The organism is Bradyrhizobium arachidis, from assembly GCF_015291705.1.
Classification (GTDB): Bacteria; Pseudomonadota; Alphaproteobacteria; order Rhizobiales; family Xanthobacteraceae; genus Bradyrhizobium; species Bradyrhizobium arachidis.
In genome coordinates this window covers 8,105,793-8,218,507 of record NZ_CP030050.1, presented here as the reverse complement: position 1 = coordinate 8,218,507, position 112,715 = coordinate 8,105,793, and the positions used below count along the sequence as shown (strand labels likewise).

At 64.8% G+C, this 112,715-nt stretch carries 110 protein-coding genes (2 of these 110 cut by a window edge); 82 read left to right on the top strand and 28 right to left on the bottom strand.

What is annotated here, in order from left to right; all coding sequences use genetic code 11:
* The 5 genes from WN72_RS38730 to WN72_RS38710 all read right to left on the bottom strand — a co-directional run.
* Positions 1–917, bottom strand: partial view of a tyrosine-type recombinase/integrase gene (locus tag WN72_RS38730; RefSeq protein ID WP_244553979.1) — the 5' portion only. The gene continues 538 nt to the left of window position 1, outside the view; the window shows 917 of its 1,455 coding nt (coding positions 1–917); it begins with the start codon at positions 915–917; the stop codon falls past the left edge of the window.
* 953 nt (positions 918–1,870) lie between these two features.
* Positions 1,871–2,515 (bottom strand): MarR family winged helix-turn-helix transcriptional regulator, encoded by a 645-nt coding sequence (locus WN72_RS38725; RefSeq protein ID WP_092219882.1) that lies wholly within the window; start codon positions 2,513–2,515, stop codon positions 1,871–1,873.
* An 891-nt stretch (positions 2,516–3,406) separates the two neighbouring features.
* Positions 3,407–4,732, bottom strand: coding sequence for a flagellar protein export ATPase FliI (gene fliI / locus WN72_RS38720; RefSeq protein ID WP_027565138.1), 1,326 nt, complete (start codon positions 4,730–4,732; stop codon positions 3,407–3,409).
* A 48-nt stretch (positions 4,733–4,780) separates the two neighbouring features.
* The gene (gene flgF / locus WN72_RS38715; RefSeq protein WP_027565137.1) at positions 4,781–5,509 is read right to left on the bottom strand and encodes a flagellar basal-body rod protein FlgF; all 729 of its coding nucleotides are present in this window, start codon (positions 5,507–5,509) and stop codon (positions 4,781–4,783) included.
* A 3-nt stretch (positions 5,510–5,512) separates the two neighbouring features.
* Positions 5,513–6,301: a DUF1217 domain-containing protein gene (locus WN72_RS38710; protein WP_027565136.1), complete on the bottom strand. Its 789-nt coding sequence runs from the start codon at positions 6,299–6,301 to the stop codon at positions 5,513–5,515.
* Between the two features lie 142 nt (positions 6,302–6,443).
* On the opposite strand from WN72_RS38710, the gene motA reads away from it, so the two are divergent.
* From motA to WN72_RS38520, 38 genes are all read left to right on the top strand, one after another.
* Positions 6,444–7,340, top strand: coding sequence for a flagellar motor stator protein MotA (motA, locus tag WN72_RS38705; RefSeq protein ID WP_027565135.1), 897 nt, complete (start codon positions 6,444–6,446; stop codon positions 7,338–7,340).
* Entirely contained in the window at positions 7,337–8,278 is a 942-nt protein-coding gene (locus WN72_RS38700) for a flagellar motor switch protein FliM (RefSeq protein WP_027565134.1), read from the top strand. Before motA ends, WN72_RS38700 begins: the two co-directional genes overlap by 4 nt.
* Entirely contained in the window at positions 8,259–8,567 is a 309-nt protein-coding gene (locus tag WN72_RS38695; protein ID WP_027565133.1) for a hypothetical protein, read from the top strand. The genes WN72_RS38700 and WN72_RS38695 overlap by 20 nt, the downstream gene beginning before the upstream one ends.
* 76 nt (positions 8,568–8,643) lie before the next feature.
* On the top strand, positions 8,644–9,018 hold the full coding sequence (gene fliN, locus WN72_RS38690) for a flagellar motor switch protein FliN (RefSeq protein WP_027565132.1): 375 nt from the start codon (positions 8,644–8,646) through the stop codon (positions 9,016–9,018).
* 2 nt (positions 9,019–9,020) lie between these two features.
* On the top strand, positions 9,021–10,055 hold the full coding sequence (locus tag WN72_RS38685) for a flagellar motor switch protein FliG (RefSeq protein ID WP_027565131.1): 1,035 nt from the start codon (positions 9,021–9,023) through the stop codon (positions 10,053–10,055).
* Between the two features lie 13 nt (positions 10,056–10,068).
* Positions 10,069–11,154 (top strand): flagellar biosynthesis protein FlhB, encoded by a 1,086-nt coding sequence (gene flhB / locus WN72_RS38680; protein WP_027565130.1) that lies wholly within the window; start codon positions 10,069–10,071, stop codon positions 11,152–11,154.
* A 64-nt stretch (positions 11,155–11,218) separates the two neighbouring features.
* A complete protein-coding gene (gene flgB / locus WN72_RS38675; RefSeq protein WP_035729250.1) occupies positions 11,219–11,620 on the top strand; it encodes a flagellar basal body rod protein FlgB in 402 nt (133 codons plus the stop codon).
* Between the two features lie 11 nt (positions 11,621–11,631).
* On the top strand, positions 11,632–12,048 hold the full coding sequence (flgC, locus tag WN72_RS38670; RefSeq protein WP_027565128.1) for a flagellar basal body rod protein FlgC: 417 nt from the start codon (positions 11,632–11,634) through the stop codon (positions 12,046–12,048).
* A 2-nt stretch (positions 12,049–12,050) separates the two neighbouring features.
* On the top strand, positions 12,051–12,380 hold the full coding sequence (gene fliE, locus WN72_RS38665; RefSeq protein WP_027565127.1) for a flagellar hook-basal body complex protein FliE: 330 nt from the start codon (positions 12,051–12,053) through the stop codon (positions 12,378–12,380).
* 18 nt (positions 12,381–12,398) lie between these two features.
* Positions 12,399–13,187 (top strand): flagellar basal-body rod protein FlgG, encoded by a 789-nt coding sequence (flgG, locus tag WN72_RS38660; RefSeq protein WP_027565126.1) that lies wholly within the window; start codon positions 12,399–12,401, stop codon positions 13,185–13,187.
* A gap of 13 nt (positions 13,188–13,200) precedes the next feature.
* Positions 13,201–13,677: a flagellar basal body P-ring formation chaperone FlgA gene (gene flgA, locus WN72_RS38655; RefSeq protein WP_167381146.1), complete on the top strand. Its 477-nt coding sequence runs from the start codon at positions 13,201–13,203 to the stop codon at positions 13,675–13,677.
* A complete protein-coding gene (flgI, locus tag WN72_RS38650; protein ID WP_092219886.1) occupies positions 13,674–14,804 on the top strand; it encodes a flagellar basal body P-ring protein FlgI in 1,131 nt (376 codons plus the stop codon). The genes flgA and flgI overlap by 4 nt, the downstream gene beginning before the upstream one ends.
* Positions 14,805–14,871: 67 nt before the next feature.
* Positions 14,872–15,657, top strand: a complete 786-nt coding sequence (locus WN72_RS38645; protein WP_027565123.1) for a MotE family protein — start codon at positions 14,872–14,874, stop codon at positions 15,655–15,657.
* The gene (gene flgH, locus WN72_RS38640; protein ID WP_027565122.1) at positions 15,658–16,365 is read left to right on the top strand and encodes a flagellar basal body L-ring protein FlgH; all 708 of its coding nucleotides are present in this window, start codon (positions 15,658–15,660) and stop codon (positions 16,363–16,365) included.
* Positions 16,366–16,407: 42 nt separating this feature from the next.
* Positions 16,408–16,851 carry a flagellar basal body-associated FliL family protein gene (locus tag WN72_RS38635; protein WP_027565121.1) on the top strand — a complete coding sequence of 148 codons (444 nt, stop codon included), beginning with the start codon at positions 16,408–16,410 and terminating at the stop codon, positions 16,849–16,851.
* Positions 16,848–17,588: a flagellar type III secretion system pore protein FliP gene (gene fliP / locus WN72_RS38630; RefSeq protein ID WP_027565120.1), complete on the top strand. Its 741-nt coding sequence runs from the start codon at positions 16,848–16,850 to the stop codon at positions 17,586–17,588. Before WN72_RS38635 ends, fliP begins: the two co-directional genes overlap by 4 nt.
* A gap of 263 nt (positions 17,589–17,851) precedes the next feature.
* The gene (locus tag WN72_RS38625) at positions 17,852–18,760 is read left to right on the top strand and encodes a flagellin N-terminal helical domain-containing protein (protein ID WP_027565119.1); all 909 of its coding nucleotides are present in this window, start codon (positions 17,852–17,854) and stop codon (positions 18,758–18,760) included.
* 267 nt (positions 18,761–19,027) lie between these two features.
* Positions 19,028–19,939 carry a flagellin N-terminal helical domain-containing protein gene (locus tag WN72_RS38620; RefSeq protein ID WP_028146173.1) on the top strand — a complete coding sequence of 304 codons (912 nt, stop codon included), beginning with the start codon at positions 19,028–19,030 and terminating at the stop codon, positions 19,937–19,939.
* Positions 19,940–20,208: 269 nt separating this feature from the next.
* Positions 20,209–21,120, top strand: a complete 912-nt coding sequence (locus tag WN72_RS38615) for a flagellin N-terminal helical domain-containing protein (RefSeq protein WP_028146174.1) — start codon at positions 20,209–20,211, stop codon at positions 21,118–21,120.
* 303 nt (positions 21,121–21,423) lie between these two features.
* On the top strand, positions 21,424–23,052 hold the full coding sequence (gene fliF, locus WN72_RS38610) for a flagellar basal-body MS-ring/collar protein FliF (protein ID WP_027560921.1): 1,629 nt from the start codon (positions 21,424–21,426) through the stop codon (positions 23,050–23,052).
* Positions 23,049–23,753 (top strand): hypothetical protein, encoded by a 705-nt coding sequence (locus tag WN72_RS38605; protein ID WP_092213038.1) that lies wholly within the window; start codon positions 23,049–23,051, stop codon positions 23,751–23,753. Before fliF ends, WN72_RS38605 begins: the two co-directional genes overlap by 4 nt.
* A 5-nt stretch (positions 23,754–23,758) precedes the next feature.
* Positions 23,759–25,096, top strand: coding sequence for a MotB family protein (locus tag WN72_RS38600; RefSeq protein ID WP_027560919.1), 1,338 nt, complete (start codon positions 23,759–23,761; stop codon positions 25,094–25,096).
* Positions 25,093–26,316 carry a chemotaxis protein gene (locus WN72_RS38595; protein ID WP_092213036.1) on the top strand — a complete coding sequence of 408 codons (1,224 nt, stop codon included), beginning with the start codon at positions 25,093–25,095 and terminating at the stop codon, positions 26,314–26,316. The genes WN72_RS38600 and WN72_RS38595 overlap by 4 nt, the downstream gene beginning before the upstream one ends.
* Positions 26,313–27,644: a flagellar hook-length control protein FliK gene (fliK, locus tag WN72_RS38590; protein WP_092213034.1), complete on the top strand. Its 1,332-nt coding sequence runs from the start codon at positions 26,313–26,315 to the stop codon at positions 27,642–27,644. The genes WN72_RS38595 and fliK overlap by 4 nt, the downstream gene beginning before the upstream one ends.
* Positions 27,595–28,176, top strand: coding sequence for a transglycosylase SLT domain-containing protein (locus tag WN72_RS38585; protein ID WP_027560916.1), 582 nt, complete (start codon positions 27,595–27,597; stop codon positions 28,174–28,176). Before fliK ends, WN72_RS38585 begins: the two co-directional genes overlap by 50 nt.
* A 97-nt stretch (positions 28,177–28,273) precedes the next feature.
* Positions 28,274–29,506: a flagellar hook protein FlgE gene (locus WN72_RS38580; protein ID WP_027560915.1), complete on the top strand. Its 1,233-nt coding sequence runs from the start codon at positions 28,274–28,276 to the stop codon at positions 29,504–29,506.
* A 34-nt stretch (positions 29,507–29,540) separates the two neighbouring features.
* Complete coding sequence (flgK, locus tag WN72_RS38575; RefSeq protein WP_092213032.1) at positions 29,541–31,016, top strand: flagellar hook-associated protein FlgK; 1,476 nt, start codon at positions 29,541–29,543, stop codon at positions 31,014–31,016.
* A gap of 3 nt (positions 31,017–31,019) precedes the next feature.
* Complete coding sequence (locus WN72_RS38570) at positions 31,020–32,066, top strand: flagellar hook-associated family protein (RefSeq protein ID WP_027560913.1); 1,047 nt, start codon at positions 31,020–31,022, stop codon at positions 32,064–32,066.
* A 54-nt stretch (positions 32,067–32,120) separates the two neighbouring features.
* Entirely contained in the window at positions 32,121–32,465 is a 345-nt protein-coding gene (flaF, locus tag WN72_RS38565; RefSeq protein WP_027560912.1) for a flagellar biosynthesis regulator FlaF, read from the top strand.
* On the top strand, positions 32,465–32,869 hold the full coding sequence (gene flbT / locus WN72_RS38560) for a flagellar biosynthesis repressor FlbT (protein ID WP_027560911.1): 405 nt from the start codon (positions 32,465–32,467) through the stop codon (positions 32,867–32,869). Before flaF ends, flbT begins: the two co-directional genes overlap by 1 nt.
* 14 nt (positions 32,870–32,883) lie before the next feature.
* Entirely contained in the window at positions 32,884–33,303 is a 420-nt protein-coding gene (flgD, locus tag WN72_RS38555; protein ID WP_027560910.1) for a flagellar hook assembly protein FlgD, read from the top strand.
* Positions 33,300–33,566, top strand: coding sequence for a flagellar biosynthesis protein FliQ (gene fliQ / locus WN72_RS38550; protein ID WP_027560909.1), 267 nt, complete (start codon positions 33,300–33,302; stop codon positions 33,564–33,566). The genes flgD and fliQ overlap by 4 nt, the downstream gene beginning before the upstream one ends.
* Positions 33,567–33,643: 77 nt before the next feature.
* Positions 33,644–35,725 carry a flagellar biosynthesis protein FlhA gene (flhA, locus tag WN72_RS38545; protein WP_027560908.1) on the top strand — a complete coding sequence of 694 codons (2,082 nt, stop codon included), beginning with the start codon at positions 33,644–33,646 and terminating at the stop codon, positions 35,723–35,725.
* Complete coding sequence (gene fliR / locus WN72_RS38540) at positions 35,722–36,474, top strand: flagellar biosynthesis protein FliR (RefSeq protein ID WP_092213028.1); 753 nt, start codon at positions 35,722–35,724, stop codon at positions 36,472–36,474. The genes flhA and fliR overlap by 4 nt, the downstream gene beginning before the upstream one ends.
* Before the next feature lie 6 nt (positions 36,475–36,480).
* Positions 36,481–36,900, top strand: a complete 420-nt coding sequence (locus WN72_RS38535; RefSeq protein ID WP_092213026.1) for a hypothetical protein — start codon at positions 36,481–36,483, stop codon at positions 36,898–36,900.
* Entirely contained in the window at positions 36,897–37,379 is a 483-nt protein-coding gene (locus WN72_RS38530) for a rod-binding protein (RefSeq protein WP_027560905.1), read from the top strand. The genes WN72_RS38535 and WN72_RS38530 overlap by 4 nt, the downstream gene beginning before the upstream one ends.
* Before the next feature lie 39 nt (positions 37,380–37,418).
* A complete protein-coding gene (locus tag WN72_RS38525) occupies positions 37,419–37,931 on the top strand; it encodes a flagellar biosynthesis protein FlgN (protein ID WP_092213022.1) in 513 nt (170 codons plus the stop codon).
* Positions 37,928–38,383: a hypothetical protein gene (locus WN72_RS38520; protein ID WP_027560903.1), complete on the top strand. Its 456-nt coding sequence runs from the start codon at positions 37,928–37,930 to the stop codon at positions 38,381–38,383. Before WN72_RS38525 ends, WN72_RS38520 begins: the two co-directional genes overlap by 4 nt.
* Positions 38,384–38,531: 148 nt before the next feature.
* Here the strand turns inward: WN72_RS38520 and WN72_RS38515 are convergent, their stop codons facing one another.
* A complete protein-coding gene (locus WN72_RS38515; protein ID WP_027560902.1) occupies positions 38,532–39,308 on the bottom strand; it encodes a response regulator transcription factor in 777 nt (258 codons plus the stop codon).
* Positions 39,309–40,131: 823 nt separating this feature from the next.
* Between WN72_RS38515 and WN72_RS38510 the strand changes: the two genes are divergently transcribed.
* Complete coding sequence (locus WN72_RS38510) at positions 40,132–41,088, top strand: hypothetical protein (RefSeq protein ID WP_027560901.1); 957 nt, start codon at positions 40,132–40,134, stop codon at positions 41,086–41,088.
* A 14-nt stretch (positions 41,089–41,102) separates the two neighbouring features.
* On the opposite strand, the gene WN72_RS38505 is transcribed toward WN72_RS38510, so the two are convergent.
* A complete protein-coding gene (locus tag WN72_RS38505; protein ID WP_027560900.1) occupies positions 41,103–41,678 on the bottom strand; it encodes a MarR family winged helix-turn-helix transcriptional regulator in 576 nt (191 codons plus the stop codon).
* Positions 41,679–42,333: 655 nt separating this feature from the next.
* On the opposite strand from WN72_RS38505, the gene WN72_RS38500 reads away from it, so the two are divergent.
* Positions 42,334–43,221: a dienelactone hydrolase family protein gene (locus WN72_RS38500; RefSeq protein WP_092213018.1), complete on the top strand. Its 888-nt coding sequence runs from the start codon at positions 42,334–42,336 to the stop codon at positions 43,219–43,221.
* Positions 43,222–43,275: 54 nt separating this feature from the next.
* Here the strand turns inward: WN72_RS38500 and WN72_RS38495 are convergent, their stop codons facing one another.
* Both WN72_RS38495 and WN72_RS38490 read right to left on the bottom strand, forming a co-directional pair.
* Entirely contained in the window at positions 43,276–44,544 is a 1,269-nt protein-coding gene (locus tag WN72_RS38495; protein WP_092213016.1) for a serine hydrolase domain-containing protein, read from the bottom strand.
* Positions 44,545–44,665: 121 nt separating this feature from the next.
* Entirely contained in the window at positions 44,666–45,514 is an 849-nt protein-coding gene (locus WN72_RS38490) for an SDR family oxidoreductase (RefSeq protein ID WP_092213014.1), read from the bottom strand.
* Between the two features lie 143 nt (positions 45,515–45,657).
* On the opposite strand from WN72_RS38490, the gene WN72_RS38485 reads away from it, so the two are divergent.
* Positions 45,658–46,383, top strand: coding sequence for an HAD family hydrolase (locus tag WN72_RS38485; RefSeq protein WP_092213012.1), 726 nt, complete (start codon positions 45,658–45,660; stop codon positions 46,381–46,383).
* A 52-nt stretch (positions 46,384–46,435) separates the two neighbouring features.
* Here the strand turns inward: WN72_RS38485 and WN72_RS38480 are convergent, their stop codons facing one another.
* Both WN72_RS38480 and WN72_RS38475 read right to left on the bottom strand, forming a co-directional pair.
* The gene (locus WN72_RS38480) at positions 46,436–46,843 is read right to left on the bottom strand and encodes a nuclear transport factor 2 family protein (protein WP_027560895.1); all 408 of its coding nucleotides are present in this window, start codon (positions 46,841–46,843) and stop codon (positions 46,436–46,438) included.
* Between the two features lie 98 nt (positions 46,844–46,941).
* Positions 46,942–48,426, bottom strand: coding sequence for a mannitol dehydrogenase family protein (locus WN72_RS38475; RefSeq protein WP_194482951.1), 1,485 nt, complete (start codon positions 48,424–48,426; stop codon positions 46,942–46,944).
* A gap of 142 nt (positions 48,427–48,568) precedes the next feature.
* Between WN72_RS38475 and WN72_RS38470 the strand changes: the two genes are divergently transcribed.
* The 7 genes from WN72_RS38470 to WN72_RS38440 all read left to right on the top strand — a co-directional run bounded on the left by WN72_RS38470 (position 48,569) and on the right by WN72_RS38440 (position 55,952).
* On the top strand, positions 48,569–49,396 hold the full coding sequence (locus WN72_RS38470) for a FadR/GntR family transcriptional regulator (RefSeq protein ID WP_092213010.1): 828 nt from the start codon (positions 48,569–48,571) through the stop codon (positions 49,394–49,396).
* A 90-nt stretch (positions 49,397–49,486) separates the two neighbouring features.
* The gene (locus tag WN72_RS38465) at positions 49,487–50,446 is read left to right on the top strand and encodes a sialic acid TRAP transporter substrate-binding protein SiaP (protein WP_430640358.1); all 960 of its coding nucleotides are present in this window, start codon (positions 49,487–49,489) and stop codon (positions 50,444–50,446) included.
* Between the two features lie 108 nt (positions 50,447–50,554).
* Positions 50,555–51,133, top strand: a complete 579-nt coding sequence (locus tag WN72_RS38460; RefSeq protein WP_027560891.1) for a TRAP transporter small permease — start codon at positions 50,555–50,557, stop codon at positions 51,131–51,133.
* 4 nt (positions 51,134–51,137) lie between these two features.
* Positions 51,138–52,544, top strand: coding sequence for a TRAP transporter large permease (locus WN72_RS38455; RefSeq protein ID WP_092213006.1), 1,407 nt, complete (start codon positions 51,138–51,140; stop codon positions 52,542–52,544).
* Positions 52,541–53,590: an L-idonate 5-dehydrogenase gene (locus tag WN72_RS38450; protein ID WP_092213004.1), complete on the top strand. Its 1,050-nt coding sequence runs from the start codon at positions 52,541–52,543 to the stop codon at positions 53,588–53,590. Before WN72_RS38455 ends, WN72_RS38450 begins: the two co-directional genes overlap by 4 nt.
* A gap of 116 nt (positions 53,591–53,706) precedes the next feature.
* Positions 53,707–54,894, top strand: coding sequence for a mannonate dehydratase (gene uxuA / locus WN72_RS38445; protein ID WP_027560888.1), 1,188 nt, complete (start codon positions 53,707–53,709; stop codon positions 54,892–54,894).
* Positions 54,895–55,034: 140 nt separating this feature from the next.
* Positions 55,035–55,952, top strand: a complete 918-nt coding sequence (locus WN72_RS38440; RefSeq protein ID WP_092213002.1) for a lipase family protein — start codon at positions 55,035–55,037, stop codon at positions 55,950–55,952.
* Positions 55,953–55,972: 20 nt separating this feature from the next.
* Here the strand turns inward: WN72_RS38440 and WN72_RS38435 are convergent, their stop codons facing one another.
* The gene (locus WN72_RS38435) at positions 55,973–56,911 is read right to left on the bottom strand and encodes a LysR family transcriptional regulator (RefSeq protein WP_092213000.1); all 939 of its coding nucleotides are present in this window, start codon (positions 56,909–56,911) and stop codon (positions 55,973–55,975) included.
* A 209-nt stretch (positions 56,912–57,120) separates the two neighbouring features.
* On the opposite strand from WN72_RS38435, the gene WN72_RS38430 reads away from it, so the two are divergent.
* From WN72_RS38430 to WN72_RS38405, 6 genes are all read left to right on the top strand, one after another.
* A complete protein-coding gene (locus WN72_RS38430) occupies positions 57,121–58,203 on the top strand; it encodes an ABC transporter ATP-binding protein (protein WP_167380629.1) in 1,083 nt (360 codons plus the stop codon).
* Between the two features lie 36 nt (positions 58,204–58,239).
* Positions 58,240–58,956: an HAD family hydrolase gene (locus tag WN72_RS38425; RefSeq protein ID WP_092212995.1), complete on the top strand. Its 717-nt coding sequence runs from the start codon at positions 58,240–58,242 to the stop codon at positions 58,954–58,956.
* A gap of 16 nt (positions 58,957–58,972) precedes the next feature.
* Positions 58,973–60,280: an NAD(P)/FAD-dependent oxidoreductase gene (locus tag WN72_RS38420; protein WP_167380628.1), complete on the top strand. Its 1,308-nt coding sequence runs from the start codon at positions 58,973–58,975 to the stop codon at positions 60,278–60,280.
* 27 nt (positions 60,281–60,307) lie between these two features.
* On the top strand, positions 60,308–61,354 hold the full coding sequence (locus WN72_RS38415) for an ABC transporter substrate-binding protein (RefSeq protein WP_143130533.1): 1,047 nt from the start codon (positions 60,308–60,310) through the stop codon (positions 61,352–61,354).
* Between the two features lie 110 nt (positions 61,355–61,464).
* On the top strand, positions 61,465–62,277 hold the full coding sequence (locus tag WN72_RS38410) for an ABC transporter permease (RefSeq protein WP_035729261.1): 813 nt from the start codon (positions 61,465–61,467) through the stop codon (positions 62,275–62,277).
* Positions 62,274–63,059, top strand: a complete 786-nt coding sequence (locus WN72_RS38405) for an ABC transporter permease (protein WP_027560880.1) — start codon at positions 62,274–62,276, stop codon at positions 63,057–63,059. The genes WN72_RS38410 and WN72_RS38405 overlap by 4 nt, the downstream gene beginning before the upstream one ends.
* Positions 63,060–63,280: 221 nt before the next feature.
* On the opposite strand, the gene WN72_RS38400 is transcribed toward WN72_RS38405, so the two are convergent.
* Positions 63,281–63,937 carry a TetR/AcrR family transcriptional regulator gene (locus WN72_RS38400; RefSeq protein ID WP_027560879.1) on the bottom strand — a complete coding sequence of 219 codons (657 nt, stop codon included), beginning with the start codon at positions 63,935–63,937 and terminating at the stop codon, positions 63,281–63,283.
* A gap of 205 nt (positions 63,938–64,142) precedes the next feature.
* Here WN72_RS38400 and WN72_RS38395 point away from each other — a divergent pair, with 205 nt between their 5' ends.
* Both WN72_RS38395 and WN72_RS38390 read left to right on the top strand, forming a co-directional pair.
* A complete protein-coding gene (locus WN72_RS38395; RefSeq protein WP_092212984.1) occupies positions 64,143–65,483 on the top strand; it encodes an MFS transporter in 1,341 nt (446 codons plus the stop codon).
* Positions 65,484–65,506: 23 nt separating this feature from the next.
* Positions 65,507–67,006: a carboxylesterase/lipase family protein gene (locus WN72_RS38390; protein ID WP_092212982.1), complete on the top strand. Its 1,500-nt coding sequence runs from the start codon at positions 65,507–65,509 to the stop codon at positions 67,004–67,006.
* Positions 67,007–67,095: 89 nt separating this feature from the next.
* Here the strand turns inward: WN72_RS38390 and WN72_RS38385 are convergent, their stop codons facing one another.
* The 3 genes from WN72_RS38385 to WN72_RS38375 all read right to left on the bottom strand — a co-directional run bounded on the left by WN72_RS38385 (position 67,096) and on the right by WN72_RS38375 (position 69,211).
* On the bottom strand, positions 67,096–67,548 hold the full coding sequence (locus WN72_RS38385; RefSeq protein ID WP_092212980.1) for a universal stress protein: 453 nt from the start codon (positions 67,546–67,548) through the stop codon (positions 67,096–67,098).
* 75 nt (positions 67,549–67,623) lie between these two features.
* Positions 67,624–68,052: a universal stress protein gene (locus WN72_RS38380; RefSeq protein WP_092212978.1), complete on the bottom strand. Its 429-nt coding sequence runs from the start codon at positions 68,050–68,052 to the stop codon at positions 67,624–67,626.
* 322 nt (positions 68,053–68,374) lie between these two features.
* Complete coding sequence (locus WN72_RS38375; RefSeq protein WP_092212976.1) at positions 68,375–69,211, bottom strand: transporter substrate-binding domain-containing protein; 837 nt, start codon at positions 69,209–69,211, stop codon at positions 68,375–68,377.
* Positions 69,212–69,326: 115 nt separating this feature from the next.
* On the opposite strand from WN72_RS38375, the gene WN72_RS38370 reads away from it, so the two are divergent.
* The 8 genes from WN72_RS38370 (at position 69,327) to WN72_RS38335 (ending at position 77,127) form a co-directional block, all read left to right on the top strand.
* On the top strand, positions 69,327–70,244 hold the full coding sequence (locus WN72_RS38370) for an NAD(P)-dependent oxidoreductase (protein ID WP_092212974.1): 918 nt from the start codon (positions 69,327–69,329) through the stop codon (positions 70,242–70,244).
* Positions 70,245–70,389: 145 nt separating this feature from the next.
* Positions 70,390–72,051 carry a thiamine pyrophosphate-binding protein gene (locus WN72_RS38365; protein ID WP_092212972.1) on the top strand — a complete coding sequence of 554 codons (1,662 nt, stop codon included), beginning with the start codon at positions 70,390–70,392 and terminating at the stop codon, positions 72,049–72,051.
* 3 nt (positions 72,052–72,054) lie between these two features.
* Complete coding sequence (locus WN72_RS38360) at positions 72,055–73,320, top strand: NAD(P)/FAD-dependent oxidoreductase (protein ID WP_092212970.1); 1,266 nt, start codon at positions 72,055–72,057, stop codon at positions 73,318–73,320.
* A 9-nt stretch (positions 73,321–73,329) separates the two neighbouring features.
* Positions 73,330–74,073: an aspartate/glutamate racemase family protein gene (locus tag WN72_RS38355; RefSeq protein WP_092212968.1), complete on the top strand. Its 744-nt coding sequence runs from the start codon at positions 73,330–73,332 to the stop codon at positions 74,071–74,073.
* 111 nt (positions 74,074–74,184) lie between these two features.
* On the top strand, positions 74,185–74,886 hold the full coding sequence (locus WN72_RS38350) for a GntR family transcriptional regulator (RefSeq protein WP_244553662.1): 702 nt from the start codon (positions 74,185–74,187) through the stop codon (positions 74,884–74,886).
* Positions 74,887–75,164: 278 nt separating this feature from the next.
* Positions 75,165–75,695 carry a thiamine pyrophosphate-binding protein gene (locus WN72_RS38345; RefSeq protein WP_092212959.1) on the top strand — a complete coding sequence of 177 codons (531 nt, stop codon included), beginning with the start codon at positions 75,165–75,167 and terminating at the stop codon, positions 75,693–75,695.
* Positions 75,696–75,700: 5 nt separating this feature from the next.
* Positions 75,701–76,291, top strand: coding sequence for a thiamine pyrophosphate-dependent enzyme (locus WN72_RS38340; RefSeq protein WP_092213105.1), 591 nt, complete (start codon positions 75,701–75,703; stop codon positions 76,289–76,291).
* Between the two features lie 56 nt (positions 76,292–76,347).
* Positions 76,348–77,127 carry an SDR family NAD(P)-dependent oxidoreductase gene (locus WN72_RS38335; protein WP_092212957.1) on the top strand — a complete coding sequence of 260 codons (780 nt, stop codon included), beginning with the start codon at positions 76,348–76,350 and terminating at the stop codon, positions 77,125–77,127.
* Positions 77,128–77,284: 157 nt separating this feature from the next.
* Here the strand turns inward: WN72_RS38335 and WN72_RS38330 are convergent, their stop codons facing one another.
* The 3 genes from WN72_RS38330 to WN72_RS38320 form a co-directional block, all read right to left on the bottom strand.
* Positions 77,285–78,079: an IclR family transcriptional regulator gene (locus WN72_RS38330; protein WP_092212955.1), complete on the bottom strand. Its 795-nt coding sequence runs from the start codon at positions 78,077–78,079 to the stop codon at positions 77,285–77,287.
* Positions 78,080–78,156: 77 nt separating this feature from the next.
* Entirely contained in the window at positions 78,157–79,890 is a 1,734-nt protein-coding gene (locus WN72_RS38325; protein ID WP_092212953.1) for an FAD-dependent oxidoreductase, read from the bottom strand.
* An 8-nt stretch (positions 79,891–79,898) separates the two neighbouring features.
* Positions 79,899–81,113: an ABC transporter substrate-binding protein gene (locus WN72_RS38320; protein WP_092212951.1), complete on the bottom strand. Its 1,215-nt coding sequence runs from the start codon at positions 81,111–81,113 to the stop codon at positions 79,899–79,901.
* A gap of 373 nt (positions 81,114–81,486) precedes the next feature.
* On the opposite strand from WN72_RS38320, the gene WN72_RS38315 reads away from it, so the two are divergent.
* Positions 81,487–82,788 (top strand): MFS transporter, encoded by a 1,302-nt coding sequence (locus WN72_RS38315; RefSeq protein ID WP_027560862.1) that lies wholly within the window; start codon positions 81,487–81,489, stop codon positions 82,786–82,788.
* 6 nt (positions 82,789–82,794) lie between these two features.
* Here WN72_RS38315 and WN72_RS38310 read toward each other — a convergent pair whose 3' ends face one another.
* A complete protein-coding gene (locus tag WN72_RS38310) occupies positions 82,795–84,264 on the bottom strand; it encodes a glycosyl hydrolase family 79 N-terminal domain-containing protein (RefSeq protein ID WP_092212949.1) in 1,470 nt (489 codons plus the stop codon).
* A gap of 44 nt (positions 84,265–84,308) precedes the next feature.
* Positions 84,309–85,292 carry a LysR family transcriptional regulator gene (locus tag WN72_RS38305; protein ID WP_092212947.1) on the bottom strand — a complete coding sequence of 328 codons (984 nt, stop codon included), beginning with the start codon at positions 85,290–85,292 and terminating at the stop codon, positions 84,309–84,311.
* 137 nt (positions 85,293–85,429) lie between these two features.
* Between WN72_RS38305 and WN72_RS38300 the strand changes: the two genes are divergently transcribed.
* The 11 genes from WN72_RS38300 (at position 85,430) to WN72_RS38250 (ending at position 97,743) form a co-directional block, all read left to right on the top strand.
* Positions 85,430–86,743, top strand: coding sequence for a cation:dicarboxylate symporter family transporter (locus WN72_RS38300; protein WP_027560859.1), 1,314 nt, complete (start codon positions 85,430–85,432; stop codon positions 86,741–86,743).
* Positions 86,744–86,761: 18 nt separating this feature from the next.
* Positions 86,762–87,796 (top strand): PdxA family dehydrogenase, encoded by a 1,035-nt coding sequence (locus WN72_RS38295; RefSeq protein WP_092212945.1) that lies wholly within the window; start codon positions 86,762–86,764, stop codon positions 87,794–87,796.
* Positions 87,786–89,240: an MmgE/PrpD family protein gene (locus WN72_RS38290; RefSeq protein WP_092212943.1), complete on the top strand. Its 1,455-nt coding sequence runs from the start codon at positions 87,786–87,788 to the stop codon at positions 89,238–89,240. Before WN72_RS38295 ends, WN72_RS38290 begins: the two co-directional genes overlap by 11 nt.
* Before the next feature lie 14 nt (positions 89,241–89,254).
* Positions 89,255–90,691, top strand: a complete 1,437-nt coding sequence (locus tag WN72_RS38285; protein WP_092212941.1) for an MmgE/PrpD family protein — start codon at positions 89,255–89,257, stop codon at positions 90,689–90,691.
* Positions 90,692–90,731: 40 nt separating this feature from the next.
* The gene (locus tag WN72_RS38280; RefSeq protein WP_092213103.1) at positions 90,732–91,703 is read left to right on the top strand and encodes a Bug family tripartite tricarboxylate transporter substrate binding protein; all 972 of its coding nucleotides are present in this window, start codon (positions 90,732–90,734) and stop codon (positions 91,701–91,703) included.
* Positions 91,704–91,712: 9 nt separating this feature from the next.
* Positions 91,713–92,501, top strand: a complete 789-nt coding sequence (locus WN72_RS38275) for an SDR family oxidoreductase (RefSeq protein ID WP_027560854.1) — start codon at positions 91,713–91,715, stop codon at positions 92,499–92,501.
* A complete protein-coding gene (locus WN72_RS38270; protein ID WP_092212939.1) occupies positions 92,501–93,319 on the top strand; it encodes an alpha/beta fold hydrolase in 819 nt (272 codons plus the stop codon). The genes WN72_RS38275 and WN72_RS38270 overlap by 1 nt, the downstream gene beginning before the upstream one ends.
* A gap of 61 nt (positions 93,320–93,380) precedes the next feature.
* The gene (locus tag WN72_RS38265; protein WP_092212937.1) at positions 93,381–95,540 is read left to right on the top strand and encodes a carboxypeptidase-like regulatory domain-containing protein; all 2,160 of its coding nucleotides are present in this window, start codon (positions 93,381–93,383) and stop codon (positions 95,538–95,540) included.
* A 59-nt stretch (positions 95,541–95,599) separates the two neighbouring features.
* Positions 95,600–96,391 (top strand): fumarylacetoacetate hydrolase family protein, encoded by a 792-nt coding sequence (locus WN72_RS38260; protein ID WP_027560851.1) that lies wholly within the window; start codon positions 95,600–95,602, stop codon positions 96,389–96,391.
* Positions 96,392–96,426: 35 nt separating this feature from the next.
* Positions 96,427–97,209, top strand: coding sequence for a transporter substrate-binding domain-containing protein (locus tag WN72_RS38255; RefSeq protein WP_092212935.1), 783 nt, complete (start codon positions 96,427–96,429; stop codon positions 97,207–97,209).
* Between the two features lie 117 nt (positions 97,210–97,326).
* Positions 97,327–97,743 carry a hypothetical protein gene (locus WN72_RS38250; RefSeq protein WP_035729270.1) on the top strand — a complete coding sequence of 139 codons (417 nt, stop codon included), beginning with the start codon at positions 97,327–97,329 and terminating at the stop codon, positions 97,741–97,743.
* A gap of 223 nt (positions 97,744–97,966) precedes the next feature.
* On the opposite strand, the gene WN72_RS38245 is transcribed toward WN72_RS38250, so the two are convergent.
* Genes WN72_RS38245 through WN72_RS38230 form a run of 4 tightly spaced genes read right to left on the bottom strand, consistent with a single transcriptional unit; the run spans position 97,967 to position 101,277 of the window.
* A complete protein-coding gene (locus WN72_RS38245) occupies positions 97,967–98,710 on the bottom strand; it encodes an IclR family transcriptional regulator (RefSeq protein WP_027560848.1) in 744 nt (247 codons plus the stop codon).
* Between the two features lie 17 nt (positions 98,711–98,727).
* Complete coding sequence (locus WN72_RS38240) at positions 98,728–99,579, bottom strand: HpcH/HpaI aldolase/citrate lyase family protein (RefSeq protein ID WP_027560847.1); 852 nt, start codon at positions 99,577–99,579, stop codon at positions 98,728–98,730.
* Positions 99,579–100,031 carry a MaoC family dehydratase gene (locus WN72_RS38235; protein WP_027560846.1) on the bottom strand — a complete coding sequence of 151 codons (453 nt, stop codon included), beginning with the start codon at positions 100,029–100,031 and terminating at the stop codon, positions 99,579–99,581. Before WN72_RS38235 ends, WN72_RS38240 begins: the two co-directional genes overlap by 1 nt.
* 43 nt (positions 100,032–100,074) lie before the next feature.
* Positions 100,075–101,277 carry a CaiB/BaiF CoA transferase family protein gene (locus tag WN72_RS38230; protein WP_092212931.1) on the bottom strand — a complete coding sequence of 401 codons (1,203 nt, stop codon included), beginning with the start codon at positions 101,275–101,277 and terminating at the stop codon, positions 100,075–100,077.
* A 228-nt stretch (positions 101,278–101,505) separates the two neighbouring features.
* Between WN72_RS38230 and WN72_RS38225 the strand changes: the two genes are divergently transcribed.
* Genes WN72_RS38225 through WN72_RS38200 form a run of 6 tightly spaced genes read left to right on the top strand, consistent with a single transcriptional unit; the run spans position 101,506 to position 108,437 of the window.
* On the top strand, positions 101,506–102,531 hold the full coding sequence (locus WN72_RS38225; RefSeq protein WP_092212929.1) for a TRAP transporter substrate-binding protein: 1,026 nt from the start codon (positions 101,506–101,508) through the stop codon (positions 102,529–102,531).
* Between the two features lie 25 nt (positions 102,532–102,556).
* On the top strand, positions 102,557–103,111 hold the full coding sequence (locus WN72_RS38220; RefSeq protein ID WP_027560843.1) for a TRAP transporter small permease: 555 nt from the start codon (positions 102,557–102,559) through the stop codon (positions 103,109–103,111).
* Positions 103,112–103,123: 12 nt separating this feature from the next.
* Entirely contained in the window at positions 103,124–104,413 is a 1,290-nt protein-coding gene (locus WN72_RS38215; RefSeq protein ID WP_027560842.1) for a TRAP transporter large permease, read from the top strand.
* 29 nt (positions 104,414–104,442) lie between these two features.
* A complete protein-coding gene (locus tag WN72_RS38210; RefSeq protein ID WP_027560841.1) occupies positions 104,443–105,609 on the top strand; it encodes an acyl-CoA dehydrogenase family protein in 1,167 nt (388 codons plus the stop codon).
* Positions 105,610–105,631: 22 nt separating this feature from the next.
* Positions 105,632–107,185 (top strand): AMP-binding protein, encoded by a 1,554-nt coding sequence (locus WN72_RS38205; protein WP_092212927.1) that lies wholly within the window; start codon positions 105,632–105,634, stop codon positions 107,183–107,185.
* A gap of 7 nt (positions 107,186–107,192) precedes the next feature.
* Positions 107,193–108,437, top strand: coding sequence for an acetyl-CoA hydrolase/transferase family protein (locus WN72_RS38200; RefSeq protein WP_092212925.1), 1,245 nt, complete (start codon positions 107,193–107,195; stop codon positions 108,435–108,437).
* A gap of 1 nt (position 108,438) precedes the next feature.
* Here WN72_RS38200 and WN72_RS38195 read toward each other — a convergent pair whose 3' ends face one another.
* The 3 genes from WN72_RS38195 to WN72_RS38185 form a co-directional block, all read right to left on the bottom strand.
* Positions 108,439–108,975: a hypothetical protein gene (locus tag WN72_RS38195; RefSeq protein WP_092212923.1), complete on the bottom strand. Its 537-nt coding sequence runs from the start codon at positions 108,973–108,975 to the stop codon at positions 108,439–108,441.
* A gap of 13 nt (positions 108,976–108,988) precedes the next feature.
* The gene (locus tag WN72_RS38190) at positions 108,989–110,308 is read right to left on the bottom strand and encodes a hypothetical protein (RefSeq protein WP_092213101.1); all 1,320 of its coding nucleotides are present in this window, start codon (positions 110,306–110,308) and stop codon (positions 108,989–108,991) included.
* 62 nt (positions 110,309–110,370) lie between these two features.
* On the bottom strand, positions 110,371–112,715 hold the 3' portion of the coding sequence (locus WN72_RS38185) for a hypothetical protein (RefSeq protein WP_092212921.1). The gene runs 70 nt beyond the window's last position; only the last 2,345 of its 2,415 coding nucleotides appear in the window; its start codon lies off the right edge, out of view; the stop codon is at positions 110,371–110,373.

Genomic DNA, 112,715 nt, shown 5'->3' with positions numbered 1-112,715 from the left:
TTCTTGACCCGCTTGATGGGCACGTCGAAGCGCGGGTGCTCACCGACGAGGTCGAAGAGTTCATCGCGGCGGGCGCCAAGCAGTTCGCGTGACCGCAGCATGGTGACCAACTCGAACTTGAGCGCAAGCCGGGACCGGCGGTCATAGGGGAGATCATCGCGGTCCAGGCCGTGCCAGAACGTCCTGATCTCGTCCTCGGACAGGACCCGGGTGCGAGGGTGTTCGGGGTCGAGTTTCGGCAAGTTGACGCAGGGGCTGGCGGTCACGTAGTCGCGGCCTGCCTCTGCCGCCCAGTTGAACAAGCCGGAGGCCGCCTTGCGCATGTGGCGCGCATTGCTGACGGAGCGCTTGCCGAACTTGCCTGCAACGATGTCGTTCGACAGAGTGGCGATGTCGTGCTTGGTAACCTCGATCGCCAGCTTCTTGCCGAGGCGGGGGCGGAGGAAGCGGTTGAGATGGCTTGCCGTGTTCTCCCAGCTTTCCAGCCGGGGCCGCATCTCGCCATCCGGCTTCTTGACCGGCGTCTTCATCCAGGTGATTCGTTCGTCGATGATCTCGCCGACGGTCTTGCCCCGCTTGGCTTTCGTGGTTTTCTGGTCGCGGAAGGTCTCGGCGAGCGCCTCGCAGCCCATGGCCTTGAAGCCGTAGACTTTGCTGCGGGCATCCTCGACCGTGAAGGTCTCGGGATTGTAGGCGCCCAGCCAGCCGGTGCGCTGCTTGCCGGTCTGCCGGTCGGTGAACTTGAAGGAGAAGGTCGCGACGCCCGCCGTGGTGATGCTGACATAGAGGCCAGGACACTTGCGGTCATAGAACTTGGTGCGCTGGGCCACCCTTCTCTCGCACAGCCGGTCGGTCAGGATGACGCTGCTGTTGCGGCCCCGCTTGCCAATGGGGGCGGCGACGATGGTAGTATCCATGTGGTTTCGGCTCCTAAGGCTTGGGACCAAAGGGCTCGGCTTTCGGGGCTTTCAGTTTGTCGTGCGGACGCTGAAAGGCTTAGGGCCGGGCCCTTATTTTGGTGAAGCCCGCTGAAACAGCCCGCATCAGGGTAGTCGAAAGGCGCTTGTTTTAAAGGGTTTTCTTAGTTTCGGCGTGTTTCACCGAATGCCAAAATATAGACGTGTGGTCCTGGCCGTCGTTGCTACGGTCAAGCTCTTGCGGATGCGGCAGTCGCGTCAACCGGCGCGGTGCCGGCGACTTTCGTGAGAGTGAGGGAGGCCAGAACGAACTCGGCTCCCGGGAGAGCACGGCATAAGCCGTCCAACCATCGCGCAGGGAAGGCCGTGTGTTGGGCTTCACCTGTATGCTGCTGTGCGGTCTCCTTGCGCTACCTATTCGCGCAGCGGACCGCGGGTGCTAGCCGGCACCCGGCCTTCCCTGCGCCCTCTTGGCTTTGAGGGTGGAGAGATCAAGCAAAGCTCGGGTGAATGACGCCGCGAGGGCGAATACGCATGTCTGCAACCACACACTCGCTGTCATCGCCTGGCTTGACCGGGCGATCCAGTACTCCGAGGGCTCGTGATTGAATCGATGGGCCGCGGCGTACTGGATTCCCCGCCTTCGCGGGGAATGACAGTTGGAAGAGCGAAGCCGCGCCCTCACGAAAGTTGCAGTGATAGGCAGAGAGCGTGCCAGACATTCAGGCATCGTAGGGTGGGCAAAGCGAAATGTGCCCACGACTTCTGTCATCATGGAGAGATGGTGGCACCGCGCTTTGCGCCTTTGCCCACCCTACGGCACCGTTGCAACCAGCGCCAATCTATCCCCGTCACCCTGAGGTGCACGCTCTGCGGCGCATCGCGCCGCGGAGCGAGCCTCGAAGGGCGACAGCCCGACTGCACGCTCTGTTGTCCGGAAGACGATGCGCGTCTCATCCCTGGCTCGCCACGCGCGCGCGGTCGAGATGTTCCTCGATCTTCGGACGATCGCGGGTGCGCTCGAAACTGGTGCAGAGCAGCTCTGTCTCCTCGAGCGAGATCGGGGCCCGATACAACCGGCACATGAACTCGGCCGTTGCGCGTCCCTTGCCGGTGCCGGCGTGGCCGGGGCTGCGTTCGGCGAGGAACATGCAGTCGCGGCAGATGCTGGCGTCGAGCCGCTGATGGGCCGCGTCGAGATGATTGAGGATCTCGCGGAGCGAGTCGCGCAAGCGGAGGCACTCCTCGGTGCCGAGTGCAGTGACCGCATTCACCACATGATTGATCGGGTCATGCTGGTTCAGGACTTTCTCGCCTTGCGCAGTGACGTGGAGCACGACGGAGCGTTTGTCCTCGTGCGAGGGCTTTCGCACCAGGAAGGACTTGCCCTCCAGCGTCTTCACGATCTGCGATGCAGTCGCCCTGGTGGCGCCGATGAAGCCGGCGAGCGCGGAGGGGGTGCGCGAAAACCTGTTGGCACGGCCGAGAAAGCGCAGCGCCATCCATTCCCGATCGCGCAACCCGTGCTGATTGCCCTCGAAATACCAAGCTCTCGCCGCCTGGACCAGCAGCTCGACAGCCTCACGTGCCAACGGCATGGATTTACCTCGCCCCGGGAATCTCTTTTGCGGCGCCCCGGAGCCGCATTCCGCCGTAGCACGCGAATCGTTTGCGGGAGGCCGTATGACCCGCAATGTCCGACTCGCACGCCTTGCCCGATGTCCGCACGAAAGCACGGACTGCTCGGTACCCGACTTGGACTGACGGGCACTGCAAGCCGCGACGCGAGACGCGGCGTCGCTGATGGTATGCCAATCGTGGCGTCGTCGAACGAAAGCCCGAGTTGCCGTCGCTGGCGGACGATGGATCGGAGTTGTTCAACCGAAGCCCCTGAAGTTCAAGTCACACGCAGACGTTTCTTTATGTTCACCGAAACGATGAATGAGCTTCTCAACAAAATCAAGTCAAGTCACTCTAGGAGACTGGATGTCGCTCGAAGCAATTGTCACGTTCAAGACAATCTTGTTCTTCGGGACACATGATGGTGATCGTAATATGCAGCATAACAAGTGCCTTTCGAGCAAATATACGATGGTTTGATTGCACGCATATTGCTGTCTGTCGTCGATGCAGCGTGGTCGAAGCTTGTGCATGGCGACGATGCGCATCGGCGCGCCGTCCACAACTTGTGCGATCCGTCAGGGAATCGCCAATGGAACTCGCAGGGATTGCACGCAGCGGTTGTTACCGTAATGCCCGCAAAATGGACCGGTTGGATCCCTTTCATCCCGGTCGCGCGAATCTCGACCGAACGGATGACATGCTTGTGGCGGAAATGTTGGCGATGCGCATGCATATGCGTCGGCAGCGTACATGATCGACTGTCGCGATAATGAGCAGGGCCGGTGTGACGAGCAGCGCGTCGAGAAAGCGCGTCAAAAACAAGAAACTAGAGCTTCGGTTCTGACTCAATCAGAACCGAAAATGCTTCAGTCGCCCCGGAGCATGTCCCGGAGCTCGCGGAACGGGTCGGCGCTCGGCGGAGCCGAGGCGTCTTGCCGCATGGCGCTGTAGATCCTCGGTACCATGTCGATGGCCTGGTCAAGGCCCGAATCACGTCCCGACTGATAGCCGCCCATCAGGCGGAGGTCGCGCGTGTCCTCGTATTTGGCGATCATGGTACGCAGCTTGCTCACCAATTCGCGCTCTTCGGGGTCCCAGACGTTGTGGGCGAGGCGCGAGACCGAGGCTAGCACGTCCACGGCCGGATAGCGCGCCTGGTCGGCGATGTGCCTGGAGAGCACGATGTGGCCGTCGAGCGTGCCGCGGATGGTGTCGGCGATTGGCTCGTTGTGATCGTCGCCGTCGACCAGCACGGAGAAAATGCCGGTGATCGAACCGGATCCCTCCTCGCCGGGCCCGGCGCGCTCCAGCAGGCGCGGCAGGTCGGTGAAAACAGTCGGTGCATAGCCGCGCGCGACCGCGGGCTCGCCGGCGGCCAGCGCGACCTCGCGGGCGGCGTGGGCGAAACGGGTGATCGAATCGACCACGAGCAGCACCGATTCGCCCCGGTCGCGGAAATATTCGGCGACCGCCATGGCCGTCTTCGGCGCCAGCCGCCGCATCATCGGGCTTTCATCTCCCGTCGATACGATGGTGACGGCGCGGTTGCGGTTGGTGCCGAGCACGTCCTCGATGAATTCGCGCACCTCACGGCCGCGCTCGCCGACGAGCGCCAGCACGACGGTGTCGAAGCCCTGGCTGCGGGCGAGCATCGCAAGCAGCGTCGACTTGCCGACGCCGGAGCCGGCGAAGATGCCGACGCGCTGGCCGGCGCAGATCGGGGCGAACAGGTCGATGACGCGCACGCCGGTGCGCAGCGGCTTGTGCACGCGCGCGCGCTTCATGGCCGACGGCGCCTCGGCCTCGGCCGAGACGGCCCGCGACCCCGGCGTGAGCGGGCCCTGCCCATCCAGCGGGGCGCCAAGCGCGTTGATGACGCGGCCCTTCCAGCTCGGATCGGGCGCGAAGGACAAGGGCGGCATCCGATAGGCGACGGAGCCGAGGCCGCCGGCAAATTGCCGGTCGAACGGCTTGGCGATGATGCCATCGCTGTCGATCCGCACCACCTCGCCGATCTGCGGCTTGCCGCCGGAATTGACGCCGATGAGTTCACCGAGCCTGACGAAGCGCGACAGGCCGGAGACACGGAAATGCGTCGGCGCGATCTCGGAGATCGCGCCGCTGACGCTGGCCAGGGGAGTGCTCTGCTGAAGCTCCAGCAGCGCCCACTCGAGTTGCCGAAGAGCGTTCAAGGAAATCGTCCACCATCAATGCGCACGCGGCGCAAACTACTTGCAGGTCTATTTGCCCGGCTCGCCCAGCGTCCGGATTGCATTCTGGAGCGAGCTCTCGGTGCCCTCGATCATCGAATTGGTGCCGTCGAAGGCGCGCGAAGCCGCGATCAGCTTCGTCAATTCCATCATCGGATTGGCGCCGGAGCCTTCGACATAGCCCTGCTTGAAGCCGTCGCGGGAGAAATCGGCGATGGCGGTCGCGGGCCGGTCGGGCGTGACGCCGGAATTGCCGTAGCGCTCGAGGTTGGCATCGGCGGGGATGTTGAACAGGCCGATGGTGCCGATCTCGTTGTTGTCCTGGGTGATCGCGCCGCTGCGCGCGATCGAGATCGGTCCGCCGTTCGGGTCGAGCGTGATCTGCGCGCCGCCGGCATCGATCACCGGGAAGCCGGCCACGGTCTGAAGATCGCCGTTGGGAGCGATCTGGAGGCGGCCGTCGCGGGTATAGACCGTGCCGTTCGGGCCGGCGAAGGCGATCCAGCCCTGGCCGACCACGGCGACGTCGAGCGGGTTGCCGCTTTCGGTGATGCTGCCTTGCTCGCGCGAGATGATGTTGTCGCCGGGCGAGGAGAAGGCGACTGGGTTCGCGCCGGCCTTGGACAGCACCGTCTCGAATTTCACCACGTCGGTGCGGAACGCCGCCGTGTTCACGTTGGCGACGTTGTTGGCGATGGTCTGGAGGCGCTTTTCGAGCGCGACCTGCGCCGACAATCCCACATAGAGAGCCGATTGCATGACTTACCTGTTGAAGCGAATGTTCTGAAGCGTCGTGAGCATGTCGGTATCCAGGCTCACCGATGTCGAGGCGCCGGCGATCAGCACCAGCGCGGGATTGGTCGAATTGTCGCTCTGGGCCTGGGTCGCATCCCACATCGCGGCAAAGCGCTGCACGAACTTGGTGACCTTGGTCGGGTCCTGGAAATCGGTGAGATCGATCTTGTCCGTGATCATCTTTGCCTGGGCGTCGATGTCGGACGAGCTGATCGTCGACGACCAGCCCATGGCGGTCTGGACCACCTGGGTCAGCGCCTTGTCGGCGAGGATCTGGTAGGCGTTCGTGATCGTGGAAGCCTTGCGGGTGAAATAGAGCGCGAGCCGCAGGCCCTCGTTCTGGTTGCCGGCGTTCTCCTCCAGCGTCTGCGTGACGTATTGGGTCGCCGTGCCGGTCGTGGCCGCGGTGGTCGAGGTCGCCTGGTCGCCGAGGGCGGCGAAATTGAAGGCGGTGGCGAACTGCCGGTAGCGGGTGTCGGAGAGCTTGTTGGCGAAAGCGTCCTGGTCCGAGACACCCTCGGTCAGCACCTTGCGCATGAACGCCTTGGCGTAGGTCATGTCGCTGAGGCCATAGGCCTTCATCGCATAGGAATAGAGGCGGTAGTCGTTCAGGAAGTCGTCGATCGTCTTCACGTTGCCGATATGGCTGAGGAAGTAATCGGTATCGCGGCTGACATCGGGCTGCGTCGCGACTTGCGTCATCGACTTGCTCATGTCCGTGGTCAGTCTGGTGTAGTCCGCGATGGTGGATAGCATGGCCCGCGCCCCTCTGGCCGCTGTTGCGGCGTGTCCCAAGCTGCCGTCAATTGCTTGCGCGGGGCTGGCGATGCGGCAAGCCAGCTTCGCGCAAGCGTCGCCGACTAGATATTCCCAGTGGGATCGGCGATGGAGCGGCGTGTTGGGCAGTTTCGTGGGGATTTTCATCACGGTAGCGGCGCTGCTCGGCGGCTTTGCCGCCATGGGCGGGCATCTGGCCGTGCTCATGCAGCCGTGGGAATTCGTGATCATCATAGGCACCGCGGTCGGCACCTTCATCCTAGCCAATCCGTGGAAGACGGTCATCGACACTGGGGTCGCCTGCATGCAGGCCGTCACCAACGCCGTGCCGGGACAGCGCTATTACCTCGACCTGCTCGGGGCGCTGCACGCCCTGATGCGCGAGCTGCGGGGCAAGGGCCGCAACGAGGTGGAAGCCCATATCGACGACCCCTCGTCCTCCGAGATCTTCAAGGCGTTCCCGAGCGTGCTCGGCGACCCCTCGCTGCTCCAGTTCATCTGCGACTATGTCCGTCTCATCATCATGGGCAACGCGCGCACCCACGAGATCGAAGCGCTGATGGACGAGGAGATCCACACCATCGTGAAGAGCAAGCTGGCACCCTACCATGCGCTGGTGACGGTGTCCGAGGCGATGCCGGCGCTCGGCATCGTCGCCGCGGTGCTCGGCGTCATCAAGGCGATGGGCGCGCTCGACCAGTCGCCGAAGCTGCTCGGCGGCTTCATCGGCGCGGCCCTGGTCGGTACCTTCGCAGGCATCTTCATTTCCTACGGTGTGCTTTCGCCCTTCGCGATCAAGATCAAGATGACGCGCGAGAAGAAGTGCCGGCCCTACATCATCGTCAAGCAGACGCTGCTGGCCTTCATGAACGGCGCCATGCCGCAGATCGCCGTCGAGCACGGCCGCAAGATGATCTCGAGCAACGAGCGTCCGTCGATCGACGTCGTCGAGAACGAGACGATCGCCGGCCCCAAGGCGGTCCCGACCGAGGCTGAACCGAAGGCGGCCCGCGCATGACGATGGAAGACGTCGAGGTCGATCAGCGGAAGCAGCTGCCGAACTACCTGCTCGATGCGGCGGGTATCTCGATCGAACGCATGCCGATGCTCAATGTGATCTTCGATCGCATGGCGGCATCGTGCACTGACAGCCTGCAGCCGATGGCGGGAACGCCGTGCTATTTCTCGGTCAATGGCATCACCAACGACCCCCTCGGCGACATCATCAAGGACTACGAGGGCAATGCGGTCGCCGCCGTGCTCTATGCCGAGCAGTGGGATTCTCGCGTCATCATCATGCTGGACCGCGATTTCGTGTTCACGATGGTCGAGGCGATGTTCGGCTCCGACGGGGCCGAGCCGCCGCTCGATGTCGAGCGCACCTTCTCGAACATCGAGATCCGCCTGGTCCAGGCGCTGTTCGAGCGGTTCGCCAAGGCGCTGCAGGGCGCCTTTGCCGGCACGTCCAACGTCACCTTCCGTGTCGAGCGGGTCGAGACGGCGATGGCGTCGCTGGCGATCGGCCGCAGCAGCAACATGTCGATCTGCGCGAACATGATGGTGCAGGCGCTCTATCGCGGCGGCCAGATGTTCCTGATCATTCCGCACTCTGCGCTCAACCCGCTGCGCCAGAAGCTCGCCCATGTCGTCGTCAGCGACGGCCGTGCGTCGGATCCGCGTTGGCGCGAGCAGATGGAGAGCGAGGTCAACAAGACCGAAGTGACGTTGACTGCCGTGCTCGACGAGAAGATGATAACCCTCGACGATGTCGTGAAGTTCCACGTCGGCCAGGTGCTCGAGCTCGAAGCCACGCCGCGCACGCTGGCCCGTCTCGAAAGCAACAACCAGGTGCTGTTCTGGTGTCAGATCGGCCAGCTCGATGGCTATTATGCCATGCAGGTGTCCGATCCCGTCGATCAGAAACGGGAGTTCGTCGATGATATCCTATCTCGTTGATGCCGTGCTCTTGATTGCGCTCGCCTTCACCAGCATGCGGGTGACCCGGATGCACCGCGAGCTGGCGCGCTTGCGCAGTTACCAGGGCGAGTTCTCGACCATCGTCCACGAGACGGCGGGCGCCTTCGACACCGTCATCACCGCTGCGCACGATTCCACGGCGAATCTCGGCCGGCTCGCCAACGTGCTGAGCACGAAGATCGATCAGGCTCACGAGGCGATTGCGGCGCTCGATGCAAGGAGCGGGCTCGCGTCCGCCACAGGCGGCGCCGACGTGAACAAACATTGAAGCCGGAGCAGGCTGAACACATACGACCGGAACGTCGCGGCGCTCCGGGGGCGGAACTACCAAGAGGCGATACCACATGGCGCAATCCTTCGACTATGAGTCTGCATCTGCATCTGACGAGACCGAGGCGTCTCCGCTGGAGCGGCTGGCCGAGATTGCCGCGCGCACGGCGGAGGAGACCGGCAAGTTCGCCAACGTCGATGCCATCATGCGGATTCCCGTCACCATGCAGGTGGTGCTCGGCTCGGCGACCATTCCGGTCGCGAACCTGATGAAGCTCGGCCGCGGCGCGGTGGTCCCGCTCGACCACCGGGTCGGCGAGCCCGTCGATGTCGTCGTCAACGGCCGCATCGTCGCCCGCGGCGAGGTGGTTGTCGTCGAAGAGGACAACTCCCGCTTCGGCGTCTCGCTCACGGAGATCGTCGGACCGCTGGGGCAGGGTGATACCTGACCATGGCGGCACAGGTCGCTCCCATCAAGCAGCGAGGCGTTGCCACGCTGGGTGGAACGGAAAAGGTCGCAGCGCTGCTGCTGGCCATGGGCCGGCAGGCGGCCGCGAGCGTGCTCGCGCAGTTCGAGCCGCAGGATATCCGCATCGTCACCAAGGCCGCGGCGGAGCTGCGGCCGATCACCGCGCAGGAGCTCGAGGGAATCGTCGAGGAGTTCGCCCAGCAGTTCTCGATGGGCGCCAACATCCTCGGCACGCTCGGCGGGCTCGAGGCCGTGCTCGGCGACGTGCTTCCGGCCGACCAGGTCACGGCGATCATGTCGGACCTGCTCGGCAATTCGAGCCGCTCGGTGTGGGACCGCGTCTCGTCGGTGTCGGAAAATTCGCTGGCAACCTACCTCTCCAAGGAGCATCCGCAGACCGCGGCGCTGATCCTGTCCAAGGTCAAGCCGTCCTGCGCTGCCAAGGTGATGAGCCAGCTGCCGTCGAGCCTGCGCAACGAGCTGATGCGGCGCGTGCTCAGTCTCAAGCCGATCGTCGACGACGCGATGAAGGTTCTCGAGAAGACGCTCCACGAGGATCTGACGCTGAACTTCGCCCGCAACCTCGGCGCGGATACCTATGCCCGCGTCGCCGACATCATCAACAAGATGGAGCGCGGCCACATCGAGGACATGCTGAAGAGCCTGTCGGAGAAGCGGCCGAAGTCGGCCGAAGTGCTGAAGGAGCTGCTGTTCACCTTCGACGACGTCATCAATCTGGCCCCGAAGGCGCGCACGATGATCTTCGATCAGGTGCCGACCGATCGCATCGTCGTCGCACTGAAGGGCACCGACAAGCATTTCCGCGAAACCATCCTGTCCGCGGTTGCCTCGCGCGTTCGCCGTGTCGTCGAGAGCGAACTTGCCATCGGCGAGCCGTCGAACCAGCGCGACGTGCTGGAGGCGCGCCGCGTCATCACCGATCTCGCACTCGACCTCGCGGAGAAGGGCGAAATCGAGCTCAACCCCGACCAGGAGGATGAGCTGGTCTTCCGCTGACCGCTGAACGGGCATGGCAGAAACATCCGATCAGGACAGCAAGACAGAAGAGCCGACCGAGAAGAAAGTCCGCGATGCGCTCGAACAGGGCAACATTCCGGTCTCTCGGGAGGCGCCCATCTTCGCCTCGATGGCCGCGTTGATGGTGATCCTGACGTTCCTGATCGGTCGGGGCGTGCAGCAAATAACGCTGACCTTGAAGGGTCTTCTCGACGACCCTGACGGATTCCCGCTCGGTGCGCCGGCTGATGCGCTGAACCTGCTTACCGTCGTGGGGCTCGAGGCGCTGCGCTTCCTGACGCCGTTGCTCGTCATCTTCGCCGTGTTCGGGCTGGCAGCCCAGCTGCTGCAGAATGCGCCCAACCTGGTGCTCCAGCGCATCATGCCGGACCTTTCGCGGATTTCTCCACTGAACGGCTGGAAGCGGCTGTTCGGAACGCAAGGCCTCGTCGAATTCGCCAAGTCGATGTTCAAGCTCGCCTCGGTGAGCGCCGTCGTCGCCTTCGTGCTGCGCTCGTCCGAAGCGAAGGCCTTCGAGGCGATGTACACCGATCCGGTCGCACTGCCGGAGATGATCCTCAGCATCGCGATGCGGATCGTCTCGGCGATCTGCATCGCCACCATCGTCCTGGTCGCGATCGATCTCGCCTGGGCGCGCTTCCATTGGCGGCGCGAGCTGCGCATGACCAAGCAGGAGATCAAGGACGAGCACAAGCAGGCGGAGGGCGATCCGCTGATCAAGGCCCGCCTGCGCTCGCTGGCGCGTGATCGCTCGCGGCAGCGCATGATCGCTTCGGCGGCGCGCGCGACGCTCGTGATCGCGAACCCGACGCATTTTGCGATCGCGCTGCGCTACAAGCGCGAGGAGAACGCGGCGCCCCTGGTCGTGGCCAAGGGCATGGACGTGATCGCGCTGAAGATCCGCGAAGTCGCCGAGCAGAACCGGATTCCGGTGATCGAGAACAAGGCGCTGGCGCGCGCGCTCTACGAGGCGGTACAGGTCGATCAGGTGATCCCGGCGGAGTTCTTCCGGCCCGTCGCCGAGATCATCTACTTCCTGCAGTCGAAGCAGGCGCCGCGGCCCGAGAAGGTCCAGTAGATTTCCGAGGATGGCGCTTCGCGCAACAGCTTGACGAAAGCTTAACGCCCTAGGGTTCTCCCGAATGGACCAGAATGGGGCTGTCGTGGGACCGCTTTATCTCTTCGAACTCGCATCGTCGCAGGCGCGTTACCTCGAGCTCCGCCAGCAGACCATCGCGACCAACGTCGCCAACGCCAACACGCCGGGCTTCAAGGCGCGCGACGTCGAGCCCTTCAACAAGGTGCTCGACACGATGCCGGTCAGGCTTGCGACGACATCGCCGTCGCACATGCAGCTGTCTGCGGCCGAGACCGACACGCGCGCGACCGCCAAGAAGGACAGCTGGGAAGTGGTCCACTCCGGCAACTCGGTCAGCCTCGAGCAGGAAATGATCAAGGGCAACGACGTCAATCGCGACTACTCGATGAACGCGGCCGTCGTGCGCTCGTTCCACCGCATGCTGCTGTCGAGCGCGAAGACCTGAGGTGAATTGATATGCTGGACGCACTGAGTGCCTCTCTGACGGTCGCGAGCTCCGGGCTCGAAGCGCAGTCGACGCGCATGCGCATCGTCTCGGAAAACCTCGCCAACGCCACGGCTACCGGCCGCACCGCCGGCGCCGATCCGTATCAGCGCAAGACCATCACCTTCGATGCCGCGATGGACCGCGCCTCCGGTGCCCAGCTTGCGAAGATCAAGGAGATCGGGGTCGACACCACGCCTTATCGCGTCGAGTACGATCCGGGCCATCCCGCCGCCGACAAGGCCGGCTACGTCAAGCTGCCGAACGTCAACATGATGATCGAGATGGCCGACATGCGGGAAGTCAACCGGTCGTATGAAGCCAATCTCCAGGTCGTGAAGCAGGTGCGCTCGATGCTCGGCATGACCATCGACCTTCTGAGGAGCTGACAATGCTTGAGGCGATTTCATCCACCGCGATCTCCGCTGGGCAGGCCGCGTCCCGCGCGACGGAGACACAGGCCGTCGCGCCGTCGGCGCCGAGCGCGATCCAGTCCACCGACGATCTCGGCTTCGAGTCGGTGATGAAGCAGGTGACGACGGACGCCATCGGCACGCTGAAGGCGGGCGAGGCGGCGTCGATCTCGGCGATGCAGGGCAAGGAGTCGACGCGGAAGGTCGTCGAGGCGCTGATGTCGGCCGAGCAGGCCATGCAGACGGCGGTCGCGGTCCGCGACAAGGTCGTGCAGGCCTACCAAGAAGTCGTTCGGATGTCGATTTGATCTGAGGGAGTGACGATCGTGAAATCGCTCGCCATTGCGGCCACGGGCATGAACGCCCAGCAGACCAACATCGAAGTCATCGCGAACAACATCGCCAACATCAACTCGACCTCGTACAAGCGGGCGCGCGCGGAATTCACCGATCTGTTCTACCAGATGGACCGCATGCAGGGCGTCGCGAACGTCAACGGCTCCTCGCCGATCCCGGAAGGCGCCAATCTCGGCCTCGGCGTCAAGTCGGCGGCGATCCGCAAGCTGCACATCCAGGGCGCGCTGACGCAGACCGGCAACCCCTACGATCTCGCCATCAACGGCCGTGGCTGGTTTCAGGTGCTGGGTCCCAACAACGAGGTGCAATACACCCGCGCGGGCTCGTTCAACACCAATGCCAACGGCCAGCTCGTCACCATCGACGGCTACCTGCTGGATCCCGCGATCACGGTGCCGCAGGGAACGGTCCAGGTCACGGTCAACCAGACCGGACAGGTGTTTGCCAAGCTCGACACCGAAATCAACCCACGGCAGATCGGCCAGCTCAATCTTGCCAATTTCGCCAACGAAGCCGGCCTCGAGCCGCTCGGCAGCAATCTCTATCGTGAGACGACGGCGTCGGGTACGCCCGTCGTCGGCCTGCCGGGCGATTCCGGCTACGGCAAGATCAACCAGCAATATCTCGAAGCCTCGAACGTCGATCCGGTCAAGGAGATTACCGAATTGATCTCGGCGCAGCGCGCCTACGAGATGAATGCCAAGGTCATCCAGGCCTCGGATGAAATGGCCTCGACCGTATCGAAGGGCCTTCGCTAGTTCCGGTGTCTCCATGTTGAACAGGGTGGGCCTGATGGTGCGCGGGTTGGCCGCCGTGCTGCTGGTTCTGGTCTCGGCGCGCGGCGCCTTGGCCGAGGAGAAGCGGCTTCCCGTGCCGGCCGTGTCGATCCGCGCCGGCGAGCTGATCCGGGACGACATGATCACGGAGCGCGTCTTCGCGCCGAACGTGCTTGGCGTTGCCATGTTCATCGAAGGACGCCAGGTCCTGGTCGGCCGGATGGCGCGGCGCAACTTGCTGCCGGGCCAGCCGATCCCGACCAACTCGGTCGAAGAGCCCTGGACCGTCGCACGCGGCGCCATGGTCAAGGTCGTGGTCGAGGACAGCGGCCTGTCGATCGTCACTTACGGCTCGGCGATGCAGCAGGGCGCGCCCGGCGCGCTGATCCCGGTGCGCAACACCGATACTGGCGTGATCATCAGGGGCATCGTCCAGCCGGACGGAACCGTCAAGGTCATGGACGGGTCATGACCAGGTTCCTGCTCGCACTCGTCCTCCTCCTCTCCGCCGCCAGCGCCCAGGCCGCCGTCCGCATCAAGGACATCGCGGACATCAAGGGACTGCGCGAAAATCAGATCGTCGGCTACGGCCTCGTTATCGGCCTGAACGGCACCGGCGACACGCTCCGCAACGCGCCGTTCACGGAGCAGTCCCTGCAATCGATGCTCGAGAACATGGGCATCAACGTCAGGAACGAGACCACCAGCACCAACAATCCGCCGCGTCCGACCACGCTGCGCACGCGTAACGTCGCCGCCGTGATGGTGACCGCGGATCTGCAGCCCTCGATCGGGCCCGGCGAGCGCATGGATGTGACGGTGTCGTCGCTCGGCGATGCGACCTCGCTGCTCGGCGGCACGCTGGTGATGACGTCGCTGCGTGCGGCCGACGGCGCAGTCTATGCGGTGGCGCAAGGCGCGGTCACGGTCGCCGGCTACAGTGTCGGAGGCCAGGCGCAGAACGTCAGCCAGGGCACGCCGACCGCGGGACGCATTCCGAACGGCGCGCTGGTCGAGCGCGAGGTGCAGGGAAGTCTCCACGAGATGGAATTCCTGGTGCTGGAGCTCAAGAACCCCGATTTCGTCACCGCGACGCGCATCCTCGACGCCATCAACCGCTACGCCGGCGGCCGCTATCGGGCGCAGATCGCCTTCGAGCGCGATTATCGCACGATCGTGCTGTCGAAGCCTCGCTATGTCGGGCCGGTCCGCTTTCTCGCGGAAGTCGGTGAGCTGACGGTCGAGCCTGATACCCCGGCGCGGGTGGTGATCAACGAGCGTACCGGCACGGTGGTGATCGGACGTGACGTGCGCATTTCGACCGTCGCCGTGACGCACGGCAATCTGACGGTTCGTGTCACCGAGCTTCCGGTGGTGTCGCAGCCGGCGCCGTTCTCGCAAGGGCAGACCGTCGTCGTGCCCCAGACCATCGTCGAGGCCAATGAAGCCGGATCGCAGGTGGCGATCCTCAGTGGCGTCGATCTCCAACGTCTGGTGCGCGGCCTGAACCAGATCGGCCTGAAGCCGTCCGGCATCATCGCGATCCTCCAGGCCATCAAGACCGCCGGTGCGCTCCAGGCTGACGTCATCGTGCAATGATGCACAAGCGTCGTGCAAGCTTGGTCGCTCAATGCTCAGGTCTCGACCGAGAATCGCACGCGGCCCGATGCTGAAGCTGGATCACAAAGCCAAACTCCTCGTCCTGGTCGCGGCGTCCGCGCTTGCGGGCGGCTCGCCTGTGCTGGCGCTGGACGAGGCCAAGCCGTCGAAGCCGCTCAACCTGCTCTCGTTCGCGCGCGGCCGGGCGCCGGGAGCGCAGAAGCCGTCTGCATCGGCACCGATACCGGCCGACAATGCGTCGATCCGCGCGACGGCGTGGGCGGCCGAAGATCAAGGACCCGCGACCACCGGCGCGGTGCCCGCGCCCGAGACGCCTGCGCCGGCCCGGGCGCCCGCAGCCGCACCTGCATCTGCGCCCGTGCGCACGGTCAAGCCCGGCAGCGTCACGGCCCCGCCGAAGCCTGCGCCGGCCCAGGCTGCTGTGCCCGCGGATAACGAGGTCGCCCTGTTCTGTAGCAACGTTGCCGATCCCGCCGTCGATGCGCGGCTGGCCTGGCAGCTCAAGGAGCTGGAGAAGGCCGAGGCCCAGCTCCGCGAGCGGATCGCCGAGGTCGAGGCCAAGCGCGCCGAATACGAGAAGTGGATGGCGCTGCGCGACGACTTCCTGAAAAAGGCCGAAGCGCAGGTCGTCGAGATCTACTCGCGCATGAAGCCGGACGCGGCCGCCACCCAGATCGCCGGCATGGCGGACGAGACCGCCGCCGCCGTGCTCGCCAAGCTCAACCCGAGGACCTCGAGCGCAATCTTCAACGAGATGGATACGGCGCGCGCGGCGCACCTTGCCGACGTGCTCGGCGGAATGCGCCGCGTGGATGACGGAAAGACCAAATAGATGAAGAAGCCGATCCTCATCCTGTCGCTCCTGCTGTCGTCGGTGCTCCTCGCGGGGTGCTTCAATGATCCGGCGGAGGTCCTGACCGGTCCGCGATTGTCGCCGGTCGGCAGCGGCCTCAGGACGCAGGCCGAACCGATCCCGGTGACGCCCCGCGTTCGTACGCCCGTCAGCTATCGCTCGACCTGGGACGACGGCACAGATCTCTACCGCGATCCCCGTGCCCGCCGCACCGGCGACGTCGTGACGGTGATCATCTCGATGCAGGACAAGGCCAAGCTCGACAACAAGACCGACCGCTCGCGCGATTCGCAGATCAAGTTCGGGCTGGACTGGCTGATGGACGTCGCCGGGTGGAACGACAAGGGCACGGCCAACGCCAACCTCTCGACCAACACCCAGATCAAGGGCAACGGCCAGATCGATCGCACCGAGGACATCAAGCTGTCGATCGCCGCCGTCGTCACCGACGTGTTGCCGAACGGCAATATGATGATCAGTGGCTCGCAGGAATTCCGCGTCAACACCGAGATGCGCGTGCTCAACGTCGGCGGTATCGTGCGTCCGCGCGACATATCGCGCACCAACACGATCTCCTACGAGAAGATCGCAGAGGCGCGCGTGTCCTACGGCGGCCGCGGAAATCTGTCTGACGTGCAGCAACCCGGATGGGGACATCGGATCTATGACGCCGTGGCACCGTTCTGAGAATAGCGCCGGCCGGGCCGCGTCGCGAGGGCAGGGGACGTGATGCGCCTGATCGCGGCCATTGTGGTGCTGACCCTGATCGCGATCGGCGCGGGCGCGCTCGCCGGCCTGCATCTGTTTGCGGCCGCGGAGCGCGTCGCCGACGCGAAGAAGGCCGCCGCGCCGCCGCCTCTTGCCACGAGCTACGCCGGAAGCGCGCGGCTCAGGAAGCTGTCGCCGATCGTGACCAATCTCGGCGCGCCATCCAACAACTGGGCGCGTATCGAAGCCTCGATGGTGACCGATAGCATGAACGACGAGGATGCCGGCATCCTGGCAGCCCATATCAGCGAGGACATCGTGACCTATCTGCGGTCGGCGTCGGTCGGCCAGTTCGAGGGATCTCGCGGGCTCCAGCATTTGCGCGACGACCTGACCGAGCGCGCCAACATCCGCTCGTCGGGCAAGGTTCGCGAATTGATCATTGAGACGTTGGTGATTCAGTGAAATTGAGAGTCCTGCTGCTCGCGCTGATTCTGGTCGTCCTGCCCGAGGTGGCGTTCGCCCAGATTCCGGACCTCAACTCGCTGCTGCCGCCCGGCAACGGCTCGACCAGCGGCCGGATCATCCAGCTGATGGCGCTGATCACGGTGCTGTCGGTGGCGCCGGGACTGCTGATCATGGTGACGAGCTTCACGCGGTTTGCGGTGGCGCTGTCGTTCCTGCGCTCCGGTCTCGGCCTCCAGACCACGCCGGCCAATCTGGTGCTGATCAGCCTCGCGCTGTTCATGACGTTCTACGTGATGGCGCCGACATTCGACCGCGCCTGGGAAACCGGCGTCCAGCCGCTCATGAAGAACGAGATCTCGGAGGAAGAGGCCTATCTGAAGATCACCGATCCGTTCCGCGAGTTCATGCTGGCGCATGTTCGCGACAAGGATCTCCAGACCTTCGAGGCGCTCGCCGCCGAGAGTTTTCGCAAGAAGTTCGACGACAAGCGCATCGATCTGCGCGTCATCATCCCGGCCTTCATGATCTCCGAGCTCAGGCGCTCGTTCGAGATCGGATTCCTGATCATGCTGCCGTTCCTGGTCATCGACATGATCGTGGCGACGCTGACGATGTCGATGGGCATGATGATGATGCCGCCGACGATCCTCGCGCTGCCGTTCAAGATGCTGTTCTTCGTGCTGATCGACGGCTGGAACCTGCTCGCCTCAGGCCTCGTGCGGTCGTTCTCGTAAGGCGGCGACCTTCGGCCGGCCGGTTATGGTTAGCGAGAAGTACCGCATCATGGTTAGCATTGGGTAATGTTAACCATATGATTTTGCTTAGAAATTCAAGCCGATCTTAAGGCGCGCGCAAGATTCGGCGTGCTAGCAATGCGGCACGGCGGGTTGGACCCCACCCACATCAGTCCAAAGGCATGATGCCGCCCCTCCGTACCGGTGAAAGCCCGGTATGTCCCCTCGTGAAAATGTAACGCGTACATAAAGGGACATTCGCAATGTCAAGCCTGCTTACGAACTCGACCGCCATGACCGCACTCCAGACCCTGCGGTCTGTGAGTTCGCAGCTCTCCTCCACGCAAACCCGCATCTCCACCGGCCAGCGCGTCTCGACTGCTTCGGACAACGCCGCCTACTGGTCGATCGCGACCTCGATGCGCGCCGACAACGCCGCGCTCTCCGCGGTCTCCGACTCGCTCGGTCTGTCGGCCGCGACCGTCGACACCGAATACACCGCCCTGAACACGGTTATCGGCGACAAGGACTCCGGCTTGGTCAAGCTCCAGTCGCTGCTGGTCGAAGCCAAGACCGCCGGTATCGACCGCTCCAAGATCCAGGCTGACATCACCCAGATCCAGCAGCAGATGAAGAGCACCGCGGATGCGGCGACCTTCAACGGCGTGAACTGGCTGAGCACGACTGCCTCGACGCCGGCGACGGTCGACCTCGTGTCGTCCTACTCCCGCGTCCAGAGCACGCCGACCACGGGTGCGATTACCCTGACGGTCTCCAGCTACTCGCTCTTCACGGCGAGCACGAGCGGTATTCTGGACACGCAGACGACCAGCGGTGTGTCGGTCGCCAACATGACCATCACCTCGCTGACCGACGCGGCCTCCGACCAGACCACGCTCGACGGCTACATCGCGCAGGTCACCGCTGCGATCAACTCGGCAGCTTCGGCCGCCGCCGATCTCGGCGCCGTCAAGAACCGTATCTCGACCAACACGGAGTTCGTCAAGACCCTGATGGACTCGGTTGATCGCGGTATCGGCCAGCTTGTCGACGCCGACATGAACCAGGAGTCCACCCGCCTGGCGGCCCTCCAGGTCCAGCAGCAGCTCGGCGTGCAGGCGCTCTCGATCGCCAACAACAGCAGCCAGAGCATCCTGTCGCTGTTCCGCTAAGTCGAAAGACAATCCGGGGAGGGCCGCGCTTCTCGCAAAGCGCGGCCCTTTCGTTTTGGCGTGACGCTACGCGCATGCCTTCAATTCGGCTGCTCTGTTGCAACCGGGACACAGAGCCACAAGCCTCGCACAAGCTTCGCACGTTACGGTCGCCGTACGACAGGTTGGGCCTAACCGCTTTCAGCAGCCCAAAGGCATGACGCCGCCCTGTCGTACCGGTGCAAGTCCGGTATGTCCCCACTCAATCAATCTCAAAGGGACATCAAAATGGGTTCTAGCCTCCTCACTAACTCCGCAGCAATGACGGCGCTGCAGACCCTCCGCAACGTCAGCTCCAACCTGCAGACCACCGAAAACCGGATCTCGACCGGCCAGCGCGTCTCGACCGCTTCGGACAACGCCGCCTACTGGTCGATCGCAACCTCGATGCGCGCCGACAACGCCGCGCTCTCCGCGGTCTCCGACTCGCTCGGTCTGTCGGCCGCGACCGTCGACACCGAATATACCGCTCTGACCGCCGTCGTCGGCGACAAGACCGGTGGCTTGACCAAGCTGCAGTCGCTGCTGGTCGAAGCCAAGACCGCCGGTATCGACCGCTCCAAGATCCAGGCCGACATCACCCAGATCCAGCAGCAGATGAAGAACACCGCCGATGCGGCGACCTTCAACGGCGTGAACTGGCTGAGCGCGACCGCCTCGACGCCGGCGACCTTCGACCTGGTGTCGTCGTTCTCCCGCGTCCAGAGCACGCCCACGATCGGCTCCATCACCCTGACGATCTCCAGCTACTCGCTCTACACGTCGGGCACGAGCGGCATTCTGGACACGCAGACGACCGCCGGTGTGTCGGTCGCCAACCTGACCATCACCTCGCTGACCGACGCGGCCACCGACCAGGCCACGCTCGACGGCTACATCGCGCAGGTCACCGCCGCGATCAACTCGGTGGCTTCGGCCGCTGCCGACCTCGGCGCCGTCAAGAACCGCATCTCGACCAACACGGAATTCGTCAAGACCCTGATGGACTCGGTGGATCGCGGTATCGGCCAGCTCGTCGACGCCGACATGAACGCGGAATCGACCCGCCTCCAGGCGCTGCAGACCCAGCAGCAGCTCGGCGTTCAGGCGCTCTCGATCGCCAACCAGAACAGCCAGAGCATCCTCTCGCTGTTCCGCTAAGCCTGAAAGCTATCTAAGGGAGCCGCGCTTCTCGCGAAGCGCGGCTCTTTTCGTTTTGGCGTGACGTCCCGCGCCCGCCGTAAATTCGGCTGCACTATTGTGGTCCGGTTACGGAGCCACAAGCTTCGCGCAAACTTCGCGTGCTATCGCCGCCGTTACGACCGGTTGAGCGCGCTTTTCGCAGCCCAAAGGCATGATGCCGCCCTGTCGTACCGGTGCAAGTCCGGTATGTCCCAACAAATTTCAATCTGTTTCAAGGGGACGTCAAAATGAGTTCTAGTCTGCTCACCAACTCCGCAGCAATGACGGCGCTGCAGACCCTCCGCAACGTCAGCTCCAACCTGCAGACCACCGAAAACCGGATCTCGACCGGCCAGCGCGTCTCGACCGCTTCGGACAACGCCGCCTACTGGTCGATCGCAACCTCGATGCGCGCCGACAACGCCGCGCTCTCCGCGGTCTCCGACTCGCTCGGTCTGTCGGCCGCGACCGTCGACACCGAATATACCGCTCTGACCGCCGTCGTCGGCGACAAGACCGGTGGCTTGACCAAGCTGCAGTCGCTGCTGGTCGAAGCCAAGACCGCCGGTATCGACCGCTCCAAGATCCAGGCCGACATCACCCAGATCCAGCAGCAGATGAAGAACACCGCCGATGCGGCGACCTTCAACGGCGTGAACTGGCTGAGCGCGACCGCCTCGACGCCGGCGACCTTCGACCTGGTGTCGTCGTTCTCCCGCGTCCAGAGCACGCCCACGATCGGCTCCATCACCCTGACGATCTCGAACTACTCGCTCTACACGTCGACCACGAGCGGCATTTTGGACACGCAGACGACCGCCGGTGTGTCGATCGCCAACATCACCATCACCTCGCTGACCGACGCGACCACCGACCAGGCTACGCTCGACGGCTATATCGCGCAGGTCACCGCTGCGATCAACTCGGTGGCTTCGGCCGCCGCCGACCTCGGCGCCGTCAAGAACCGCATCGCGACCAACACGGAGTTCGTCAAGACCCTGATGGACTCGGTGGATCGCGGTATCGGCCAGCTCGTCGACGCCGACATGAACGCGGAATCGACCCGCCTCCAGGCGCTGCAGACCCAGCAGCAGCTCGGCGTTCAGGCGCTCTCGATCGCCAACCAGAACAGCCAGAGCATCCTGTCGCTGTTCAAGTAAGCTTCGGCTTCAAGACGACCGTGCTCCCCATGGGAGCACGGTCCCCGCCATGAACGGTGGATTTGGCGGCACATGACGTGCCCGCAATGACCTCCTGACACCAGACTTCATGCAGCACCCGCAGCCGACTGCGCTGGCGTGCGTTCGCGCGCCCGATGGCTGCTGCTGGACCGTCTGTGTCGGAGAAAATTCTTGCAAATTTACAACGCCTCGCCAGCGAACTGACACATTCGTGTCCTTGCGCAACCTTCAGACAAGGTTGGCAGCGGAGTGTCCTCTACGTTCGCATTGGTACGAGGTCATATGCTGTTCAGTCGTGCGCAGATACAGCAACTGCTCAACAATCTGCTGGAGCTTGGGCCGCGACGCCTGATGGCCTTGGGACTGATCGGCTTTGCCGTTCTCGTCACCGTCGTCGGTGGCGCGTATTATCTGAGCCGCCCGGAATTCGAGACCCTCTATACCGGCCTCACCCGCGAGGACGTGACGCGCATGGGTGCTGCGCTGCGCGAGCAGAACATCGCCTTCGACGTCAATACGGCCGGTGACGCCGTCTCGGTGCGCCCGAGCCAGACCATGCAGGCGCGGATGCTGCTCGCCGAAAAGGGCCTGCCGACCAGCGCCAACTCCGGCTACGAGCTGTTCGACAAGATCGGCTCGCTCGGCCTGACCTCGTTCATGCAGGAAGTGACGAAGCTGCGCGCCCTCGAGGGCGAGATCGCGCGTACCGTCCAGCTGATGAAGGGCGTCAAGGCGGCGCGGGTGCATATCGTGCTGCCGGTGCGCGGCTCGTTCCGCGCCACGCAGCAGCCGCCCTCGGCCTCCGTCGTGCTGCGCACCGACGGTGCGATCGAGGCGCGTACCGCGCAGTCGATCCGCCATCTCGTCGCTGCTGCCATTCCCGGCATGAGCCGCGACAAGGTGACCGTGCTTGACGCCGACGGTTCGATGCTCCTCGCCGAGGAGGACGAGGCGAGCGCTGCGCCGACCAAGATGGCGAGCCTCCAGAAGACGGTCGGCGGCATGGTGCAGGAGAACATCCGCAAGGCGCTGACGCCGTATCTGGGCCTCGACAATTTCGAGGTGAGCGTCGCCCCGCAGCTCTCCACCGATAAGCGGCAGATCAACGAGACCGTCTACGATCCGGAGAGCCGCGCCGAGCGTTCGGTGCGGAACGTCCGCGAGAAGGAATCGTCGCAGAACGCGGACCGTTCGCAGCCGACCACGGTGCAGCAGAATCTTCCCGACCAGCAGGTCAATTCCGGCGGCACCAAGAATTCCAGCGAAGACAAGTCCCGCCGCGAGGACGTCACCAATTTCGAGGTGTCGTCGAAGACGACGACGACGGTGAGCGACGGCTATTCGGTCAAGAAACTCTTCATCGCCGTGCTGGTCAACCGCGCGCGGCTCGTCGCCGATCTCGGCGACAAGAGCAACCAGGCCATCATCGACAGCAAGCTCGCCGAGATCAGCCAGCTCGCGGCGACCGCCGGCGGACTGGACAAGACGCGCGGCGACCAGATCCAGGTGACGGCCGTCGACTTCATCGAAGGCTCGCGCGAGCTCGCGCCGGTGCCGCCGATCAGCTTCGTCGAGATGATCAACAAGCAGCTCGGCAGCGTCATCAACGCGGTGACGATCCTGGCCGTCGCCTCGATGCTGGTCTGGTTCGGGCTCCGTCCCGCGGTCAACGGCATCCTGACTCACCGCGCGCAGCAGGAGCAGACCGAGGCCGCCGAGGCCGCTGAGCTCGAAACCGCCGCGGCCCTCGCCTTGGCCGAGAGCCAGGACCCCGAGCTCAACCTCGTCGAGGACCTCGAAGGCAAGATGCAGCGGACACCCCAGAAGCGGCTGGAGCAGATCGTCCGGCTCGATCAGATGCAGGCGGCAGCAATCCTTAAAGACTGGATGCGACGCGAGGAGGCGGCATGAACGCGGCAATCGGAAAACTCCTGACGCAGTTCGACGCGAACGGCCGGGCCAAGTCGCCGCCGCCTCCGCCGCCCAAGATCCAGGACGTGCTGACGAGGCAGAAGGAGGCGCGGCGCGAGCCGCAGCCGCAGGCCCAGCCGCAGCGCCAACCTCAATCGCAGCCGCAGCTTCAGTCGCCGCCTCCGGCGCCCGAGCCGGAAGCTCCGCCGGTCAATCTTCTCGACGATGCCTATCGTCGCGGCCATGCCGCCGGCGTTGCGGAAGGCGATGCCAAGGTCGCCGAAGAGCGGGTGCGCAGCGCGATCCGGCTTGGCGAAGAGCGCGCCAAATGGTCCGACCAGCAGGCGGCCGCGATCGTCAGCGGTTTCGAGGCGGCATGCCGCGAGATCGAGACCAACATTGCGAGCTCCGTCGCGCGCATATTGCTGCCGTTCCTCGCCGATGCGGTCCGCGACAAGGCGATCGGGTCTCTGGTCGAGCAGGTCGCGGCTCTGACCGGCAACTCGCCGGTGCCGGTGTTCAAGGTGACGGGTCCGAGCGAGCTGCTTGACCTCGTGAGGACGCAGCTCGACGCCTCCAGGCGAGCAAGCATCGAGTATGAGGCCGCCGAGACCTTGGAGGTCCGCGTCGTCGCCGACCAGACCGTGATCGAGACGCAGATCTCGGCGTGGAGCGAGCGCCTGAAAGACGCACGCCGGTAGTCGCCATGGAAGAGGTCAAGCATGAGATCGTGATCGTCCGCCGGCGTAGCGCCTTCGCCGAGGAGGCGCATCACGGTGGCGTGTGGAAGATCGCCTATGCGGATTTCATGACCGCGATGATGGCGTTCTTCCTGGTCATGTGGCTGCTCAACGCCCTCAACCAGGACCAGAAGCAGGTGGTCGCGAGCTATTTCAATCCGATCAAGCTCGCGGAGAACGCGCCTGCCCCGAAGGGCCTCAAGGATCTCACCAAGAAGGAGCCGACGCAGTTCGAGGGCCAGGATGGCAAGCGTCAGCCAGCCGGACCGAACGAAGAGCGCCGCGGCGACTCGCCGACGGCCGAGAAGCCGGCTTCCTTCGAAGAGAAGGTCCTGTTCCGCGATCCCTATGCGACGCTTGCCGAGATCGCGAACAGCTCGAACCAGGCTTCGGGCCAGCGACGTGCAGGTGCGCTGACCTCGGCCGAAGAGGAAGGCCTCAAGGGCGGCGACGCCTATCGCGATCCGTTCGATCCCGGCTATTGGAAGATGGCGCCGCAAATGTCGAAGGATGCGGATCGCTTCGTCGACAGCGAGCCAAAGCCGAATGCGTCCGCGCGCGACATCGCGTCCGGAACGAGCCAGGGTGAGCCGCAGGCGCGCCGTGCCAAGACGGACGATGCCGGCGGAAGCATCGCTCCGAATGCTGATGCTTCGTCGGCAAGCCTGTCGCCGCTGCTGCCGCCAGGGCCCGCGCCGTCGCAGGCTCAGCGCGACGGCGGCGCCCAGGCGAATGCGCAGCCAAGTGCGCAGGCTGGCGCTCAAGCCAATGCCGCCGCGCAGCCGCGCCCCAACGATCAAGCGAAGACTTCCGAACCGCGCGATGCAGCGCAGACCCAGCAGCCGACCGTCAAGCAGCTTCAATCCGCGATCGCGGATGCGCTGTCGGATATCAAGGCCGGCGCCGGACCGGTCGCCGAGGTGCGTCAGGTCGAGGAAGGCCTGCTGATCAGCCTGACCGACGATGCCAGCTTCGGCATGTTCGCGGTCGGCTCGGCCGAGCCGCGGCCCGAGCTGATCCGCGTGATCGACAAGATCGGGCCGCTGCTGACGAAGCGCCAGGGCGTGATCATCGTGCGCGGCCACACCGATAATCGGCCGTACAAGTCGGAGAACTACGACAACTGGCGGCTGTCGACGGCGCGGGCGCAGATGGCCTATTACATGCTGGTTCGCTCCGGCGTCGATGCGCAGCGGATCGAGCACGTCGAAGGCTATGCCGATCGGCGGCCGAAGCTTCCGAACGACCCGGCCGCGGCGCAGAACCGCCGGATTGAGATCCTGATCCGGGAGAAGCGCCCTTGATCAGGCTGCTCCTCTGCGCGGTGCTGCTGATGGTGGTGCCGCTGACGGCTTCACGCGTCTTGGCCGAGACCGCACCGGCGCCAACCCCGGCGCCGGCGCCGGCTCCTGCGCCGGCATCGACGTCGAGCGAGCCTTATGAGCTCGTGCGCGGATTGCAGGCGGTGCAGGACGGCATCGCCAATGGCGACACCGCGGCGCATGGCAGCCACATCGCGCTGATCCGGCAGATCGGCGAGAAGTATCTCGCCGCCGATCCGAACGTGTGGAGCAATCCGCAGAACGGCCAGGCCGTTGTCATCTACATGCTCAGCGGCGGCGCGCCTCAACTGGTCCGCAAGCTGCCGCGCGACAAGATCAATGTCGAGGGGCGGCTGTTCGACGGCGCGCTCGCCTATGTCGAGGGCCGCCAGGACGAAGCGCGCGAGCTGCTCAAAGAGGTCAAGCCGCGGACGCTTCCGTCGGGCCTGGGCGGACAGGTCGCGCTGGTTCAGGGTGCGCTGTTCGCGCGCTCTGAAGCATCGCTCGCGATCGAGCGCCTCGACGACGCGCGGCTGCTTCTGCCCGGCACGCTGGTGGAGGAAGCCGCACTGCGCCGCGAGATCCTGTTGGTCGGACAGGCCGAGGATTTCGATAAGTTCGAGTTCCTGACGCTGGCCTATATCCGCCATTATCGCAACTCGATCTATGCCGGCGACTTCTGGCAGCGCTTCTCCTCGGGTCTGACGCAATCGAGCCTCGCGCTCGACGAGCGCCGCTTCTCGCGGATCGGCAGCCTGCTGGAGCAGATCGACCGCGCGAGCCGCCTCAAGCTCTATCTCATGATCGCACGCGCCGCGATGGTGCGCGGGCGGATGGAAGTGACCCGGCTTGCCGGCGAGCGCGCGCTGACGCTCAGCGCCGATGCTTCGGCGGAGCGCGAGCGAGCGCATCTCTTCCGCGGCGCCTCGCGTGCGCTCACCGACGAATATGACGGCGGTCTTGCCGAGCTGAAGGCACTTGACCGCTCCAAGCTGCCCGAGCGCGACGTTCCGCTTCTGAATGCGACGATGCAGCTCGCGCTCGACGTCCGCAAGCCGTTCGCGGGCGGGCCCGCTGCTGCCGCCGACAAGCCGCCGGTAACGCCGGCGCGTCTCGATCTCGCGTCGTCGACCGCGGCCCTCGCACGCGCGCAGAAGCAACTCAGCGAACTCGAACTTCTCACCAGGGATCGTCGTCCATGACGAAGCTCAGCGGAACATCAGGACAGGTCTTCTCCGGCCTCGCCGAGAGCCTCAACATGCGTGGGACGTCGCGCTCGGCGAAGGGCACTGGTACGAAATCGCAGGCGGATTCGTCGTTCAACGATCTGCTCCACACCGTCTCGAACCTCGCCAAGCGGGCGCTGAACGATGAGGGCAGCGACACCGGCGTGAAGACCGCCACGCTGCGCACGCGCCTGGCGCACTCGGCCGGGAAGGACGAGACCAAGGACGGGCACGAACGCACCGAGGCGGCCGACGAGTCCAAATCAGCGGAGAAGTCTTCCGACGAGAAGACCGGCTTATCATCGGAGAAGCAAAATCCGATCGATCTTGCCTCGAAAGCGGATGCCCAGAGCCGATCGAGCACTCCGGTGATCGTTGGCCAGGAGCTCGCCGCCGCGATTCCGCAGATGCAATTGCCGGCGGGCGACAGGAAGGACGCGCCCGCGCGAGATGAGCGATCCTCCTCGACGAAGCGTGAGGTTCCGGCAGCTTCCAAGGCGGCTGCGCTCGATTCCGCGGCGACCGCTGCAGCTCCAGCCAGTCCGCGCGCGCAAGGTCCGGGTTCGCAAGCAGTGGCAGCTCAGCAGGCCACGCCGCAGCAAGGCGGCGACGCCGCGAAGGCAATGCCTGCGACGTCAGGCTTCGAAGCCGTCACGGCCAATGTCGAACGCGCGGTCAAGGCCTCGGCGCGGGACACCTTGCCCGAAACGACCAAGGTCACCGTGGTCCAGCAGGAGACCCATCTGCCGCCGGCGCAATTCAATGCGCCGCAACAGGTCGCCAACGCGGTCGTCACAGAGTTGAAGGAAACCGCAGCGCCGGCGGCGTCCGCGGCTCCCGATCTCGCAACGTCGCAGGCCAACGCGCCAGAGCCGCTCAAGATTTTGACCATCAATCTCGAGCCGCCGCAGCTCGGCAACGTCACCGTGCGCCTTCGTCTCGTCGGCACCGAGGTGTCCGTCCATCTCGCGGCCGAACGCAAGGATACCAGCCAGATGCTGGACCAGCAGCGCGACCAGATCCGCGATCTGATGCAGTCGGCAGGTTACGTTGCCGACGTGGCGCCGGTGCAGCATGGCTCGCTGGACGGATTCCAGAGCGGCTCCGGCCAGTCGCAACCGCAACTGCCCGGCCAGCAACAGCCGTCGCCCCAGTCGCAGGGCACGTTCGACGGCACCGGCACGTCGTCGGGGCAATCCGATGGCGATGCGAGGCAGGCCCGCCAGGAGCGCCAGTCCAACCAGGAGACGCGTCATGATCAGGACGTGGGCCAGCAGACTCGTCGCGGCCCTGTTTATCTGTAGCGCCGGCACTGCGGCAGCGGCGACCGACAATGCGCGCCCCTGCGAGCGCGAGATGGCGCGTGCGTCCCAGCAGCACGGCATTCCGCTCGGCATTCTCTATGCGGTCGGCCTGACCGAAACCGGGCGGCGCGGCGCGCTCTATCCTTACGCGCTCGGAGCGGAAGGGCAGACCGTGTTCGCCAAGGACATGGATGATGCGATCGCGAATTTCGAAGCGATGCGCGCCAAGGGCATCAAGCTGATCGATCTCGGCTGCATGCAGATCAACCACTACTATCACGGCGACAAGTTCACGTCCGTGCGCGCGATGTTCGATCCCGCCAGGAACGTGGAATATGCGGCGCGCTTCCTGAAGGAGCTGAAGCAGCGCGAGGGCAGCTGGACCATGGCGGTCGCCCGCTACAACGCCGGCCCCAACAATCAGCCGGCGCAGAAGCGCTATGTCTGCCACATCGTCGCGCATCTCGTCTCGAGCGGCTTCGGCGCGTGGACCGACAAGGCGCGCTCGTTCTGTCAACCCAAGACGACATGACCAGGACAACCCTAAAGTTGTGCATGGTTCCCAATCATCAGCCCCGCGCAAGCAAGAACCCGCATTGTAGCGGCAACCTACCGAAGGAGCCAAATCCATGAGCCTGTATGGTGTTATGCGCACCGGCGTTTCCGGAATGGGCGCGCAGTCCAACAAGCTGTCGACGGTCTCGGACAACATCGCGAACGTCAACACGACCGGCTACAAGCGGGCCTCGACCGAGTTCTCCTCGCTGATCCTCAAGAGCGGCTCCGGCAACTACGACTCCGGCGCCGTCGAGACCACGGTGCGCTACGCCATCAGCGATGCCGGACATACGCAGTTCACCACGTCGACCACGGACCTCGCCGTCCAGGGCAACGGCTTCTTCGTGGTGTCGAATGCCAACAACACGCAACAATATCTGACGCGCGCCGGCTCGTTCGTGCCGGACAGCCAGGGCAATCTGGTCAATGCGGCCGGCTACTACCTTCTGGGCCAGCCCGGTAACGTGACCAATTTCTCGCAGAACAGCCTGTCCGGCATGCAGATCGTCAACATCGCCCAGGTTTCGCAGGTGCCCGTGCCGTCGACGGCGGGGACGCTCACGACCGGCAATCTGGATCCGAAAGCGGCCGTGATCGCTGGCCCGCCCGGCCCGGCCTCATACTCGTCGAAGAGCTCGATCGTGGCCTACAACAATATCGGCCAGGCCGTTACGCTTGACGTCTACATGTCCCACACCGCAACGGCCGCCGGTTCGGACACCTGGCAGATTCAGGCTTACGACTCCGCGACGGGTGCGTCGGTCGGCGCCGCCACCACTTTCACCTTCGATACGACCGCAACCGGCAAAGGCACGCTGGCCGCGGCGAGCCCGACGACTCTCGCCTTCACCGTCCCCGGCGGTGCGGCGATGACCATGGACCTGTCGAACATGACGCAGGTCGGAACCGACTTCAGCTTCAAGGCGACCGTCAATGGCAGCGTTCCCTCGGCCATCGACAAGGTCGATGTCGACGATACAGGCCACGTGACGGCGGTCCTCAAGAACGGACAGACGCTGACGCTCTTCACCATCATGCTTGCCGACGTCGCGAGCCCCGACAATCTGACACCGGAGCCGGGCAACGTCTATTCGACCAACATGAACTCCGGCAACGCGCAGGCCGGGAATGCCGGCACCGGCGGCCTCGGCACGATCCAGTCCGGCGCCCTGGAAGACTCGAACGTCGACCTTGCGGACGAGCTGACCGGGATGATCGAGGCGCAGCGCGGCTTCACCGCGAACTCGAAATCGTTCCAGACCGGCGCTGACCTGCTCGACGTCGTCGTCAACCTGAAGCGCTGAATTCTTCAGCGCGCATTCCAGGCAAGAGCAAATCATGTCCCTTACCGCCGCTCTCGACTCCGCCCGCGCTTCGCTCATGGCGTCGGGCATCCAGTCCTCGACGATCTCGCGCAACATCGCCGGTGCCAGCGCCGCCGGCTATTCGCGCAAGATCGCCGTGCTGGACAATCTGCCCGGGGCTGGCGTCTATGTTGCGGCGATCCAGCGCGCCGCGAGCTCGGGTCTCTACGACAACGTCTTGGTCGCAACTTCGTCGTCGGCCAAGCAGACCGCGATCTATGACGGTCTGCAGAAGATCGCATCTGCCACTGTGGACGATCCGGAGCTCGACCAGTCGCCGACGGCGCAGCTCAATGCGCTGAAGAAGGCGCTTCAGCAATATGCCAACGCTCCGGATAACACCACGCTGGCGCAGGCGGCGGTGACATCCGCCAAGGACATGGCGACCGCGCTCAACCAGGCGACGCAGACCGTGCAGTCGGTCCGTGCGGGCGCGGATGCCGACATGAATACGTCGGTCCAGAACATCAATCAGCTGCTCTCCCAGTTCGGGACCGTGAATACCGCGATCGTGAAGGGCACGATCTCCGGCGACGACATTACCGACTATCTCGACCAGCGCGACAGCATCGTCTCGCAGCTGTCGCAGGAGCTCGGAGTCACGATGTCGCTCCGACCCAACGGCGACGCGGCGCTCTACACCGACAGCGGTGTCGTGCTGTTCGACAAGACGGCCCGAACGGTCAGCTTCACGGCGACCAACATCTATACGCCTGGCACCACGGGCAACGCGGTGGTCATCGACGGCGTGCCGGTAACCGGTGCCAATTCGGTGATGCCGCTGAAGTCGGGCAAGCTCGCGGGCCTCGCTCAGCTGCGTGACCAAGACACCGTCACCTATCAGAGCCAGCTCGACGAAATCGCGCGCGGCCTGATCAATACCTTCAGGGAGAGCGATCAGACCGCCGCGGCGCTGCCCGACGTCCCCGGTCTCTTCACCTATCCCGGCGCGCCGGCGATGCCCGCGAGCGCCACCGTCTCGGTCGGCCTTGCCGGCCTGATCAGCGTCGCGGCGTCAGTCGACCCGGCCCAGGGCGGCAACCCAAATCTGCTGCGCGACGGCGCGATCAGCGGCAACGTCGCATACCAATACAACACCGCCGGCAATGGCGGCTACTCGGTCCGGCTGCAGCAGCTCATCGCCGGCATGGATGCTTCGCAGCCGTTCGATGCAACCACGCAGGGCAAGCCGAGCGGCAGCCTGATCGACTTCGCGTCGTCGTCGACCAGCTGGATCGAAAACCAGCGCAAGACCGCGGACTCCAACGTCAGCTACCAGAAGACGCTGCTAGACCGCAGCACCGCGGCGCTGTCGAACGTCAGCGGCGTCAACATGGACGACGAGATGTCCTTGATGCTCCAGGTCGAGCGCACCTATTCGGCCTCGTCGAAGATCATCTCGACCGTCGATGAAATGCTGCAGAGCCTGCTGGCTGCCGTGGGGAATTAAGCCATGATGAGCGCGAACTACATCTCGACCTTGATGCTGTCTTCGTCGTTGAGGTCGTCGATCACGAACAACCAGTCCCTGCTGAGCAAGGCGTCGACCGAGGCGACCACCGGCCGCTTTTACGATGTCGGCCTCGAGCTCGGGGCCACCACGGGAGGCGACCTCACCCTGCGGGCCGACCTCAGCTTCGCCGATCAGCTCGTCGACACCAACGGGCTCGTCGCCGGACGCCTCGACGTGACGCAGAACCGGATCACCCAGCTCAACACGACCGCAACGTCCTTCCTCAAGGATCTGATCGCGGCCCGCAGCACCGACGGCGGCGGACGGATCATCCTGCCGCCTGCGTCCTCCAACCTCCAGGATCTGATCGGCGCGCTGAACGTCTCTTATAACGGCTCGTACCTGTTCTCGGGCATCAACACGCAGAACCAACCGATCACGGCTTACGCCGCCGGCTCGGCCAGCAAGAACCAGGTCGACACCGATTTCGCTACGTTCTTCGGCTTCTCGCAATCCTCGCCCAACGTGAAGAACATCACGCCGGCCCAGATGCAGACCTTCCTCAACACCACCTTCGACGCCGAATTCGCGAGCCCGGCCTGGAACACCAACTGGTCGTCGGCCACCGACCAGGTCATGCAAAGCCGTATCTCCACGACCGAGATCGCCGATACGTCCGTCAGCGCCAATCAACCCTCCTTCCGCATGCTCGCCGAGGCCTACACCATGATGGCCGATCTCGGGAACGCGAACCTGGACCAGTCGACGTTCCAGGTCGTCGTGGACAAGGCGATCGGCCTCGTCGGGAACGCCATCACCGGCCTCGCTACGCTCGGCGGCGATGTCGGCACGGTCCAGCAGCGGCTCACCTCCGCAACCGACAAGCTCAAGACGCAGCAGGACATTCTGAACAATCAGATCGTCGGTATGGAGAAGGTCGATCCGGCCGAAGCCTCGGTGCGCGTCAACACCTTGCAGACCCAGATCCAGACGGCGCTTGCACTGACGTCGCAGCTCCAGAAGATCAGCCTCATCAACTATCTCTGAGCCTAGGCTCGTCACCTTTGTCTTGTTCTTCGTTTCCTGCGCAGTGTGGTCCTGATGACGTTTGAAGCCTATGAAGCGGTCGTCGATGATAGCGGCTATGAGGCGAGGGGCCGCGAGCGCCAGGCGCTCAGCCTCGGCATCGACCGACTCGAGCGCCTCCAGAAGGGACGCGCCAGTTTCGAGGATCAGGTCCAGAGCCTGCTTTACGTGCGGCGGCTGTGGACGATCTTCATCGAGGATCTCGCGCATCCGGAAAACGGGCTTCCCGAGAAGCTGCGGGCCGACATCATCTCGATCGGCCTGTGGGTCGTCAAGGAGGCCGACCGCCTTCGCGAAGAAAAGTCGAACGACGTGATGCAGCTCATCGAAATCAACCGCATGATCCGAGACGCGCTTTAATGAAGATCTCCTTGCGGGCGGGCGAACGGATCTACATCAACGGCGCGGTTCTGCGTGTGGACCGCAAGGTCTCGGTCGAGCTCGTCAACGACGTGATGTTCCTGCTCGAAGGGCAGGTCATGCAGGCCTCCGACGCCACCACGGCGATGCGGCAGCTCTATTTCATCGTTCAGCTCATGCTGATGAACCCGACCGACGTCCGGGACGCTTCGGCGCTCTATGTGCAGCACCACGCGGCCCTGGTCGCGGTGTGCGAAAGCCGCGAGATGCTGGAGGGGCTTGCCGCGGTCGACGAGCTGGTCGAGACGACCCGTTATTTCGAGGCGCTCAAGCGAATTCGGGCGCTGTTCCCGGTGGAGCAAGCCATCCTGGCCGGCGCCGCCGCCCCATTCGAGGCTGCCTGACAGCGGAGAGGCAAATGAACGTCACCAGCGCGACCGACAGCACCAGCAAGTCCAACTCGACCAGCTCGACCTCGAACACGTCGAGCACCGGCGTCGACTACAACACGTTTCTTCAGCTTCTCGTCGCCGAGATGAAGAACCAGGACCCGACCAATCCGATGGACACGTCGCAATATATGAGCCAGTTCGCCCAGCTCTCGACGGTCGAGCAGGCCATGCAGACCAATAACAAGCTGGACTCGCTGCTGTCCTCGCAGTCGCTGTCGCAGGCGGACGCGTTGATCGGAAAGAAGGTCAGCTTCACCGACTCGACCGGTGCGACCTTCAGCGGCAAGGTCGCATCGATCTCCATCAACACCGACGGTTCCATCGCAACCCTCGAGGACGGCACCAAAGTCGCCGTCGGGCCGGGGCTCACGATCAGCCAGTCATGAACGAGCGCGACGCCCTCGACATCGTCCAGGCGGCGATCTGGACCATCATCGTCGCCTCCGGCCCCGCAGTCGGGGCCGCTATGCTGGTCGGCACCGTCATCGGGTTGCTGCAGGCCCTGACCCAGATCCAGGAGGCAACGCTGACCTTCGTTCCGAAGATCATCGTCCTTCTCGTGGTCGTCGCCGTCTCCGGTTCCTTCATCGGCGCCCATCTCTCCACCTTCACCGAGATGGTCTATTCGCATATCGAACGCGGCTTCTGAGCCGCGCGGCCGGCGGCCACCACCCTCGCGTAAGCTTTGCGCGGCAAATTACCGGGCGGACCCTCTGCCGGTGACCCATGGCCGATACGTTAGCTGCTAGCCTGCCCAGCCCGCGCCGACTCGGGGCGGACGCCTTCTTCGCGGGCGGCATCGTGACCATGCTCACGATCCTGTTCCTGCCGATACCGCCGATCCTGATCGATCTCGGGCTCGCGTTCTCGATCGCGCTCTCGGCGCTGATCCTGATGGTGGCGCTGTGGATCCAGCGCCCGCTCGACTTCTCTGCCTTCCCGACCGTGCTGCTGATCGCGACGATCCTGCGCCTGGCGCTGAACGTTGCGACCACGCGCCTGATCCTGTCGCGGGGCGGGGAGGGTGAGCAGGCCGCAGGCTATGTCGTCGCCGGCTTCTCCAAATTCGTCATGGGCGGCGACTTCGTTATCGGTCTGATCATCTTCGCGATCCTGGTCACGGTGAACTTCGTCGTGATCACCAAGGGTGCGACGCGCATCGCCGAAGTCGGCGCCCGTTTCACCCTGGACGCCATCCCCGGCAAGCAGATGGCGATCGACGCCGATTTGTCCGCGGGCCTGATCGACGACAAGGAAGCCCAGCGCCGGCGTCGCGAGCTCGAGGAGGAAAGCGCCTTCTTCGGTGCCATGGACGGTGCCTCGAAGTTCGTCCGCGGTGATGCCATCGCCGGCCTGATCATCACTGCGATCAACATTTTTGGCGGCATCATCATCGGCGTCACCCATCACGGTCTGACCCTGTCGCGTGCCGCCGACGTCTACACCAAGCTGTCCGTCGGCGACGGCCTGGTGTCGCAGATGCCGGCGCTGATCGTGTCGCTGTCGGCCGGCCTTCTCGTCTCCAAGGGCGGCACCAGGGGCTCGGCGGAGCAGGCCGTGCTGCGGCAGCTCGGCGGCTATCCCCGCGCGGTGTCGGCCGCCGCGCTGATGATGTTCGTGCTGGCCCTGATGCCGGGCCTGCCCATGGCGCCCTTCATGCTGCTCGGCGGCGTCATGGCCTTCGTCGGCTACTCGCTGCCGAAGCGGCAGGCGGCCCTCAAGCAGAAGGAAGACGCGCGCAAGGCCGAAGAACGCGCCCAGGCCGAGGCCAAGGATTCGGTCAAGGAATCGCTCAAGACCGCCGAGATCGAGCTGGCGCTCGGCGGCCACCTTTCGGTCCATCTGCTGGGCGCGCGCACCGAGCTTGCTCACCGCGTGGCCAAGATCCGCAAGAAGTTCGCCAAGCAGTACGGCTTCGTCATTCCCGAGATCAAGCTCACCGACAATCTGTCGATCGATCCCAAGGGATACCAGATCCGGATTCACGACACGCGCGTTGCGCATGGCGAGCTCAGGCTCGGCGAGGTGTTGGTGCTGGTCGACAAGGACGGCAAGCCCGACGTGCCCGGCGAGGAGGTGATCGAGCCCGCCTTCGGCATGAAGGCGCTGTGGGTGACAGAGGCTTTCACCGACGAGGTCAAGCGCCAGGGCTGCAAGCCGGTCGACAATCTCTCGGTGCTGCTCACGCATTTGAGCGAAGTGATCCGGGCGAACCTCGCCCAGCTCCTGTCCTACAAGGACATGCGCGCGCTGCTCGACCGGCTCGATCCCGAATACAAGCGCCTGGTCGAGGATCTCTGTCCGTCGCAGATCTCCTATTCGGGCCTGCTGGCGATCCTGAAGATCCTGCTGGCCGAGCGCGTGTCGATCCGAAACCTGCATCTGATCCTCGAAGCCATCGCCGAGATCGCGCCCCATGTGCGGCGGTCCGAGCAGGTCGCAGAGCATGTGCGCACGCGCCTTGCCCAGCAGATCTGCGGCGACCTCTCTGACAACGGCGTGCTCAACGTCGTCCGGCTCGGCAATCGGTGGGACCTTGCGTTCCACCAGAGCCTGAAACGCGACGGCAAGGGCGACGTGGTCGAGTTCGACGCCGATCCCCGCCAGATCGAGCAGTTCGCGACGGAAGCCAGCGCCGCGATCCGCAAGTTCACCGAGAGCGGCACTAGCGTGGTGCTGGCGGTGACCCCCGAAGCCCGTCCCTATGTCCGCATGATCCTGGAGCGGGTGTTCCCGACACTGCCGATCCTCTCGCATGTCGAGGTCGCGCGCTGCGCCGAGATCCGGGCGCTCGGAGCCATATCGTGATCAGCAGCCTTGCCGACAGCGTGCTGGTCACGTTCATCGTGTTCTGCCGCATCGGCGCCTGCCTGATGTTCGTGCCCGGCTACTCCAGCGTCAACGTCCCGGCCCAGGTTCGCCTGTTCATCGCGCTCGTCACGACGTTTGCACTGACGCCGATCCTGATTACGGTCCTGAAACCTCTCACGGAGAATGCGGCGCCGCTGGCGCTGGCACTTCTGATCGGCTCCGAGATCCTGGTCGGCAGTGTCATCGGTCTCGGCGGGCGCGTGTTCTTCCTGGCGCTCCAGACCATGGCCACCGTGATGGCGAGCGCGATCGGGCTCAGCAACATCCCGGGCACGCCGATCGGTGATACCGATCCGGCGCCCGCTTTGGTGCCGCTGATCATGGCGTCCGTCACCACGCTCTTCTTCATGACCGACCAGCACTGGCAGGTCCTGCGCGGGCTGATGAACTCCTACGATGTCTGGCATCCCGGCAGCAGGATCGGGGGCAGCATGGCGCTGGACCAGCTGCTCGCTCGTCTGTCGGAGGCGTTCGTGCTGACGCTGCGGATCACGAGCCCCTTCATCGTCTATTCGGTCATCGTCAACCTCGCGGTCGGCTTCATCAACAAGCTGACGCCGGCAATTCCAGTCTATTTCATCTCGGTGCCCTTCGTGCTGTTCGGGGGCTTCCTGCTGCTCTACCTCACCAGCGACGAGCTGCTGACGCAATTCATGCTCGGCGTCTCGTCGTGGCTCGTGGAGTGATCGGTCATGAGGTCGCGCGCGGACAAGCTCGCCCGGATGGTCTCCCTCGTGAAGCTCCAGCTCCGGCTGTCCGAATGGCAGCTCGCGCAGCTGCGGCAGCAGGAGAAAAGCCTGCAGGACGAACAGGAATGGCTGGTCGGAGCTTTGAACGAGGGCAAGCCGCCGGCAGGCTCGTCGAGCGAATCGATCGCGCGGCGCCTCAACAGGACCAGCGTCGGCGCGCGCGCGGTTCAGGCGCAGGCATTGCAGCAGTTCAACCAGGTCCGCGCGGAGAGCCGCCGCGTGAAACAGCTCGAGGAAGTCGCCAAGGCGGCGGTCGCGGACAAGCTTCGCGATGCCGAAAAGCGTTCGCTCGAGGAGATCGCGGGAACAAGCCTCACCGTGCGCGAGTGGACGCCACGACCAGCCAGCCGGAACAAGACATGATCGTGACAGCGACGCCCGACCTCGTTCTCGACGTCCTCGATGCCGCCGATCCCGTGACGCAGCGCGCAGCGGCCGCGAAGCTCGACGCGCTGAAATCATCCGACGCCGATTTCGCCGCCACGATGGACGCGGAGGTCGGCAAGGCCAAGGCGGCGACGGCCGATCAGGCCGCGTCGAAGGTTGTCGATGCGCAGTCGACCGCCGTGAACGGGGCGCCGGTGCAGGTGATCAAGGCGCCTGCCTCCGGCGAGGTCTACCGGAAGTTCGAGGCTTTCATCCTCCAGACCTTTGTCGAGACGATGTTGCCGAAGGAGTCGGAGCAGGTCTTCGGCAAGGGCACGGCCGGTGGCGTCTGGAAATCGATGCTGGCGGAGCAGCTCGGCAACCAGCTGGCCAAGGGCAAGGGGATTGGCATTGCCAAGCAGCTCGCCTCAGCGCATCCGGCGGGAACGGACATTACGGGGAAAGCCGGATCATGATCCGGGAATGGGTGACAGACGTTGAGGGGTGAATTTCCTATGCAGGCACAAGAAAGCGCGGCGGTCCTGGTGATGGAGCAGCCGGTCGCGGACACCGAGGCGATAACGATGGAAGCGGCGACAGGCGGTGCGCAGCTGCCGGCGCTGTTGCCGAATGCCGGCGGCGAAGCGGCGGTCGACGGCATTGACGCGGCGAGATCGGACGAGGTGCGCGGCCTGCTGGCGGCGATCCGCCGGCTCGAGAGCATCGTCGAGGAGGAGACGATTGCGCTCACGACGCGCAAGAAGATCGATTTCGACGACTTCAGCGCCCGCAAGAGCCGGAGCATGCTCGAATTCGTCCGCCTGATGCGGGCACGGATGCATCTCGGCAACGAGACCGTGATCACCGAGGAGATCCAGCGCTTGCGCGAGAAGCTCGAGCGGAATCGCTCGGTCCTCGAAATGCATTACGAAGCGGTGCGCGAGGTCGCCTCCATCATCGTCAAGGCGATCAAGGACGCCGACTCGGACGGCACCTATACCGGTCGTACGGCGCAGGACGGAAAATGATCAGACTCGTTCTGGCCGGCCTCTGGGTTTGCATCCTCACCGCGGGCACGAGCTATGGCGTGGCCTATTGGAAGGAAAACGGCAGCCTGCTGCCGGCGAAGGACGAGTATCTCGACGGGCTGCAATACCAGAAGACGCGGGCGCTGAGCGTGCCGATGATCGAGGGTGGCAGCGTGCAGGGCTACATCGTGGCGCGCTTCGTCTACACCATCGAGGCGCGGACCATGCACCAGCTCAACGTTCCGCCGGAGCCGTTCGTCGTCGACGAGGCCTTCCGCAGGATCTACGCCGACGACCGTCTCGATTTCAGGAAGCTCGCCCGTTACGATCTCTCGATCCTCACGACGGCGATCAAGCAGCGCGTCAACGAACGGATGCAGGCCGACGTCGTCCAGGACGTCCTGGTCGAGGACTTCAACTACGTATCAAAGGAAGAATTCCAGAAGCAGTAGGCGTCGCGGAACAAGCGTGGGCGGCCCTCCGGCTGCGCCGCGCTGCGTGGCCTGATTTCAGCTGGCCTCGGTCCCCAACAGTGCAACGGCCTCTGCGAAGGATGCTCCGCAGAGGCCGTTGTCGTTGTTGTGGCGGTGCGCTGCCGCGTCAGTTTCCGGCGGGATACGCCGCAGGGGCCGGGGCGGCGCGCGCCGTGTTCAGGAGGATGCCGACCTCGTCGAGCTCCTGCATCGGCACGTCGATGGTCTCGCCCGCGGGGATGTTGAGGCGGTATCCGACGTAGCGCCGGGCCACGATCGCATCGAAACCGAGGCGGTCGCGAAGCTTCTTGCGCAGCTTGCTGACGTGGCTCTCGATCACGCTCTCGTCGAAGGTCGACTCGAAGATGCCGTAGACCGCGTTGAAGATCTGCGTCTTGGTGATCCACTTGCCGTGGTTGGCGACCATATATTCGAGGATGCGCAGTTCGCGGCGGGGCAGGGTGAGGGCGTGGCCCGCGATCTCGGGGTCACGTCCGTTGAAGAAGACCTGGATCCGGCTCTCGCAGGGCCTCGGCAGATCGCCAACCCGGCGGCGCGCGATCGCGGCCGTTCGGGCGAGGATCTCGCGCAGGTGTATGGGCACGTGCACGACGTCGTCGACGCCCGACTCGAACAGCTCGAGCGTGTTCTTGAGCATCTTCTGGCCGCTCATGGCGATGATGGGAGCCGAGGAGCGCTTGCGCATCGCCCGCGGCAGGCTTCCGCGGGCATCGCAATCCCCGAGCAGGAAGGCATCGACCGCTGCCAGATCCGATTCACTCGCAGATTGCAGCCAGTCCCAGAATTCTCCGGAGGAGAATCCGATCGACGATACACCTTCGCGAACGAGCCCTACAACGTAGCTGTTCGTGACGCTCTCGCGATCATCAACGATAATATACATCAGTCTTTCGCCCCTGTTTCGCACTTGCAGCGGCCGGGTGGTTGTTTGTGATGCCCCGGCTCGGCAGCCATGCTGTTTGACGATATTTCCCTCCCGCGAACCGTTGTTATGGTTTCGATATTCGCGGGCAGCCCTACGCATTCAGTGCCTGCGTGAGCAGGCCTGCTACTTCGACTCGATACTGAACGCTTACTGTGTGAGGCCCGGCGGGTGTCTTACGGATCACCCCGCGGAGCGGATTGAGAATACGACCTAGTACAGTTGCGCCAAGTTGCTCATCGTGTCCGAAACGCTACTGAACTTTGTCGATCTCCTCGCCAACTGGCGAGAGAATCACTTGAGTAGGACCGTAACAATTGCCTAATTCCGATCAAGCGCGCGCCGCAAAGCGATTGCTATGCATGTTTGATGCTGTTGATTTGTTTCGAGTTGTTTCTTGATATTTTCAACCGCATCAGTTGATTTGAATTTCGAACTAGTTTTGCACCTTGGCGGTTCTAAAGTTCCGCATGTCCGTATAATCACAGCAATTTTGAGTGGTGCTACCGGTGACGCGTAGCGAGGGGTTTTCAACCCCGGATTGACTCGTGCTCCCGTTTTTCCACATGCGACAATTCGACTCATGTGTGGCGGCTGGACTCCAGCTTGGCGAAATCTTGGCGAGTGTGTGTCTTTCGAGTCGCACTCTCGCCGCGTGCGTGTCGCGTTCGACTCATTGAGGTCGCATCGCGCGCGTTGAAAGCTTTTCGATGCGCACGTTTCAGGCAAGCTTCGGCAAATAATCTCGTCGATCAACAGATCGAACTGAACGGAGCATTTTCACATGTCGTCCGATGGACAAGCTCGTCCCAGCGAAACCGCTGATGTTTCCGCGGCGGCGAAGCCGGCTCCGGCGGCAAGCAATATGAAGGACAGCGCGACGCAAAATTCCAGGCCCGCAGCAAGCACCAAACCCGCAGCGAACGCGAAGCGCGTGTCGGCCGCGGTGAACGATGAAGTGCTGGCGAAAGAGGCGCTCGAAGGGCTGAAGCGCATTCGCGCCAAGGCGCGCCTCGACAAGATGGCGATACCCAAGCCTGCCCCGGCCGTGATCAAGCCGGCCGTGATCGTGGCCAAGCCGCCGCCGCCGCGTCCGACCTGGGTCGTGCCGCTCGCAACATTGGCGGTCGCCGCGATCCTGGTGGTCTGCGCCTGCACCGGCGTGATCGCCTATCTCACCACGCAGCCTGCGCAGAACAACGTCGCGGCCAACACCGAGATCAGGATTCTGCGCGAGACGGTCGCGCAACTGCGCAAGCAGGTGTCGGGCGTGTCCGAAAATCTCGACGGTCTGCGCACCGCGGTCGATCAATCGAGCAAGGCGACCAACGATCGCTTCGGTAGGTTCGCCGAGAATCTCGACCGGATCGAGCGGGTGAGCTCGTCCTCGACGGCGAAGCTCGACAGGCTCGCCCAGGTGCAGGCTCAGGCGCCGGCGCCCGCGGCCGTTGCTTCGCAGCCGCCGTCACAGGCTGCACCGATGATGGCTTCGCTCGCAGCGCCCGAGGTCACCGGCTCGGTACCTCCGTCCGCGCCGCGGAAGGTCGTCAAGGGCTGGTCGGTTCGCCAGGCCTATGAGGGGATCGCGATCCTGCAAAGTCCGAACGGCGTCATCGAGGTCGTGCTGGGACAGCAGGTGCCCGGCCTTGGCCGCATCGAGGACATCAAGAACGAGAACGGTCGCCTGGTGGTGGAGTCCAGCAGCGGCGTCATCTATTCGTCACGCAAGGCGACGCCCTGAGCAAAGGCCGCCCTCTATTGGCGGTGATGCTCGAAGCTGGTGCATAGCAGATCCACCTCCGCTTCCGCGATCGGCGCGCGGAACAGGCGGCAGCTGAACTCGGCTGTCTTGCTATCGGGGGAAGTGCGATCCTCGCGAAGGAAGATGCATCGCTTGCAGACATCGGTGTGGTGCCGCTGCTCGGCAGCGTCGGACTGATCCAGTACGTGACGGAGTGCGTCGCGGAAGCGGACCTTGGCGTCGTCGTCGAGGACGGCAATTGCCTCGACGAGAACGCTGACGGGATCGCGCACCAGGAACTTCTTGCCCTGCTGCGTCACGCTCAGCATCACCGATCGCTTGTCAGTGGCCGAGCGCTTTCGCTCCAGATAGCCGAGCCGCTCGAGCTCGCCGATGATGAACGAGGCGGTGCCGCGCGTGGTGCCGACGTAGCTTGCGAGCGCCGAAGGCGTCCGGGAAAACCGGTTGGCGCGGGAAAGGAATCGCAGCGCCATCCACTCGCGGTCGCGCAAGCCGTGCTTGGTGCCTTCGAACCAGAGGATTCGCGCGACCTGCTCCAACAGTTCAATCGATTCACGAGCCAAGTTCATTTCAATTCCAGGTCGGATAAAGCTTTATTCAATTGAGCCTTGGGTAGCGCAATCTGGGTGGACGACAATGAAGCTCTCGGGCGATCCTTCGTCCGAATGGACGGCGGAGCGCTCTTGGAAGTCGCCCTTCGGTTTCCAAGAGGGAACCTCCGGACGTGGAACTAGGGCGTCACAAAGAAAGTTCGAGTGAATCGTACGGCTCAACTCTTCGGAAAATTTCAGTCAAATGACTGCGCTTCACCGGCCGGATTCCGGCGGCGCGCTGCGTCTGGGCAACATGATGTGTCGTTGCCGCCACCGCACAGCCTATTTGTTGCGGCGGAGCCTTTTCGAATTGTGCGAAGTGGCCGCAGTCTGCAGCTTCTGACCGCGTGGGTTGCGGCAGCAGAACTGTAATGTTGGGTTAATGGATGTTGCGTCGCAGCGCAGCCACGCGGTTAAAGCCCGCACACGATCAAATCCGACGGCTGGCGTATGGCCGATCCGATCGGCCGCCGGTCTCTTGTTCAGAGTCCGGCGCGCGGCCGATGGTCCGCGCCAACGAAGGGATGATACCGAGAACCGCGTGCTCGCAGGCTGGTGACTTGCCTTTGCCCGTTAACTATCGGCGAATGCGTCGCCCCCGGGGCACCACCATAAGCAGGAAGGGATACCGATGAGCTTCGAAACCACCATGACATCCGACGTCGTCGGCCTGACGAAAGTCGCCCCGGTCTCGCGCCGCGGATTCATGAGCGCCACGGCGGCCGTCGCCGCTGGCTACACGCTCGCGGCCGGTCCGGTTCGCGCCGACATCATCACGACCGACACCAACGGCCTCCAGACCGGCGACGCCAAGATCAAGGTCGGCTCGGAAGAGATGCCGGCCTATTTTGCTCGCCCTGCCGGCAACACCAAGGCGCCGGTGATCATCGTCGCGATGGAGATTTTTGGCCTGCACGAATACATCAAGGACGTGACGCGGCGCCTGGCCAAGCTCGGCGCGTTCGCGGTCGCGCCTGACTATTACTTCCGCAAGGGCACCGATCTCACCAGGATCACCGACGTCAAGGACCTGCTGCCGATCGTCAATGCCAAGCCGGACGCCGAGCTATTGACCGATCTCGACGCGACGGTGGCCTGGGCGGGATCGCAGGGCGGCGACAGCACGAAGCTGGGCATCATCGGCTTCTGCCGCGGCGGACGCACGGTCTGGGAATATGCCGCCCATGGCGGCGCGCTCAAGGCCGGCGTCGCCTTCTACGGTCCGCCGGTCGATCCGGCCAATCCGCTCTGGCCGAAGAGCCCGATGCAGCTTGCCCCCGAGATGAAGGCGCCGGTGCTCGGCCTGTATGGCGGGGCCGATACCGGCATTCCGGTCGCCCAGGTCGAGCAGCTCAAGGCGGCGCTGGAGCAGAACAAGAAGACGGCCGAATTCAAGATCTATCCCGAGGCGCCGCACGGCTTCCATGCCGACTATCGCGGCAGCTACCGCAGGGACGCCGCGGAGGATGCCTGGAAGCAGGCGCAGGCCTGGTTCAAGAAATACGGCGTATTGAGCTAAGGGCAGCGTTTTCGAAAGGGCGGCCGGAGTGGCCGCCCTTTCTCTATTCGAGGCTCACTTCGTCATTGCGCCATAGACGATGTCCTGGACCTGCTCGCGGTAGTATTTGCGCAGCTCACCCGGCGCCGCCGTTCCGACAACGACGACGAGACGTTCCTTCGGATCGCAGAAGAACTGCGTCCCGTAAGCGCCGTTCCAGGTGAACTCGCCGGGATTGCCGGGCACCGACGACAGCCCCTCGCTGGTGCGCACCGCGACCGCGAGGCCAAAGCCGAAACCGGCGCGGTGCGGCTCGATGTTGGCCACGTTGTTCTTGATCTCGGGGCCGAGATGGTTGGTCGTCATGTGGTGCACGGTCTTGGGCGAGAGGATACGCTGGCCGTCGAGCTCGCCGCCATTGAGCAGCATCTGTCCGAAGCGGACGTAATCGCCGATCGTCGCGAACGAGCAGGCGCCGCCGCAATCGAACTTGGTCGGCGTGTCGAGCAGCTTGATGGCCTGCGGCTTGCCGGTCAGCGGATCGTTGGCGAACGGGCGGGCGAGGCGGGGGCGCTGCGCGTCGGTGGGGTGGAAGGTCGCGTCCTTCATGCCGAGCGGTTGCCAGACATTGGCCGCGAGATAGTCGCCGAGCTTCTGCTCGCTGACTTTCTCGACGACGGCGCCGAGCACGTCGATCGAAAACCCGTATTCGAACTCGGTCGAGGGTTGATGCGCCAGCGGCAGTTTGGTGATGCGCTCGATGAAAGCCGGGGTGTCGCCTTCGATCGCGGGCGCGACGCCATCGGGGTATTGCCGCGCAAGCGCGCTGGAGGAGTCCGGGCGGCCGCCATACATCAGGCCGGACGTGTGCCGGTAGAGGTCGTGAATGAAGATCGGCGAGGCCTGCGGCTCGAATTTCAGCGAGCCGTCGGCCTGCTGAACGCCGACCTTCATGTCGGCAAAGCCGGGATAGTAGTCCGACAATTTTGCCTGGAGCGGGAGCTGACCCTTTTCCATCAGGGTCAGACCTGCGACCGCGGCCATCGGCTTGGTCATCGAAGCGAGCGCGAAGATCGCATCGACCGGCATCGGCGTGCCCTTGTCCGGATCGAGCATGCCATAGGCCTTGTAGTGCACGAGCTTGCCGTCGCGCGCGATGGCGACGACCGCGCCGGGTACGCGCTTGGCGGCGATCTCGCGCGCGAAGAAGCTGTCGAGCCGCGCCAGGCCCTGCTTGGAGAAGCCAGCGTCATCGGGATTTGTTTCGGGCAGCGGTGCGGCGCGCGCTGCACCGAACGTGATGACGGCAGCCGCCGCCGCGATCATGGCGATCGTCTTCTTCATTGCATCCTCCCAGGCGAGCTCGTTTTGCGAATGGCTCGCTCGACGCCTAGATCACGACCGCGCTGGCGCGAAGTCAAGCGCGCACCCAGCATGTCTGGGACGCACCGGTGATGCCGGAACCCTAGCGTCCTTCGCCGATGTGCCAGAGCGCATCGAGGCCGTGGCGGTAGGTCGGATAGGCGAGCGTGACGCCGAGCTCTCGCTTCAGTCTTGCGTTGGAGACGCGGGCGCTGCTGGCATAGAAGCTGCGTGCCATCGCCGACATCTCGGCGGTCTCGAAGGCTTCTTCCGGCGGCGGCGCAACGTTCATCAGCTTCGCGGCATAGGTGATGACGTCCTGCGGCGGCGCCGGCTCGTCGTCGCAGACGTTCCAGGTACCCTCGCCCTCGCGCTGGATCGCTGCCATGATCGCGCCCGCGATGTCGTCGACATGGATGCGATTGAACACCTGTCCGGGCTTGATGATGCGCCTTGCCGTGCCCGCGCGCAGCGTCACCAGCGCATTGCGGCCTGGGCCGTAGATGCCGGCAAGCCGCAGGATCGCGGCCTCGCCGCCGGTTGCGTCCGCCCAGGCCTGCTCGGCCGCAACGCGCATGCGTGTGCGCTCGAGCGTCGCCTGTGGCGGCGTGCTCTCATCGACCCATCCGCCGGCGTGATCGCCATAGACGCCGATGGTGGAGAGATAGACGACCTTGCGGCGGCCCGCCGCCAGCACGTCGCCGAATGCGGCGATGGCAGGATCGCCGCTGCTGCCGGGCGGGATCGAGATGAGAAGGACATCGGCCTCGCTGATGCGTTCGACCGTCTCGCGCGCCGGACTGCCGCCGGAAAATTCGTGGACCTCGATGCCGGCGAGATCGTTCCGCTGCGCGGGATCGCGCACGGTGCCGGCGACATGGGAGAAGCTGTCGCCGAATTTGCGGACGAAGCGCCGGACGCTGTAGCCGAGGCCGAGGATGAAGAGCCGCATGCGTCTCCCGTGCAGGTCAAGGTTCCCGTTCGCGCTCGCCGCGCGTCTCGCTCATAAGAGATTTTTGGGTCCGGCAAAAGATATTCCGATTTGTCTCGCCGGCCGGTGCAGGCAATGCTCGCTCGACACCGGGAGGCATCGACATGCAGGCGGAAGCGGCCACCATGACGCGCTCTGGCGCGGCGGAGCTGATCCGCAGCGCGGCCGCGCTGATCTTCGATGTCGACGGCACCCTCGCCGAGACCGAGGAGCTGCATCGGCAGGCGTTCAACCACGCCTTCGTCCGCCATGGTCTCGACTGGCAGTGGGACCGTGCCATCTACAAGGACCTGCTGCGGGTGACCGGCGGCAAGGAACGCATGCGTGCCTACCACGCGAGGCTGGCAGCCGCCCCGCCATTGTCCGATGTGGACATCGCGGCGCTTCACCGCATCAAGACCGCGCATTATGCGGAGCTGGTCGAAACCGGCTGCTGTCCCTTAAGGCCCGGCGTGGCGGAGCGGTTGGCCGAGGCTAAGGCGCGTGGCCAGCGGCTCGCGATCGCGACCACGACGTCGCACGGCAACATCGATGCGCTGCTGTCTCGAGCGCTGGGGACCCGCTGGGCTGCGGATTTCGATGCCATCGTTGCTGGTGATGATGTCAGGAACAAGAAGCCGGCGCCGGATGTCTATCTCGAGATCCTGGCGCGGCTGAGGCTCCATGCCTCCGACTGTGTCGCGATCGAGGATTCTGGCAACGGGCTGATCGCGGCGTCGCGGGCGGTTATTCCGGTTCTCATTACGCGCAGCATGTTCTTCCGGGATGACGACTTCAGCGCGGCGCGGTTTGTGCTGGATGACCTGTCGGAACTCGGGGCTCAAAAATAAAACCGGAAAACAACCCCATGCACAGTAGCTCACGCCGGCGTGAGGGCTGCGGTCAGTGGACGCGGTGACTCGCCCTATCGTCTTCGGCCTGCTCGACAATCTGCGCAATCGGGCTCGACTGGTGATGCACCAGGCGCCAGCCGTCGCCGACTCGGCGAAAATGGTTGGCGGCGGCCAGAGCGGTGCCGTCGACGATCTCGATGCAGAGCACGCGGGCGCTGTCGCCGTCGACGATCGCCTGCGGTTCGGCGCAGACGATCTGCGGCCGCTCCGGATTTTGCAAAATATCGCGCCAGCTTCCGATCACGGTGGCGCGGCCGACGATGGCCGGCCAGCCTGGATGGATGCAGGAGATGGCGTCGTCATCCGCCCACATCCGTTCCATGCCGGCGAAGTCGCCGGTCGAAAAAGCGGCGTAGAAAGCCGCGTTGGCGGCGATGACCTTGCTGTCCTTTGCCATGCCTCTCGGGTGGGCCAATGACAGAAAAAAATCAAGCGCGACTTGCGTTTGATTTTGACCGCACTGCAGCATTCAAGACGCTGCTGCTCCTTTTGTAGTCACGCCGAAACGTGCGCCGCCACCGCCCGCCGCGCGCCATCCTTGTAAAGATGGGCGAGCGCCGTGGTCACGGCCTCGCGCAGCCGCGGATCGGTGCCCAGCGGCCCGAACACTTTTTCCACGCCGAGCAATGTGGGTGCGAGCCGTTCGGCGACCGGGCCTGCCTCACGCGCCAGCGCGGCGAACTCGGCGGCGAGCGGATCGCGCACGTCGATAGCGCGGCCCTGCTCGTCGGTGGCGGCGACGTAGCGCATCCAGCCGGCGACCGCGAGCGCGTGGGTCGCGATCGGCAGGTTCCTCGCAAGGCGATCCTGCATCGCGCCGAGCAGGCGCTGCGGCAGTTTTTGCGAGCCGTCCATCGCGATCTGCCAGGTGCGATGATGCAGCGCCGGATTGGAAAAACGCTTGAGCAGCGAGGCGCGATAGGCGGCAAGGTCAGTGCCAGGCGGCATTGTCAGCGTCACCGCGGCCTCTTCCATCACCCGCGCGGCGAGACGCGCGAAACTCGCATCGGTCATGGTGTCGGCGATGGTCTCGTAACCGGCGAGATAGCCGAGATAGGCGAGCGCGGAATGGCTGGCGTTGAGCAGCCGCAGCTTCATCAGCTCGAACGGCTTCACGTCGGTGACGAGCTCGACGCCTGCGGCGGCAAGATCAGGCCGGCCCGCCGTAAAGCGGTCCTCGACCACCCATTGCGTGAAGGGCTCAGTCATGACCGGCCAGGCGTCGCGCATGCCGAGCGCGGATGACACCGCATCGCGGTCGGCGTCCGTCGTCTCCGGCACGATGCGGTCGACCATGGTCGAGGGGAAGGCGGCATTATCTGCGATCCACTTGCCGAACTCCTTCGAGCGCAGTGCGGCGAACTGCGTCACGATCCGCTGCACGGTATGGCCGTTGGCGGCGAGATTGTCGCAGCACAGCACGGTGAAGGGGATCAGCCCCTGCGCACGCCGGCGCGCCAGCGCAGCCACGATGAAGCCGGGCGCCGAGCGTGGTGCGTCGGGATTGTTGAGGTCGTGCACGACATCGGGATGCCGCTCGTCGAGGTCGCCGGTCTGCGGCGTGTGGCAATAGCCCTTCTCGGTAACCGTGAGCGAGACGATGCGGATGGCGGGATCGGCCATCCGCTCGACCAGCGCCGCCGGCTTCTCGCGCGCGACCACGCTGTCGAGCAGCGCGCCGATGACGCGGTGCTCGGTGCCTTCGGCCGCACGTACGGCAACGGTATAGAGATGATCCTGCGGGGCGAGGGCGTCGCGCGTATCCGGGCTGCGCAGGCTGGCGCCGACAATGCCCCAGGACGAGCTGCCGCTGGCAAGGCAATCGTCGATGACGACGGCCTGGTGTGCGCGATGAAAAGCCCCGAGGCCAAGATGCACGATGCCGGGCGTGGCGCGCGAGCGGTCATAGGCCGGGCGGCGGATGCCGGACGGCAACCGATCGAGATTGGCGCTGCCAAGACGCATCGAACTTGGGCGCATGGACGTCTCCCCTTTGCTTTGCCGCTGCTTGACATGGCGCCCGACCTCGGTCAATGCTCTGGTCAATTGGTAAGACCAATTTTCCAAAATTGGCGGGCCGCGGGTCGGGACGATTCCGCGAGACCCTTTCGGGGAGGCCAGCGTGCCGCTGGAAGCTGTGGAGGCGAGACGGCTTTACCGCCAGGTCGCCGATCAATTGCGAAGCCTGATCGACAGCGGCGAGTACGCGGTCGGCAGCCGCTTGCCGACCGAGCGCGAGCTCGCCGAGCAGCTCAAGATCTCGCGGCCCACGGTGCGCGAGGCCCTGATCGCGCTCGAGGTCGAAGGCCGCGTCCGCATCCGTGTCGGCTCAGGCATCTATGTGATCGAGGCGGCCGATGCCGCGGCGGCGCCGGCGGCCGCCGTCATCGAAGGCCCGTTCGAGCTGCTGCGCGCCCGCGAATTCCTGGAAAGTGCCATCGCCGAACAGGCCGCGCGCGTGGCGACGAAGGATGATGTCGCCCGCATCGATGCGTCCCTCGTCGCGATGGAGAACGTCGAGCATCCCGGCGAAGCCTCGATGGTGCACGACCGCGCGTTCCACGTCGCGATCGCCGGAAGCCTCGGCAACGCCGTTCTGGTCCGCGTGGTCGGCGAGCTGTTCGATCAGCGCCTCAATCCCTATTTCGCGCAGCTTGCGCATTATTTCGAAAGCCCCGGCACGTGGCGTACCGCGCTCGACGAGCACCGCGCCGTGCGCGATGCGATCGCGGCGCACGATCCGGACAGCGCGCGCGAGGCCATGCGAAAGCATCTGGCGCGCTCGCAGGAGCGCTTCGCGCAGAATTTTGGCGCCGAGACTGCCGCAGCGGCCTCGTCTGCCGGGCGGGGCCGGGCGGAGCGACATCAGGCCAAGCCGGCAACACCAAAGCGAGCGGCGAAGAAGCAGGCCAAAAAGCAGGTCAAGAGCAGCAGCGCGCGGCGGCGATGAGATTGGGCGGCCTGCATCCGTTTCAGGTGTGGGCGAACAAGAAGCAGACTTTAGTCAGTGGAGGATAAGTCGATGTTGAAGAAGATGACGATGGTGCTGGCGGCTTCGGTCGCGGCGATGGTCGCGGCGACCAGTTCCGGCATGGCGCAGACCAAGCTCAAATGGGCCCATGTCTACGAGACCTCGGAGCCGTTCCATAGCGCGTCAGTGTGGGCCGCGCAGGAGATCGGCAAGCGCACCAACGGGCGCTACCAGATCGACGTCTATCCGGCGTCGCAGCTCGGCAAAGAGGCCGACATCAACCAGGGCCTCTCGCTCGGCTCGGTCGATATCATCATCTCCGGCTCGAGCTTCGCGGCCAAGAGCTTTCCGCCGATCGGGGTGACCTACTATCCCTACACTTTCCGCGATGCCGATCATCTGCTTGCCTACACCAAGAGCGACATCTTTAGGGAGCTCGCCAAGGGCTATGAGGACAAGAGCGGCCACCACATCATCGCGGTGACCTATTATGGCGTGCGCCAGACCTCGTCGAACAAGCCGATCAAGAGCTGCGCCGACCTCAAGGGCCTGAAGATGCGCGTGCCTGACGTGCCGGCTTATCTGGCCATGCCGCGCGCCTGCGGCGCCAACACCGCGCCGATCGCCTTCGCCGAAGTCTATCTCGCGCTGCAGAACGGCACGGTCGAGGCGCAGGAGAACCCGCTGACCACGATCGAGGCCAAGAAGTTCTACGAGGTGCAGAAGCACATCGTGCTCACCGGCCACATCGTCGACCACCTCAACACGGTGGTGGCGGGCGCGCTCTGGAAGAAGCTCTCCGACGAAGACAAGAAGATCTTCACCGACGTCGCGCAGGAGGCCGCTGCGAAGGCGACCGCCGAGATCAAGCAGAACGAGGCCAAGCTGGTCGCCTTCTTCAAGGAGAAGGGCCTGACCGTGACCGAGGTCGACAAGAACGAATTCCGCGACATCGTGCTGAAGAACGTTCCGTTCGAGACCTTTGGCTATCGCAAGGCCGACTGGGAACGGATTCAGGACGTCAAATAGCAACGACCGTTATTCCGGGGCTCGCGAAGCGAGAACCCGGAATCTCGTCGTTCCGGGTTCGACGCTGACGCGTCGCCCCGGAACGACGATTTGAGGAGGAGCACACCCATGTCCACCGCCGAAATACACCGGCAGATCACCGCGGACGAGATCGCCCACACCTTCGAGGAGGAGGCGACGCCGAAGGTCGATCTCGGCATCTACGCCTTCGAGGACTGGGTGGCGCTGGTGATCTTCTGGGTGATGGCGCTTGCCGTCTTCCTCCAGTTCTTCACCCGCTACGTCCTCAACGACAGCTATGCCTGGACCGAGGAGATCGCGACCTATTGCCTGATCGGCGTGGTCTTCATCGGCGCCTCGATGTGTGTGCGGCTGTCGCGGCATATCCAGGTCGACCTGATCTACCGCTACCTGCCGCACATGGTGGCGCGCACGATGTCCACACTGATCGACCTGATCCGGATCGCCTTCTTCGGTTACGCCATCAAGCTGGTCTGGGTCTACATCCAGATCATCGGCGATGAGTCAATGACCACGATCAATCTTCCCAAGGACTACGTCTATTACGCCGTGCTCGCCGGCTTCGTGCTGATGTTCGTGCGCTCGCTGCAGGTGGCGCTGCAGCATCTGCGGCAGGGCTATTCGATCCTCGAACGCCCCGGCGCCTACGACGGTTTTGAAGGATAGTATCATGCTGTTGCTGCTTGGGGGCTTCCTCATCCTGATGCTGATCGGCGTTCCCGTGGCGATCGCCATGGCTGCGTCGTCGCTACTCTACATCCTGGTCAGCGGCGTGACGCCCGACGTCACGCTGGCGCAGCGCATGATCGCCGGCGTCGAGAGCTTTCCGCTGCTCGCCGTGCCGTTCTTCATCCTCGCCGGCAATCTCATGAACATCGCCGGCGTCACCGGCCGCATCTACAAGTTCGCAGTCGCGCTGGTCGGCTGGATGCGCGGCGGCCTCGGTCACGTCAACATCATCGGCTCGGTGATCTTCTCCGGCATGTCCGGCACGGCCATTGCGGACGCCGCCGGTCTCGGCACCATCGAGATCAAGGCGATGAAGGACCACGGCTACTCCACCGAATTCTCGGTCGGCGTCACTGCGGCGTCTGCAACGCTTGGCCCGATCATCCCGCCGTCGCTGCCTTTCGTGATCTACGGCATGATGGCCAATGTCTCGATCGGCGCGCTGTTCCTCGGCGGCGTCATTCCCGGCATCGTCATGACGCTGCTGATGATGGCGACGGTCACCTATTTCGCGCACAAGAACAAATGGGGCAGCGACACGCCGTTCTCCTGGCCGCAGCTCGGCTCGGCCGGCCTCGAGATCGCGATCGTGCTGGCGTTCCCGCTCGCGATCTGGCTGATGGTGATGGCGGGCATGTCGACCAACATGGCGGTCGTCATCGGTCTCGGCACGCTGCTCATCATCGACTGGTATTTCGACTTCTCGGCGGTGATGGCGCTGATGGCGCCGGTGATCCTGATCGGCGGCATGACGCTCGGCTGGTTCACGCCGACGGAAGCCGCGGTCGCCGCCGTGATCTGGTCGCTGTTCCTCGGCCTCGTCCGCTATCGCACCATGACCCTGAAGACGGTGGCGAAGGCGACCTTCGACACCATCGAGACCACGGCCTCGGTGCTCTTCATTGTCACGGCGGCGTCGATCTTCGCCTGGCTGCTGACGGTGTCGCAGGCCGCCCAGATGCTGTCGGACTGGATGCTCAGCATCACCCATAACAAATGGGTGTTCCTGGCGCTCGCCAACATCCTGATCCTCTTCGTCGGCTGCTTCATCGACACCACGGCGGCGATCACCATCCTGGTGCCGATCCTGCTGCCGATCGTGCTCAAGCTCGGCATCGATCCGATCCATTTCGGCTTGATCATGACGCTGAACCTGATGATCGGCCTGTTGCATCCGCCGCTCGGCATGGTGCTGTTCGTGCTCGCTCGCGTCGCCAAGCTCTCGGTCGAGCGCACGACGGTCGCGATCCTGCCCTGGCTGGTGCCGCTGCTGCTCGCGCTGATCGCAATCACCTACATTCCCGAACTGACCCTCTGGCTGCCTAAATATATGGGACTCTCCAAATGACCTCCGTAGCTCTCGCCGCAACCCTGTTCGGCCCCGAAGATTTGCGCATGATTGAGCATCCGCTCGACAAGCTCGCGGACGGGATGGTGCGCATCCGCTTCGGCGCCGGCGGCATCTGCGGCTCCGACATGCACTACTTCCGGCATGCCCGCACCGGCGACTTCGTGGTGAAGTCGCCGTTGGTGCTGGGCCACGAGATCTCGGGCGAGGTCGTGGAGATCGCAGGCTCCGCCACCAATTTGAAGGTCGGCGACCGCGTCGCCGTCAATCCGTCGCGCTGGTGCGGCCATTGCGTCGCCTGCCGCGAAGGCCGGCCCAATCTTTGCGAGAACATCTACTTCATGGGCTCGGCCTCGAAGACGCCGCACATGCAGGGCGGCTTTGCCAATTATTTCGATGCGATCCCGGCGCAGTGCGTGAAGATTCCGGATCACGTCTCCTATCAGGCCGCGGCGCTCGCCGAGCCGCTCGCGGTCTGCCTGCACGCGGTGGCACGCGCCGGCAACATCGAAGGCAAGCGCGGCATCATCTTCGGCGCCGGCCCGATCGGGCTTCTGATCATGCTCGCCGCGCACCGCGCCGGCATGGCCGACATTACGGTCGCCGACATCGCGCCGGCGCCGCTCGCTTTCGCGACCAAGCTTGGTGCGTCCCACGTCGAGAACGTGTCGGGTGGGGAAGAGGGCCTGAAGGCGCAGGCCGCGACGCGTCCCTATGACGTCGCCTTCGAAGTCTCGGGTACGGCCGCCGGCCTTGCGAGCGCCATTGGCATCGTCAGGCGTGGCGGCGTCGTGGTGCAGATCGGCAATCTGCCGGGCGGCCAGATCCCGACGCCGTCGAACGCGGTGATGGCCAAGGAGATCGACCTGCGCGGCTCGTTCCGCTTCGGATTCGAGTTCATGACCGCGGTGGAACTGATCGGCGCAGGCAGCGTCGATGTGCTGTCGCTGGTCACCGCCGAGCGGCCGCTGTCGACCGCGCCGGATGCGCTGCGGCTGGCGCTCGACCGCTCGCAGAGTGTCAAGGTCGTGCTGACCGCGAACTGATCCTAGAGCCCCGTTCCGATGGAATCGGAACGGGACTCTAGATTCTTGTTTGACGCGTTTTCTTCACGCGAACCGGTACCCACTTCGCTCGAAAACGCTTTGGGAGAATTTCGATGATGCTCGAAGGATGGCGCTGGTACGGTCCGGATGATCCGGTGTCCTTGGATGACGTCAGGCAGGCCGGGGCGAGCGACATCGTCTCGGCGCTGCATCAGGTGCCGATCGGGGAGGCCTGGACGCGCAAGGCGGTCGAGGAGCGCAAGAATTTCATCGAGAACGGCCAGCCCGGCCGCTCGCAATTGACCTGGTCGGTGGTGGAATCGATTCCGATCCCTGACGACGTCAAGCGGCTCGGGGCTAAGGCGACCAAATCCATCGAAGCGTGGATCGCTAGCCTGGAGGCGGTGGCCGCCAGCGGCATCAAGATCATCTGCTACAATTTCATGCCTGTGGTCGATTGGTGCCGTACCGATCTCGAATGGGAGCTGCCGAACGGCGCCCGCGCCATGCGCTTCGACCAGGACCGCTTTGCGGCGTTCGAGCTGCATATCCTGGAGCGGCCTGCGGCCGCGCAGGAATACTCGCCAGAGCAGCAGGCGCGCGCGAAAGCGCTATTCGAGAAGATGAGCCAGGCCGACATCGACTATCTCGTCATGGTCATCGCCAGTGCGCTGCCCGGCTCGACGACCGAGCCGATGACCATCCCGCAGTTCCGCGACCGGCTGGAGACCTATCGCGACATCACGCCAAAAATCCTGCGGCAGCATCTCGCCGAATTCCTTGCGCGCGTGGCGCCGGTCGCCGAGCAACTCGGCGTCTCGCTGACGCTGCATCCGGATGATCCGCCGCGGCCGCTGTTCGGTCTGCCGCGCATTGCTTCGTCTGCCGACGATTACCAGGCGCTGTTCGACGCCGTGCCATCGAAGGCGAACGGCATCTGCCTGTGCACGGGCTCGCTCGGCGTGCGCGCCGAGAACAACCTGCCTGAGATGGCCGAGCGCTTCGGCCCGCGCATTGCCTTTGCGCATCTGCGTGCGACCAAGCGCGAGGCAGACGGCCTGTCGTTCTACGAGTCCGATCATCTCGACGGCGACGTCGACATGGTCGCCGTGCTCAAGGCGCTTTTGAAGGAGAACGCGCGGCGCGCCCCCGACAAGCGGATCGTGTTCCGGCCCGATCACGGCCACCGCATGCTCGACGATCTCGCCGCCACCAAGCGCACCAATCCCGGCTACACCGCGATCGGCCGCCTGCGCGGCCTCGCTGAGCTGCGCGGTGCAATCAGGGCGATCGAGCATCGATAGGACGGCAGGGTCTCCCTAAAGGCCGCGTTAGTTCGGCTCTTTGCTCGCGGAGATTGTCTTCGGCTCCTGTGTGTGCCACAGTGGCTGCATTGCATTTTGACTGACGCATTGCAGCCACAGGCCATTTATAGGAGCTGCGCATGAGCTTCCTGGTCGAACTTCCTCTCAGTGAATACAATCGGAACGCGTTCGCGGACTTCAACAAGGCGTCCGGCAATTTTGATCCTGACGTCGCGCGCGCGATGATGTGGATGTCGCAGCTCGCCTACGAGACCCACGTCCCGCAAACGATTACCGCGGTGTCCGGCTTCTGGACGCTGTCGAACGTCAAGCTGTTGATGCAGCCCGCGAAATCGACGCTCCCCGTCTCGGACACCCGCGGCGTTATCGCCCAGCGGGACGGCGCGACCATCGTCGCGTTCGCCGGCACCGATCCGCTCATTCTCAAGAATTGGGTCAGTGACTTCTATCTCGGTCGTCCGAAGGGCGATGTCCACCAAGGCTTCAAAGATGCCGCCGCGGCCGTTTGGGACGATGTGCGAACGGCGCTGATTGCGGCGTCTGGCGCGGGCTCGCCCATATTCATCACCGGACACAGCCTGGGAGCGGCACTTGCCGTCGTCACGGCCGATCGCGCGCGTAGCGAGCCTGCGATTGCGCGTCCGCAAGTCTATCTTTACGGCTGCCCGCGCGTCTGTCGCGTCGATGCCGCGGCCGCCTACAACGCGACGCTCGGGCCTACGACCTATCGCCTGGTCCACGGCAACGATATCGTCCCGACCGTCCCGCCACCACAGCTCGGTTTCCAGCATGTCGGGCGCTATTTGGCATGCGGCCCGGGTGCGAAATTCGTCGCCAGTCAACTTGCGCCGAACAGCAATTCCGACGAGCCGTTGCCGACGACCGGGGGCTTCGCTGGCCTAACCCAGCAGCTTGAAAATCTCGTCGTAGGGTTTTCCCCGAGCAGGCGCATGGATATGATCGGTCGGCTCTCCCAGTTACTGCTGCCCGGCATCGGTGATCATCTGCCGGATCGATATTACGACGCGTTGCCCTAACGCATCGCAATCTCGTCGGATCAATAACAGGCGGCCATCGCGCCGAGCTTGGGATAGAGCCGGTCGATTGCGGCAATCTCGCTTCGCATCTGCGCGGTGATCCAGTCGCGGATCTCGGCAGCGATGGGGCGCATCGGCCGGTTGCGCGGCGGCAGGAATTCGCAGATGCGGCGCGTGGTGGTGAGCCGGTCGGACGCCGGGACCAGCGCGCCGGTCAATAACCAGTGCGAGGCCACCGTCAGCCAGCCGAGCGCGATGCCCTGGCCGAGCAGGGCCGCCTGCACCACGACGGCATAATCGGTGAAGCTGAGCCCCTTGGCCGCGCCGCGGCGCCCGGTGAGCAGCGATGCGTAGTCAGCGGCCCAGTCGCCCGGCGTCTCGGCGAGGCGGATGATGGTATTGCCTTCAGCGGGGTCGGTCTCGCCGAGATAGCCGGGGCTGCACATCGGCAGCATCACTTCCTTCATGACCAGCGCGCCGCCGGACGACGGCTCGTCGCGATCGCGGAAGCGCATGCCGAGGTCGACATTCTCCACCGGCCCGCGCAGCGCGCCGGAGATCAGCTGGAAGCGCAGATCCACTTGCGGAAACTGCTTCTGCAGCTTGTCGATGCGCGGCATCAGCCAGTGCGTGGTGAAGGCGGAGGAGACCGACAACGTCACCGTCTCGGTGCCCTTGCGCCGCCGCTCGATCTCCACGAGCCCGCTCTCGATGCTGCGAAAGCCGTCGAGCACGCGGCGATACAGGAGCTCGCCCTCCTCGGTGAGCACCGCGCGGCCCGCCTTGCGATCGAACAGGCGGACGCCGAGATGCTCCTCGAGCTGGCCGAGCATGCGGCTCACCGCGGGCTGCGTGACGTTCAATTCGGCCGCCGCCGCGGTGAAGCTGCCGTTGCGCGCCGCCGCGTCGAAGACGAACAGTGCGTTACTCGACGGCAGCATGCGGCGCAGCTCGGGCATAACGTCATGTTATGGGCGCGGTGAGAATTTGGCAATTGCCGGATTTTGCCAAGTCTGGTGTCATTGGCATGACAGCCTAAACACAGGGTCTTCGGAACAAGATTTGGTGCAGCGCACGCTTTGCCGTGAGTGCCCCAAATCCGTGTCTATAAAGCAGGCTTATGGCGCGCAGTGAGGCAGGCCATTGCAGGACATGGCGAGGTCGATCGTTGGACAAGCGAGCGGAAAGCGTCGAGATCAAGTCCGCCAGCAAGGCCTATGGCGCCGTTCGCGCCCTCGACGACGTTTCGCTCAATGTCGGCGCCGGCGAATTCGTCTCGCTGCTCGGCCCCTCCGGCTCGGGCAAGACCACGCTGCTCGGCATCTTGGGCGGCTTCATCCTGCCGACGTCAGGCACAATTCTCTTCGGCGGCCGCGACGTCACCTTTATGCCGCCGCACAAGCGCGACATCGGCGTCGTGTTCCAGAACTACGCGCTGTTCCCGCATATGAGCGTCGGCGAGAACGTCGCCTTTCCCCTGCGCGCGCGCCGCCTGCCGAAATCGTCCTGGCCGGACAAGGTGCGCGCGGCGCTCAGCATGGTCGGCCTTGCCGGCTATGAGGAGCGCGGCATCGCGCAGCTCTCCGGCGGCCAGCGCCAGCGCGTCGCGCTCGCGCGCGCAATGATCTTCGAGCCGCGCCTGATCCTGATGGACGAGCCGCTCTCCGCGCTCGACAAGCAGCTCCGCGAGTCCATGCAGATCGAGCTGCGGACGCTGCACAAGCGCATCCAGGCCACCATCATCTACGTCACCCATGACCAGCGCGAGGCGCTGACCATGAGCGACCGCGTCGCCGTCATGAAGGACGGCCGTCTGGTCCAGATCGACGAGCCGGCGCGGCTGCACGATCATCCCGCCGATTCCTTCGTAGCCAGCTTCATTGGCGAGGCGACACTTCTGCCGGTCCGCCGTGTCGATACCTCCAGCGTGTCGCTGGGCAACGCCCTGCTGCGCAGCGCCCGCGCCATTCCTGATGGCGACGCGCTGATGCTCGCCGTGCACAGCGAGAAGCTGCTGATCGACGACGGCGCCCAGGATGGCGCCTGCAACCGGCTGACCGGGACGGTCACCGACATCGTCTACCAGGGCGAGAGCCTGCGCATCTTCCTGGCGCTTGCCGACGGCGTCGCGCTCAGCCTGCGCCAGCCGGCCTATCACCAGGCCTATAGCCGCATCCCGCCGCTCGGCGGCAGCCTCACCGTCACGCTCCACCCCGAGGACACCATCGTGGTTCCCCGGGTGGGGAACTGAACTTTAAGCCGCGTCCAACCGGAGAGAACAAACCACATGTCGACCCAAGCCGCGTTCAGCAACTTCAAGGTTCTCACCTTCGACGTCGTCGGCACCTTGATCGACTTCGAGACCGGCGTGCTCTCCGCGGTGCGGAAGATCTCCGGCAAGACGCCGGCCGAGCTCGGCGACGACCAGATCTTCGAATCCTACAAGCGCGGCCGCGACAAGCACTACGAGCGCTCGAGCGAGGTGATGTTCCACGTCTACCGCTATCTCGCCAAGGAGCTCGGGCTGCCGGCCGACGATGCATGCTGCGACGTGTTCCAGCTCGCGGTGCTGCGCTGGGGCCCGTTCCCGGATTCGGTCGAGGCCTTGAAGCGCCTGCGCACGAAATTCCGCCTGGTTGCCATGACCAATGCGGACCGCGTCGCGCTGTCCTGCTACGCGCACGCGCTCGGCAATCCCTTCGACGACACCGTCTGTGCCGACGACACCGGGGTGGCAAAACCGAACCCGGAATTCTTCGCCTATAACAAGGGCCGGCAGTCCGCGTTCGGCTACAAGCAGTCAGATATCCTGCACGTCGCGCAGAGCCAGTACCACGACATCGGGATCGCGCGGAAACTCGGCTACAAGGTGTGCTGGATCGAGCGCCGCCAGGGTATCGCCGGTTTCGGCGGCACTCCGGCCGTGGAGACGCTGACCAAGCCGGATTTCCATTTCCCGACGCTCAAGGCGCTCGCCGACGCGGCGATCGGGCCGGTGGCATAAATCCGTGAGCGCCGAGATGACACGGGACTGGAGCGCGCAACCATCGGTCAACTCGCTGTGGGAAGCCACGGCGGAGCCGGCGCGCGCGTTTCCCGTGCTGTCCGGCGAGCACCAAGCCGATGTGGTGATCATCGGGGCGGGCTATACGGGCCTCTCCGCCGCACATCACATCGCCACAGACGGCTCGTCGCCAATCGTGATCGAGGCCAACCGCCCCGGCTGGGGCGCGAGCGGGCGCAATGGCGGCGTGATCACCGCGAAGTTTCGCCTCTCGTTCCGCGAGGTCGACGCCGTGCATGGCCGCGCCATGGCGAGGCGCATGTACGAGATCGCGCATGAGTCGACCGACATCGTCGAGGAGCTCGTCTCCGAATTCGGCATCACCAGCGCGAACCTTGTGCGCACCGGCCAGGTCAAGGCTGCTCACAACGAGACGACGCTGAAGGCCGCGATCGATGAGGCCAACTGGATGACGCGCGAAATGGGCTCGGCCGAGGTCCGGATCCTCGACAAGAAAGGCGTGCGTGACGAAACCGGCTCCGACATCTTCGTCGGCGGCGTGCTCAATCCCGGCTCGGCCGGCATCCATCCGCTGAACTATCTGCGCGGCCTCGCCGATGGCGTGGCGCGCCGCGGCGTGCCCATCTTCCAGGAGACGCCGGTCGTCAAGCTTCGGCGCGACAAGGACCGCATCGTCGCCGAAACACCGCGAGGCGCAGTACGTGCAAAACAGGCGATCATCGCCACCAACAGCTATTCCGATCTGACCGGCGCCACCGCGCATCTGCAGCGCACGCTGATCCCGTTCCGCAGCGCCATCGTCGCAACCGAGCGGCTGCCGCGCAATCTCGCGGGAAAGCTGATGCCGACCGGGCGCAGCTACACCGAGACCAAGCGCATGATGCGCTGGTTCCGCATGGTCGACAACCGCGTGATCTTTGGCGGCCGCGGCGCTTTCGGCAAGCAGGACACCCAATCCGCGTTCGGTGCCTTGCGCAAGGCGATGGTCGGCATCTTCCCCGATCTCGCCGATATCCCGCTGGAATACAAATGGTCGGGCCTCGTCGCGATGACGCTGGACTCGGTGCCGCATATCGGCCGGCTCGACGACCGCACGCTGGTCGCGCTGGGCTACAACGGCGCCGGCGTTGCGATGTCGAGCCTGATGGGCCGCTATCTCGCCGCCTTCGTGCGCGGCGAGTCGCCCGACGTCGGACTGCTCGATATCAGGCGCATGAAGGCTATCCCGTTCTACCCGCTGCGCGAGCCCGCCGTGCGCATGGTCGCCGGCTGGTACCAGTTTCTCGATGCGATCGGTCGGTGAGATCATTTGGCGATGGAGGAGGCGAGGATGACGATGAAGCGGAATTTTGGATTGGGCTGCGCGCTCTTGGGCGCAATCGGACTGACCAGCGCGGCTGATGCCGCCGAGCAGATCACCTTCGTCTCGCAGGGCGGCGCCTACCAGCAGGCACAGACGGTGGCGATCCTCGATCCCTCCGCCAAGAAGCTCGGCATCACCATCAACCAGGACTCCATTCCCGACGCCTGGCCCGCGATCAAGACGCAGGTCGGTAGCGGCAAGCCGATCTGGGACGTCGTGGACACCCCGACCGGCAATTGTCTGCGTGGCGGGGAGCAGGGGCTGATCGAGAAGCTCGACTTCTCGAAGATTCCAAACGGCGCGGCGATGCCGGAGTCCTATCGCAGTCCTTATTCGGTCTCCTACGAGTTCTATTCCAGCGTACTGTCCTACAGCCAGAAGACCTTTCCGAAGGATGCGCCGAACAGCTGGGCCGATTTCTGGGACGTCAAGAAATTCCCTGGCCGCCGCGCGCTGCGCAACCATCCGTTTGCAACGTTGGAGGCGGCGCTGATGGCCGACGGCGTCGCGCCGGACAAGCTCTATCCGCTCGACGTCGATCGCGCCTTCAAGAAGCTGGAGGAGATCAAGCCGCACATCACGGTGTGGTGGACGTCTGGCGCGCAGTCGGCGCAACTGCTCAATGACGGCGAGGTCGACATGGAGATGGCCTGGAACGGCCGCGTCAGCGCCGTCGCCAAGGAAGGCGCGAAAGTTGCTTTCACCTACAACCAGGGCATCCTGCAGAGCACGTCGCTCTGCATCCTCAAGGGTGCGCCGAATCTCGACACGGCGATCAAGTTCATCAACGAGGCGGTCGATCCCGTGCACCAGGCCAATCTGCCGCTGCACATCGACTATGGTCCGGGCAATCCCAAGGCGTTCGAGACCAGCGTGATCAAGCCCGAGCGCGCCGCGCAACTGCCGAGCGAGCCGGCCAATGCGGTGAAGCAGGCGCTGATGTCCTACGCCTGGTGGTCCTCGCCGGCCGGCGAGGCCGCCGAGAAGCGCTGGGCGTCGTTCATGCAGAAGTAAGCCAGCCGGTTCGGCGGCCGCCGAACCGGACCACTCAACCAGCCGAGGCAGCGTTGACGACATCAGTGCCAGATCCATCGCAAAAGCATCAGCGCCGTGAGCACGGCCTGATGCTGGCATTGGTGTCGCCGGCGCTGCTAGTGATCTTGGCCCTGATCGTGCTGCCCGTCGGCTGGCTCGCATGGCAGTCGATCTATCATGACGGCTTCACGCTGGAGAATTATCGCCGGGTCTTCACCGAGGACGTCTACTGGCGCAGCTTTGCGCTGACTTTCGAGATCAGTCTCGCGGTCACCTTGATCGCGCTGCTGCTCGGCTATCCCGTCGCGTATCTTGCCAATTCCGTGCCGAAAGGGTGGAGCATCCTCATCCTGTCGCTGGTCGTGTTGCCGTTTTGGACCAGCGTTCTGGTCCGCGCCTATGCCTGGCTGGCGCTGCTCCAGCGCACCGGCGTGATCAACCAGTTTTTGCGCTATCTCGATGTCATCGCCGAACCGCTCGCGCTGGTCCACAACACCTTCGGCACGGTGGTTGCGACCGTGCACATCCTGCTGCCCTTCATGGTGCTGCCGCTCTATGCTACCATGCAGAAGATCCCGAACGATCTGATGCAGGCCGGCGCCAGCCTTGGCGCGAGCCCGTCGCTCACCTTCATGCGCGTGTTCCTACCGTTGTCGCTGCCGGGTGTGCTCGCCGGCTGCACCATGGTGTTCGTGCTCTGCCTCGGCTTCTACATCACGCCCGAGCTGCTCGGCGGCGGCCGCACCGTGATGGTGTCGATGCTGGTGAGCCGCAATGTGGAGCTCTACAACCAGTTCGGCGCGGCAAGTGCGGTCGCCGTCGTGCTGCTCCTGAGCGTGCTTGCGATCTTCTTCGTCGTCAGCCGCTTCATCTCTCTCGATCGCGTGTTGGGGCAAAAATGATGCGCGCCTCGCCCGCACGGATTGTCCTGTATGTGATCTGCGCGCTGGTGCTCGTCTATCTGATCCTGCCGGTCCTGATCATTGCGCCGATCTCGTTCTCCAGCGCACGCTTCCTGACCTTCCCGCCGCCATCCTTCTCGCTGCGCTGGTACCAGCAATATTTCTCAAATCCCGCCTGGATGCAGGCGACGCGGGTGACGCTGACGGTCGCGCTTCTCACCGTGGTGATCGCGACGCCGCTCGGCGTTGCTGCCGCCTACGCCATCAGCCAGTCGAAGCTGCGGATCATGCGCCTCATCCACATGGCGCTGCTGCTGCCGCTGGTGGTGCCGATCATCATCACCGCTGTCGGTATCTTCTTCGTCTATGCCAAGGTCGGGCTGGTCGCGACCATGCCCGGCCTCGTGCTGGCGAATGTGATGCTGGGCCTGCCCTATGTCATCATCTCCGTGCTCGCGGGCCTGCAGAGCTTCGACCCCGCTCAGGAGATGGTGGCGCGCAGCCTCGGCATGAACCGCCTGCGCAGCTTCTTCGCGGTGACGTTGCCGCAGATCAAGTCCAGCGTGATCGCGGGCGGCATCTTCGCCTTCATCTCGGCGATGGACGAGACCATCGTCGCGCTGTTCATCTCCGGCGGCCAATACCAGCCGCTGACCAAGCGCATGTTCACCGCACTCCGCGACGAGATCGATCCCACGATCGCCGCGATCTCGACGCTGATGACGGCGGCGTCCTTCATGCTGGTGCTGCTGGCGAGCACGCGGCAGAAGAGGAGCGGGTGAGGGGGCTGGCGCTAGCGCTAGTCCGTCCCCGTCAGCCTGGGGTGCGCGCCCTGGGGCGCAACGCGCCGCAGGGGAAGCCTCGAAGGGCGGGGGCCCCGCTGCGTCAGCTCGGCCGCGCATCCTTTGACGCTCGCGGCGCGATGCTGTGCGCATCGCGCCACTCGCACCTCCAGCGACAGCGGCTCCGCCGCTGCGCTGGGATCACGGAGCTGCTGATTGTGTCATTGCGCCTGGCTGGCTCCCAGCCACGCCAGGATCATCTCAACGATCTGCGTCCGACTCTTCACCAGCACTTTGGGCTCGCTGAGGTCGCGGTCGAACAGGGCGCCGAAGGTGTGGCGGTTGGCGACGCGGAAGAAGCAGTAGGAAGAGATGGCGAGGTGCAGGTCGATGGCGTCGACGTCGTTGCGGAAGACGCCTTCGGCGTGGCCGCGTGCGAGAATGCCGTCGAGGGTCGCGATCACGCTGGCATTGAGCTGGCGCAATTGCAGATTCTGCTTCAGGTGCTTGCCGTGATGGATGTTCTCGATTGAGACGAGGCGGATGAAGTTCGGGTTGCGCTCGTCATGGTCGAAGGTCGCCTCGATCAGCCGGCGCAATCCCTCGCGCGCGTCGCAGCTCTCGATGTCGAGCTGATCCTCCAGCGCGCGGATGCTGCGATAGGCCTCTTCCAGCACCGCGAGATAGAGCTGCTCCTTGCCGCCGAAATAGTAATAGATCATCCGCTTCGACGTGCGCGTGCGCGCCGCGATGGCGTCGACGCGGGCGCCTGAATAGCCCTCCGAGGCGAATTCGGCCATCGCCACTTCGAGGATATCGCGCTTGGTGCGTTCGGGGTCGTTGGTGCGCTTCGATGGGGGCGGCATGCGCTCGAGCATTGCTGTTTCTCCCGCCAGTTTCCACGGATCACCTTGAAGGTGAAGGCAAATTTCACCTGCCGGGGCACTGGTCCAACGCATATTGCATAAACGTACTAGTTCGTACATTATGCGTCGAAACCAAAGCTGCGGCAACAACAACGAGAAAAGCGCGCGAGGCGGACGGCCTGACGCGCACCGCACCGGACATACGGGGAGGAATTTCATGACCTTGACGTCAACCGCACCACTGCACGCGCCATCAGCAGCGGAAGCCACGCAAAACAAGCTGCCCAAGCGCGCCGCGCTCGTCAGCTTCGTCGGTAGCATGCTCGAATACTACGACTTCTTCATCTACGGCACCGCGGCAGCGCTGATCTTTCCAAAAGTGTTTTTTGCCAATGTCGATCCCTCGACCGCGACGCTGCTTGCGCTGCTGTCGTTCGGCATCGGCTATATCGCCCGTCCCGTCGGCGCGGTCATCCTCGGTCATTTCGGCGACCGCATCGGCCGCAAGACGGTGCTGCTGTTCACGCTGGTTTTGATGGGTGGCTCGACGCTGGCGATCGGCCTGTTGCCGGATGCCAAATCGATCGGCAATGCCGCGCCTGTTATCCTGACGTTGCTGCGCTTGTTGCAGGGCCTCTCGGCCGCCGGCGAACAGAGCGGGGCGAACTCGCTGACGCTGGAACATTCCGCCAATTCCAACCGTGCCTTCTTCACCAGCTGGACGTTGAGCGGCACGCAGGCCGGCGCGATCCTGGCGACGCTGGTGTTCATTCCGGTCTCGAGCCTGCCGGAAGATCAGCTGCTGAGCTGGGGTTGGCGGATTCCGTTCCTGCTCTCGTTCTTCGTGCTGGTCGTCGCCTATCTGGTGCGGCGGACCATGCCGGAAACGCCCGTGTTCGAGGACATCAAGGACAAGGCGCAAGTCGCGCGCTTCCCGCTGATCGCGCTGCTGCGCGACTACTGGCCCGACGTGCTGCGCGTCATCGTCTGCGCGCTGATCGCCACCGTCAGCACCATGACCGCCGTGTTCGCGCTCGGCTATGCGACGTCCAAGTTCGGTGTCGCGCGTCCGACCATGCTCTGGGCCGGCGTGCTCGGCAACGTCACCGCGCTGATCACCCAGCCGCTGTGGGCGCTGCTCGCCGACAAGATCGGCCGCAAGCCGGTGTTCATCGGCGGCGTGCTCGGCTGCGCGGTGCTGCTGTTCCCGTACTTCATGCTGGTGACATCAGGCAACACGATCGGGATCTTCGCCGCCGCGATGATCCTCTCCGGGATCGTCTACGCCGCGCCGAACGCGATCTGGCCGTCGTTCTATGCCGAGATGTTCGAGGCGCGCGTGCGCTATTCCGGCACGGCGATCGGCACCCAGCTCGGCTTCCTCGCCGCCGGCTTCACGCCGCTTGTGAGCGCGAGCCTGGTGGGTGAGGGGCCGAACGGCTGGATTCCCGTCGCGATCTTCGTAGCCTGCTGCTGCGTGATCTCGGCCGCCGCGGCGGCGACCGCGCGCGAAACCCACACGGTCGACATCGCCGATCTCGGCAAGCGGCGCGGTTGAGTGAGAGACGGGATAGGGATCGCATGCTGACCAACGCAGTCTCGACCACGAGCGGGCCGATCGTCGGCGCCGAGCGGAACGGCATGCGCGCTTTCAAGGGCGTGCCGTTCGCGACCGCGCGGCGTTTTGCCAAGGCGATAGCACCGCGCGCCTGGACGGAGCCGCGCCATTGCATGGACTACGGCGCCTATGCGCCGCAGCCCGGCCATCTCGAGCAGGCCGATGAGGAGTCTTGTCTCAGCCTGAACATCTGGACGCCGGCAGGGGTGGATCGCCCGCTGCCGGTGATGTTCTTCATCCATGGTGGTGCCTTCGTCACCGGCGGCGGCGCCGATTATGACGGCAGCGTCCTCGCCGCGCGCGGTCCCGTGGTGGTCGTGACCACCAACTATCGGCTCGGCCCGCTCGGCTTCCTGCAACTGCATCGCCACGGCCTCGATGCGGCCAACAACCTCGCCATCACGGATGCGCTCGCCGCGCTCGACTGGGTGCATGCCAACATCGCAAATTTCGGCGGCGATCCCGACGTCATCACGCTGTCCGGTCAGTCCGCCGGCGCCTCCATGGTGATCGCGCTCGCGACGCTGCCGGAAGCCAGAGGCAAGTTCATTCGGGCGCTCGCACTGAGCGCTCCCGGACGGACCATCATGACCGCGGATCATGCCGACGAGGTCGCGCAGCGTGTGCTCGACGAGCTCGAGCCGGCGCGCAATCCCGGCGCGATCGCCGCCGTGCCTCTCCCAAAACTGTTCGCGGCCGTGGAACGGGTCGGCCGCATGATCGCGGATGAGACCGCATCAGGCACCGTGTTCGGCCCGGTGCTCGACGGCACCGTGATCCCGCGCGAGCCGCGCGACGTCTTCGCGGGCGGCAGCTTGCGCGACATCCCGCTCTGGCTCGGCTCCTGCCGCGACGAGATGGTGATGTTCCTGAAGAGCACCCCGCCGGCCGCGATGATCCGCACCACCGAGCGTCAGGTGCGAGCCGCCTTTGGCGATGCCGGCTGGGGGCGACTGCTGTCCTACTATCGCGCCACCGCGTGCGCCGACGAGGATCCGTACGAGGCGCTGCTGTCGGATGCGTTCTGGCATCGTCCGATGGCCGATCTCGCGCGACTGCATGCCGCGGCAGGCGGTGCGGTGTGGTTGAGCCGGTTCGACCATCGTCCGGCGCTGGAACCGTTCCTGTCGCAGGGGCCGACCCACGGTGCCGATAATGCCTGCCTCTGGGCGCATCTGCCCAATTTCATCGACCGTCCCATCCTGAAGCGGAAGGGTGGACCGATGACGCCCGCCGATATCGATGTCGCCGCGCGGTTTCAGACAAGCTTGCTGCGCTTCGTCACATCAGGTGTACCCGATGTTGCGGAAGCCTGGCCGCGGTTCGAGTTGCCCCAGGAGCCGCTCGCCATCTTCGGCCAGCCGTTCCATATTGCGCCGCTCAACGAAGGTGTGCGCTCCCGCCTGTGGGCGGAGCTGAGCGCGAGCGACAACGACAAGAGGAAAATCAGGGAGGCAGGATGAGCCTCTCGAACAAGAATGCCGGGCGGCGTGACTTAGCTCCGCCGGCTGGGAGCCGGCTTTCACCAAGCCCGCGCCGTTATTTCCGTTCGTTAGTGCACGACCAACACCGGCACGCTTCCGTCGGCCAAGACCTCCGATGTTTGACTCCCCAGGAATAGCTTCTTGAGACCGCGGCGCCCATGAGAGCCCATGACGATCAGGTCGCAGCCTCCTGACTTTGCTGTTTCGATAATCGCGGTGGCCGGGTGCGCATTCGGAACGTGCAAGAGTTCTGCGGATATCCCGGCTTGCTCTGCCAAAGCTCGCGCGTCGTCGAGGACTTTGCCCGCACGTTCCTTGCAGGCCGCGTCGAAGCTATCAATTTCCTGCTGCGAGGGTATCCATCCCGAGGCGTGTCCGCTCCCGTAGTCGATTGGCAATGATTCCGTCACGGCGATGACTGTCACCTTGGCCTTCAGGGCCTTTGCCAAAGCAATCCCATGCTTAATGCCGTTTCTCGCGACGTCCGATCCGTCCGTGCTTAAGAGGATCCGGGTGTACATCTGGAGGCTCCTTTTCTGGACGACCCTGTCGCCATCTTCCGGTGCGGTGGTTTGACTTCAACAGGGGGCTCACATTCATGGACAGACCAGGACAGGGGTCCGTGCGTGCGTCAGCACCTTGTTTGTCACGCTCCCGATGACAAGCGCGGCAAGTCCGCTGCGCCCATGCGACGACATGACGATGAGATCGCAGCCTTTGTCCGTGGCGACTGCGATGATGGCCTGATGGGGTTGCCCGCTCTCCGCTTGAATCGTCTCGCAGGAAATGCCGGCCGTCCTGGCCGCATTTGCCGCGCCGTCCAATACGCTCGCGGCCTGTTCCTTGCGCAACTCGGCATATGTTGCGATTGCTTCGAGGAACCGGCCTGACACTTCGGAAAATGGTTCCACAACGAAGATGAAGGATACGGTGGCCCCAAGGGATTTCGCCAGCGCCAATCCGTGCGCCACCCCACGCTCCGCTAGCTCAGACCCATCTGTTGGAATGAGAATGTGCCGGTACATGCTCTACCTCCCGATTGTCCGGACGTATCGCTGCCTTGCGAAGATAAGCTAGCTCGCGTTCCGAATGCAGTCTTGAGATAAATCAACCTATCGGCTCATCGTACCGCGATCCGGATGTCCGCAATTGGCACAACCTCGACGTCTGTCGGGGGCGGACGTCACGCCCCGACGCCGCGCGGGTATCGGGGGATTAGTGCGCAATGAGATTGGTTTTGATGCTGCAAACGAAGGAAGTGCGCTCCCTCTCCTGCTTGCGGGAGAGGGTAGGGAGCCCGCGGCTGGTCGATTCAGCTTAAAGCCAAATCCGCCCTTGCCGGCCGTTCTAGAACTGCACTTCGCTCGGGATGTCCTCGGCGCTGAGGCCGACGGTTTCATAGGCCTTCAATAGCCATTCGCGGGTCTGGCCCAGCGAACGGTTGTAGTCGGCCCAGGCGCTGAGGAAATCCTTGTAGCGACGATCGGATTCGGCGCGGATGCCGAGATTGGTCGGCAGCGTCAGGAGCGGACGCGGGATGGCGAGGTCGCCAAGCGTCGGATTTTTCTTCAGCGTGAAGATGGACAGCACGGCCAGCGAGACGTTGCAGTCGGCGCGGCCCGTCGACACCGCGAGGATCGCCTCGTCGCGCGTCTTGAAGCCGAGGATGTTCGCCTTCGGGCAGTAGCGACGCGCGATCGTCTCGTGCGTTGAGCCGATGTCGATGGCGATCTTGACCTCGGGCTTGTTGAGCTCGGCCCAGGTCTGCGGCTTGGCAAAACCCTTCTTGGTGATGACGGTGAAGGAGTGCACCAGGATCGGCGTCGAGAAGTCGATCACCAGCGAGCGCTCCGGCGTCGGATTCACGGCGAAGGCGAGGTCGATCTTGTCGGCCTGCAGATCCAGGATCTGGTTGCCCCAGGTCGATTCCAGCGTCTCGACCTTGGCCCCCAACTTGCCGGCGATGTCGTTCGCCATGTCGATGCAGGCGCCCGACCACTGATTGGTGGTGAGGTCCTTGTGGAAGTAGGGGTCCTGGCCGGCGATGACGGCGATACGCAGCACGCCGCTCTTCTTGATCCGTTCGAGCGTCGAGCCGGGCGCGGTGTCGGCCCTGGCCGAACCGGTTGCGGCGATCGCGGCGCCGGCGAGGGCAACGGTGGTGAGTGCGTCCCTGCGATTCATGGCAGTCTCCTGGGCAATCGCTTCTGCTGAACGTTCAAACCCGGCCTCTGGACTATTTCTGTATTCAGTTTAAAATGCAAGTCGGTATTTTGAATTGAACGGGATAGCCAAACACGTGCGTGCCCTCTTCGTCGACGCCAACGACACCCTTGCCGCGGTGACCGAAAAGCTGCTGCGTGCGCAAAACCTCCCGGTCGCCATCAACCGCAATCCCGCGATCTCGCCCGACGACCTGCCGCGCCTGCTCGATGGCGCCGAGATCATGATCGTCGATCATACCGCGGTGCCGACGGCGATTGCCGCGAAATGTGCCGGGCTGAAGCACGTCGTCTTTCTCGGCACCGGCGCGCGCAGCTACATGAATCCGGAAGAGCTGGCCGGACGCGGCATCTCGGTTCACACCATCAAAGGCTATGGCGATACCGCGGTCGCCGAATGCGCAATCGCGCTGATGTGGGCCTCGGCGAAGAGCTTTGGCGAGATGGATCGCGGCATGCGCGAGGGCAATTGGCTGCGCCGCGATGCGGTCCAGCTCACCGGCAAGACGCTCGGCCTGATCGGCTTTGGCGGCATCGCCGCGGAAGCCGCGCGGATGGCGGCGGGCTGCGGCATGAAGGTGATCGCCTGGAACAGGTCGCCGAAGACCCATCCGGGCGTCGAATTCGTTGCGCTGGAGAAGCTGCTCGCCGAAAGCCATGTCGTCTCGCTGCATCTGCTGCTCAACGACGAGACCAAGGGGTTCCTGTCGCGCGAGCGCATCGCGATGATGCGCCCGGGAAGCATCCTGATCAACACCGCGCGCGGCGCCGTGGTCGACGAGGACGCGATGCTGGATGGCTTGCGCTCCGGCCACATCGCCCATGCCGGCCTCGACGTCTTCACCGTCGAGCCGCTGCCGCCGGGCCATCCGCTGACGAAGCTGCCGAACGTGACGCTGTCGGCACATTCGGCGTTCCGCACCCCCGAGGCGAGCGACAATCTGATCGGCGCGGCGCTCGATCACTGCCGCCGCATCATCGCAGGCGGCCGGTAGTGCAACCATCGAAGCCGGGCATGATGCCTGCGCAGGAGAGGAGAGACCTTTCGATCTTGCGCGCTCTGCCCGCCTGTCCTACCCACCTCCGAACGAGATTTGCGCGCGGCGTCGAGCGCACCGCCAGAGCCAGCAGGGAGCCGTTATGACCATTCGCAACACCCGCACCGGGGGCCAGATCCTGATCGATCAGCTGGTCGCGCAGGGCGTCGAGCGCGTCACCTGCGTGCCGGGCGAGAGCTATCTGGCGGCGCTGGACGCGCTGCATGACAGCCCGATCGACGTCGTGATCTGCCGCGCCGAAGGCGGCGCGGCGATGATGGCGGAGGCCTATGGCAAGCTCACGGGACGGCCCGGCATCTGCTTCGTCACCCGCGGCCCCGGCGCGACCAACGCCAGCCATGGCGTCCACATCGCGATGCAGGATTCGACGCCGATGATCCTGTTCGTCGGCCAGGTCGATACCGGCATGCGCGAGCGCGAGGCGTTCCAGGAGCTCGATTACAAGGCGGTGTTCGGCCCCATGGCGAAATGGGCGGTCGAGATCGATCTGCCCGATCGCATTCCCGAGCTGGTCGCGCGCGCCTTCCGCGTCGCCATGCAGGGCCGTCCCGGTCCCGTCGTGATCGCGCTGCCGGAGAACATGCTGACCGAGACCGCCGCCGTTGCCGACGCCATGCGGATCGAGCCGGCGGTGAGCTGGCCGGCGCCGGATGATATCGAGCGCGTCGGCGCGATGCTCGCCAGCGCCAAGGCACCGCTCGTCATCCTCGGCGGCTCGCGCTGGACTGATGGCGCCACCAAGAGCATCGCGCGCTTTGCCGAACGCTTCGACCTGCCGGTCGCGACCTCGTTCCGCCGCGCATCGCTGATCGACGCCGATCATTCCCACTATGCCGGCGATCTCGGCATCGGGCCGAGCCCGGGGCTGAAGGCGCGCATCGACAACGCCGACGTCGTCCTGCTGATCGGCGGCCGCATGTCGGAGATGCCGTCCTCATCCTACACGCTGCTCGACATTCCCTCGCCGAAGCAGAAGCTGATCCACGTGCATCCGGGCTCGGAAGAGCTCGGCCGCGTCTATCAGCCGGCGCTGGCGATTCAGGCGACACCGGCCGCATTCGCCGCCGCCGTCGAGACGCTGAAGCCCACTGGGACGGTTGCCTGGAAGGGCGAAGCCGCCAAGGCGCATGCCGATTATCTCGCCTGGACCGACAAGGCGCGCGAGCTGCCGGGCACGTTCCAGTATGGCCAGGTCATGACCTGGCTGCGCGACCGGCTGCCGAAGGACGCGATCGTCTGCAACGGCGCCGGCAATTATGCCGGCTGGATCCATCGCCACCACCGCTTCCACAGCTTCGCGGCGCAGCTCGCGCCGACCTCGGGCTCGATGGGCTATGGCGTGCCCGCGGGCGTGCTCGCCAAGCGGCAATACCCTGACCGTGTCGTCGTCGCATTCGCCGGCGACGGCTGCTTCCTGATGAACGGCCAGGAATTCGCGACCGCCGTGCAGTACGACGCGCCGCTGATCGTGATCGTCGTCGACAACTCGCAATACGGCACCATCCGCATGCACCAGGAGCGCGACTATCCCGGCCGCGTCGTCGGCACGCAGCTGAAGAACCCTGATTTTGCGATGTATGCGAAGGCGTTCGGCGGCCATGGCGAGCGCGTCGAGCGCACCGAAGAATTCGCGCCTGCGTTCGAGCGTGCGCTGGCCTCGGGCAAGCCGTCGATCCTTCACTGCATTATCGATCCGCGCGCGATTTCAGTCGGCAAGGATTTTGTGCCGCAGGTGAAGGCGTAGGCGATGCCGGAGGGCCGCCACGTCGCGATTATCGGCGCCGGCGCAGTCGGCGTGATCAGTGCGATCGAGGCGCTGCGCGAGGGCCATCGCGTCACGCTGATCGATCCGGGAGAGCCGGGCGGAGAGCAGGCGGCGAGCTACGGCAATGCCGGCTGGCTGTCCTCGCATTCGGTGATCCCGCCGGCCGAGCCGGGCGTCTGGAAGAAGGTGCCGGGCTATCTGATGGATCCGCTCGGCCCGCTCGCGATCCGCTGGTCGTACTTGCCGAAGGCGCTACCCTGGCTGATCAAATATCTTCTCTCGGGCTGGACCGAGGCGCGGGTCGAGAAGACGGCGTTCGCGCTGCGCGATCTCCTCAAGGACGCGCCGCTGCTGCACCGGAAGCTTGCGGAAGAAGCGGGCGTGCCGGAACTGGTCGAGCGCAACGGCGTGATGCACGTCTTCCCCTCGCGCGGTAATTTCGACAACGACCTCGGCTGGCGCCTGCGCAAGAAGCTCGGCGTCGAATGGCTGGAGCTCAATGCCGACGAGATGCGTCAGCGCGAGCCGGACCTGCATCCGCGATACACCTTTGGCGTGGTGGTGGAGGAAGCCGGCCGCTGTCGCGATCCCGGCGCTTATGTTGCGGCTCTTGCCAATCATGCGATCGCCAGCGGCGCGAAGCACGTGCGGGCCAAGGCGACCGGTCTGAAGCTCTCCGGCAACAAGCTCGTTGCCGTGCTCACCGGGACCGGCGAGATAGCTTGTGACGCTGTCGTCGTCGCCGCCGGTGCGCGGTCAAAACAGCTCACCGCATCGGTCGGCGATCCCTTGCCGCTCGAGACCGAGCGCGGCTATCACGTCATGATCGAGAATCCGGAATCCGGCCCGCGCAGCTCGATGATGGCGTCCGACGCCAAGATGGTCGTGAACTGGACCAACAAGGGCCTGCGCGCCGCCGGTACGGTCGAGATCGCAGGTCTTGACGCCGCGCCGAACTGGAAGCGTGCCGAGATCTTGCGCGACAACCTCTTCAGCATGTTCCCAAAGCTGCCGAAGGATATTCCGCCCTCGCGCATCAAGACCTGGTTCGGCCATCGCCCGAGCATGCCAGATGGACTGCCGTGCATCGGCCACGCGCGCGCCTCACGCGACATCGTCTACGCTTTCGGCCACGGCCATGTCGGCCTGGTCGGCTCGGCCCGTACGGGGCGTCTCGTCGCCCAGCTCCTGAGCGGCAAGACGCCTGAGATTCCGCTGGCGCCGTTCGCGCCCACTCGCTTCCTCTGAGGTCGCATCATGACCAGTCCAGCCAACGCATCCTCCCGCATCGCCCGTGGCGGCAAGGCGATCTACGGCGCGCCGCTCGGCATTTTGATGCTGGAGGCGCGCTTTCCCCGCATTCCCGGCGACATGGGCAATGGCACGACCTGGCCATTCCCGGTGCTCTATCGCGTGGTGAGCGGGGCGTCGCCTGAGAAGGTGGTGCTGAAGGGCGCTGCGGGCCTGTTGCCTGACTTCATCGATGCTGCGAAGGACCTGGTGCGGCTCGGGGCCGAGGCCATCACCACCAATTGCGGCTTCCTCTCGCTGTTCCAGAAGGAGATCGCGGCGGCCGTCGGCGTGCCGGTCGCGACCTCGTCGCTGATGCAGGTGCCCTGGGTGCAGGCGACCTTGCCGCCGGGCAAGCGCGTCGGCCTCGTCACTGTGTCGGGCTCGACCCTGACGCCGGCCCATCTCGAAGGCGCCGGCGTGCCGCTCGACACGCCGCTGGTCGGCACCGAGCACGGCAAGGAGTTTTTCCGCGTCCTGATCAAGGCCGAGAAGGACGACATGGATGTCGCCCAGGCCGAGCGCGATGTGGTCGAGGCAGGCAAGGAGCTCGTCGCCAAAAACCCCGATGTCGGCGCGATCGTGCTCGAATGCACCAACATGCCGCCCTATGCGGCGGCGTTGCAGGCCGAGGTGGGGCTGCCCGTCTACGACATCTATTCCATGATCACCTGGTTTCATGCTGGACTGCGCCCCCGCGCCTTTGCCTGATTCTTGCTGTCGTAAAGGTCTGATCAGGCCTTGCTAACGAGTCGTTTGCATTGCCACGGTCCGCACAGCGTCGGTATATTGGATCGTGTTCGAGCATGAATGCAGTAGATGATGAGCAACGTGGAACTGGCTTCCGACAGTATCGTCGATCGTGTGTATGAGCAGCTCAAGGCGATGGCCGTGAGCTATGAGTTCAAGCCGGGCGAGCGGCTCAACGAGGGTGAGCTGGCAAAGCGCCTCGGCGTCAGCCGCACGCCGCTGCGCGAAGCGCTCAACCGTCTCAACACCGAAGGCTTCCTGCGCTTCACGCCGGGCAAGGGGTTTTTCTGCCGCGAGCTCGATGCGCACGAGATCTTCGACCTCTACGAGCTGCGCAAGTCGATCGAGGTCGCCGCGGTCCGCCTCGCCGTCAAGCGCGCCAAGGACGAGGACATCGACGCGCTGTTGAAATTCCTCGAAGCCACCGGTCCCGATCCCGGCGAGCGCACATCGGTGGAGCTGGTCGAGCTGGACGAGACCTTCCACGAGCGGCTGATGGCGATGTCGAACAATGCCGAGATGCTGCGCGTCCTGCGCAACGTCAACGCCCGCATCCGCTTCGTGCGCTGGATCGACATGGACCGCGTCAACCGCTCGAACACCCAGGCCGAGCACCGCGCCGTGGTCGAAGGTTTGAAGGCGCGGAATGAGGAGGCCTGCGTGTCAGTGCTGGAGAAGCACATCGATCGCCGCCTCGACCGCATCACGGCCGCGATCAAGGAAGGCTACGCGCAGATCTATATGCCGGCCGCGGTGAGAGCTGCGACGAATTGAGGCTCTTCTTTTCACCTCGCCCCGCTTGCGGGGAGAGGTCGGATTGCATCGAAGATGCAATCCGGGTGAGGGGGTACAGGTCTATCGGTGGACTCTTCGTATGGAGGGAGCCCCTCACCCCAACCCTCTCCCCGTAAGAACGGGGCGAGGGAGCAGAGGCGCGGATGCCGCGGCCAACGCCAGCTATACAATCTTTCAATACCTGCTCATGCCAGACGGTCAGAGCCTTCGCGCGCGAACATCGCTAGCGTGCCGCTCGAAAGTCACGGAGACACGCGGTGCACAGCCCCAAGCCCAATCCTGAAACCGACTGGCCGTCCGAGCTCTATCGCATCCTGAAGGGCGCCGACGTCAGGCAGATGTCCTACGTCCCCGACGCCGGCCACAGCCAGCTCATCCGCATGTTCTCGGCCGACCACGACGTCACCACCAATGTGCTGACGACGGAGGAGGAGGGCATCGCCATTGCCGCGGGCGCCTGGCTTGGCGGCCAGCGCAGCGTGCTGCTGATGCAGTCGAGCGGTGTCGGCAATTGCATCAACATGTTGTCGCTGTCGGCGATCGGCCGCTTTCCGCTTCTGATGCTGGTGACGATGCGCGGCGAATGGGCCGAGTTCAATCCCTGGCAAGTGCCGATGAGCCGGGCGACGCAGCCCTCGCTCGAAGCCATCGGCCTGAAGGTGATGCGCGCGGAGACGGCGGAAGACCTGGTCGAGACCGTCGAATCCGCGGCCTCGCTCGCCTATGAGTCCGACCAGCAGATCGCGGTCCTGATCGGGCAGCGCCTGATCGGCAAGAAGAAGTGGTGATGTCGATGTCCAATCCTTCCCAACTCGATCGCCGCGTTGCTGTCGCGGCACTCCTGAAGAACCGCAAGGACATGCTGGTCGTCTCCGGCCTCGGCTCGCCGACCTACGATCTGCATGCGACCGGCGACCGCGACGACAATTTTTATCTCTGGGGCGCCATGGGCGGCGCCGCGCTGATCGGGCTTGGGCTCGCGCAGGCGCAGCCGGGAAAGCGCGTCGTCGCCTTGACCGGTGACGGCGAGCAGTTGATGGGCCTCGGCGGCATCGCCACTATCGGCGTCGCGCGCCCGCGCAATCTCGACATCGTCGTGATCGACAACCAGCATTTTGGCGAGACCGGGATGCAGGCGAGCCACACCGGCCGCGGTGTCGATCTCACCGCCATCGCCACGGCCTGCGGCTTTGCCGCGACCGGAACCGTGCGGACGCTTGAGGAAGTGCAACGCCTCGCCGCGCAAATGGCCGAACCGGTCGGTGGCCCGCGGCTTTTTGTCATCAAGGTTCTGGCCGAAAATCCGCCGCGCTCGCTGCCCTCGCGCGATGCCGTCTTTATCAAGAACCGGTTCCGTGCTCATCTCGGGTTTGCGGCGGCCTAGCCCTCGGTCCTCATCCGGCTTAGGCCTGCCGCAAGCAGCTATTCTGGAGTGAGACCATGAAACTATCCGGCAAGGTCGCCGCCATCACCGGTGCGGCGCGCGGCATCGGCAAGGCCTGCGCAAAGAGATTCCTCGACGACGGCGTCAAGGTCGTCATCTCCGACGTCGATGCCGAGGGTTTGGCTGCAACGGCCGCCGAGCTCGGGCGGCCGGACGCATTGCGCACTGTCGTCGGCAATGTCGCCAAGCGCACCGATGTGGATCAGCTCGTCGCAACCGCCGCGAAAGAATTCGGCCGGCTCGACATCATGGTCAACAATGCCGGCGTCGCCCGCAACCGGGACCTCCTTGAGATCTCCGAAGTGGAATTCGACGAGATCATCGGCATCAACCTGAAGGGCGCATTCTTCGGCGTGCAGGCGGCAGCAAAACAGATGATCGCGCAAGGCGGTGGTGGCGTCATCATCAACATGTCCTCGGTGAATGCGCTGCTCGCGATCCCGGCGCTTGCGACCTACGCGATGTCCAAGGGCGGCATGAAGCAGCTGACGTCAGTCGCCGCCGTTGCGCTCGCCCCGCACAACATCCGCGTCGTCGCGGTGGGGCCGGGCACGATTTTGACCGACATGGTGGCGTCCTCGATCTACACCTCGGAAGACGCCCGCAAGACCGTGATGTCGCGTACGCCTGCCGGCCGTGGCGGCGAGCCGAGCGAGGTGGCTTCAGTGGTCGCGTTCCTCGCGAGCGACGATGCGTCGTATATCACCGGGCAGACCATCTATCCCGATGGCGGGCGGCTGATCCTGAACTACACGGTGCCGGTGAAGGATAAGTAGGGCGGCTCCATTCTCGGTGTCATCGCCCGGCTTGACCGGGCGATCCAGTATTCCAGAGGCGGGGGTAAGAGCTCGCTCTCGCCACATCCGCCGCGGCGTACTGGATGCCCCGCCTTCGCGGGGCATGACAGCCGTGTTTGTGCTGGGCTGCGAAGCCTCACTCCGCCGCAACCGTCATCCCATAGCCCAGCCGCTTCGAGATCCCGCCAGCGCAATCTCGCAGCGCGTGCGCGATCGGGCTGTCCCAGCGCGCGTCAAACGTGCCTTCCGGGCCCATCGCGGTGATGACCAATGCGACATGGCCGGAATGATCGAACACCGGTGCGGAGAACGCATTGACGCCGGGCAGCGGATCGCCCAGCGCGCGGGCGAGGCCGTGCTTGCGAACCTCCGCCAGCATCTCGACGACCTTCGCGCCTTTCACCGCACGCTTCGGATTGTAACCGACGCCGTGGCGATCAAGCCCGCTTTCGAGTGCGGCGTTGATGGTCTTCTCCGGCAGGAACGCCGCAAAGGCGCGCCCAGTCGCGGTCTCCAGCAGCGCCATCACCGAGCCCGCGCGCATCACGATGTGCACGGGTTGGCCGGGCTCTTCCAGCTGCACCACCGTCGGGCCGTGCGTGCCCCAGACTGCCAGCGACACCGCGTGGCCGATCTGGCTCGCGAGTGCTGCAATCTTCGGCCGCGCGATGCGCACGCCGGAGAGACGACGCAGGCTGATCAGGCCAAGCTCCAGCGCCAGCGCGCCGATCTCGTAGCGGCCGGTGGTCTCGTCCTGCTCGATCAGGCCGATGCGGGAGAAGCTGGCGAGATAAGGATGCGCCTTGGCCGGCGTCATGCCGGCTTCGCGGGCGAGATCGCGCAGCATCATCGGCTCGCCGCTCCTGGCGAGCGCGCGGAGCAATTCTCCGCCGACCTCGATCGACTGGATGCCGCGGCTTTCTCTCTTCATGCGCCTCCGATGCGCTTGAGTTCTTGTTTGAGCATGATCTCTTCGGAAAACCGCTGCACACTTTTCCGGATCATGCTCTACGCCGCGTCGCGCTTGGCGGCGCTGTCGGCGAGATGACGGCCGGCAATGTAGCCGAAGGTCAGCGCCGGCCCAAGCGTGATGCCGGCGCCGGGATAATTGCCGCCCATGATGCTCGCCATGTCGTTGCCGGCGGCATAGAGGCCGGGAATCACCCGGCCCTCGGCGTCGAGCGCCTGCGCGTTCTCGTCGGTGACGATGCCGGCATAGGTGCCGAGATCGCCGATTACCATCTTGATGGCATAGAACGGGCCGTTCTCGATCGGCGCGATGCAGGGATTGGGACCATGCATGGCGTCGCCCTGGTAGCGGTTATAGGCTTTTGAGCCCTTGCCGAAGGCGGCGTCGTGGCCCAGCGGCGCGGTCGCATTGAACTGCCTGACGGTCTCGGTGAACGCCTCGGCATCGATGCCGGCCTTTGCGGCCAGCGCTTCGAGCGTGTCGCCGCGCATGAGATAACCGGTATCGAGGTGATGACCCAGCGGCATCGGGAACGGCGGCACGCAGCCGAGGCCGTATTTGCGCAGCGTCTGGTGATCGCAAACCAGATAGGCTGCGATCTCCTCGCCGGGCTTGGCAGCCTTGATCATGGCTTGGACGAAGTCGTGATAGGAATTGCCTTCGTTGGCGAAGCGCTTGCCGTCGCGCATCACCGCGATCACGCCGGGTTTGGCGCGGTCGATGAAATGCGGCATCACGCCCTTGGATCCGTCCTTGCGCGTGGTCAGCGACACCGGCACCCACGCCGCCGCGTTCGGCAGGCGATCCTCGACATGACCGCCAGCGCTTTCAGCAAGGCGGAGGCCGTCGCCGGTATTTCCGGTCGGTCCCGGCGAAAAATGCTCAACGCCGGTCGGAGCATGCGGAAACATCTTTTTGCGACGTTCGACGTCATGCGGAAAACCGCCGCAGGCGAGCACGACGCCCTGCCGCGCGCGGACGCGCACGTTGCGGCCCTCACGCGACACGATCGCGCCTGTGACGGCGCCGTTCTCGACCGTCAGCTCGCGCACCGGCGAGGACAGCCACATCGGAATCTTCAGATCCTGCGCCGACTTCGCGAGACGCCCGGCGAGCGCGTTGCCGTTGGTCAGCGTCATGCCGCGACCGTAGCGCATCACGTCCATGAGATGCCGCGAAAGCCGCTTGGCGACATACACCGCCGACGTCAACGACTTCGTCACGCGCATGAAGTGGATGATCTCCTTGCCGCTTCCCAGCATCATGCCGAACACGGTGAGCTCGGGTAGGGGCATGCCGAGCGACTTGATCTGGTCGCCGAGCTCGCGGCCGTCGAACGGTCGCGTCACCATGGAGCGGCCGCCCTGCGCGCCGCCGGGCGCTTCGGCGTGATAGTCGGGGAAGACCAGCGGCATGTCGAAACGGAGCGCCGTCTTGGTTGTGAAGAAGTCGACTGCCTCGGGGCCGGCGCTCAGGAACGCATCGACACGCGCCGCGTCGTAATTGTTGCCGGCCTCGTGGCGCAAGTAGGTGCGCGCCTGCTCCGGCGTCTCCGTGATGCCATAGGCCTTTGCCAGCGAGGTGCCGGGGATCCACAGCCAGCCGCCGGAGCGGGCGGTGGTGCCGCCGAAGCGCGGCTCTTTCTCGACGATCAGCACGTCGAGGCCACGGTAGCGCGCGGTGATCGCGGCCGACATGCCGGAGCAGCCCGATCCGGCCACGAGCACATCGCACTCGTAGGTTTCGCTTGCGTTGCGCTCGTTGCCGGCCATGTCTCACCTCACTTCTTCAGCAGCGGGCATTTGGATTCGGAGACCGGGCGGAAGGCGTCCTCGCCCTTCACGGTCTTGACGATCTCCAGATAGTCCCAGGGCTCCCTGGACTGCTCGGGCGTTTTCACCTTGGCGAGATACATGTCGCGGATGACGCGGCCGTCCTCGCGCAACTTGCCGCCATGCACGAAAGTATCCTCGATCGGCAGCTCACGCATCTTGGCCATGACCTTGGCCGGATCGTCGGTGCCGGCCGCCTTGATGGCCTTGAGGTAATGTAGCACCGAGCCATAGACGCCGGTCTGGATCATGGTCGGCATGACCTTGGTGCGCTCGTAGAACTTCTTGGACCAGGCACGGGTCGCCTCGTCCATGTTCCAGTAGGAGGCCGTGGTCATGTAGGTGCCCTGTGCGGCCTTCAACCCGATCGCATGTACGTCGGTGTCGAACATGAGCAAGCCCACGAGCTTCTGACCGCCCTGGACGAGGCCGAACTCGCCGGACTGCTTGATCGCGTTGTCGGTATCCTGGCCGGCATTGGCGAAGGCGACGACGTCGGATTTCGAGCTCTGCGCCTGCAACGCGAAGGACGAAAAATCCGCGGTGTTGGTCGGATGCTTGACGCCGCCGAGCACCTTGCCGCCCATCTCGTTGATGAAGCGCGTCGCGTCCTTCTCGAGCTGCTGGCCGAAGGCGTAGTCGGCGGTGATGAAGTACCAGGACTTTCCGCCTTCCTTGATCACGGCGGACGCCGTCACCTTCGACAGCGCGTAGGTGTCGTAGGTAAAGTGCACCGTGTTCGGGCTGCACAGCTCGTCGGTCAGCGAGCTCGCGCCGGGGCCGGAAAGCAGGGCGATCTTGTTGCGCTCGCGCACCATATTGTGCACGGCGATGGCGATGCCGGAATTGGGGATGTCGACAACGGCATCGACCTTGCCGTTGTCGAACCAGCCGCGCACGATCTGCACGCCGACGTCGGTCTTCATCTGGTGGTCGGCGCTGATGATCTCGATCGGCTTGCCGAGCACGGTCGGACCGAACTCCTCCACCGCCATTTTTGCGGCCTCGACCGAGCCCGGCCCAGAGTTGTCGCGGCCCCAGCTCGACAGATCCGTCAGTACGCCGATGCGCACGGCATCGTCGGAGACTTGCGCGGTTGCAGCTGTGATCATGGCAGAAGAAGTCATGGCTGCGAGCATGGCGCAGGCCAAAAGCCCTCTCATCGTCGTTCCCTCTCTTCTATCGGCCGCCTGGCGCGGCCAGTTGTTCTGGAGATAAGTTAGATATTGGCGAATGAGTTTGTCAATGGCGAATAACGGCTGGACTGGGTTCCATGGCCACCGGGACGATGGTGCGGAGATGCGTACAAATGTCGCCACGCCCGTCATTGCGAGCCACCGGGTCCGCGCGAAGCGCGGCCCGATGACAGGCTCCGCGAAGCAATCCAGACTTTCTCCGCGGCGGCAGTCTGGATTGCTTCGTCCTCGCAATGACGCTGCGCTGCGTCCGGGGCACGAGAGCGAACAATTGCTCCCGCAGGTTGCAACCATCATCGCGATTGGCCATGATGCTCCCCGGAATCTGTGGGGCGTGGCAATGACGGCAGCAGCGGGGGTCTCTGCTTCGGCGGAGAAATCGACGACGGCGCATGTGGTATGGGCGAGCGCGCTCGGCACCGCGATCGAGTGGTACGACTTCCTGATCTACGGCACGGCGGCCGCGTTGGTGCTCAACAAGCTGTTCTTCCCGAGCTTCGATCCCTTTGTCGGCACGCTCGCGGCATTCTCGACCTACGCGGTCGGTTTCGTGGCGCGGCCGATCGGCGGCGCGATCATCGGGCATTACGGCGACCGGCTCGGGCGCAAGAAGATGCTGGTCGCGACCATGATCGCGATGGGGCTCGGCACCTTCCTGATCGGCTGCCTGCCGACCTATAGCCAGATTGGTGTGTGGGCGCCGATCCTGCTCATCATCCTGCGCTTCATCCAGGGCATCGGGCTCGGGGGTGAATGGAGCGGCGCGGTGGTGATGGTGATCGAGCATGCCGGCAATCGCCGCGGCTTCTATGGCAGCCTGGTGCAGATCGGCTTTCCCGTCGGTGTCGCCGCCTCCACCGGCATCTTCGGCCTGATGACGCAGCTGCCCGAGGCGGACTTTTTGAGCTGGGGCTGGCGCGTGCCGTTCTGGATCAGCATCTTGCTGGTCGGCGTCGGCTTCATCGTGCGGCTCAAGCTCGCGGAGACGCCGCACTTCAAGGAGGTCGTGGAGCGCAAGGAAGTGCTGGCGCAGCCGGTGTGGGAAGTGCTCCGCCGCGACTGGCGCAGCTTTCTGCTCGCGATCGGCATCACGGTGTCGGAGGTGGGCCTTGCCTATCTCCTCACCGTCTTCACAGTCGTTTATGCCACCACGAAGCTCGGCCTGCCGCGGCAGGTGATCCTGAACGCGGTGGTCTATGCCGCGATCGTCGAGTTTGCGACGCTGCCGCTGGCCGGCTGGCTCTCCGACATTTTTGGCCGCAAGGCGCTCTATCTCGCCGGCGGCGTGTTCTCGGTGGCGCTGGCGTTTCCGCTGTTCTGGTTCCTCGACACCAAGGAGCCGGCGCTGATCACGCTCGCACTCGTGGTCACGATGACGCTGACGCATGCGCTGCTTTTCGGGCCGAAGGCCGCCTTCATGCCGGAATTGTTCCGCACCCAGGTTCGCTACAGCGGCGCATCGCTCGGAGCCAATGTGGCAGCCGCCATCAGCGGCGGCTTCTCGCCGCTGATCGCAACGGCGCTGCTGGCATGGGCCGGCTCGTACTGGGCCGTGTCTGTCTACATCATCGCGCTGTCGATCATCACGATCATCGCGACCTTGATGGCGCCGGAGACGGCGCGCGATGCGCTGAAATCCTGAAATCACTCAGCGGCAGGCGGCGGCGTCCCGCATCACCAGAAAGGTGATGCTGGCGGGCGGCAGGCGGATCCGGCCCGCGGGTACAGCTCGCGGCGTAAGGCGGGGCAGATCGTCGCCGCCGGTCAGGGCGAGCGTCGTGCCGTTCAACTGCACGCTCGCGCTCTGCAGGCGGCGCGCCCGAAGCATGTAGCGCTCGGCCTGCGCGGCCAGCGTCACGGCATGCGATCCATGTTGCGACGTGTTGATGAGGAGCATGGACGCCGCGGCTTTCGTCGTGGGATGACAATGCGCATAGGCGTGAACGGTGCGCGTCGAGGTCATGCCTGCGTCGAGTACGGTCGTGCCCATCAGGCGATGCCATAGCAGTGCGGCCCAGTAGTTCGGCCGTGGCCGAAACGTCTTTTCGTCGAGCAAGCCGTAGTCGCTCGCCGCAAGCGTGTTGTGCATCACTACCTGCACGCCGGCCCTGGCCAGGCGACCGAGCTGGTCGAGATAGCGAAAGCCGTCGAGAAAGGTCGCGTCCCACGGATTGCCGCCACAGGCAGCATCCGCGGTCTCCGTCAGCCAGATCGGTTTGCCCGGCTCGAACTGGTCGCGCAGGCCGCGGTAGACGGCGAGCGCGGCGTCGGTTCGCGACAACCAGTCCTCGGATAGCGCCTGGACCGGTTCGTCGTGCACGCCGCAGCGGGGCGAGAGCGTATTGTAGAGGTGATAGGAGACGCGATCGAGCCCCGGGCCCGATGCGGCGAACAGATCGCGCGTGTTGATGCCGGTGGCGGAAGAGGAGGCGGAGTCGCCGACGGAGCCAGGCCCAGCGATCAACGTCTCGGGCGATGCGCGCTTCATCCATGTGTGAAAGATCTTGAAGTCGCGGCCATAGGCATTGGCGTCATATCCCGCCGGCGGGCCATTGTTCGCCGCGAGCGTCGGCTCGTTCATGAACTCAGCGGCAGCAATGCGGCTGCCCAGCGACCGCGTGAAATCGACGAGGCGCTGTGCCTGATCCGGCATCCAGGCGCCGTCAGTGTCGCGGCTGCCGCGACTGACGGCGAAAGACGTCATGATCTCCGCATTGGCGACGCGTGCGAAGTCAACGACGCCGCGCCATTGCGTGCGGCTGAGCACGGTGTCGAAGCCGGCGGGCGGTGCGACCGGAGGATCGTCGGTGTCGGCGAAAAAGGTCGCATTCGCCCAGGTGCCGCTCACGCGCAAATAGGCCGGCCCGAGTGCTGCGGCGAGCTTGCGCAATCGCGTATTGGCGAGATCGATCGGCGGTCGATAAGCGTAGCGATCGCTGCGACCGCCTCCTTGCGCATAGGGCTTCCAGAACCGTCCGCCGGTCACCTCCACCATCTCGATGTTGTAGGACTGGAAGCGTACGTCGATCTTGCTGATCGCTTTTAGCTCTGCGGGCGCGATCGATATCTCGGCGTGGACCGTGCCCGTCATGGCGGCGAGGAAGCCGACCTGCAGCATTCGCTGCCGAAACAGCTTAACAGTCGACTTGATTAGAGGCGCCGTCACCTTGTCCGCGGCGCGGCCGAGATGGATTTCCCGCCGGGCCGGCCCTTGCGCACCGCGCTCCAGAAGTTCTCGGCCGCCCGGGTCATGCGGGCCCGCGTGCGGAACAGCGAGACGCTGATCGGAATGTCCCATTCAGCGCCGCCGGCGCGCAATAGGCGGCCGCTGTCGAGATCGGCGCGGACGAGGCTCATCGGCGCCCACGTCACGCCGCGTCCTTCGCGTGCCATGTCGACCAGCAGCATCACCGGCGCGGCGAAGCCCGGGACGAGCCAGGCCGCCGGATCCTTCGTCGCCAGGAACGAGGTGACGAGCCGGCCCACGCCCGAGCCGGGGTGGTAGGCGAGATAGGGCAGCGGCGCGCCGGATGCGCCGGGCAGGCCGTAGCGGGCTTGCGCCTTCTTGCCGCTGCGTCCGTTACGGCCAGACTTGGTGGTTCCAGACTTGGCGGCCGGCGCGCTGATCGGGATCAGAATGTCGGTGGTGAGATCGATGCGCTGGAAGCGGTCCATGTCGAGCCGGCTCACCAACGAGGGATGGTAGTGCGCCAGCATGAAATGCGCCTGCGCATCCAGCAGCAGTTTTTCGCAGCCGGCAAAATTGGAAGCGACGAGCTGCACGGCCGAGCCGGCCCGAGCGCCGTCGGAGTTGCGGATCCATTCCGGAAAGAAGGCCTGCGACAGCGAATGCGTGGCCGCGAAGGTGATGGTCTCGGCTTTCAGCCGCGCCACCTCGAGCGCCTCCTCGCGTCCGACCAGAATCCGGCGCAGCACATCCTCCGCGACGGGACGAAAACTCTCGCCGGCGGCGGTGAGCGTGATCGTGTGGGTCGAGCGCTCGAACAGCGGCGTGCCCAGCCACTCCTCGAGCGACCTGATGCGGCGGCTCAGCGCCGGCTGGGTCACGTGCCGTCGCTCGGCGGCGCGGGAGAACCCGCCCTCCTCGGCGATGGCAAGGAAGTCCTCCAGCCAGATCAGGTCCATAATAACGTTTTGTCCTCAAATCATACCGATACGGCATTAGCGCCTGCCACGCCGCTGGTCCAATGTAAACGGCATAGCAAGACAAGAACAAAGCGCCATCCCTGCATGGCGCGAAGATGCCGTTGGAGGAAACGAAATTGCAGATTGCCGCAACGCCGCTGTCTGAGCCGCTGTCGACCCCGGTTTCCGAACGCCGCCGCAAGCCGCTCTGGCGCGAGCCATATGTCCTGGTGGTCGCCGGCGCCGCGCTCGGCGCGCTGTTCGGCTTCCTGGCTCCGAGCGTTGCCGTCGACTTCAAGCCGCTCGGCGATGCCTTCATTTCGCTGATCAAGATGACGATCGCGCCGCTGATCTTCCTGGTCGTGGTCACCGGCATCGCGCAGGTCGGCGACATGAAGGCGGTGGGCCGCATCGGGCTCAAGGCCTTCGTCTATTTCGAAGCCGTGACGACCCTCTGCCTGCTGATCAGCTTCGTCGTGGTGCGCTGGGTGCAGCCCGGCGCGGGCGTCGCGCACGCCACCGCGCAGCAGGCCGAGACCGTTGCGCGCTATCAGCAGGCCCATGTCGGATCGCTGTCCGCCTACATCCAGCACATGATCCCGGAAAGCTTCGTCGGCGCGTTCGCGGCCGGCGATGTGCTCCAGGTTCTCGTGCTCGCGCTTCTGTGCGGCATCGGCCTCCTGCTGCTCGGCGACAAGGCCGCGCCGCTGCGCACCGGCCTGGAACGCGTGACCGAGCTGGTCTTCAGCGTCGTTCATGTCGTGGTGGCGCTGGCCCCGATCGGCGCGTTCGGCGCCATGGCGTTCACGGTCGCAAAATTCGGCGCCGCCACCCTCTATGCGCTCGCACTGCTGGTCGGCACCGCCTGGGCGATGATGGCGTTCTTCATCTTCGTCATCCTCGGCACCATCTGCCGCCTCGCCGGCATTCGCCTGATGGACCTGCTGCGCCTGCTCCGCACCGAGCTGCTGGTCGTGCTGGGCACCTCGTCGTCAGAAACCGCCATCCCCGGCATGATGGAGAAGCTGCCGAAGGCCGGCGTCGGGCGCGCTGTGGCGGGCCTCGTCATTCCCTCCGGCTATTCCTTCAATCTCGACGGCGTCGCGCTGACGCTGCCGCTCTCGACCATCTTCGTCGCCCAGGTCTACGGCATCGAGCTGACGGCCGCGCAGCAGCTCAGCCTGTTCGTTGTGATGCTGTTCACCAGCAAGGGCGCGGCCGGCGTCACCGGCGGTGCGTTCGCAGCGCTCGCGGCGACCGTGGTCGCGGCCGGGCTGCCGGCGGAAGGGCTGGCGCTGCTGCTCGGCATCGACCGTTTCATGTCGCTGGCCCGCGCCATCACCAACACGATCGGCAATGCCGTCGCCGCCATCGTGGTCGCGAAATGGGATGGCGAATTCAACCGCGACGACTGGGCTCAGTCCGCCGCTCAAATCCAAACAGTGAAGTAAGGATCCAAGGTCTTCAGTATGGCTACCAACACCAATCAACTGCCCGTCATCGCGCTGACGCCGGGCGACTGCACCGGCATTGGCCCCGAACAGGTCGCGCGCCTCCTCTCCGATGACAGGCTTGCGGACGCCGCGCGCCTCGTCGTAGTCGGCGATGCCCGCGTGCTCGAGATGGGCATGGAGCATGCCGGCGTGAAGCTGAAGATCGAGCGGATCTCATCGCCCAAAGCCGCCAATTGGGGCCGCGGCACGGTGCAGCTCGTCGACTTGGGCAATACCGATCCCGCAAAGTTCCTGATCGGCAAGGCCAGCGCCGAATCCGGCCGGCTGACGGGCGAGACGCTGTCGCGCGCGATCGATTTCTCCAAGGACGGCGAGGTCGATGCCATCACCTTTGCGCCGCTCAACAAGCGCGCGATGTTCGACGGCGGCTGGAAGTTCCCCGACGAGCACAAGATGTTCGCGAGCCTGCTCGGTCACACCAGTTACTTCTCCGAGATGAACGTGCTGGACGGCCAGTGGATGTCGCGCGTCACCGGGCATCAGTCCTTGCGCGAGGCGCTCGACGGCATCAACCCGGCCAGCATCACAGATGCGATCGAGCTGGTCGATCGCATGATGAAGAGGGCTGGCGTCGCCAAGCCGCGCATCGCGGTCGCGGCGCTCAATCCGCATGCCGGCGAGAACGGCCTGTTCGGCCGCGACGAGATCGAGATGATCCGTCCCACGGTCGAGGCCGCCGCCAAGACCGGCATCGCCTGCACCGGGCCTTATCCCGCCGACACCGTCTATATCCGCGCCTTCGCCGGTGAGTTCGACAGCGTGGTCGCGATGTATCACGACCAGGGCCAGATCGCGACCAAGCTGCGCGGCTTCAACCGCGGCGTCACCGTCACCGCGGGGCTGGAGACCGTGTTCACCACCCCGTCGCACGGCACCGCGTTCGACATCGTCGGCACGGGTATCGCCAAGACCGGCGCGCTCGAAAGCGCTGTTCGCCTCGCGGCGCAGCTGGTCTCGATCAAGGTCAAGGAGGCTGCCTATGCACACTGATCGCAGGACGCTGCTCCAGGCGGCAGCCGCGCTGCCGCTCGCCGCCGCCGGCACCAATGTCGCTTTCGCTCAGGCTCCGGCCGCTGCGCCCGCGGCCTCCCCGCCCAAGGAGGTGACGCGCGCATTGGCGCATTATCTCGTTACCGCAAGCTATGACGACCTGCCGGCCAATGTTCGAAAAGAAGGCGTGCGCACGCTGCTCAACTGGGTCGGCGTCGCCATCGGCGGCTCGCACCATGAGACGGTCGATATCGCGGTGTCCGCGCTCGGCCCGTTCTCGGGGCCGCAGCAGGCCTCACTGTTCGGCCGGCGGGAGCGGTTCGACATCATGAACGCGGCTTTCATCAACGGCGTGTCGAGCCACATCTTCGACTATGACGACACCCATCTGAAAACGATCATCCATCCCGCAGGCCCCGTGGCGTCGGCCATCCTCGCGCTGTCGGAACTACAGCCGGTCTCCGGCAAGGAGTTTTTGAACGCGCTGGTGCTCGGCGTCGAGACCGAATGCCGGATCGGCAACTCGGTCTACCCGAACCATTATGACGTCGGCTGGCACATCACCGGCACGGCCGGCGTGTTCGGCTCGGCCGCGGCCGCCGGCAAGCTGCTCAAGCTGAGCGAGCAGCAGATGACCTGGGCGCTCGGTCTTGCCGCATCCCAGCCGGTGGGCCTGCGCGAATCCTTCGGCTCGATGAACAAGAGCTTCAATCCGGGCCGCGCCGCCTCCAGCGGCGTCTTTGCGGCCATCCTGGCCTCGAAGAACTTTACCTCCTCCGACGCCATGATCGAGGCCAAGCGCGGCTGGGCCAACACCATCAGCACCAAGCAGGACTACAACGAGATTTTGGGCGACCTCGGCAAGCGCTACGAGGCCGCGCTCAACACCTATAAGCCGTTCGCCTGCGGCATCGTCATGCATCCGGCGATCGATGCGGCGATCCAGCTCCGCAACGAGAGCAAGCTGACCGCGGACCAGATCGAGCGCGTCGACCTCAAGGTCCATCCGCTGGTGCTGGAGCTCACCGGCAAGAAGACGCCGAAGCAGGGTCTCGAAGGCAAGTTCAGCATCTATCACGCGGTCGCGGTGGCGATCGTCGAGGGTGCCGGCGGCGAGAAGCAGTTCAGCGACCGCGCGGTGACCGATCCGACCGTCGTCGCGCTGCGGGCTAAGGTCAATCCGGTCATCACACCGGGCATCAAGCCGGAGCAGGTCGATCTCACCATCGTGCTCAAGGACGGCCGCAAGCTCAACCGCTACATCGAGCACGCGATCGGCAGCGTCGAGGTGCCGATGACCGACAAGCAGCTCGAGACCAAGTTCTCCGACCTCGCCGACGGCGTCATTCCCGCTGCCGCGATCCGGCGCGTGATGGACGCATGCTGGAATGTCGAGAACCTGCCGAGCGCGGCGGAGATCGCCAAGATGTCGGTCGCGGTCTGATCGAGGAGAAGCCAATGCCGTCACGCCGTCGTTTCCTGCAATCCGCCGGCTCGGTCGCCGCTCTGGCCGCCGCCGGCGGCCGTGCGGCCTTCGCGGCCGGTCCCGGCGTGACGGAGCGGCTCGCCCGCTACATGGTCGCCGCGCGTGACCAGGAGCTGCCCGAACAGGTGCTGCGCGAATGCAAGCACCGCATTCTCGATACGCTCGGCGCGATGGTGTCGGGCTCGCGGATGAAGCCGGGCGAGATGGCGCTGAAATATGTCCGCACGCTCGGCGGCGACGCGCAGGCTTCCGTGGTCGGCTCGGATTTCCGCACCACGGCGGTCAACGCGGCGCTGGCGAACGCGATGTGCGCCCATGCCGACGAGACCGACGATTTCGAGCCGGTGACCAAGGCGCATCCGGGATGCTCGGTGGTGCCCGCCGCGCTCGCATTCGGCGAGCGGGAGCATCGCAGCGGGCAGGACGTCATTCGTGCGGTCGCGCTCGGCTACGACCTGACATGCCGCCTGCTGATGGCGCTGGGGCCCGATCTCGTGCGCGGCTCGCACCGGAGCGCGGAAGGGACATCCTCGACCTTCGGCGCACTCGGTGCGGCGGCGGCGCTGGCGCAGCTCGACGAGAAGGGAATGCGCTATGCGATCTCCTATTCCTCGCAGCAGGTCTCCGGCCTGTGGAGCTGGGTGAAGGATCACGACCACATCGAGAAGGCGTTCGACTTCGCCGGCATGGGCGCCCGCAACGGTGTGATGGCCGTCGACATGGTCAAGAATGGCCTGACCGGGGTCGACGACGTCCTCGACGGCACCCACAATCTCTTCATCGCGCTCTCGACCGATCCGAAGCCGGAGGAGATGGTGAAGGATCTCGGCAAGCGCTTCTATGTCACGGAGACCGCGATCAAGACCTTCTCGGTCGGCTATCCCATCCAGTCGCCGCTGGATGCGACGCTGACCTTGCGCAAGCAGCACAGCCTCACGCCAGACAACGTCCGTAGCATCCTGGTCAAGCTGCCGACCGATGCGATGGGGATCGTGGGCGACAGCGCGATGCCTGACGTCAATTGCCAGCACCTCGTCGCGGTCGCGCTGGTCAAGGGCGCGGTGTCGTTCAACGACAGCCATGACGTCGCGCTGATGCGTGATGCAAAAATCCTGGAGCAGCGCGCCAAGGTGACGCTGGCCGGCGACAAGGCGCTGATGGATCCTGCCGCCCCGCGCGGCGCTGTCGTCGAGGTGACATTGACCGATGGCAGGAAGGTGGAGCACTTCACGAAATATCCGCCCGGCACCAAGGAGAAACCGCTGAGCACCGAAGCCGTCGCGGTGAAGACGCGGGACCTGATGACGCCGGTGCTGGGCGCCGAGAAGTCCGAGAAGCTGATCGAGCAGATCGGCAGTCTCGAACGGCTTGACGACGTCGCAAAGTTGAGGCCATTGCTGACGGCGTGACGAGACAATCAACAACAAGACAACAATCGAGGAAATGCCCATGCGCGGGGTCATGCGACGCACCTTTCTGGCCGCCTGCGCGGCCGTCCTAGTCTCCGGCCTTGCGGCTGCGCAGGATTATCCCTCCCGCCCCGTCAAGATCATCGTGCCGTTCCCGGCCGGCGGCTCCAACGACATCATCGCCCGCATCGTCGCGCAGAAGCTGACCGAGCGGAACGGCCAGACTTTCCTAGTGGAGAATCGCGGCGGCGCCGGCGGCAATATCGGTGCCGAGGCGGTCGCGAGCGCCGAGCCCGACGGCTACACCCTGCTGCTGACCGCGCCGCCGCCGCTGACGATCAACGGCTCGCTCTACAAGAAGCTGCCGTTCGATCCCGCCAGAGCCTTTGCGCCGGTGGCGCTGATCGCCTCCGTGCCGATCGTGCTGGTGGTCAATCCCTCGGTGCCCGCCAAGAATGTCGGCGAGCTGATCGCACTGGCCAAGGCCAAGCCCGGCACGCTGAATTTCGGCTCGTCGGGCATCGGCTCGACCAACCATCTCGCCGGCGAGCTGCTCAAGAGCATGGCCGGCATCGACATCGTCCACGTGCCTTATCGTGGCGCGGCGCCGGCGATGAACGATCTGCTCGCAGGGCAGATCCCGTTCATGTTCGACAACATGCCGGCCGTGCTGCCGCAGGTTCAGGGCAAGGCCATCAACGCGATCGCGGTCGCAGGTGCCAAGCGCGCGGAGGCGTTGCCCGACGTGCCCACGGTCGCCGATACCGTTGCGGGCTTCGAAGCTTCGTCCTGGTTCGGGTTGGTGGCGCCGGCGAAGACGCCTGAGCCTGCGCTCGCCAAGCTGAGCGGCGAGCTCGAGATGATTCTGAAGATGCCTGACGTCAAGAAGCGCCTGGCCGAGCTCGGGGCCGAGCCCGGCACCGTCTTCGGTCCCGCCTTCGGGCAGTTCATGACGGACGAAACCGCGAAATGGGGCAAGCTCGTCAAGGCCTCCGGCGCCACGGTGGATTAGGGTAGCGTCATGGATCTCAATCTGGGCGGCAAGGTTGCCGTCGTGACCGGCGGCAGCATCGGCATCGGCCGTGCCATTGCCGCCGAGCTTTCGCGCGAGCAGGCGCACGTCGTGATCGTCGCGCGCGATGCGGAGCGGCTTGCCGCATCGGCGCAGGGGATATCGCGCGACACCGGCAAGCGTGTCATCGCCTGCGCCGGCGACATGACCAAGCCCGACGATATCGCCCGCGCGATGGACATCGCGCGCGAGGCCTTCGGCCGTATCGACATCCTCGTCAACAATGCCGGCGCCTCTCCGATGGGCCGGATCGCGGAGACGCCGGATGCGACCTGGGCCAAGTCGATCGAGCTGAAACTGCTCGGTTATATGCGTTGCGCGCGTAACGTCCTGCCGGAAATGCGGGACCGGCGCTGGGGCCGGGTGATCAACATCATCGGCCGCAGCGGGCATCAACCCCGCGCGGCCTATATGGCGGGCGGCGCGGTCAACGCGGCGCTGCTCAACTTCACACTGGCGCTCGCCGAGGAATGCGCGCCCGACAATGTGCTGGTCACCGGCGTCAATCCCGGACCGGTGCAGACCGATCGCTGGGACAGCCTGATCTCGCAGGGAGCCGCGATCTCGGGGCAGGATCAGGGCGCGACCAATGCCGCTGCGATCGCCTCGGTGCCGCTCGGCCGAGTCGGGCAGCCGCATGAAGTATCCGGCATCGTCGCGTTCCTCTGTTCAGACCGCGCGTCCTTCATTACTGGTACCTGCATCAATGTCGATGGCGGTGGAACGAGGTGTATCTGATGGCTAGCGAACTCAGGAAGATCGGTGTCGGCGAGGATTGCGAGCTTGCAGTTCGCATCGACGATTATCTGCTGCCCTGGGACACCAAGCCGCCGGTCGTGATGCTGCACGGGCTCGCCGAAAGCGGCGAGGCGTTCCGCCGCTGGGTACCGTACTTCGCGACGCATCATCTGGTGGTGCGGCCTGATCTGCGCGGCTATGGCGATTCGACGCCGATGCAGGGCGATTACGTCTATCGCTTCGCAGGCCTCGGCGACGACATCATCCGGATGCTGGACGCGCTGAAGCTCGATCGCGTCTTCCTGGTGGGGGGCAAGATCGGCGGCACGCTGGCGATGCATCTCACCGCAAAGCACCCGGATCGCGTGATTGCGGTTGCCGCGGTCGGTGCGCCGGCCTCGCTGACTTCGTTCAACGAGCGCGCGCCGACCTGGCGCAAGCAGATCCGCGAGCAGGGCGTGGAGGCCTGGGTGCGCGAGACGACGGCCGGCCGGCTCGGCTCGTCGCTGCCGCCCGCAGCGCTCGACTGGTGGATCAATCTGATGTCGAAGACCAAGGCCTCGACGCTAGAGGCGTTCCTCCAGATGGTGCCGACGGTCGACGTCACCGGCGAGCTTCCGTCGATCAAGCGTCCGGCGCTGGTGATCACCACCACCGGCTCGGGTCTGGGCGACGTTGCCTCGGTGAAGGCGTGGCAGGAGACGATTCCGGGCTCGAAGCTGGAAGTGCTGCCCGGCGATTCCTATCACGTCGCGGCCACCGATCCGGACGTCTGCGCGCGAAAAGTTCGGGAGTTCTTCGATCGACTTAAGACGTGAGAAACTGGTCCGAACAGGCCCGCCAAGAGGCCCGGACGATTGAGAACGAAAGGGAGGAACGATGAGCTTGAGGCGAACACTTGCCGGCTGCGTCAGTGCGATCGCGCTGCTGCACGCTGGCGCCGCCATGGCGGCAAATGTCGAGATCTCCGCAAATGACATCGGCGGCCAGGTGATGGGCGACAAAGGCGCCGAGGCCGGCGTCTGGGTGATTGCCGAGACAAGAGACCTGCCGACCAAATACGCCAAGGTGGTGGTCACCGACGATCAGGGCCGGTTCGTCATTCCCGATCTTCCCGCCGCCAACTACAAGGTCTGGGTCCGCGGCTACGGCTTGCAGGACACGGCCCAGCAGGAGACCCGGCCGGGCAAGGTGCTGGACTTCAAGGCCGCTGCGGCTTCGCCGAAGCAGGACGCGCAGAACTATCCGGGCATGTATTGGTATTCGATGCTGGACATCCCCAAGCCGGAGGAATTTCCCGGCACCGGCGACAAGGGCAACAAGATGCCGGAGACCATGAAGTCGCAGGCCCAGTGGGTCGATACGGTCAAGAACATGTGTCAGTCCTGCCACGCGCTCGGCACGCGCGGCATCCGCGAAATCCCGAAAATGTTCACCGATGGCTACGATTCCCATACTGCGTGGGCGGTCCGCACCCAGGCCGGCCAGGCCCAGGAATACATGGCGACGGTGCTCGCCAGCATGGGTCCGGAAAAGGTCTATGATCTCTTCTCGAAATGGACCGACCGCATCGCGGCCGGCGAATTGCCGTTCGCCAAGCCCGAGCGACCCAAGGGCATCGAGCGCAACGTCGTGTTCACGATGTGGGACTGGGCCGCGCCGACGCGCTATCAGCACGATGCGATCTCGACCGACAAGCGCGACCCGCGCGTGAACGCAAATGGCCTGATCTACGGATCGTCGGAGGAGAGCTCCGATCTCGTGCCGACGCTAGATCCGGTGAAGAACGTCGCGGGCACCATCAAGCATCCCTATCTCGATCCGAACACGCCGTCCTCGACTGACGCGCCGCGCGGACCGTCCGCCTATTGGGGCGACGAACCGATCTGGGACGGGCACACCAGCATCCATAATGTGATGATGGACGAGCAGGGTAAGGTCTGGTTTACGGCGCGCCTGCGCCCGCCCGCCAATCCCGATTACTGCAAACAGGGCTCGGATTTGCCGTCGGCGAAAGTCGCGCCGCAGACAACCTCGTTGCGCCAGTTGTCACGGTTCGATCCAGCGACTGGCAAATGGGACCTGATCAACACCTGCTTCACCACCCATCATCTTTATTTCGACGATGATGCCAACCAAACGCTGTGGACCAGCTCCGGCGGCCCCGGCCTCGGAGGGGGACTCGTCGGGTGGCTCAACACCAGGCTGTACCGCGAGACTCTCGATGACGTAAAATCGCAGGGCTGGACGCCGCTGATCATCGACACCAACGGCAATGGCAAGCGCGATGCCTATGTCGAGCACAAGGACCCGGTCGATCCGGCCAAGGACAAGCGCATCGCGGCTTCCTTCTACGGCATCATGCCGAGCCCGGTCGACGACGCGATCTGGGGCCAGGCGATGGATCGCGGCTTCTCCCGCATCGACCAGCCCGGCTACATCGTGCGCGTCACGCCCGGGCCGGATCCCGCTAACACCGCATTGTCCGAAGTGTACCAGCCGCCGGAGGGCACGTTCGGTCCGCGCGGTCTCGACATCGGCATCGACGGTGTGGTTTGGACAGTATTGTCCAGCGGACATCTCGCGAGCTTTGATCGCAAGCTCTGCAACGGTCCGTTGAACGGACCGACGACCGCGGACGGCAAGCAATGTCCGGAAGGTTGGAAGACGTGGCGCATGCCCGGGCCGCAGTTCAAGGGTCTCGATAGCAGCGGCAGCGCCAATCATGCCTATTACGTCTGGGTGGATCGCTACAACACGTTCGGCCTCGGCGCCAACGTGCCGATCGCAAGCGCCAACGGCAGCGAGTCGCTGCTGGCACTGGTCAACGGCGAGCTGGTGAACCTGCGCAATCCCTATCCGCTCGGCTTCTTCACCAAGAACGTCGACGGCCGGATCGATGACCCCAATACCGGCTGGAAGGGCCGCGGCCTCTGGAGCACGACCGGAACGCGCGCGAGCTTCCACGGGGAGGGCGGCAAGGAGTCCTCGCCAAAAGTCTACAAGGTGCAGATGCGGCCCGATCCATTGGCCCATTGAGTGTTTCGCCCTATGAATAGCCACGCAGGAAACGAATGCCCAAGCCAGGAAATATGACGATGACCAAGACCTCACGACGTAACGTGCTCACGGCCGCAGCCGCGATGACCGCGGCGGGCCTCGCTGAGACCGCGCCTGCCGCGGCGCAGGCCGGACCGAAGCCGATGTTCGCAGTGCCGATGGTGACGATCCCGATCGTCGGCGAAACCCAGGTGTTCCAGGTCCGCCGCATCTATTGCATCGGCCGCAACTATGCCGCGCACGCGATCGAGCGCGGCTCCGATCCGAACCGCGAGCCGCCGTTCTTCTTCCAGAAGCCGACCGATGCGATCCAGAACGTCGCGATCGGCGAGGTCGCCGACCACCCCTATCCCTCGCTGACCAAGAACTATCATCACGAGGTCGAGCTGGTCGCCGCGCTGAAATCCGGCGGCACCAACATCCCGGCCGACAAGGCGCTCGAGCATGTCTACGGCTACGCGCTCGGCCTCGACATGACCCGGCGCGATCTCCAGAACGGCATGGCCGCCGAGAAGAAGCCCTGGGAGATCGGCAAGAGCTTCGACCACGCCGCGGTGATCGGCCCGATCCATCCCGCCAGCAAGACCGGCCATTTCGAGAAGGGCGCGATCTCGCTCGCGATCAACGGCACGGTGAAACAGAGCTCGGATCTCAGCAAGATGATCTGGAGCGTCGCCGAGCAGATCGCGAAGCTGTCGGAAGCGTTCGAGCTCAAGGCCGGCGACATCATCTATTCCGGCACGCCGGAGAATGTCGGCCCGGTGGTGAAGGGCGACGTGCTGCTGTGCAAGCTCGAGGGCTTGCCTGATATGTCGATCAAGATCGTCTAATCGATTTAGTCGATCTTTTGCGCCCGGAGGTGCACATGTTGCGACATGCCGTGATCGCCACGTTGAGCCTCGCCTTTGCTGTCGCGATTGCAAAGGCCGAAGGTCCCAGCGACGTCGCACCCACAGGAATGCTGCGCGTGGCGGTGGCCGTCGGTCCCGCCGCCTCTGCGTTCTGGACGACGCGCGATCCTTCGACGGGCAAGCCGCGCGGCGTCACCGTCGAGCTCGCCAAGGCCGCCGCCGACAAGCTGCACGTTCCGCTGCAGCTCGTCGAATACCAAAGCTCCGACGAGATTGCCGCCGCGAGCAGCAAGGACGTCTGGGATCTCTCCTTCATGCCCGCGGACGTCAAGCGCGAGCAGTTCGTGGATCAGGGCCCTGCCTACGTCGCCTATATGAGCGGCTATCTCATTCGCGCCGGATCGGACATCCGCTCCGTCGCGGATGTCGATCGCGCCGGCATGCGGGTCGGCTGCGTCGAGGGGACCTCGACGTCACGCACGGTCGAGAAGTCGCTCAAGCAGGCCAAGCTGACCAAGTTCGTGAAGCCGGAAGAGGCGGCTGAGCTGATCGGCAAGGGCGAGCTCGATGCGCTGGCGATGGGTATGGGCGCGTTGGAGGATCTGTCGCGAAAGCTGCCCGGTACCAAAGTACTGGACGAGGTGATTCAGTCGACCGATGTTGTCGTCGTTGTTCCCAAGGGCAAGGCCGCAGCAAAAGTCTGGGCCGCGCATTTCCTGGATGAGGCCAAGGCGGATGGCACGGTCCGTCGCGCGCTCGACGGCAACGGATTTACTGGCGACAAGGTAGCGCCCTAGCGTGTGCAGCCTCTGAATTGCCGGAGTTCCATCCGCGATTGCCCCGTATTGGGCCACGGACAAACCTGCTGAGGCCATATTTGCATAAGAGTGATCTCCCGTGAGGGAGGCGCTCCGATGAACAAAGCTTTGATCACTGCCATCGTGCTGCTGGCCGGCGTGCCGGCAAGCGCCGTTGCGCAGGAGCGCGCGGGGTCTGCGGCGATAGGCGCCGTGTCCGGCGCCGTCGTGCTCGGCCCGGTCGGTGCCGTCGCGGGCGCGGTGATCGGCTATACCGCAGGACCTTCGATCGCGCGGTCATGGGGCGTGAAAGGTTCGCGGTCAGCAAGACATCGGCCGCCGTCACGACGCGAGGCGACCCCGGTGGCTGCGACCACCGCTCCGCCGCGCACGCGCCAGGCGATGGAAGCCAGCGGTCAGATGAGAGCTGCAAGCAATCCGCCGGTGCAAGCCGCTCCGGCGGTGCAGCCGGCTCAAGCTGCGCCTGCGGCGCCGGCAGAGACCACGACGCCGCCCGTTCAGGGCTTCGATTAAGGCTGGCGCGGCTTCACCTCTCCCCGCCTGCGGGGAGAGGTCGAATTCGATCGCAGATCGAATTCGGGTGAGGGGGTACAGGTCTTTCGACGATTTCTCGTGTGGAGAGAGGCCCCTGACCCCAAACCTCTCAGCGCGAGCGAAGCTCGTCGCGCCCCCGTAAGAACGGGGCGAGGGGGCGCACTGCCGATGCGGTCGCAGTTTGATTCAATTCAAAAAAAATCTAAGCCGCGGTGGTCTTCGGCCGCAGCCGGTCGACCGTCCGCGCGATCAGCGCGGCAACCTCCGGCACCTTCGGCCCAATCCGAAACTCCGGTCCCGCAACGACGACCGAAAGCCTGCGATCGCCGATCGGCAGCGGGATCGCCGCGCCGGCGAGGTCGCGGCTGTAGTCCGCAAAACTCTGGCAGTAACCGCGCGAGATCGAGTTGCGCAGCTCGGTCTCGACGGCCTCGATGCTGATCGGCGTCGAGGGGCCGTACTGCTTGAACTCGATCTTGCGATAGACGGAGTCGCGCTCTTCCTGCGAATATTGCAGCAGCAGCGCGCGGCCGCTCGCGGTGGCGTGGATCGGCACGCGGTGGCCGATGGTCGCGAAATAGCGGATCGCGGCCTTGGACTCGACGACGTCGATGAACACCGCCATCACGCCAGCCGGCGCCACGATCGAGGCGGTCTCGCCGGTCTCGGCAGAGAGATCGGCAATCAGCTGATGCGTCCACGGCGGCAGCGGCTCGACCTCCGAGATCATCCGCGCCATCGCCAGCCACCGCGGCGTCGGATAGAAGCCGGCGCGCGGCCGCGGCTCGTAGAGATAGCCTTTCTCCGACAGCGTCGCGAGCAGGTTGAAGGTCGACGAGCGCGGCCAGCCGAAATGATCGGCGATCTCGGCAAGCGTCGCCGGCTTCCTCGTTTGCGCGAAGAATTCCATGATCTCTAGGACGTTTGCGGCTTGGCGAACGATCATGGTGGCGCTGCGTCCTGCTAGGGCTGGCCGAGGATCTTCTTCGCGGCGCGAAGATGCGGCTTGTCGATCATCTGGCCGTCGAGCCGCAGCGTGCCGGAGTTGGGATTGCTGGCGAATGCCGCGATCACCTTCTCCGCCCAGCTGCGCTCGGCCTCGGTTGGTTCGAACGCCGCGTTGACGACGTCGACATGCTTGGGATGGATCAGCGCCTTCGCCGAAAACCCGTCGCGCCGCGCCGCGCGCGTTTCCTGCTCGAGGCCCGCGAGGTTGTCGATGTCGGTGTAGACGGTGTCGATCGGTGCGACCTCGGCCGCGGCGGCCGCCATCAGGCAAAGATCGCGCGCGAGGCGATAGGGGCTATGGAACACGCCGCCCGAGGCCTTTTCGGTCGCACCGAGCGAAGCGGAGAGATCTTCCGCGCCCCACATCAAGCCGGCGAGGCGAGAGGAGCAGCCCTTGTAGCTGCCGAGCCCGAAGATCGAACTCGCGGTCTCGGTCGCAACGCAGACGATGCGCGTCGCGCCGACCGTGATGCCGGATGCCGCTTCCAAAGCTTCGAGCCAGGTCGCGATCTGCCGCACGTCGTCGCCGCCTTGCGATTTCGGCAGCACGATGCCGTCGGGTCTGCCCGGCATCACCGCGGCGAGATCGGCAAGCGTCATGCCGGTGTCGAGCGCGTTGACACGGACATAGAGCTGATGCGGGCCGGGACGGCTCTTCAGCATCGCCAGCGTGAGCCCGCGCGCCTCCGGCTTCTTCTCGGTGACGACGGAATCCTCGAGATCGATGATCAGCGCGTCGGCCTTGCCTTCGCTCGCCTTCTCGAATTTGCGCGGGGAATCGCCCGGCACGAACAGCATCGAACGCATCAGACCGGCCTCTTGTGCATCAGCGCCATGCGGCGGCATCTGCCAACGATGTCATCGTTCTGGTTCAGAGCATGGTGCTCGAACTCGACGATGCCGGCCTTGGGCCGCGATTTGGATTCCCGCACCGAGAGCACCTTTGTCGTCGCCCGCAACGTGTCGCCATGGAAGACCGGTTTCGGAAAGGTGACGTCGGTCATGCCGAGATTGGCGACGGTGGTACCCAAGGTCGTATCATAGACCGTCATGCCGATCATGATGCCGAGGGTGTAAAGGCTGTTGAAAATGCGCTGGCCGAATTCGGTCTTTTCGGAGAAATGCGCGTCGATATGCAGCGGCTGCGGGTTGAGCGTCAGCAGGCTGAACATGGTGTTGTCCATCTCCGTGACGGTCCGGGTCAGCGGATGCCTGAACTCCTGGCCCACCGAAAAGTCTTCGAAATAAAGTCCGGCCATCGCGGTTTCCTCCCTGCGTCTTGCGATTTGGCCCGCGCTGCCTTTAGGGCGGCGCGGCCAGGTGAACTGCTTTTTGCTCTGCGAGCTGCTCGATCTCCTCAGTCGAGAAGCCGGCCTCGCGCAAAATGTCGCGGCCGTGCTGGCCGAGCGTCGGCGCGGGACCGGCGGCTTCCGGCTGGGTCACGCTCCAGGTCGAGGGCACCCGCATCTGGCGGATGCGCCCCTCAACGGGGTGATCGACGGTCCTGAAGAAGCCGGTCGCCTTGAGGTGCGGATCGTCCAGGATGGTTTCCAGCGTATGCATCGGCATCACCGGGATATCGGCGCGCTCGAGCAGCTCGCGCCATTCCGCCGTCGTGCGCGTCAAGAAGATCTGGCCGATCTCCTCGTAGATCTCGTCGATATGCTTGGTGCGCGCCGCGTGGTTGGCGAAGCGCGGCTGCTCCAGGAAATGCGGCTGCTCGATCGCCTCGAAGAAGCTGCGCCAGTGCTTGTCGTTGTAGATCAGCACGCAGAGATAGCCGTCGCTGGTCTTGTAGGGGCGGCGATAGCGCGAGAGCAGGCGGGCGTAGCCGCCATGGTCGAGTGGCGGATTGTAGGTGAGACCGCCGAGGTGATCGACCAGCACGAATTCCGCCATGGATTCGAACATCGGCACGTCGATGCGCTGGCCCTGGCCGGTGCGCTGCTGGTGCATCAGCCCGCCCATGATCGCATTGACCATCATCAGCCCGACGATGCGGTCGGCGATGGTGACCGGGACATAGCGCGGCGTGCCGTCGCCGGCGGCAGCTAACAGCGTCGGAATGGTGGCGGCGCCCTGGATCAGATCGTCATAGGCAGGCTTGGCCGCATAGGGGCCGGACTGGCCGTAGCCGAATGCGCCGACATAGACGAGGGCGGGATTGATCGCGGCCAGCGTCTCATAGTCGAGACCGAGCCGCGCCATCGCCTGCGGACGTACATTGTAGACGAGCGCGTTGGCGCTCCTCGCCAGCCGCAGCAGCGTGTCGCGGCCTTCCGCCTTCTTGAGGTCGAGCACGATGCTGCGCTTGCCGCGATTGGCGTTGTGGAACATCCCGCCGATGCCGGGCGTGCGGCCCGGCCCGATCTGGCGAACGATGTCGCCCTCGGGGCTTTCGACCTTGATGACATTAGCGCCCATGTCCGCCAGCACCTGGGTGCCGTAGGGGCCCATCAGCACCGAGGTCAGGTCGAGAATGGTGAAGCCGGCGAGCGGTCCCATAGGTCCCCGTTGAATGAATTCACATATGTGGAGTTAGAATTCATAAATCGTCGGTGTCAATTCGCGGCTGTCCCCGTGCGGCGCATAGCTCTATGCGTAGTTCATATACTTGACAGATAAATTCACGTATATGTACATTTTCCCCAAGCAAGAAATGGAGTGAGGGCCGGACGGTGCCGCAGCAGACCGCTGCCGCCTTCGGCGTGGGGACGCGTCAAGGAGAACCAAATGAAGAAGAACCTGGTCTGGGCTGCAGCCGCGCTCGCGCTTTCGCTGCCGGTCTCGACGATGTCGGCGCAGGCGATCGAGCTGAAGGTCGCCGACTCTTTCCCCGCCGGTCATTACCTCGTTCGCCTGCTGCTCAAGCCCTGGATGGACGACGTCACCAAGCGCACCAATGGCGCGGTGACCTTCACCTATTATCCGAACCAGCAGATCGGCAAGGCCGCCGACATGCTGCGCCTGACACAGTCCGGCGTGGTCGACATCGGCTACATCGGGCCGTCCTATGTTTCCGACAAGATGCCGCTGTCGGAAGTCGCGCAATTGCCAGGCGCGTTCGCGACCAGTTGCCAGGGCACGCTCGCTTACTGGAAGACCGCGCGCGAAGGCATCTTGGCCAAACAGGAATACGCTCCGAACAAGATCAAGCTGCTGATGGCCGTGGTGCTGCCGCCCTACCAGGTGTGGACCGTCAAGTCGAAGGTGGAAACCACCAAGGACATGCAGGGCCTGAAGCTGCGCACCACGGGCGGCGCGCAGGATCTGACGCTGCGTGCGCTCAATGCCGTGCCGGTGCGCATGGCCGCGCCCGATGCCTATGAATCGCTGTCGCGCGGCACCATGGATGGTCTCTTGTTCCCGCTCGACAGCGTCGTGTCCTACGGCCTCGACAAGCTGGTCAAGCACGCCACCGAAGGCGTCAGCTTCGGCAGCTTCATCGTCGCTTACTCGATCAACCAGTCGGTCTGGGACAAGCTGCCCGACGACGTGAAGAAGGCGATGAACGAGGCCTCGGAGGCGATCACGCCAAAAGCCTGCGCAGACGTCGACAAGGAAGGCGAAGTCACCAAGAAGCACATGCAGGACGAAGGCGTCAGCTTCGATCCGCTGCCGGAGGCGACGCGCGCCGAGATCAAGGACAAGCTCAAGGGCGTCGGCAAGGAGTGGGCGAGCGGGCTCGACAGCCGCGGCAAGCAGGCTTCTGCCGCGTTGAAGGAGTTCGACGACCTGCTCGCCGCGGGCAGCAAGTAATCCTAAACGAAGAGGGAGGCGCGAAGTGATCGAACGGGCGGGGCAAGTGCTCGGCGCGCTGGAGCGCGCGCTGACGGTGATCGCGGTGGTGTTCCTGTTCGTGATCATGCTGCTGGTGGTGACCGACGTGTTCATGCGCTATGCGCTGAACAGCCCGTTCGCCTTCACCTACGACCTGATCGGGCTCTATCTGCTCGCCGGCGTGTTCTTCTTCACGCTGTCAGATGGCTTGCGCGAGCATGCCCATGTCGGCGTCGACATCCTGCTGTCGAGGTTCTCGCCGACGGGGCGGCGGCTGTCCGAGATCGTCACGGCGCTCGCCGGCCTGTTCGTGTTCATCCTGATCTGCAAGGTCGGCTTCGAGCGTGCTCTGGAGAATTACGAGCAGCACGACGTGCTCTCGGGTGCGATCCCCTGGCCGACCTGGATCTCGGCGGCGCTGGTGCCGTTCGGCTGCGGCGTGCTGGTGCTGCGGCTGGTGCTTCAGCTCGTCGGCAATGTGCTGAGCCTCGTCAGCGGCCGCGATCTCTATCCGCTGCCGCCGGTGACCGGCGTCGGCGAAGCACGCAGCTTCGAGTAACGGCAGGCCTCCATGACACCTTTCATCGTTCTCGCCCTGCTGTTCGGCCTGCTCGCGCTCGGCACCCCCGTCGGCTTCGCCATGGCCTTTTCCGGCTCGGTCGGCCTCGTCATGGTCGGCGGCTGGTCCACGCTGTTCGGCATCTTGCAGACCGCACCGCTCTCGACCGTCTCGTCCTATGAGCTGATCACCATCCCGATGTTCCTCCTGATGGCGGACCTCGTGCTGCTGTCGGGCGTCGCGGATGATCTGTTCAAGACCGCATCAGCCTGGGTCGGCCGCATCCCCGGCGGCCTCGGCATGGCGACCGCGCTCGCCGGCGCCGGTTTCGGCGCGATCTGCGGCACCTCGACGGCTTCGGCGGCGACGCTGTCCTCGACCAGCCTGCCCGCAATGATCCGCCAGGGCTATGAGCCCAAGATGGCCGCCGGCGTAGTCGCGATCTCGGGCACGCTGTCGATGCTGCTGCCGACCAGCGTCGCGCTCGTCATCTTCGGCCTGCTCGCCGAGGTCAACATCGGCAAGCTGCTGATCAGCGGCATCATCCCGGCGATCCTCGTCACCATCACCATCATGGCCACGATCTATTTCCTGGTCTGGCAGGATCCTTCGCGCGCACCCGCCGCGAAGTCGGTGCCGTGGCGCGAAAAGTTCGCGCTGCTGTGGCAAGTCTCGCCGATGGTGGTGTTGTTCTCGATCGTCACAGGCACGATCTATCTCGGCGTCGCGACGCCGACCGAGGCCTCGGCCTTCGGTGCGTTCGGCGCCTTCCTGCTCGCGATCGTCAAGGGCAAGATCACGCCGACCTCGCTCTACAAGACGCTGCTGCGCGCCTGCCACGGCACCTGCATGATCATCATGATCCTCGTCGGTGCCTCGATCTTCGGCTACTTCTTCACGCTCACCCATGTAACGCAGGATCTCGTCGCCTGGATCGGCAGCTTGCCGACCTCGCGCTGGGTGATCATCACGCTGATCCTGTGCGGCTATATCGTGCTCGGCTCCTTCATGGATCAGATCGCGATCCTGGTGCTGACCGTGCCGATCGTGCTGCCGCTGATCAAGACGCTCGGCTTCGATCCGATCTGGTTCGGCGTCATCAAGATCGTCACCGCCGAGGTCGGCATGATCACGCCGCCGGTCGGGCTGAACTGCTTCATCGTCGCCCGCTACGCCAAGCGGCCGGTGGCCGAGGTGTTCCACGGCACCTTCCCGCATTTCATCGCGCACCTGATTGCAATCGCGATCCTGGTGGCGTTCCCGTCCATCATTCTCTGGCTGCCCTCGCAGATGGGGCGCTAAGCTTAACGAGCCTCCACAAGGAGACCATCATGGATTTCGCGCTCACCGATCAGCAGGAAGCCATTCGCGACGCGATCGCGAAGATCTGCGAAGGCTTTCCCGATGCCTACTGGCTGAAGAAGGACCACGACGGCGGCTTCCCGCACGATTTTCACAAGGCGCTGGCGGACGCCGGCTGGCTCGGCATCTGCGTGCCGGAGGAATATGGCGGCTCCGGGCTCGGCATCACCGAAGCAGCGATCATGATGCGCACCATCGCGGAGTCAGGCGCCGGCATGTCCGGCGCCTCCGCGGTGCATATCAACGTGTTCGGTCTCAACCCCGTCGTCGTGTTCGGCACCGAGGAGCAGCGCAAGCGCATGCTGCCGCCGATGGTCGAGGGCCGCGAGAAGGCGTGTTTCGCCGTCACCGAGCCCAACACCGGCCTCAACACCACCCAGCTCAAGACGCGTGCCGTCGCCAAGAACGACCGCTACATCGTCAACGGCCAGAAGGTGTGGATCTCGACCGCGCAGGTTGCGCACAAGATCCTGCTGCTGGCACGCACCACGCCGCTGGAGGATGTGCGTTCGCCGACTCACGGGCTCAGCCTGTTCTATACCGATTTCGACCGCAGCAGGATCAAGGTCCATGAGATCGAGAAGATGGGCCGCAAGATCGTCGATTCCAACGAGCTCTTCTTCGAGGACTTTGAAATTCCGATGGAGGACCGCATCGGCGAGGAGGGCAAGGGTTTCCAGTACATCCTCGAAGGCATGAACCCCGAGCGCATCCTGATCGCCGCGGAAGCCGTCGGCCTCGGCAAGCTGGCGCTGTCGCGCGCGACCGAATACGCCAAGACGCGCACGGTGTTCAATCGTCCGATCGGCAAGAACCAGGGCATCCAGCATCCGCTCGCGGTGAACTGGGTCGAGCTGGAGGCAGCCTGGCTGATGGTGATGCAGGCGGCCTGGCAATACGACAAGGGCTTGCCCTGCGGCGCCGGCGCGAACGCCGCGAAATATTTCGCAGGCGAAGCCGGGTATCATGCCTGCGAGCAGGCGGTGATGACTCATGGCGGTTTTGGTTACGCCAAGGAATTCCACGTCGAACGCTATTTGCGCGAGGTGCTGATCCCGCGCATCGCGCCGGTCAGCCCGCAGCTCGCGCTCAGCTTCATCGCGGAAAAGGTGCTGGGGTTGGCGAAGTCGTACTAGGCTGAGGGGCTGGAGGATCGCCATGAACCTCGCTCACCATCTCCTGCGCGCCGCCAGGGCCGACGCATCCGCACCGGCGTTGCTCAAAGGGCTGACGCCGGTCGCCGACTACGGCCGGCTCGCGACGACGGTGGCCTCGCTGGCTGCAGCCCTGCAGCAACGCTTTAGCCTCGCCAGAGGCGATCGCGTCGCGCTCTTGATGAAGAACGTGCCTGACTATGTCGCCTGTCTCTATGCCTGCTGGCACGCTGGGCTGGTCGCCGTTCCCATCAACGCAAAGCTGCATCCGCGCGAGGTCGCGTTCATTCTCGACAATTCGGGCGCTGCCGTCGTCTTCGTCACCGAGGACATGGCGAGTGTCGCGTCGGAAGCCCTGGCGCTCGGCGCGGCCAAGCCGCGCATCGTCGAGATCGGCTCGGCGGAGCATCGCGCGCTGGAGAAGGCCGACGGCATTGCCATTGCTGACGTTGCGATCACCGATCCCGCCTGGATCTTCTACACGAGCGGAACTACCGGCCGGCCCAAGGGCGCGGTGCTGAGCCATCGCAATCTGCTGGCGATGTCGCTGAACTATCTCGCCGAGATCAATCCGGTGGTCCCGGGCGAGGCGCTGCTGCATGCCGCGCCGATGTCGCACGGCTCGGGCCTCTACATGGTGCCGCACGTGTTCGGCATGGGCGCGCAGATCATTCCGGAGAGCGGCCGCTTCGAGCCCGACGAGATCCTGGGGCTGACGGCGAAGCGCGAGAACATCTCCTTCTTCGCCGCGCCGACCATGGTGCGGCGCCTGACGGTCGCAGCGGAAGCTGCAGGTGCGACCGCGCCAGGGCTGAAGACCATCATCTACGGCGGTGGCCCCATGTATGTCGCCGATTGCAAGGCGGCACTCGCGGTGTTCGGGCCGAAGCTGGCGCAGATCTACGGTCAGGGCGAGACGCCGATGACCATCACCTATTTGCCGAAGTCCATGCATGTTGGTGCCGGGCATCCGCGCCATGAGGAGCGCCTCGCTTCGGTCGGCATCGCGCAAGGCGTCGTGCAGGTTCGCACCGTGGACGAAGCCGGGCGCGACGTCGCGCCTGACGAGATCGGCGAGATCATCGTGCGCGGCGATACCGTGATGTCTGGCTACTGGCAGAACCCGGATGCGACCGCGAACACGCTGCGCGACGGCTGGCTCTATACCGGCGACATGGGCGCCTTCGACGCCGACGGCTTTCTCACGCTGAAGGACCGCTCCAAGGACGTCATCATTTCCGGCGGCACCAACATCTATCCGCGCGAGGTCGAGGAGGTGCTGTTGCGGCACGAGGCGGTTGCCGAAGTCTCCGTGATCGGCCGACCGCATCCGGAATGGGGCGAGGAGGTCGTGGCCATTGTAGTTCCGGCCGAAGGCAGCGCAGTGACACGGGACGAACTCGATCAGATGTGCAACGCCTGGATCGCGCGCTTCAAGCGGCCGAAGCATTATTACCTCGCCGGTGAGCTACCGAAGAACAGCTACGGCAAGATCGTGAAGACGGAGCTGCGCACGCTGCTGGCCCAGTCCTCCGCGCGCCTCACCCCGATGGACTGAGCAGGGAATGCCTGAGCTCTCCGCGCCGATCGACTTCTCCGGCCTGATCCGTGAGGACGATCTCGTCGCGTGCGGGCAGGCGACGGCCGAGCCCACTACCCTCACCGAAGCGCTGATGGCGCAGGCGGCGGATCTGCCGCCCTTTCGGATGATGGTCGGGCCGGTATTCTCGGAAACGTTTTTCGCGGCAAGCGCGAATGTGTCGTTCCAGAGCTATGGCGTGATAGGCAATGCGCGGCGGCCGGCCAAGGCTGGGCGGCTCGACGTGATCCCGAGCAATTACAGCGCCTTCTGTGCCGACTTCGCCGCGCGCCGCCACAAGGCCGATGTCGTGCTGGTGCAGCTTGCGGAGTCCGTGGGACGGCTCAGTGCCAGCCTCTCCAACGACTATGTCATTGATGCCGCGCGCGGCGCGCGCCTCGTCATCGCCGAGATCAATCCGGATGCGCCCTTCACGCTTGGCGCGGAATGGCCGGCCGACGTGCCGATCCATGTGCGCGTAGCGGCGCGCCGCCCGCCGGTTGAGTTGGCTTCACCGCCTCTGGATGATGTCTCGCGGCGCATCGCCGCCCATGCCGCGAGCCTGATCGCCGACGGCAGCACGCTCCAGTTCGGCGTTGGACGCATCCCGGACGCGATCCTCTCCTCGCTGTCGCATGCGCGCAACATCGGCATCCATTCCGGCCTGGTCAACGACGCGGTCGTCGACCTGATCGAGCGCGGCGCGGTGACGAATGCGGAGAAGGGGATCGATCTCGGGATCACGGTCACCAATCAGGTGATTGGTACAAAGCGCCTCTACGGCTTCGTGCACGAGAACAAGGCGGTTTCGGTGCGGCCGACATCCTATACGCACGGCCAGAATGTGCTGGCGCGGATCAACCGGCTGGTCGCGATCAACTCGGCGCTGCAAGTCGGGTTGGATGGCAGCGTCAATTCCGAGACGCTGAACCGCGTTGCGGTCGGCGCAATCGGCGGGCAGCTCGATTTCGTGCGCGGCGCCAATGCGTCGCCCGGAGGCAGGGCGATCATCGCGCTGCCGGCGACGGCCTCGGACGGAAGCAGCCGCATCGTCGCCAATGTCGAGACGGTGACGACGCCGCGCGCCGATGTCGACGCCATCGTCACCGAATGGGGCATCGCGGAGCTGCGCGGCTGCGGGCTTGCCGAGCGCGCGCGCCGCATGATTGCGATCGCGGCGCCAGAGCACCGCGATGCGCTGTCGGCGCAGCTCCGTAAGTCTGCGCGCTAGCTCAGTTCATCATCGCGAGCGTCGGACACGCGCTCTCGCCGGACCCGATGATGGCAGGGAGATCCGTCGCTTCGCCGGCGATCATGTGCGACATTTGCCAGAACAGATGCGCAAGGCGGGAGAACACCAGCCGCTCGCGCTCGGCTGGAACGGTGCCATCAGGAATCGTCACGGTCTCCAGGCCAACCACCTTCTTGAAATCCGGCCAGATCGTCATCGACTGCGCGATCACCGAGTAGCAGCGCGGATCGTCCTCGCTCTCGTCGTGCGCGGTCGGCAGGCCCGGATATTGCGTCGGCGCGGCGTAGAACTTGTAGGCGCCATAGCCGAGCTGGAGCAGGAATTTTTCGGACACCGCGACGTCCGCGGCGAAGGAGACCAGGCGCGCCTCGCTCAGCACGTCCGGATCGATCGCGCTGAGGTCCGATGCGCGCAGCGCCGAGCAGAAGGCGAGGTCGCGATTGTGCTCGCGGAGCAGATTGGCGAGAGGCTGCTGCTGTTGCACGGTATCGGTGAGCAGGATGATGGTCTTGAGCATCGTGTGATGTCCGTCAGGGAAAGAGATGGCGTGCGGTCATGACCGCCTCATTGGCGGCATGGGATGCGAAGAAGTCGTTGGCGATGCGCTGTCCCGGCGCGATCTCCAGGATGCGGTAGCGCGCAAGGGCAGCGGCTTCGCGCGCGGCGCCGACGTCGTCCTGCCAGGCGCAGAGCGACAGCTCCAGGCGGCCATAGCCGCCGCAATCGGCGGCATAGGCACAGGTCACGGCCTCCACCGTTGCGGCGACCGCGCCGGCGTCGCTGGCGGCGACATCGCGCAGGATCACGGCGATGCCGGTGCCGGTCTCGGCCTTCGAGGTCATCACCATGAAGGCGTCGCGGGGGCCGGTGCGTCCGGCGCGGCGGGCCGCGCGGGCGATGCCGGCGAAGCCGGGATCGGGGCCGAGGTCCAGCGTCGTGGTCTGCTCGCCGTGCAGGATCGTGGCGCGCATCGCGCCGAGGTCGCCCTTCAGCGCGTGATAGGATCGCGGCAGCCATACGGTGTCGAGCGGCACCTGCGAGGAGGTCAGGCTCCAGGCCTGATCGAGCAGATAGCCTTCCCAGATCGCAGGATAGGACGCGGCGAGCTGCTGCCAGCTGCGCAGCAGCATCTCGGCGCGGTCGGTGCGGCCGAGATAGAGCGTGCGCGCCGACACCTCCCAGCGATTCCATTTATGGAGCGCGACGTCGCAGCCGAGGAAGGACGGCAGCAGGGGCGCCTCGCGCAGCACGGCGCCGGCTTCGACGAACAGCAGCGGCTCGCGGTACTTGTTCCACATCCGCACCATGAACTCGGCCTTCTCGAAGCAGAGCACCCGGTCGCCGAACTCGGTCTCGATCGGCTCGATATGGCAGGCGAGGTCGAAGCGCTCGAGCGAGTGCCGCAAGGCGAAGGCCGCGGTCGCGTCGCCGCCGCGCGGATAGCAGGAGACGATCCGCGGCCGGTCCGTGGATGCATCCGCAGCGGTGAGAAATTTCGACCAGCCGATACCGCCCCACCACAGCTCGTGCGGGCCTTCGGCGCCGCAGGGGCCGACGGTGCCGAACTCGGTCAGCTTGGACTTGAGGAAATCGAAACCCGGGTTTTCGCTGGTGGGAATGACGACGGCGCAGCCGGGCGTCAACGAGCGGTAGAACAACTCGGCCGCGGCGCCGCTCGGCGGTTCCTTCAGGATGATGACGCCGCTGCGCCTGGCCTCGCCGGCGCCGTCGAGCGTCGGGGCGCCGTACTGGCCGACCAGCCAGTCGAGGCGATCGCGCTGGGCCCGGCCGAGCTTGATGCTGCCCGATTGCAGCAGCCGATCAAGGTTTTCGTGCGTCCCGTCCGTCAAGTCCCATACCCCCTCGTGCCAGCCCTTGGACTTCAACGGCCGGGACGGCGCGATCAGGCGCGCTATTTGAGGCTGGCGCCGAGCGGAGTGATCGCCACGGAATAGATCGCGATATCCTCGGCCATCGGGGCGACGGGGATCAGCAGGCAGCCGTCTTCGCTCTCGGCGCGATAATGATCGCCGCGCCGCTCGATCCCGGCATAGACCAGGCTGTCGGCCGCGACGCCGATCACGTCCTGGCTCTCGGCGGCGTCGCGGATGTCGTCGGCGGTCTGGATGGTCACACCGTGCAGCAGGCCTTCGGCGGCGAATTTCGGCAGCGGCAGCGCGATCATGGCAATGCCCATCGCGCGCGAGACCGGAATACGTATGCGCAATTCGCCGAGCCCGGTGCGATGGACGGTCACCGACTCCAGCGCCGCCTCGCCGTCGCCGCGGAACAATCCGACCTGAACCGAGCCGCCGGGGCTCTCTTCAAAGACGTCGGCCGGCAGGCGGTTGGCGCCAAACAGCGTATAGAGATAAGCGTGAGACGGCGACATCAATGCAAAGCTGCCGGCCAGCCACATCGGCGGCGCGGCCGACGTGCAGGCGGCAGAGAGGCCGCGCGCGGTGATCTGCCGGCGAATGAAATCGCCGTCCAGCATCGGCGCCAGCGCATGCGTGCCGAGATTGACGTCGTGCTTCAATCCGCCGAGCAGCGCCAGCTCGTCCTCGTCGGGTAACAGCAACAGGCGCGCCAGCGTCGCCGCGCACCAGCGCGCGGCGATGTCGGGCGTGGCATAGGGGCTGAGACGAAACTCGCGCGCCACCTTTCCGGCGCTGCCGGCGAAGGCGAGGGCGCCGGACTGGATCTCGCCGGCCAGTGCGATCTGGCTCGCGGGCCGCGGATTGATCTCGCGCAGCACCCGGTCGCCGTCATAGTCGCGCACCGAACCGTCGGCCGAGCAGCAGATCTGCTCCAGCAGCGCGACATTGCGGATCAGCATGCGCTTGACGTGAGGGGTGACCACGAGGTCGGAGATGAATCCTGCCGCGCTGTCGTCCTCGGCGATGTCGTCGAAGGCGTCGTCGAGCGACATCAGATAGGCGCCGTGCACGCGGATGCCGAGGCCTTCGATGTCGAAGATACGGCGCAGCGCCTTCTGCACGCTGCCGGAATAGCCGAGATCGGCGAGCACGAGATCGGTACAGTCGTCGAAGCCGGGAATGGCATGGCGGAGATAGGCGAGCAGCCGGGCGCGCAAGCCAGCGGCGAGTTCGACGATCTCCGCCGGATCGATCAGCTCCGACAGCGCCTCGGCCAGCGCTTCGCCTGTGGTAATTCCATCGGGGAAGCCGGCGAAGAAGAGGGCGACCTTCGGCGGCATCATCTTCATCATGTCCTGGAAGGTCGGTGCGTCGATCTTGAGGACCTTGCTAAGGAGATTGACCAGCGGCTGGATCGTGTCGGCGGAGGCGATCAGGCTGACGCGGCGGTTGATCTCGAGATAGGCCGAACGCGTGTCGTGCAGCTCCTGCCAGATCCGGTGCGGCAGAAAGCCGTCGCGGCCGAGGAAGCCGAGCGCGACCTTGCGGCCGGGACCGGACACCTCCGCGCAGCGCCTCGCGATGAAGGCGTCGAAGGCCGCCATGACCGGGCCGAGCACGGTCAATCCGAGGCGGATAGCGGGGGATTTCTCGGCGCTGCGGGCCGCGACCATGCGGCGCAGCGTTCGCGCGCCGTGATCGAGCCGCGACGGTGCGCTAGCGCATAACAGCTCGAACAGCGCGCCCTCGCGCTGAAACCTGGAAGCCAGTTGCGCGGTCGCTTGCGGATAGTAGCGGGGGCGGATGCCGTGGCGCTTCGCGCCCCTGATGTCGGCCTTCTCGTTGTCGCCGACGTGAAAGGAGGAGCCAGCGTCGACACCTTGCTCCGACAGATATGTCGCGAACAGCGTCTCGCTCTTGCTGCTGCCATGATCGCAGGACGCGTAGAGGAAGTCCCATGTCAATCCGGGATGGCAGGCCCGCAGCAAGCGCGCCAGCCGACCGGAATCCCAATAGGTGTCGGAGATGAATCCGACGCAGTGTCCGGCGCGCTTCATGTCCAGATATTGCCGAAGCATGTCCGGATTGGCGCGGCAGAGCTCGAGCTCGGCGGCGAACTCCGATTCGACGAGGTCGTTCAGATCGCTGCGCGCGAGACCGAACAGCCTGAACGGAAAGAAGGAATAGATCTCGCCGATATGGACTTCGCCGCTGCCGCGCTTCTCCCTCGCAGTTCTGCGTGCGCGCGATTCGGCCTGGATTCGGTGCTGAACGAAACTCGCGGAAACATTCGGACAAATTCTTGAAATGCCGGATAGCTCGTAAGTCCTTTCAAATACGCCATCCGGCGTCGCGCAGGCGCGCAATAGAAATGTAT

What these genes read in the sequence shown, in the direction of transcription:
- WN72_RS38725 (WP_092219882.1), bottom strand. Translation starts at nt 2,515, where the DNA reads ATGCCGTTGGCACGTGAGGCTGTCGAGCTGCTGGTCCAGGCGGCGAGA.
- flgF (WP_027565137.1), bottom strand. Translation starts at nt 5,509, where the DNA reads ATGCAATCGGCTCTCTATGTGGGATTGTCGGCGCAGGTCGCGCTCGAA.
- WN72_RS38710 (WP_027565136.1), bottom strand. Translation starts at nt 6,301, where the DNA reads ATGCTATCCACCATCGCGGACTACACCAGACTGACCACGGACATGAGC.
- WN72_RS38700 (WP_027565134.1), top strand. Translation starts at nt 7,337, where the DNA reads ATGACGATGGAAGACGTCGAGGTCGATCAGCGGAAGCAGCTGCCGAAC.
- WN72_RS38695 (WP_027565133.1), top strand. Translation starts at nt 8,259, where the DNA reads ATGATATCCTATCTCGTTGATGCCGTGCTCTTGATTGCGCTCGCCTTC.
- fliN (WP_027565132.1), top strand. Translation starts at nt 8,644, where the DNA reads ATGGCGCAATCCTTCGACTATGAGTCTGCATCTGCATCTGACGAGACC.
- WN72_RS38685 (WP_027565131.1), top strand. Translation starts at nt 9,021, where the DNA reads ATGGCGGCACAGGTCGCTCCCATCAAGCAGCGAGGCGTTGCCACGCTG.
- flhB (WP_027565130.1), top strand. Translation starts at nt 10,069, where the DNA reads ATGGCAGAAACATCCGATCAGGACAGCAAGACAGAAGAGCCGACCGAG.
- flgB (WP_035729250.1), top strand. Translation starts at nt 11,219, where the DNA reads ATGGACCAGAATGGGGCTGTCGTGGGACCGCTTTATCTCTTCGAACTC.
- flgC (WP_027565128.1), top strand. Translation starts at nt 11,632, where the DNA reads ATGCTGGACGCACTGAGTGCCTCTCTGACGGTCGCGAGCTCCGGGCTC.
- fliE (WP_027565127.1), top strand. Translation starts at nt 12,051, where the DNA reads ATGCTTGAGGCGATTTCATCCACCGCGATCTCCGCTGGGCAGGCCGCG.
- flgA (WP_167381146.1), top strand. Translation starts at nt 13,201, where the DNA reads ATGTTGAACAGGGTGGGCCTGATGGTGCGCGGGTTGGCCGCCGTGCTG.
- flgI (WP_092219886.1), top strand. Translation starts at nt 13,674, where the DNA reads ATGACCAGGTTCCTGCTCGCACTCGTCCTCCTCCTCTCCGCCGCCAGC.
- WN72_RS38645 (WP_027565123.1), top strand. Translation starts at nt 14,872, where the DNA reads ATGCTGAAGCTGGATCACAAAGCCAAACTCCTCGTCCTGGTCGCGGCG.
- flgH (WP_027565122.1), top strand. Translation starts at nt 15,658, where the DNA reads ATGAAGAAGCCGATCCTCATCCTGTCGCTCCTGCTGTCGTCGGTGCTC.
- WN72_RS38635 (WP_027565121.1), top strand. Translation starts at nt 16,408, where the DNA reads ATGCGCCTGATCGCGGCCATTGTGGTGCTGACCCTGATCGCGATCGGC.
- WN72_RS38625 (WP_027565119.1), top strand. Translation starts at nt 17,852, where the DNA reads ATGTCAAGCCTGCTTACGAACTCGACCGCCATGACCGCACTCCAGACC.
- WN72_RS38620 (WP_028146173.1), top strand. Translation starts at nt 19,028, where the DNA reads ATGGGTTCTAGCCTCCTCACTAACTCCGCAGCAATGACGGCGCTGCAG.
- WN72_RS38615 (WP_028146174.1), top strand. Translation starts at nt 20,209, where the DNA reads ATGAGTTCTAGTCTGCTCACCAACTCCGCAGCAATGACGGCGCTGCAG.
- fliF (WP_027560921.1), top strand. Translation starts at nt 21,424, where the DNA reads ATGCTGTTCAGTCGTGCGCAGATACAGCAACTGCTCAACAATCTGCTG.
- WN72_RS38605 (WP_092213038.1), top strand. Translation starts at nt 23,049, where the DNA reads ATGAACGCGGCAATCGGAAAACTCCTGACGCAGTTCGACGCGAACGGC.
- WN72_RS38600 (WP_027560919.1), top strand. Translation starts at nt 23,759, where the DNA reads ATGGAAGAGGTCAAGCATGAGATCGTGATCGTCCGCCGGCGTAGCGCC.
- fliK (WP_092213034.1), top strand. Translation starts at nt 26,313, where the DNA reads ATGACGAAGCTCAGCGGAACATCAGGACAGGTCTTCTCCGGCCTCGCC.
- WN72_RS38585 (WP_027560916.1), top strand. Translation starts at nt 27,595, where the DNA reads ATGATCAGGACGTGGGCCAGCAGACTCGTCGCGGCCCTGTTTATCTGT.
- WN72_RS38580 (WP_027560915.1), top strand. Translation starts at nt 28,274, where the DNA reads ATGAGCCTGTATGGTGTTATGCGCACCGGCGTTTCCGGAATGGGCGCG.
- flgK (WP_092213032.1), top strand. Translation starts at nt 29,541, where the DNA reads ATGTCCCTTACCGCCGCTCTCGACTCCGCCCGCGCTTCGCTCATGGCG.
- WN72_RS38570 (WP_027560913.1), top strand. Translation starts at nt 31,020, where the DNA reads ATGATGAGCGCGAACTACATCTCGACCTTGATGCTGTCTTCGTCGTTG.
- flaF (WP_027560912.1), top strand. Translation starts at nt 32,121, where the DNA reads ATGACGTTTGAAGCCTATGAAGCGGTCGTCGATGATAGCGGCTATGAG.
- flbT (WP_027560911.1), top strand. Translation starts at nt 32,465, where the DNA reads ATGAAGATCTCCTTGCGGGCGGGCGAACGGATCTACATCAACGGCGCG.
- flgD (WP_027560910.1), top strand. Translation starts at nt 32,884, where the DNA reads ATGAACGTCACCAGCGCGACCGACAGCACCAGCAAGTCCAACTCGACC.
- fliQ (WP_027560909.1), top strand. Translation starts at nt 33,300, where the DNA reads ATGAACGAGCGCGACGCCCTCGACATCGTCCAGGCGGCGATCTGGACC.
- flhA (WP_027560908.1), top strand. Translation starts at nt 33,644, where the DNA reads ATGGCCGATACGTTAGCTGCTAGCCTGCCCAGCCCGCGCCGACTCGGG.
- WN72_RS38535 (WP_092213026.1), top strand. Translation starts at nt 36,481, where the DNA reads ATGAGGTCGCGCGCGGACAAGCTCGCCCGGATGGTCTCCCTCGTGAAG.
- WN72_RS38530 (WP_027560905.1), top strand. Translation starts at nt 36,897, where the DNA reads ATGATCGTGACAGCGACGCCCGACCTCGTTCTCGACGTCCTCGATGCC.
- WN72_RS38525 (WP_092213022.1), top strand. Translation starts at nt 37,419, where the DNA reads ATGCAGGCACAAGAAAGCGCGGCGGTCCTGGTGATGGAGCAGCCGGTC.
- WN72_RS38520 (WP_027560903.1), top strand. Translation starts at nt 37,928, where the DNA reads ATGATCAGACTCGTTCTGGCCGGCCTCTGGGTTTGCATCCTCACCGCG.
- WN72_RS38515 (WP_027560902.1), bottom strand. Translation starts at nt 39,308, where the DNA reads ATGTATATTATCGTTGATGATCGCGAGAGCGTCACGAACAGCTACGTT.
- WN72_RS38510 (WP_027560901.1), top strand. Translation starts at nt 40,132, where the DNA reads ATGTCGTCCGATGGACAAGCTCGTCCCAGCGAAACCGCTGATGTTTCC.
- WN72_RS38505 (WP_027560900.1), bottom strand. Translation starts at nt 41,678, where the DNA reads ATGAACTTGGCTCGTGAATCGATTGAACTGTTGGAGCAGGTCGCGCGA.
- WN72_RS38500 (WP_092213018.1), top strand. Translation starts at nt 42,334, where the DNA reads ATGAGCTTCGAAACCACCATGACATCCGACGTCGTCGGCCTGACGAAA.
- WN72_RS38495 (WP_092213016.1), bottom strand. Translation starts at nt 44,544, where the DNA reads ATGAAGAAGACGATCGCCATGATCGCGGCGGCGGCTGCCGTCATCACG.
- WN72_RS38490 (WP_092213014.1), bottom strand. Translation starts at nt 45,514, where the DNA reads ATGCGGCTCTTCATCCTCGGCCTCGGCTACAGCGTCCGGCGCTTCGTC.
- WN72_RS38485 (WP_092213012.1), top strand. Translation starts at nt 45,658, where the DNA reads ATGCAGGCGGAAGCGGCCACCATGACGCGCTCTGGCGCGGCGGAGCTG.
- WN72_RS38480 (WP_027560895.1), bottom strand. Translation starts at nt 46,843, where the DNA reads ATGGCAAAGGACAGCAAGGTCATCGCCGCCAACGCGGCTTTCTACGCC.
- WN72_RS38475 (WP_194482951.1), bottom strand. Translation starts at nt 48,426, where the DNA reads ATGCGCCCAAGTTCGATGCGTCTTGGCAGCGCCAATCTCGATCGGTTG.
- WN72_RS38465 (WP_430640358.1), top strand. Translation starts at nt 49,487, where the DNA reads ATGGTGCTGGCGGCTTCGGTCGCGGCGATGGTCGCGGCGACCAGTTCC.
- WN72_RS38460 (WP_027560891.1), top strand. Translation starts at nt 50,555, where the DNA reads ATGTCCACCGCCGAAATACACCGGCAGATCACCGCGGACGAGATCGCC.
- WN72_RS38455 (WP_092213006.1), top strand. Translation starts at nt 51,138, where the DNA reads ATGCTGTTGCTGCTTGGGGGCTTCCTCATCCTGATGCTGATCGGCGTT.
- WN72_RS38450 (WP_092213004.1), top strand. Translation starts at nt 52,541, where the DNA reads ATGACCTCCGTAGCTCTCGCCGCAACCCTGTTCGGCCCCGAAGATTTG.
- uxuA (WP_027560888.1), top strand. Translation starts at nt 53,707, where the DNA reads ATGCTCGAAGGATGGCGCTGGTACGGTCCGGATGATCCGGTGTCCTTG.
- WN72_RS38440 (WP_092213002.1), top strand. Translation starts at nt 55,035, where the DNA reads ATGAGCTTCCTGGTCGAACTTCCTCTCAGTGAATACAATCGGAACGCG.
- WN72_RS38435 (WP_092213000.1), bottom strand. Translation starts at nt 56,911, where the DNA reads ATGCCCGAGCTGCGCCGCATGCTGCCGTCGAGTAACGCACTGTTCGTC.
- WN72_RS38425 (WP_092212995.1), top strand. Translation starts at nt 58,240, where the DNA reads ATGTCGACCCAAGCCGCGTTCAGCAACTTCAAGGTTCTCACCTTCGAC.
- WN72_RS38420 (WP_167380628.1), top strand. Translation starts at nt 58,973, where the DNA reads ATGACACGGGACTGGAGCGCGCAACCATCGGTCAACTCGCTGTGGGAA.
- WN72_RS38415 (WP_143130533.1), top strand. Translation starts at nt 60,308, where the DNA reads ATGACGATGAAGCGGAATTTTGGATTGGGCTGCGCGCTCTTGGGCGCA.
- WN72_RS38410 (WP_035729261.1), top strand. Translation starts at nt 61,465, where the DNA reads ATGCTGGCATTGGTGTCGCCGGCGCTGCTAGTGATCTTGGCCCTGATC.
- WN72_RS38405 (WP_027560880.1), top strand. Translation starts at nt 62,274, where the DNA reads ATGATGCGCGCCTCGCCCGCACGGATTGTCCTGTATGTGATCTGCGCG.
- WN72_RS38400 (WP_027560879.1), bottom strand. Translation starts at nt 63,937, where the DNA reads ATGCTCGAGCGCATGCCGCCCCCATCGAAGCGCACCAACGACCCCGAA.
- WN72_RS38395 (WP_092212984.1), top strand. Translation starts at nt 64,143, where the DNA reads ATGACCTTGACGTCAACCGCACCACTGCACGCGCCATCAGCAGCGGAA.
- WN72_RS38390 (WP_092212982.1), top strand. Translation starts at nt 65,507, where the DNA reads ATGCTGACCAACGCAGTCTCGACCACGAGCGGGCCGATCGTCGGCGCC.
- WN72_RS38385 (WP_092212980.1), bottom strand. Translation starts at nt 67,548, where the DNA reads ATGTACACCCGGATCCTCTTAAGCACGGACGGATCGGACGTCGCGAGA.
- WN72_RS38380 (WP_092212978.1), bottom strand. Translation starts at nt 68,052, where the DNA reads ATGTACCGGCACATTCTCATTCCAACAGATGGGTCTGAGCTAGCGGAG.
- WN72_RS38375 (WP_092212976.1), bottom strand. Translation starts at nt 69,211, where the DNA reads ATGAATCGCAGGGACGCACTCACCACCGTTGCCCTCGCCGGCGCCGCG.
- WN72_RS38365 (WP_092212972.1), top strand. Translation starts at nt 70,390, where the DNA reads ATGACCATTCGCAACACCCGCACCGGGGGCCAGATCCTGATCGATCAG.
- WN72_RS38360 (WP_092212970.1), top strand. Translation starts at nt 72,055, where the DNA reads ATGCCGGAGGGCCGCCACGTCGCGATTATCGGCGCCGGCGCAGTCGGC.
- WN72_RS38355 (WP_092212968.1), top strand. Translation starts at nt 73,330, where the DNA reads ATGACCAGTCCAGCCAACGCATCCTCCCGCATCGCCCGTGGCGGCAAG.
- WN72_RS38350 (WP_244553662.1), top strand. Translation starts at nt 74,185, where the DNA reads ATGAGCAACGTGGAACTGGCTTCCGACAGTATCGTCGATCGTGTGTAT.
- WN72_RS38340 (WP_092213105.1), top strand. Translation starts at nt 75,701, where the DNA reads ATGTCCAATCCTTCCCAACTCGATCGCCGCGTTGCTGTCGCGGCACTC.
- WN72_RS38335 (WP_092212957.1), top strand. Translation starts at nt 76,348, where the DNA reads ATGAAACTATCCGGCAAGGTCGCCGCCATCACCGGTGCGGCGCGCGGC.
- WN72_RS38330 (WP_092212955.1), bottom strand. Translation starts at nt 78,079, where the DNA reads ATGAAGAGAGAAAGCCGCGGCATCCAGTCGATCGAGGTCGGCGGAGAA.
- WN72_RS38325 (WP_092212953.1), bottom strand. Translation starts at nt 79,890, where the DNA reads ATGGCCGGCAACGAGCGCAACGCAAGCGAAACCTACGAGTGCGATGTG.
- WN72_RS38320 (WP_092212951.1), bottom strand. Translation starts at nt 81,113, where the DNA reads ATGAGAGGGCTTTTGGCCTGCGCCATGCTCGCAGCCATGACTTCTTCT.
- WN72_RS38315 (WP_027560862.1), top strand. Translation starts at nt 81,487, where the DNA reads ATGACGGCAGCAGCGGGGGTCTCTGCTTCGGCGGAGAAATCGACGACG.
- WN72_RS38310 (WP_092212949.1), bottom strand. Translation starts at nt 84,264, where the DNA reads ATGCTGCAGGTCGGCTTCCTCGCCGCCATGACGGGCACGGTCCACGCC.
- WN72_RS38305 (WP_092212947.1), bottom strand. Translation starts at nt 85,292, where the DNA reads ATGGACCTGATCTGGCTGGAGGACTTCCTTGCCATCGCCGAGGAGGGC.
- WN72_RS38295 (WP_092212945.1), top strand. Translation starts at nt 86,762, where the DNA reads ATGGCTACCAACACCAATCAACTGCCCGTCATCGCGCTGACGCCGGGC.
- WN72_RS38290 (WP_092212943.1), top strand. Translation starts at nt 87,786, where the DNA reads ATGCACACTGATCGCAGGACGCTGCTCCAGGCGGCAGCCGCGCTGCCG.
- WN72_RS38285 (WP_092212941.1), top strand. Translation starts at nt 89,255, where the DNA reads ATGCCGTCACGCCGTCGTTTCCTGCAATCCGCCGGCTCGGTCGCCGCT.
- WN72_RS38280 (WP_092213103.1), top strand. Translation starts at nt 90,732, where the DNA reads ATGCGCGGGGTCATGCGACGCACCTTTCTGGCCGCCTGCGCGGCCGTC.
- WN72_RS38275 (WP_027560854.1), top strand. Translation starts at nt 91,713, where the DNA reads ATGGATCTCAATCTGGGCGGCAAGGTTGCCGTCGTGACCGGCGGCAGC.
- WN72_RS38270 (WP_092212939.1), top strand. Translation starts at nt 92,501, where the DNA reads ATGGCTAGCGAACTCAGGAAGATCGGTGTCGGCGAGGATTGCGAGCTT.
- WN72_RS38265 (WP_092212937.1), top strand. Translation starts at nt 93,381, where the DNA reads ATGAGCTTGAGGCGAACACTTGCCGGCTGCGTCAGTGCGATCGCGCTG.
- WN72_RS38260 (WP_027560851.1), top strand. Translation starts at nt 95,600, where the DNA reads ATGACCAAGACCTCACGACGTAACGTGCTCACGGCCGCAGCCGCGATG.
- WN72_RS38255 (WP_092212935.1), top strand. Translation starts at nt 96,427, where the DNA reads ATGTTGCGACATGCCGTGATCGCCACGTTGAGCCTCGCCTTTGCTGTC.
- WN72_RS38250 (WP_035729270.1), top strand. Translation starts at nt 97,327, where the DNA reads ATGAACAAAGCTTTGATCACTGCCATCGTGCTGCTGGCCGGCGTGCCG.
- WN72_RS38245 (WP_027560848.1), bottom strand. Translation starts at nt 98,710, where the DNA reads ATGATCGTTCGCCAAGCCGCAAACGTCCTAGAGATCATGGAATTCTTC.
- WN72_RS38240 (WP_027560847.1), bottom strand. Translation starts at nt 99,579, where the DNA reads ATGCGTTCGATGCTGTTCGTGCCGGGCGATTCCCCGCGCAAATTCGAG.
- WN72_RS38235 (WP_027560846.1), bottom strand. Translation starts at nt 100,031, where the DNA reads ATGGCCGGACTTTATTTCGAAGACTTTTCGGTGGGCCAGGAGTTCAGG.
- WN72_RS38230 (WP_092212931.1), bottom strand. Translation starts at nt 101,277, where the DNA reads ATGGGACCGCTCGCCGGCTTCACCATTCTCGACCTGACCTCGGTGCTG.
- WN72_RS38225 (WP_092212929.1), top strand. Translation starts at nt 101,506, where the DNA reads ATGAAGAAGAACCTGGTCTGGGCTGCAGCCGCGCTCGCGCTTTCGCTG.
- WN72_RS38215 (WP_027560842.1), top strand. Translation starts at nt 103,124, where the DNA reads ATGACACCTTTCATCGTTCTCGCCCTGCTGTTCGGCCTGCTCGCGCTC.
- WN72_RS38210 (WP_027560841.1), top strand. Translation starts at nt 104,443, where the DNA reads ATGGATTTCGCGCTCACCGATCAGCAGGAAGCCATTCGCGACGCGATC.
- WN72_RS38205 (WP_092212927.1), top strand. Translation starts at nt 105,632, where the DNA reads ATGAACCTCGCTCACCATCTCCTGCGCGCCGCCAGGGCCGACGCATCC.
- WN72_RS38200 (WP_092212925.1), top strand. Translation starts at nt 107,193, where the DNA reads ATGCCTGAGCTCTCCGCGCCGATCGACTTCTCCGGCCTGATCCGTGAG.
- WN72_RS38195 (WP_092212923.1), bottom strand. Translation starts at nt 108,975, where the DNA reads ATGCTCAAGACCATCATCCTGCTCACCGATACCGTGCAACAGCAGCAG.